General features: G+C 73.1%; 99 protein-coding genes, 3 tRNA genes and 1 other RNA gene (1 of these 103 running past the window's edge). 30 read left to right on the top strand and 73 right to left on the bottom strand.

The features are described from left to right. Positions 1–45: 45 nt before the first annotated feature. A complete protein-coding gene (locus tag NHG27_RS01215) occupies positions 46–267 on the bottom strand; it encodes an SPOR domain-containing protein (protein ID WP_193720323.1) in 222 nt (73 codons plus the stop codon). 72 nt (positions 268–339) lie between these two features. Between NHG27_RS01215 and map the strand changes: the two genes are divergently transcribed. Both map and ppgK read left to right on the top strand, forming a co-directional pair. Continuing rightward, positions 340–1,221, top strand: coding sequence for a type I methionyl aminopeptidase (gene map, locus NHG27_RS01220; protein ID WP_497014478.1), 882 nt, complete (start codon positions 340–342; stop codon positions 1,219–1,221). Beyond that, positions 1,218–1,997, top strand: coding sequence for a polyphosphate--glucose phosphotransferase (ppgK, locus tag NHG27_RS01225; RefSeq protein ID WP_497014479.1), 780 nt, complete (start codon positions 1,218–1,220; stop codon positions 1,995–1,997). Before map ends, ppgK begins: the two co-directional genes overlap by 4 nt. Positions 1,998–2,072: 75 nt before the next feature. Here ppgK and NHG27_RS01230 read toward each other — a convergent pair whose 3' ends face one another. After that, the gene (locus NHG27_RS01230) at positions 2,073–2,450 is read right to left on the bottom strand and encodes an STAS domain-containing protein (RefSeq protein WP_193720326.1); all 378 of its coding nucleotides are present in this window, start codon (positions 2,448–2,450) and stop codon (positions 2,073–2,075) included. Positions 2,451–2,721: 271 nt separating this feature from the next. Between NHG27_RS01230 and NHG27_RS01235 the strand changes: the two genes are divergently transcribed. Continuing rightward, on the top strand, positions 2,722–2,991 hold the full coding sequence (locus tag NHG27_RS01235; protein WP_193720327.1) for a DUF7218 family protein: 270 nt from the start codon (positions 2,722–2,724) through the stop codon (positions 2,989–2,991). A 13-nt stretch (positions 2,992–3,004) separates the two neighbouring features. After that, entirely contained in the window at positions 3,005–3,499 is a 495-nt protein-coding gene (locus tag NHG27_RS01240; RefSeq protein WP_497014480.1) for a DUF6328 family protein, read from the top strand. 4 nt (positions 3,500–3,503) lie between these two features. Here the strand turns inward: NHG27_RS01240 and NHG27_RS01245 are convergent, their stop codons facing one another. From NHG27_RS01245 to NHG27_RS01255, 3 genes are all read right to left on the bottom strand, one after another. After that, a complete protein-coding gene (locus NHG27_RS01245) occupies positions 3,504–3,965 on the bottom strand; it encodes a DUF1579 family protein (RefSeq protein WP_497014481.1) in 462 nt (153 codons plus the stop codon). A gap of 38 nt (positions 3,966–4,003) precedes the next feature. Beyond that, an RNA gene (gene rnpB / locus NHG27_RS01250) (RNase P RNA component class A) lies at positions 4,004–4,405 on the bottom strand. A gap of 14 nt (positions 4,406–4,419) precedes the next feature. Next, positions 4,420–4,806 carry a tautomerase family protein gene (locus NHG27_RS01255; RefSeq protein ID WP_497014482.1) on the bottom strand — a complete coding sequence of 129 codons (387 nt, stop codon included), beginning with the start codon at positions 4,804–4,806 and terminating at the stop codon, positions 4,420–4,422. Positions 4,807–4,906: 100 nt separating this feature from the next. Here NHG27_RS01255 and NHG27_RS01260 point away from each other — a divergent pair, with 100 nt between their 5' ends. Next, positions 4,907–5,680, top strand: a complete 774-nt coding sequence (locus NHG27_RS01260) for a YaaA family protein (RefSeq protein WP_497014483.1) — start codon at positions 4,907–4,909, stop codon at positions 5,678–5,680. A gap of 82 nt (positions 5,681–5,762) precedes the next feature. On the opposite strand, the gene NHG27_RS01265 is transcribed toward NHG27_RS01260, so the two are convergent. The 5 genes from NHG27_RS01265 to NHG27_RS01285 all read right to left on the bottom strand — a co-directional run bounded on the left by NHG27_RS01265 (position 5,763) and on the right by NHG27_RS01285 (position 10,843). Further along, entirely contained in the window at positions 5,763–7,025 is a 1,263-nt protein-coding gene (locus NHG27_RS01265) for a bifunctional RNase H/acid phosphatase (protein WP_497014484.1), read from the bottom strand. Between the two features lie 203 nt (positions 7,026–7,228). Beyond that, positions 7,229–8,092, bottom strand: a complete 864-nt coding sequence (locus tag NHG27_RS01270; RefSeq protein ID WP_497014485.1) for a hypothetical protein — start codon at positions 8,090–8,092, stop codon at positions 7,229–7,231. Next, positions 8,089–8,688 carry a DUF6318 family protein gene (locus NHG27_RS01275; RefSeq protein ID WP_497014486.1) on the bottom strand — a complete coding sequence of 200 codons (600 nt, stop codon included), beginning with the start codon at positions 8,686–8,688 and terminating at the stop codon, positions 8,089–8,091. Before NHG27_RS01275 ends, NHG27_RS01270 begins: the two co-directional genes overlap by 4 nt. A gap of 485 nt (positions 8,689–9,173) precedes the next feature. Next, positions 9,174–9,908: a zinc ribbon domain-containing protein gene (locus NHG27_RS01280; RefSeq protein ID WP_193720335.1), complete on the bottom strand. Its 735-nt coding sequence runs from the start codon at positions 9,906–9,908 to the stop codon at positions 9,174–9,176. Positions 9,909–9,946: 38 nt separating this feature from the next. Further along, a complete protein-coding gene (locus NHG27_RS01285) occupies positions 9,947–10,843 on the bottom strand; it encodes a Nif3-like dinuclear metal center hexameric protein (RefSeq protein ID WP_497014487.1) in 897 nt (298 codons plus the stop codon). A gap of 285 nt (positions 10,844–11,128) precedes the next feature. Between NHG27_RS01285 and NHG27_RS01290 the strand changes: the two genes are divergently transcribed. The 3 genes from NHG27_RS01290 to NHG27_RS01300 all read left to right on the top strand — a co-directional run bounded on the left by NHG27_RS01290 (position 11,129) and on the right by NHG27_RS01300 (position 13,834). Continuing rightward, positions 11,129–12,403: a ScyD/ScyE family protein gene (locus NHG27_RS01290; protein ID WP_497014488.1), complete on the top strand. Its 1,275-nt coding sequence runs from the start codon at positions 11,129–11,131 to the stop codon at positions 12,401–12,403. 149 nt (positions 12,404–12,552) lie between these two features. Continuing rightward, complete coding sequence (locus tag NHG27_RS01295; protein WP_497014489.1) at positions 12,553–13,407, top strand: helix-turn-helix domain-containing protein; 855 nt, start codon at positions 12,553–12,555, stop codon at positions 13,405–13,407. A 4-nt stretch (positions 13,408–13,411) separates the two neighbouring features. Further along, positions 13,412–13,834, top strand: a complete 423-nt coding sequence (locus NHG27_RS01300) for a VOC family protein (RefSeq protein ID WP_497014490.1) — start codon at positions 13,412–13,414, stop codon at positions 13,832–13,834. 22 nt (positions 13,835–13,856) lie between these two features. On the opposite strand, the gene NHG27_RS01305 is transcribed toward NHG27_RS01300, so the two are convergent. From NHG27_RS01305 to NHG27_RS01345, 9 genes are all read right to left on the bottom strand, one after another. Further along, the gene (locus tag NHG27_RS01305; RefSeq protein ID WP_497014491.1) at positions 13,857–15,587 is read right to left on the bottom strand and encodes a bifunctional 3'-5' exonuclease/DNA polymerase; all 1,731 of its coding nucleotides are present in this window, start codon (positions 15,585–15,587) and stop codon (positions 13,857–13,859) included. 75 nt (positions 15,588–15,662) lie between these two features. After that, on the bottom strand, positions 15,663–17,813 hold the full coding sequence (locus tag NHG27_RS01310; RefSeq protein WP_497014492.1) for a hypothetical protein: 2,151 nt from the start codon (positions 17,811–17,813) through the stop codon (positions 15,663–15,665). Next, on the bottom strand, positions 17,810–19,054 hold the full coding sequence (locus NHG27_RS01315; RefSeq protein ID WP_497014493.1) for a VWA domain-containing protein: 1,245 nt from the start codon (positions 19,052–19,054) through the stop codon (positions 17,810–17,812). The genes NHG27_RS01310 and NHG27_RS01315 overlap by 4 nt, the downstream gene beginning before the upstream one ends. Further along, on the bottom strand, positions 19,051–21,726 hold the full coding sequence (locus tag NHG27_RS01320; RefSeq protein WP_497014494.1) for a DUF5682 family protein: 2,676 nt from the start codon (positions 21,724–21,726) through the stop codon (positions 19,051–19,053). Before NHG27_RS01320 ends, NHG27_RS01315 begins: the two co-directional genes overlap by 4 nt. Further along, positions 21,717–22,868, bottom strand: coding sequence for an ATP-binding protein (locus tag NHG27_RS01325; protein ID WP_497014495.1), 1,152 nt, complete (start codon positions 22,866–22,868; stop codon positions 21,717–21,719). The genes NHG27_RS01320 and NHG27_RS01325 overlap by 10 nt, the downstream gene beginning before the upstream one ends. Further along, the gene (locus NHG27_RS01330; RefSeq protein WP_497014496.1) at positions 22,862–26,662 is read right to left on the bottom strand and encodes a DUF4132 domain-containing protein; all 3,801 of its coding nucleotides are present in this window, start codon (positions 26,660–26,662) and stop codon (positions 22,862–22,864) included. Before NHG27_RS01330 ends, NHG27_RS01325 begins: the two co-directional genes overlap by 7 nt. Positions 26,663–26,939: 277 nt before the next feature. Next, a tRNA-Val gene (locus NHG27_RS01335) sits at positions 26,940–27,013 on the bottom strand. A gap of 219 nt (positions 27,014–27,232) precedes the next feature. Beyond that, positions 27,233–27,730 (bottom strand): peroxiredoxin, encoded by a 498-nt coding sequence (locus NHG27_RS01340; RefSeq protein WP_497014497.1) that lies wholly within the window; start codon positions 27,728–27,730, stop codon positions 27,233–27,235. Further along, positions 27,720–28,133, bottom strand: a complete 414-nt coding sequence (locus tag NHG27_RS01345) for a DUF3052 domain-containing protein (protein WP_193720345.1) — start codon at positions 28,131–28,133, stop codon at positions 27,720–27,722. Before NHG27_RS01345 ends, NHG27_RS01340 begins: the two co-directional genes overlap by 11 nt. Before the next feature lie 498 nt (positions 28,134–28,631). Between NHG27_RS01345 and aceE the strand changes: the two genes are divergently transcribed. Further along, positions 28,632–31,394 carry a pyruvate dehydrogenase (acetyl-transferring), homodimeric type gene (aceE, locus tag NHG27_RS01350; protein WP_497014498.1) on the top strand — a complete coding sequence of 921 codons (2,763 nt, stop codon included), beginning with the start codon at positions 28,632–28,634 and terminating at the stop codon, positions 31,392–31,394. A 143-nt stretch (positions 31,395–31,537) separates the two neighbouring features. On the opposite strand, the gene NHG27_RS01355 is transcribed toward aceE, so the two are convergent. Beyond that, positions 31,538–32,224 (bottom strand): hypothetical protein, encoded by a 687-nt coding sequence (locus NHG27_RS01355; protein WP_497014499.1) that lies wholly within the window; start codon positions 32,222–32,224, stop codon positions 31,538–31,540. Between the two features lie 166 nt (positions 32,225–32,390). Here NHG27_RS01355 and NHG27_RS01360 point away from each other — a divergent pair, with 166 nt between their 5' ends. The 7 genes from NHG27_RS01360 (at position 32,391) to NHG27_RS01390 (ending at position 39,585) form a co-directional block, all read left to right on the top strand. Further along, positions 32,391–33,503: a PucR family transcriptional regulator gene (locus tag NHG27_RS01360; protein ID WP_193720372.1), complete on the top strand. Its 1,113-nt coding sequence runs from the start codon at positions 32,391–32,393 to the stop codon at positions 33,501–33,503. Between the two features lie 151 nt (positions 33,504–33,654). Next, positions 33,655–34,668, top strand: coding sequence for an ACP S-malonyltransferase (locus tag NHG27_RS01365; protein ID WP_497014500.1), 1,014 nt, complete (start codon positions 33,655–33,657; stop codon positions 34,666–34,668). Further along, positions 34,665–35,672, top strand: a complete 1,008-nt coding sequence (locus NHG27_RS01370; RefSeq protein ID WP_497014501.1) for a beta-ketoacyl-ACP synthase III — start codon at positions 34,665–34,667, stop codon at positions 35,670–35,672. Before NHG27_RS01365 ends, NHG27_RS01370 begins: the two co-directional genes overlap by 4 nt. Before the next feature lie 129 nt (positions 35,673–35,801). Then, the gene (locus NHG27_RS01375) at positions 35,802–36,050 is read left to right on the top strand and encodes an acyl carrier protein (RefSeq protein ID WP_193720350.1); all 249 of its coding nucleotides are present in this window, start codon (positions 35,802–35,804) and stop codon (positions 36,048–36,050) included. A gap of 109 nt (positions 36,051–36,159) precedes the next feature. Next, complete coding sequence (locus NHG27_RS01380) at positions 36,160–37,404, top strand: beta-ketoacyl-[acyl-carrier-protein] synthase family protein (protein WP_497014502.1); 1,245 nt, start codon at positions 36,160–36,162, stop codon at positions 37,402–37,404. Positions 37,405–37,642: 238 nt separating this feature from the next. After that, entirely contained in the window at positions 37,643–38,401 is a 759-nt protein-coding gene (locus NHG27_RS01385) for a DUF5819 family protein (protein ID WP_193720352.1), read from the top strand. After that, entirely contained in the window at positions 38,398–39,585 is a 1,188-nt protein-coding gene (locus tag NHG27_RS01390) for an HTTM domain-containing protein (RefSeq protein WP_497014503.1), read from the top strand. The genes NHG27_RS01385 and NHG27_RS01390 overlap by 4 nt, the downstream gene beginning before the upstream one ends. A gap of 59 nt (positions 39,586–39,644) precedes the next feature. Here NHG27_RS01390 and NHG27_RS01395 read toward each other — a convergent pair whose 3' ends face one another. The 7 genes from NHG27_RS01395 to NHG27_RS01425 form a co-directional block, all read right to left on the bottom strand. Further along, on the bottom strand, positions 39,645–40,145 hold the full coding sequence (locus NHG27_RS01395) for a DUF3145 domain-containing protein (RefSeq protein WP_193720354.1): 501 nt from the start codon (positions 40,143–40,145) through the stop codon (positions 39,645–39,647). 269 nt (positions 40,146–40,414) lie between these two features. Next, entirely contained in the window at positions 40,415–40,900 is a 486-nt protein-coding gene (gene def, locus NHG27_RS01400) for a peptide deformylase (RefSeq protein ID WP_193720355.1), read from the bottom strand. Positions 40,901–40,933: 33 nt separating this feature from the next. After that, a complete protein-coding gene (locus tag NHG27_RS01405; protein ID WP_497014504.1) occupies positions 40,934–41,749 on the bottom strand; it encodes a DUF1206 domain-containing protein in 816 nt (271 codons plus the stop codon). Between the two features lie 207 nt (positions 41,750–41,956). Further along, on the bottom strand, positions 41,957–42,307 hold the full coding sequence (locus NHG27_RS01410; RefSeq protein ID WP_497014505.1) for a DUF488 domain-containing protein: 351 nt from the start codon (positions 42,305–42,307) through the stop codon (positions 41,957–41,959). 116 nt (positions 42,308–42,423) lie between these two features. Further along, positions 42,424–42,657, bottom strand: a complete 234-nt coding sequence (locus NHG27_RS01415) for a hypothetical protein (protein ID WP_497014506.1) — start codon at positions 42,655–42,657, stop codon at positions 42,424–42,426. 21 nt (positions 42,658–42,678) lie between these two features. Further along, positions 42,679–42,858: a hypothetical protein gene (locus NHG27_RS01420; protein ID WP_497014507.1), complete on the bottom strand. Its 180-nt coding sequence runs from the start codon at positions 42,856–42,858 to the stop codon at positions 42,679–42,681. Positions 42,859–42,935: 77 nt separating this feature from the next. Continuing rightward, positions 42,936–43,009, bottom strand: a tRNA-Ile gene (locus NHG27_RS01425). Between the two features lie 63 nt (positions 43,010–43,072). Here NHG27_RS01425 and NHG27_RS01430 point away from each other — a divergent pair. After that, on the top strand, positions 43,073–43,579 hold the full coding sequence (locus NHG27_RS01430) for a hypothetical protein (RefSeq protein ID WP_193720360.1): 507 nt from the start codon (positions 43,073–43,075) through the stop codon (positions 43,577–43,579). Positions 43,580–43,633: 54 nt separating this feature from the next. Further along, positions 43,634–43,706, top strand: a tRNA-Asn gene (locus NHG27_RS01435). 162 nt (positions 43,707–43,868) lie between these two features. Here NHG27_RS01435 and dnaG read toward each other — a convergent pair. Continuing rightward, positions 43,869–45,806 carry a DNA primase gene (gene dnaG / locus NHG27_RS01440; protein WP_497014508.1) on the bottom strand — a complete coding sequence of 646 codons (1,938 nt, stop codon included), beginning with the start codon at positions 45,804–45,806 and terminating at the stop codon, positions 43,869–43,871. Between the two features lie 78 nt (positions 45,807–45,884). Next, positions 45,885–46,757, bottom strand: a complete 873-nt coding sequence (locus NHG27_RS01445) for a helix-turn-helix domain-containing protein (RefSeq protein WP_497014509.1) — start codon at positions 46,755–46,757, stop codon at positions 45,885–45,887. A 102-nt stretch (positions 46,758–46,859) separates the two neighbouring features. Between NHG27_RS01445 and NHG27_RS01450 the strand changes: the two genes are divergently transcribed. Further along, a complete protein-coding gene (locus tag NHG27_RS01450) occupies positions 46,860–47,321 on the top strand; it encodes a VOC family protein (RefSeq protein WP_227748589.1) in 462 nt (153 codons plus the stop codon). Positions 47,322–47,372: 51 nt separating this feature from the next. Here the strand turns inward: NHG27_RS01450 and NHG27_RS01455 are convergent, their stop codons facing one another. The 6 genes from NHG27_RS01455 to NHG27_RS01480 all read right to left on the bottom strand — a co-directional run bounded on the left by NHG27_RS01455 (position 47,373) and on the right by NHG27_RS01480 (position 54,801). After that, a complete protein-coding gene (locus NHG27_RS01455; RefSeq protein WP_497014510.1) occupies positions 47,373–48,668 on the bottom strand; it encodes a deoxyguanosinetriphosphate triphosphohydrolase in 1,296 nt (431 codons plus the stop codon). A 52-nt stretch (positions 48,669–48,720) separates the two neighbouring features. Then, positions 48,721–48,936 (bottom strand): hypothetical protein, encoded by a 216-nt coding sequence (locus tag NHG27_RS01460; RefSeq protein ID WP_497014511.1) that lies wholly within the window; start codon positions 48,934–48,936, stop codon positions 48,721–48,723. A 30-nt stretch (positions 48,937–48,966) separates the two neighbouring features. Next, positions 48,967–50,796, bottom strand: coding sequence for a glycoside hydrolase family 13 protein (locus tag NHG27_RS01465; protein ID WP_497014616.1), 1,830 nt, complete (start codon positions 50,794–50,796; stop codon positions 48,967–48,969). A gap of 63 nt (positions 50,797–50,859) precedes the next feature. Next, positions 50,860–51,795 carry a sugar ABC transporter permease gene (locus NHG27_RS01470; protein WP_497014512.1) on the bottom strand — a complete coding sequence of 312 codons (936 nt, stop codon included), beginning with the start codon at positions 51,793–51,795 and terminating at the stop codon, positions 50,860–50,862. Position 51,796: 1 nt separating this feature from the next. Beyond that, a complete protein-coding gene (locus tag NHG27_RS01475) occupies positions 51,797–53,446 on the bottom strand; it encodes an ABC transporter permease subunit (RefSeq protein WP_193720366.1) in 1,650 nt (549 codons plus the stop codon). A 134-nt stretch (positions 53,447–53,580) separates the two neighbouring features. Beyond that, on the bottom strand, positions 53,581–54,801 hold the full coding sequence (locus tag NHG27_RS01480) for a sugar ABC transporter substrate-binding protein (protein WP_497014513.1): 1,221 nt from the start codon (positions 54,799–54,801) through the stop codon (positions 53,581–53,583). A gap of 240 nt (positions 54,802–55,041) precedes the next feature. Here NHG27_RS01480 and NHG27_RS01485 point away from each other — a divergent pair, with 240 nt between their 5' ends. Both NHG27_RS01485 and NHG27_RS01490 read left to right on the top strand, forming a co-directional pair. Then, on the top strand, positions 55,042–56,085 hold the full coding sequence (locus NHG27_RS01485; protein WP_321575499.1) for a LacI family DNA-binding transcriptional regulator: 1,044 nt from the start codon (positions 55,042–55,044) through the stop codon (positions 56,083–56,085). A 193-nt stretch (positions 56,086–56,278) separates the two neighbouring features. Continuing rightward, complete coding sequence (locus tag NHG27_RS01490; protein WP_497014514.1) at positions 56,279–58,084, top strand: glycoside hydrolase family 13 protein; 1,806 nt, start codon at positions 56,279–56,281, stop codon at positions 58,082–58,084. Between the two features lie 130 nt (positions 58,085–58,214). Here the strand turns inward: NHG27_RS01490 and dusB are convergent, their stop codons facing one another. Both dusB and NHG27_RS01500 read right to left on the bottom strand, forming a co-directional pair. Next, positions 58,215–59,426, bottom strand: a complete 1,212-nt coding sequence (dusB, locus tag NHG27_RS01495) for a tRNA dihydrouridine synthase DusB (protein WP_407671964.1) — start codon at positions 59,424–59,426, stop codon at positions 58,215–58,217. Positions 59,427–59,520: 94 nt separating this feature from the next. Then, positions 59,521–60,909, bottom strand: a complete 1,389-nt coding sequence (locus NHG27_RS01500; RefSeq protein ID WP_193721131.1) for a glycine--tRNA ligase — start codon at positions 60,907–60,909, stop codon at positions 59,521–59,523. A 275-nt stretch (positions 60,910–61,184) separates the two neighbouring features. Here NHG27_RS01500 and NHG27_RS01505 point away from each other — a divergent pair, with 275 nt between their 5' ends. The 5 genes from NHG27_RS01505 to NHG27_RS01525 are packed head-to-tail and all read left to right on the top strand — an operon-like array spanning position 61,185 to position 65,134. Then, a complete protein-coding gene (locus NHG27_RS01505; RefSeq protein WP_497014515.1) occupies positions 61,185–62,195 on the top strand; it encodes a metal ABC transporter substrate-binding protein in 1,011 nt (336 codons plus the stop codon). Then, entirely contained in the window at positions 62,192–63,061 is an 870-nt protein-coding gene (locus NHG27_RS01510) for a metal ABC transporter ATP-binding protein (protein WP_497014516.1), read from the top strand. The genes NHG27_RS01505 and NHG27_RS01510 overlap by 4 nt, the downstream gene beginning before the upstream one ends. 23 nt (positions 63,062–63,084) lie before the next feature. Next, a complete protein-coding gene (locus tag NHG27_RS01515; RefSeq protein ID WP_193721165.1) occupies positions 63,085–63,990 on the top strand; it encodes a metal ABC transporter permease in 906 nt (301 codons plus the stop codon). Further along, complete coding sequence (locus NHG27_RS01520; protein WP_497014517.1) at positions 63,978–64,373, top strand: Fur family transcriptional regulator; 396 nt, start codon at positions 63,978–63,980, stop codon at positions 64,371–64,373. Before NHG27_RS01515 ends, NHG27_RS01520 begins: the two co-directional genes overlap by 13 nt. Beyond that, the gene (locus NHG27_RS01525; RefSeq protein ID WP_497014518.1) at positions 64,370–65,134 is read left to right on the top strand and encodes a DedA family protein; all 765 of its coding nucleotides are present in this window, start codon (positions 64,370–64,372) and stop codon (positions 65,132–65,134) included. Before NHG27_RS01520 ends, NHG27_RS01525 begins: the two co-directional genes overlap by 4 nt. 16 nt (positions 65,135–65,150) lie before the next feature. Here the strand turns inward: NHG27_RS01525 and NHG27_RS01530 are convergent, their stop codons facing one another. From NHG27_RS01530 to NHG27_RS01610, 17 genes are all read right to left on the bottom strand, one after another. Next, positions 65,151–65,528 (bottom strand): VOC family protein, encoded by a 378-nt coding sequence (locus NHG27_RS01530; RefSeq protein ID WP_193721136.1) that lies wholly within the window; start codon positions 65,526–65,528, stop codon positions 65,151–65,153. A 127-nt stretch (positions 65,529–65,655) separates the two neighbouring features. Next, positions 65,656–66,453: an isoprenyl transferase gene (locus tag NHG27_RS01535; protein WP_193721137.1), complete on the bottom strand. Its 798-nt coding sequence runs from the start codon at positions 66,451–66,453 to the stop codon at positions 65,656–65,658. Then, the gene (gene recO, locus NHG27_RS01540; RefSeq protein WP_193721138.1) at positions 66,453–67,217 is read right to left on the bottom strand and encodes a DNA repair protein RecO; all 765 of its coding nucleotides are present in this window, start codon (positions 67,215–67,217) and stop codon (positions 66,453–66,455) included. Before recO ends, NHG27_RS01535 begins: the two co-directional genes overlap by 1 nt. A 119-nt stretch (positions 67,218–67,336) precedes the next feature. Further along, entirely contained in the window at positions 67,337–69,112 is a 1,776-nt protein-coding gene (gene leuA / locus NHG27_RS01545) for a 2-isopropylmalate synthase (RefSeq protein ID WP_497014519.1), read from the bottom strand. A gap of 303 nt (positions 69,113–69,415) precedes the next feature. After that, entirely contained in the window at positions 69,416–71,473 is a 2,058-nt protein-coding gene (locus NHG27_RS01550) for a DUF7937 domain-containing protein (protein ID WP_497014520.1), read from the bottom strand. A 97-nt stretch (positions 71,474–71,570) separates the two neighbouring features. Continuing rightward, complete coding sequence (locus tag NHG27_RS01555) at positions 71,571–73,223, bottom strand: outer membrane protein assembly factor BamB family protein (RefSeq protein WP_497014521.1); 1,653 nt, start codon at positions 73,221–73,223, stop codon at positions 71,571–71,573. Between the two features lie 102 nt (positions 73,224–73,325). Continuing rightward, entirely contained in the window at positions 73,326–74,969 is a 1,644-nt protein-coding gene (locus tag NHG27_RS01560) for an outer membrane protein assembly factor BamB family protein (protein WP_497014522.1), read from the bottom strand. Between the two features lie 32 nt (positions 74,970–75,001). Continuing rightward, positions 75,002–76,549, bottom strand: a complete 1,548-nt coding sequence (locus NHG27_RS01565) for an alpha/beta hydrolase family protein (RefSeq protein WP_497014523.1) — start codon at positions 76,547–76,549, stop codon at positions 75,002–75,004. A 69-nt stretch (positions 76,550–76,618) separates the two neighbouring features. Beyond that, positions 76,619–77,566 carry a GTPase Era gene (gene era, locus NHG27_RS01570; RefSeq protein WP_193721144.1) on the bottom strand — a complete coding sequence of 316 codons (948 nt, stop codon included), beginning with the start codon at positions 77,564–77,566 and terminating at the stop codon, positions 76,619–76,621. Beyond that, on the bottom strand, positions 77,563–79,035 hold the full coding sequence (locus NHG27_RS01575; RefSeq protein WP_193721145.1) for a hemolysin family protein: 1,473 nt from the start codon (positions 79,033–79,035) through the stop codon (positions 77,563–77,565). Before NHG27_RS01575 ends, era begins: the two co-directional genes overlap by 4 nt. Beyond that, positions 79,032–79,484 (bottom strand): rRNA maturation RNase YbeY, encoded by a 453-nt coding sequence (gene ybeY, locus NHG27_RS01580; protein WP_193721146.1) that lies wholly within the window; start codon positions 79,482–79,484, stop codon positions 79,032–79,034. Before ybeY ends, NHG27_RS01575 begins: the two co-directional genes overlap by 4 nt. Beyond that, positions 79,484–80,512 carry a PhoH family protein gene (locus NHG27_RS01585; RefSeq protein ID WP_193721166.1) on the bottom strand — a complete coding sequence of 343 codons (1,029 nt, stop codon included), beginning with the start codon at positions 80,510–80,512 and terminating at the stop codon, positions 79,484–79,486. Before NHG27_RS01585 ends, ybeY begins: the two co-directional genes overlap by 1 nt. A gap of 323 nt (positions 80,513–80,835) precedes the next feature. Next, the gene (locus NHG27_RS01590; protein WP_497014524.1) at positions 80,836–81,204 is read right to left on the bottom strand and encodes an HIT domain-containing protein; all 369 of its coding nucleotides are present in this window, start codon (positions 81,202–81,204) and stop codon (positions 80,836–80,838) included. Between the two features lie 68 nt (positions 81,205–81,272). Next, positions 81,273–82,106 carry a 16S rRNA (uracil(1498)-N(3))-methyltransferase gene (locus NHG27_RS01595; protein WP_193721148.1) on the bottom strand — a complete coding sequence of 278 codons (834 nt, stop codon included), beginning with the start codon at positions 82,104–82,106 and terminating at the stop codon, positions 81,273–81,275. Next, positions 82,107–83,219 (bottom strand): molecular chaperone DnaJ, encoded by a 1,113-nt coding sequence (dnaJ, locus tag NHG27_RS01600; protein ID WP_497014525.1) that lies wholly within the window; start codon positions 83,217–83,219, stop codon positions 82,107–82,109. A gap of 115 nt (positions 83,220–83,334) precedes the next feature. Continuing rightward, complete coding sequence (gene hrcA, locus NHG27_RS01605) at positions 83,335–84,351, bottom strand: heat-inducible transcriptional repressor HrcA (RefSeq protein ID WP_193721150.1); 1,017 nt, start codon at positions 84,349–84,351, stop codon at positions 83,335–83,337. Positions 84,352–84,565: 214 nt separating this feature from the next. Next, positions 84,566–86,011, bottom strand: a complete 1,446-nt coding sequence (locus NHG27_RS01610; RefSeq protein ID WP_497014526.1) for an MFS transporter — start codon at positions 86,009–86,011, stop codon at positions 84,566–84,568. Positions 86,012–86,154: 143 nt separating this feature from the next. On the opposite strand from NHG27_RS01610, the gene NHG27_RS01615 reads away from it, so the two are divergent. Further along, positions 86,155–87,021 carry a DUF3097 domain-containing protein gene (locus tag NHG27_RS01615; RefSeq protein WP_497014527.1) on the top strand — a complete coding sequence of 289 codons (867 nt, stop codon included), beginning with the start codon at positions 86,155–86,157 and terminating at the stop codon, positions 87,019–87,021. A 64-nt stretch (positions 87,022–87,085) separates the two neighbouring features. Here NHG27_RS01615 and NHG27_RS01620 read toward each other — a convergent pair whose 3' ends face one another. The 5 genes from NHG27_RS01620 to lepA form a co-directional block, all read right to left on the bottom strand. Next, positions 87,086–87,607, bottom strand: coding sequence for a DUF4870 domain-containing protein (locus tag NHG27_RS01620; protein ID WP_497014528.1), 522 nt, complete (start codon positions 87,605–87,607; stop codon positions 87,086–87,088). Positions 87,608–87,831: 224 nt separating this feature from the next. Further along, positions 87,832–88,959 (bottom strand): DUF2189 domain-containing protein, encoded by a 1,128-nt coding sequence (locus NHG27_RS01625; RefSeq protein WP_497014529.1) that lies wholly within the window; start codon positions 88,957–88,959, stop codon positions 87,832–87,834. A gap of 180 nt (positions 88,960–89,139) precedes the next feature. Beyond that, positions 89,140–91,215 (bottom strand): acyltransferase family protein, encoded by a 2,076-nt coding sequence (locus tag NHG27_RS01630; RefSeq protein ID WP_497014530.1) that lies wholly within the window; start codon positions 91,213–91,215, stop codon positions 89,140–89,142. Beyond that, positions 91,215–92,606 carry a radical SAM family heme chaperone HemW gene (hemW, locus tag NHG27_RS01635; protein ID WP_497014531.1) on the bottom strand — a complete coding sequence of 464 codons (1,392 nt, stop codon included), beginning with the start codon at positions 92,604–92,606 and terminating at the stop codon, positions 91,215–91,217. The genes NHG27_RS01630 and hemW overlap by 1 nt, the downstream gene beginning before the upstream one ends. 76 nt (positions 92,607–92,682) lie before the next feature. Next, the gene (lepA, locus tag NHG27_RS01640; RefSeq protein ID WP_497014532.1) at positions 92,683–94,605 is read right to left on the bottom strand and encodes a translation elongation factor 4; all 1,923 of its coding nucleotides are present in this window, start codon (positions 94,603–94,605) and stop codon (positions 92,683–92,685) included. A gap of 245 nt (positions 94,606–94,850) precedes the next feature. On the opposite strand from lepA, the gene NHG27_RS01645 reads away from it, so the two are divergent. Both NHG27_RS01645 and rpsT read left to right on the top strand, forming a co-directional pair. Continuing rightward, positions 94,851–95,537, top strand: coding sequence for a type II toxin-antitoxin system PemK/MazF family toxin (locus NHG27_RS01645; RefSeq protein ID WP_497014533.1), 687 nt, complete (start codon positions 94,851–94,853; stop codon positions 95,535–95,537). Between the two features lie 173 nt (positions 95,538–95,710). Further along, on the top strand, positions 95,711–95,971 hold the full coding sequence (gene rpsT, locus NHG27_RS01650) for a 30S ribosomal protein S20 (RefSeq protein WP_193721160.1): 261 nt from the start codon (positions 95,711–95,713) through the stop codon (positions 95,969–95,971). Between the two features lie 168 nt (positions 95,972–96,139). On the opposite strand, the gene holA is transcribed toward rpsT, so the two are convergent. The 4 genes from holA to NHG27_RS01670 form a co-directional block, all read right to left on the bottom strand. Further along, positions 96,140–97,156 (bottom strand): DNA polymerase III subunit delta, encoded by a 1,017-nt coding sequence (holA, locus tag NHG27_RS01655; RefSeq protein WP_193721161.1) that lies wholly within the window; start codon positions 97,154–97,156, stop codon positions 96,140–96,142. Between the two features lie 124 nt (positions 97,157–97,280). Next, entirely contained in the window at positions 97,281–99,812 is a 2,532-nt protein-coding gene (locus tag NHG27_RS01660) for a ComEC/Rec2 family competence protein (RefSeq protein ID WP_497014534.1), read from the bottom strand. A gap of 130 nt (positions 99,813–99,942) precedes the next feature. Then, positions 99,943–101,085, bottom strand: a complete 1,143-nt coding sequence (locus NHG27_RS01665) for a helix-hairpin-helix domain-containing protein (protein WP_497014535.1) — start codon at positions 101,083–101,085, stop codon at positions 99,943–99,945. A gap of 106 nt (positions 101,086–101,191) precedes the next feature. After that, positions 101,192–102,046 (bottom strand): DegV family protein, encoded by an 855-nt coding sequence (locus tag NHG27_RS01670; RefSeq protein WP_497014536.1) that lies wholly within the window; start codon positions 102,044–102,046, stop codon positions 101,192–101,194. An 83-nt stretch (positions 102,047–102,129) separates the two neighbouring features. On the opposite strand from NHG27_RS01670, the gene NHG27_RS01675 reads away from it, so the two are divergent. Then, the gene (locus NHG27_RS01675) at positions 102,130–103,989 is read left to right on the top strand and encodes a helicase HerA-like domain-containing protein (RefSeq protein ID WP_497014537.1); all 1,860 of its coding nucleotides are present in this window, start codon (positions 102,130–102,132) and stop codon (positions 103,987–103,989) included. 77 nt (positions 103,990–104,066) lie between these two features. On the opposite strand, the gene NHG27_RS01680 is transcribed toward NHG27_RS01675, so the two are convergent. From NHG27_RS01680 to NHG27_RS01725, 10 genes are all read right to left on the bottom strand, one after another. After that, complete coding sequence (locus tag NHG27_RS01680; RefSeq protein ID WP_497014538.1) at positions 104,067–104,978, bottom strand: endonuclease domain-containing protein; 912 nt, start codon at positions 104,976–104,978, stop codon at positions 104,067–104,069. Positions 104,979–105,114: 136 nt separating this feature from the next. Next, the gene (gene leuS / locus NHG27_RS01685; RefSeq protein ID WP_497014539.1) at positions 105,115–108,072 is read right to left on the bottom strand and encodes a leucine--tRNA ligase; all 2,958 of its coding nucleotides are present in this window, start codon (positions 108,070–108,072) and stop codon (positions 105,115–105,117) included. Between the two features lie 149 nt (positions 108,073–108,221). After that, positions 108,222–108,923, bottom strand: a complete 702-nt coding sequence (locus tag NHG27_RS01690) for a vitamin K epoxide reductase family protein (protein WP_497014540.1) — start codon at positions 108,921–108,923, stop codon at positions 108,222–108,224. A 214-nt stretch (positions 108,924–109,137) separates the two neighbouring features. After that, positions 109,138–110,313: an MFS transporter gene (locus tag NHG27_RS01695; protein WP_227748280.1), complete on the bottom strand. Its 1,176-nt coding sequence runs from the start codon at positions 110,311–110,313 to the stop codon at positions 109,138–109,140. A gap of 213 nt (positions 110,314–110,526) precedes the next feature. Then, a complete protein-coding gene (locus NHG27_RS01700; RefSeq protein ID WP_321575314.1) occupies positions 110,527–111,231 on the bottom strand; it encodes a metal-dependent transcriptional regulator in 705 nt (234 codons plus the stop codon). A gap of 112 nt (positions 111,232–111,343) precedes the next feature. Continuing rightward, a complete protein-coding gene (locus NHG27_RS01705) occupies positions 111,344–112,246 on the bottom strand; it encodes a metal ABC transporter permease (protein WP_497014541.1) in 903 nt (300 codons plus the stop codon). Then, a complete protein-coding gene (locus tag NHG27_RS01710) occupies positions 112,243–113,115 on the bottom strand; it encodes a metal ABC transporter ATP-binding protein (RefSeq protein WP_497014542.1) in 873 nt (290 codons plus the stop codon). The genes NHG27_RS01705 and NHG27_RS01710 overlap by 4 nt, the downstream gene beginning before the upstream one ends. Beyond that, positions 113,112–114,077 (bottom strand): metal ABC transporter substrate-binding protein, encoded by a 966-nt coding sequence (locus NHG27_RS01715; protein WP_497014543.1) that lies wholly within the window; start codon positions 114,075–114,077, stop codon positions 113,112–113,114. Before NHG27_RS01715 ends, NHG27_RS01710 begins: the two co-directional genes overlap by 4 nt. A 71-nt stretch (positions 114,078–114,148) precedes the next feature. Next, entirely contained in the window at positions 114,149–114,862 is a 714-nt protein-coding gene (locus NHG27_RS01720) for a YceI family protein (RefSeq protein ID WP_193719217.1), read from the bottom strand. A gap of 85 nt (positions 114,863–114,947) precedes the next feature. Beyond that, positions 114,948–115,343: the end of a metallophosphoesterase family protein gene (locus NHG27_RS01725; protein WP_497014544.1), read on the bottom strand. The gene runs 1,536 nt beyond the window's last position; the window shows 396 of its 1,932 coding nt (coding positions 1,537–1,932); its start codon lies off the right edge, out of view; the stop codon is at positions 114,948–114,950.

Below are 115,343 nucleotides of genomic sequence, written 5' to 3' on the forward strand. Positions count from 1 at the left end.
TGCTCCTGTGCACCCGGGTGAGCGACGCCGTCGGGCGGGACCGGGTCAGCGGTCCTGCTCGCGCTCCCGCTCCTCCTCGTCCCACGCCTCCGAGCGGGCCCGCGCCAGCTCGAGCGCCTTGGCCGCCGCCTCACGCGTCGGGTACGGGCCCATGCGGGAGGACCACGCGGACTGCGGGCCCTTCGAGACCTCGCCCGTCCGGGTGTCGTAGTAGTACTGCTCCTCGGTCGCCGGGTCGCCGTCGTCGGAGAATCGCTCGTTCGTCATAGGACGATCCTGCCGCACACTCCCCCGACTCGTCGGGCGAGCCGCCCCGGCGCGGCTCCGTAGACTGGCGCCATGCCCGGTTCTCCCCTCCTGACGGCCCCGCGCGGACCCCTGGTCCCCGGGACGGTCTCACCGCCGCGCGCCGTGCCGCGCTCCATCCCGCGACCCGAGTACGTCGGCAACCCCGGCCCGCGGCCCTTCACGGGCGACGACGTCGTGGCTCCCGAGACGGTCGAACGGATCCGGGTCGCGAGCCGCATCGCGGCCCAGGCCCTCGCCGAGGTCGGGGCGCACGTCGCGCCGGGCGTGAGCACCGACGAGCTCGACCGGATCGGGCACGAGTTCCTCCTCGACCACGGCGCCTACCCGTCGACGCTCGGCTACCGCGGGTTCCCCAAGTCGCTGTGCACGTCCCTCAACGAGGTCGTGTGCCACGGCATCCCCGACTCGACCGTCATGGTCGAGGGCGACATCGTCAACGTCGACATCACGGCGTTCATCGGCGGCGTCCACGGCGACAACAACGCCACGTTCGCGGTCGGGGAGATCAGCGAGGAGGCCGCGCTGCTCGTGCAGCGCACGCGCGAGGCCCTCGACCGGGCCGTCAAGGCCGTGCGCCCCGGGCGCGAGGTCAACGTCCTGGGCCGTGTCGTCGAGAAGTACGCGCACCGCCACGGGTACGGTGTGGTGCGCGAGTACACCGGTCACGGCGTCGGGGAGGCCTTCCACTCGGGCCTCGTGATCCCGCACTACGACGCGGCCCCCGACCACGACACCATCATCGAACCAGGGATGGTCTTCACGATCGAACCCATGCTCACGCTGGGCGGCCCCGAGTGGCGGATGTGGGACGACGGGTGGACCGTGGTCACCGCGGACAGGTCGCTGACCGCCCAGTTCGAGCACACCCTGGTCGTCACCGAAGACGGAGCGGAGATCCTGACCCTGCCATGAGCAAGCACTCACACCACCACCACGGCCTCGCGTTCGGGATCGACGTCGGCGGCAGCGGCATCAAGGGTGCCCCCGTCGACCTCTCGACGGGCGAGTTCGCCGAGGAACGCCACCGCATCCCGACGCCGCAGCCCTCCACGCCGGAGGCCGTCTCCCAGGTCATCGCGGAGCTCGTCGACGAGTACGACCTGCCGCACCACGTGCCCATCGGCGTCGCCTTCCCCGGCCCGCTCCACCACGGCGTGATCGGGTTCATCGCGAACCTCGACAAGTCGTGGAAGGGCGTCGACCTCCCCGCGCTCCTCAAGGAGGAGACCGGGCGCCACGTCGTCGCCATCAACGACGCGGACGCCGCCGGGATCGGCGAGGTTCGCTACGGGGCCGCGAAGGACACACGCGGGACCGTCCTCGTCGCGACCCTCGGCACGGGCATCGGCAGCGCGCTCGTCGTCGACGGGATCCTCGTGCCCAACACCGAGCTGGGGCACCTCGAGATCGACGGGTTCGACGCCGAGTCGCGCGCCGCGGACTCGGCCCGCGACCGCGAGAACCTCTCCTGGGAGGAGTGGGCCGAACGGCTCCAGCGCTACTTCGACGTCGTCGAGATGCTCTTCTCGCCGGACCTCATCGTGGTCGGTGGCGGCGTCTCCAAGCACCACGAGAACTTCCTGCCGCTGCTGAAGCTCAAGGCGCCGATCATCCCCGCCAAGCTGCGCAACGCGGCCGGCATCGTGGGGGCAGCGGCCCTCGCCGCCGAGGGGGCCCGGCTGGCGTAGCCGCCGTGCCGCGTGCCCGGGCGACACCGTGTCGTGCGGGCGCGCGGGGCCGGTGCGGCCCGGGCGCCCGACCGGTCAGACGGCCGTCTGGTGCCGGTCCTCGGACGGGTGGTCGACCTGGTGGTTCGGCAGGGCCGGGAAGATCTCGATCACGCCCAGCATCTCCAGGACGTCCGTGACGACCGTCGGCGGGTTGCGCAGGCTCACCTGGAGCCCCTCCTCGCTGCCGATCGTGTAGAACTGCACCAGGAACGCGATCCCGGTCGAGTCCATGAACGTCACCTTCGAGGTGTCGATCACCACGGGAACGTCTCGGTCGAGGGCGTTCGCCAACGCTGCGCTCGCCTCGCTGCGCAGGGCGACGTCGATCTCGCCCCACATGTCCACCACGCTGGTCTCGGGCTGCTCGAAGAGCGTGATCCCGCCTGTCGTCGTCGTCCTGCTCGGAGTCATGAGTCCTGAGCCCCCGCTCGTCGTGTTCTCGGCGCCCGACGCTTGGGTGCCGCCAACAGAGCCAGGGTACCCCCAAGAGGTGCCCGCATGACAGCATTCTGGGAATCGCTTTACCTGGGGGGCCGCCAGGTGCGGTTGAGGGCATATCTACCTCCTGGTCATATTGGTCACGCAGGTCACACTTCTCCCCGGGTGCACCTTCCCGCGCAAGCGGTGCGACGCCGTCGTACGGTCGGACGACCAGCCGCACCCGACGCGAGAGGTGGTCACCATGCCCAGACGCGACCCTGGCCCGTCCGTCAAGGACAAGGAGCTGTACGAGTCCCTGCGCGACGAGGGGAACTCGAAGGAGAAGTCCGCGCGGATCGCGAACGCCGCCGCGGCGTCGTCCCGGAGCACGGTCGGAGCGAAGGGCGGTTCGTCGCCCGCGTACGAGGAGTGGAGCGTCGCCGAGCTGCGCCGGCGCGCACGGGAGGTCGGCGTCGAGGGCCGCTCGACCATGCGCAAGGGTGAGCTGATCGACGCCCTGCGGAACCACTGACCGGGGCTGCCGCGTGAACGACGCAGCGGGCCAGGACGACACGCGGGACGAGTCCGACGACGAGCGGGCCGACCGGAACTGGGCCGAGCTGCTCCAGGAGCTGCGCGTCACGCAGATGGGCGTGCAGATCCTCACCGGATTCCTGCTGACCCTGCCGTTCCAGCAACGATTCGGGGAGCTCGACCCCGTCCAGGTGAACATCTACCTGTGCCTCGTGGTCCTCTCGGTCCTCGCGACGGGACTGCTCGTCGCCCCCGTGTCCCTGCACCGCATGCTCTTCCGCAAGCACCTCAAGGCGCGGCTCGTGACGTCGGCCGACCGGCTCGCACGCGTGGGACTCGTGGTGCTCGCCCTCGTCGTCACCGGGACCGTGCTGCTCATCTTCGACGTCGTCGTCGGGCCCGGGGCGGCCGTGGCCGCGGCCATCGGGGCGCTCGTGGTCTTCGCACTGCTCTGGGTCGCGCTGCCGCTCGCCCTGGTGCGACGGGCGCGCGCTTCCGACGAGTGACGGCTCAGGCGCGCCGGTCGTAGACGGCCTCGACCGCCTCGTACGCGGCCTCGCCCGGCACCAGGTTGAGCATCGTCATGCGCCCGCCGCCCGTCGGGACCGGTGCGACGAAGATCTGCCAACCCCAGTCGGGGCCCTCAGGAGCCGCGTAGCTTCCCGTGAGCCGCACGACGCCGTCGTCACCCACCGTCCCGCTGAACAGCATCCACGCGGGCGACGAGTGCCACGAGTCGAGCCACACCGCCGAGACCCCTTCCTCGCCCGAGCCGCCGCTCAGGAGGAGGAGCCCCTCCTGGGGCGCGTCGCCGTCGGACCACGTGTAGGCGAACGACACGAACTCGCGCGCGGTGACAGAGACCGACGCGGTGGCGGCCGACGCGACGAACTCGTCCGTCGGGAGGAGGCGCTGACGATGGACGCCCTGCCACTGCCCCACGAGAGGGGACAAGCACTCGACGATCCTCATCCCGCCAGCCTACTGACCGGGTGAGGTGGATGACAGGGCGGATGAGTCGGTCGGTACGCCGGGTTCTGTCCCCGCGCGCGGTTACCCCCGCGCGGGTGACGGCCATCCATCTACGACGTACGTTGCCGCACGCCTCCAGCGGTCTACCCGACTGTGCTTCTCACCAGAGAATCGGGCGGGCCGCCCTCCAACACAGTCTGTCTGACCTTGCTCCAGGTGGGGTTTACCTAGCCGGACCAGTCACCTGGCCCGCTGGTGGTCTCTTACACCACCGTTTCACCCTTACCGCCCGCGACCGGAGTCGTGGGAGGCGGTCTGTTCTCTGTGGCACTGTCCCGCGGGTCACCCCGGGTGGGCGTTACCCACCACCTTGCCCTGTGGAGCCCGGACGTTCCTCGGCGACGCCACGAGGGCGCCGACGCGGCCGTCTGACCGACTCATCCGCTCACGCAGCCTACACGTCCACGCGGTAGCCCAGCGCGAGCTCGTCACCGCTCTTGCCGCGGATCCCCCAGCTCTCGGGCGGGCTCTCGAGGATGGCGACCTCGAGGTCGTCCGCCGCCAGCCCCAGGAAGGGCGCGACGTCGTCGAACATCGCGGCGATGAGGGCCCGCTTGGCCTCGCGCGAGCGACCCGTGAAGCACACGACCTCGATCACGAGGTACGCATCGCTGCGCTGCGGCGCGACCAGGTCGCCGTCCTCCAGGAGGAGGAAGCGGTGGAACCGCTTGTCCTCGGGCAGCCCCCAGGCGCCGACGACCGCCCGGTGGATCGCGTCGGAGATGTCCTCGCGCTTCATCTCCCAGACCGTGCGGGTGCCGTAGATCTTGACCTGGACCATGCGGCACAACCTAGTGCCGGGGGTCGGGGCGCGCCACGGGTGACCATCGCCACGCCCGCGTCGGGCCTGGGGGCCGTCGCGCCCGCCCTAGAGTGACGGTGTGCTTCTGCTCCTGCCGCCCTCCGAGGGAAAGTCCGTGCCCGACGACGGCGCTCCCCTCGACCTCGCGTCCCTCAGCTCGCCGTCGCTCACCGGGCACCGCAAGGCCGTGCTGCGGGCGCTCGTCGCCGCGAGCAGGCGACGTGACGCGCTCGACGTGCTGGGCGTGAGCAGCGGGCTCGCCGACGAGGTGGCGCGCAACGTGTCGCTCGCGACGGCTCCCGCCGCTCCGGCCGCGCAGGTGTACAGCGGCGTCCTGTATGCGGCCGCGGGCCTGGCCGACCTGGCTCCCGCCGCCGCGGCGCGGGCCGAGGACTCGGTGCGGATCGTGTCGGCGCTGTGGGGCGCGGTCTCCCCCGGCGACCGCATCCCCGCCTACCGGCTGTCGATGGGCACCCGGCTCCCGCCGCTCGGTGCGCTCGCTCCGACCTGGCGCCCGCACCTCGCCGGGGCGCTCGACGCCCGCGCGACCGGTGACGTCGTGATCGACTGCCGGTCCGCGCCGTACGCGGCGGCGTGGAAGGTGCCCACCGGGGCCGAGCACGTCGCGGTGCGCGTCCTGCGCGAGCTGGACGGCAGGAGGAGCGTCGTCTCGCACAACGCCAAGCACACGCGCGGCGTCCTCACGGGGCACCTGCTCACGCGCCCCGACCCGGTGCACACGGCCGAGGACCTGCTCAAGGCCGCCTATGAGCTGGTCGGGACCGCGCTGCTCGACGCGACGCTGCTCCCCGGGGCGCGCGGGGCGTCGACGCTGGAGCTCGTCGTCTCCTGACGCCTTGCCCCCACGGTCGAGAACGAGGTTGAGGTCGTCTGCGGCCTTCTGGCGACCTCAACCTCGTTCTCGGCACAGGGCTTCAGGGCTCGCTCGGGCACCCGACCACGGTGAGCTCGGTCGCGCCGTCCGCCCACAGCCGCACGATGCTCACCGACCCCGGCGGGACCCGGAAGCCTGCCCAGCGCGAGGGCGGCGCATCGATCGCCCGCCCGACGGCGGCACGCACCTGCACCGCGTGGCCTACGACGACCACGGTCCGGCCCGTGCCGCGCGCGAGGAGGTCCTGCAACCCCGCCCAGACGCGGTCGCCGACGTCGGCCATCGACTCGCCCCCCGGAGCAACCTCGGTGCCCGACATGAGCCAGCGCTCGGGATGCCCCTCCCACCGCTCGGCGATCTGCCCGGCCGTGAGCCCTTCCCACTCCCCGAAGTGGACCTCGGCGAACCGTTCGTCGGTCGTGACGTGCAGCCCCAGGCGGCGGCTCACCGCCCGGGCCGTCTCCTGGGCGCGGACCATCGGGGACGCCACGATCTCCGAGGGCTTGGGCAGATCCGTCCAGCGGTCCCGACCGATGCGGTGGACCAGGTCCGCCGCCTGCGCCGCCTGCACACGACCGCGTGCCGTGAGCGACGGGCCGGGGACCGACGACCCCGAGTAGGCGCCCGCGACGGTCAGCGGCGTCTGACCGTGGCGCACCAGGACGACGGTCAACGGCTCGGCGCCGTCGAACCGTGCCCGGGCGCCCGAGGGCCGCGCGGGGGTGTCGAAGCCGGGGGCCGCAGCGGCGGTGCCGGTCTCGCGGTCTGCGCCGGCAGCACCGCTCGCGTCCGAGGACTCCTGGACGGCCGACGTCGTGATCGTCGGGGCCGCGGCAGCGTGCTCCGGGTCGGTCGCGGGTTCACCGTCCGACGGTGGGAAGTCGTGCGCGATCTCGCCGCGCGAGTCCATGACCTGGTTGGCGAGGGCGTCGGCGTCGGAGTTGTCGGCGCGCGGCACCCACTCGTACGTGACCTGCGACGCGGGCAGGATCAGGGCTGCCTCGGCGGCGAGGCGGCGCATGTCCTCGTGCTTGATCTTCCAGCGTCCGGACATCTGCTCGACGACGAGCTTGGAGTCCATGCGGACGAGGACACGCGCCTCGGGGTCGATCGACCGCGCGGCGTCGAGCCCTGCGACGAGCCCCGAGTACTCGGCGACGTTGTTCGAGACGACCCCGAGGTAGCGGGCCCGCTCGGCGAGCACTGCACCCGTCGCGGCGTCCCGGACGAGCGCCCCGTAGCCTGCCGGCCCGGGGTTGCCGCGCGACCCGCCGTCGGCCTCCACGATCAACGTTCTACCCATGCCTCGTCCTCCACGTCTGCCCACGACTCGCCGCGTCCCACTGGTCGGCAGGACCGATCGCCCAGCCTACGACGCCCCGGGACGGCACCTCGGGCGCACTCCGCGGCGTCTGGGGACTCGCACGTCCCTGGAGTGCCGGGCCGGGGTGCTGCTGGTCGTCGGGTTCTCGGGTGGTGGTGCAACACAGGCGCCGTCTGGGGGGTTCAGTCGAGGGGCTCGGTGACCAGGCGGGCCCGGGCCTCGTGGATGGTCAGGGGCGGGGCGGTGCTCGTGGTGCGAGCAGTACCCGCGATCGGGGTCCACGTGTCCGTCCCGGTGATCTGAAAGCGCCCGGCCCACGTCGTGCCCAACGTGATCGTCGCGACCGCCTCCTCGGTATACACATGAGACACGCTCTGGTCCGGGAACGGAGCACCCGGATCCGTCGTGGTCACCGGCCCCGACCCGTCACCGTAGTCCCACCGATAAGCCTCCGGAACGGCCTCGATCGTGACCGGGATCCCCAACAAGGTCGTCGCAAACCTCTGCGAGGCAGGGGTGGTGTACGTGATCGTCTCGACGTTGACCAGCGTCCATCCGTCCGGAGGCTGCACCGTGATCGGCGACGGCGCGATGACCAGACGAGCGAACTCCGCCTCCGCCAACGGGGCCAGATCCAGCCCCGTCAGACAGTCCCCCTCGTTCACCAGCTCCCACCCCGACACGTCACGGATCGACCCGTCAGGATCATTCACCCACGACTGCCGAAAGACCGGATCCAACGCAACCTGCCCCGCCGCGCACGTCACGCTCAACGCACCCTCGTACTCCCCCGTCCGACACGCCCCCACCTGCCCCTGACTCGTGGGGAAGTTCCCCGTGAAGCAGATCGACGCCGGCATCCGCCGATACTCCACCGACGCCGGCGAACCATCAGCATTCCTCGGCCGATGCACCGACCCATCAGCAGAGACATCGGTCGCCGTGAGGTCGAACCCGTCGCCCTTTGCGTCAACTTCCAGATCCGACGGTGACGTCGCGAGAGTTGCGGCCAGCACTGCCGAAAAGACGATGCCAGACAGGGTCATTCGTCGACCCCAACAGTAAGGACTCGCCAGTTCGCACCGTCATGGAGCATCTCGACCCGCAGGGTTCCTGAGAACCCTTCCTGACGGTCCTTTTCGACACCGGTTGCGTCACGGACGATGGCTTCCGCCTGATCGAGTTGCACGTCAAGCGGGTAGCCGCCGTTCAGTGTGTCCAGTGGAAACGTCTGCGTGACGTCGACAACGACCTCCCCACCCTCGTACGTCTCGCTCGCGGCGGCTCGCTGCAGCTGCCGGTCCTTCGATGTCGTGCAGAACCCGCACAGTTCCGCCCACGTCATCGCGTCCCACTCTTCGAGGTCCCCGGTCGCCATGACGTACGGGTAGAGCTCCAAGAAGTACACCGCCGCTGCCGCAGCCCCGACCTCGTCCGTACGCTCCATGTCCGCAGGCCGCTCAGGCTTGACCGGCCCTGTCGGCGACGGACTCGGCACCGGACTCGGCGCCTGGCTCACCACCGGCAGCGACGGCTCGACCACCGGCGCCCCCGACGAGCACCCCGCCAACAACCCCACCAGCAACACACCCACCACGAACCCACGCCCACGCACCCGCGCGAACACCCCCTGCAAACCCATCCCCAGCCCCCTCGATAGGTACCAGCACCAGGCAGCACCGCCCGACCACCAGCGAACCTAACCGCTCAAACCACCCCACCGGAACCCCCGATCCCGGACTGTGGACAACCACCCAGCACAGCCCCGCTCACTTCCAGCAGCCACCACCCACCGAACGAGCACCTCGAGTCACACCCACCCCACCGACAACCCCCACCACCCACCCGACGCACCCACCGCCGACCCCCACCACCCGCCGCGCCCGTCAGGTCGATGCGCCAACCCCCGACCACGAGGTTCCGCGCCCTCGACCACGGGATTGAGGCCGCCAACGCCCTCAGAACGACCACAACCCCGTTCTCGGCACCCACGCCGGCACCCGCACCCACGCCAGCACCGGCACCCACACCCACAACCGCACCCACACCGGCCACCCACACCACCCACCTCCGACACGACGAAGCCCCGCCCCCCAGACAGGGGGACGGGGCCTCGGGAGGACGTCGTCAGGCGTCGAGCCGCACCAGGATGCGCGAGCACTCCTCGCAGCGCGCGACCTGCTCGGGGCCCTTGGCCTTGATCGCGGCGACGTCGGAGGGGTTGAGCTCGAGGCGGCAGCCCTCGCAGCGGCGACCGTTGAGCACGGCGGCTCCGAGTCCGCCGAGCTGGTTGCGCAGCCGGTCGTAGAGGGTGACGAGCCCGGCGTCGATGCCCTCGACGGCCTTGGCTCGCGCCGCGGTCACGCTCGCGACCTCGGCGTCGACCTCGGCGAGCTGGGCGTCGCGCTCGGCCTCGACGGCGGTCTTGGCGGCGACGAGCTCGTCGTTCGCGGCGTCGAGCTTCGCGAGGGCGTCCTCGTGGGCCTCGAGGCGCTCCATGACGCCGAGCTCGATCTCCTCGAGGACCTCCTGGCGACGGGCCAGCGACTCGAGCTCACCGACGAGGGCCTGCGCGTCCTTGGCGCCAACCTGTCCGGAGTCGAGCCGGGTCTGGTCGCGGGCGGCGCGGTTGCGGACCTGCTCGACGTCGCCCTCGGCCTTGGTGAGCTCGCGCTTGAGGTCGCTCACGGCGGTGCGCGAGGCGACGAGCGAGGTGCTGAGGTCGGAGATCTGCGCGTCGAGCTCGGCGATGCGGGCGATCGAGGGCAGGGAGGCGCGCTTGTGCGTGAGCTGCTGCAGGCGGGTGTCGAGTGCCTGGACCTCCAGCAGTCGTCGCTGGTCCTCGGGGGGTGCAGTGCTCACAGGGTGCGTTCCTTTCGATGCAGTTGTGGGGCGCCGTGTCAGGCGCGGTGCGCGGAGCCGATCCGAGCGGTCCAGGGGTCGGTCCGGCGGATGCTCACGCGGGTATCCACCGTACCCGTATCTGCGAGCCGTTCCGTCAGGTCGGCGGCTGCGTAGCGCAGCCAGGGCCACTCGCTCGCGAAGTGGGCGACGTCGACGAGGAACGGTCCGCCTGCGGCTCCCCCCTCGAACTCGGCGCGCTCACGCAGCTCGGACGCAGGGTGGTGGCGCAGGTCCGCGGTGACGTAGACGTCCGCGCCCGCGCTGCGGACCGCGTCGAACAGCGAGTCTCCCGAGCCTCCGACGACGGCCACGGTGCTCACGGTCGCGTCGAGGTCTCCCGCGACGCGGACCCCCTGCTCGGTCGGGGGCAGCGCGGCGGCGACGTGCTCGGCGAAGGTGCGCAGCGTCGTCGGCTCCTCGAGGCGGCCCACGCGGCCGATGCCGGTCTCGGCGGGGTGCGCGCCGTCGTCGGGCCCGGCGGACCCGGACGGTCCGGCGGCGGGGACGAGCGGCGTCCGGTCGACGAGGCCGATCGCGTCCGCGAGCGCGTCCGCGACCCCGCGCGGTGCGGCGTCGGCGTTGGTGTGCGCGACGTACAGGCCGATCCCCTCGCGGACGAGGCGGTGCACGAGCGATCCCTTGAACGTCGTCGCGGCGATCGAGTGCACCGGCCGCAGGAAGAGCGGGTGGTGGGTCACGATGAGGTCTGCGCCCCACTCGATCGCCTCGTCGGCGACGGTCGCGACGGGGTCCACCGCGAAGAGGATCTTGCGCACGGGCTGGGCCGGGTCGCCGGTGACGAGCCCGACGGCGTCCCATCCCTCGGCGGTCGACGGCGGGTAGAGCGCTTCGAGGGTCCGGACGACGTCGGCGAGCGTGGGGTGTGCGGTCACGGGACCAGGCTATCCGCCGCGCCTCCGGGCCGACCGTCACGAACCGTCATGGGAGCGCTCCCTACCTGTGTCCGGCAGGGAAGCCGGACCCCGCGACGACGCCCCGGCGTCCACCGGCACCGGACAGTCCCGTGCCCTCGGTGCGTACCGCACCGCACGTCACCCGCACTTCCCGTACCGGCGAGCGCCGGGCGCACAGGCCGTCCTCGACGACGCACCTGCCCCTCGGCGCCGCCCAGACCACGGGCGCCCGACGCAGACGTCCTGCGCCCGAGGAGAGAACCGATGATCAGGAAGACCCAGAGCATCAGACGGCCGCGCACGTCGCGCAGGCCGCAGCGGACCGGCACGATCGGGATCGCGCTCGCCCTCGTCGGGACGCTCGCGCTCGGCGCGGTCCCCGCCCAGGCGCACGACGACCGGCACGGCGGAGGCGGAGGCCGTGGCGGCCTGCCGACCCCCGGCCTCCCCCAGACCCTCGCGACCGGGCTCCTCGGCCCCCTCTCGCTGGGCGTGGGCGACGACGGCTCGCTGTACGCCTCCCAGAACTTCGGCGGGGTCCTCACCGAGGTCAACCGCCGCGGTCAGCAGGACGTCTACACCGCCCCCGTCCCGGGCTCGGAGATCAGCGCGGTCTCGACCGACGGGCGCCGCGTGCTGTTCACCGAGGGCACCCCCGACGGCTCGAGCGTGCTCCTCAAGGAGCGCGACAAGCGCGGGAAGGTCCGCACGGTCGCGGACCTCGGCGCCCACGAGCAGGCCACCAACCCCGACGGTGGCGTGACGTACGGGTTCCGCGACCTGTCCCCCGACTGCGCGGCGCAGGTGCCGCCCGAGGTCGGCGGCCCGAGCCACCCGGGAGAGGTCTTCTCGCACCCGTACGCCTCCACGACGATCGACGGCACCACGTACGTCGCCGACGCCGGGGCGAACGCCATCTGGTCCGTCGACCGGCGCGGGAAGGTCCGCACGGTCGCGGTCCTGCCCGCCCAGCCGCTCGCCGTGACCGCCGAGGTCGCCGCGGCGACCGGGATGCCCGGCTGCACGATCGGGCACACCTACTACAACGAGCCCGTCCCGACAGACGTCGAACGAGGCCCCGACGGACGCCTGTTCGTCTCGCTCCTGCCCGGCGGCCCCGAGGACCCGTCGCTCGGAGCCCGCGGAGCGGTGTACACCGTGAGCCAGCGGGGGAAGGTCTCCTTCTACGCGGGCGGTCTGCTCACGGCGACCAACCTCGCGGTCTCACCGCGCGGGGACGTGTACGTCGCCGAGCTCTTCGCGAGCCGCATCTCGGTGATCCGCAAGGGCACCACGACACCGGTGCCGTTCGCCGAGATCGTCATGCCGGGTGCGCTCGAGTGGACCTCGTCCGCGCTGTACGTGACCTCCGACGTGCTCGCGGGGCTCCCCACCGGGCCCGAGGAGCCCGGTGAGCCGGGCGGGACGAGCCTGCTCTCCCCCACCGACTCCGCGCGGCACCGCCCCACACCAGCCCCGTCGCCCGAGCCTGTCCCGGGCGGCACGCTCGTGAAGATCCCGCTCAAGGGCGGGCGCTGAGCACGGGCCGGTCAGGCCGGACGCAGCACCGGCCGGCTCTGCCGGGCACCGGCCGCAGGGATCCCCTGCGGCCGGTGCCCACCCGACGGTCGGGTGACCGCCCTGCGCCGCGCGCGACGCCCGCGGCCCCCGCGGCCTACCGTGGAGGGATGGGACAGCACTACGTGCGCTCCGTCCCGCCGGGTCCGCTGGGGGCGGCGGTCGGCTCGCTGCTGGGCTACGAGATCACCGAGGACGCCCCCGCGGTCCACCGCGGCCTGCCCTCGCCGTGGCTGACCGTCGTCATCAGCCTCGACGGGCCGGTCCCCACCGCGACCGGCCCGGGCCCGGACGCCGCGCTGCACCGCTACGCGTCGCTCGTCGGTGGCCTGCACACGGTGCCCGCGTACATCCATCAGCCCGCGCACCAGGAGGGGGTCCAGCTCGCGCTCGACCCGCTCGCGAGCCGGGACCTGCTGGGCGTGCCGTCCGGCGAGCTGGGCCTCGTGACCGACGCCGACGACGTGCTCGGCCACCTCTCGCGCGACCTGCGCGAGCGGCTCGGCGGGACCTCCTCGTGGGACGAGCGTCTCGCGCTCGTGACCGGCGCGCTCTTGCGCGCCCGGGGGTCCCGCAGCCCGACCCTCGGTCCGGTCCGTGCGGAGGTCGCCGAGGCGTGGCGGTTCGTCGTCCGCGCGGGTGGCCGGGTTTCGGTGCCCGACGTCGCCGCGCACGTCTGGCTCAGCCCCCGCCAGCTCACGTCTCTCTTCTCGGCCGAGCTCGGCCTGAGCCCGGGAGCGGCGTGCCGCCTGATCCGTTTCGACGCGGCGCGGGACGCGGTGCGCGCGAGGTCCCTGGCGCCGTCGGGCCCGAGCCTCGCGACCATCGCGGCCCGCACCGGGTACGCCGACCACTCGCACCTGGTGCGCGACTTCCACGCGTTCGCGGGGGCGAGCCCGACGGCGTGGCTCGCCGAGGAGCGCGCAAACATCCAAGCCGGGGGCGGTGCACCGCGCGCAGGCTGAGTGCATGGACACCACGACAGCACTCACCGCTCAGGTCTGGCCCACGCTCCAGGCGCACGACGCACCCGCGCTGATCGACTTCCTGGTCGACGTTGTGGGCTTCCGGCGCAACACCGTCATGGACGACGACGGGCGCGTCGCGCACGCCCAGCTCGACTGGCCACCCGGCGGCGGCATCATGCTGGGCTCGTTCAAGCCCGACGCCGAGTGGTCGCGCCCGCCGGGGACGTTCGGCGGGTACGTGGTCGCCGGGGAGGACGGCAGCGGCTCGGGGATCGAGGAGGTCGCGGAGCGAGTGGCACGAGCCGGCGCGATCGTGTCGCCGCTGCACCGGACCGACTACGGCAGCCGCGAGCTGGTGCTGACCGACCCGGAGGGCAACCTCTGGTCGGTCGGGACGTACCCGGGAGAGCCGCGACGGGACTGACCGCGCGCCCGGGAGCGATCCGCTACTTGGCCTGCGCGTAGTCGTCGACGACCGCGACCGTGAGCGGGAAGTCGACCGGGAAGTCGCCGAAGAGCAGCTTCCCGGCCTCGGCCCCCGCGGCGCGGACCTCGTCGGCGACCTGCTCGGCGAGCTCGGTGGGGGCGTGCACGATGATCTCGTCGTGCAGGAAGAAGACCATGTGCGGCTGCTCGGTGAAGGGCGCGGGAGCCCGGCCGGGGACCCGGGCCTGCGGCATCGCGGCGAGCCGCCCCCGGAGCGAGGCCATCCAGCACAGCGCCCACTCGGCGGCGGTCCCCTGCACGACGAAGTTGCGGGTGAACCGTCCCCAGGCACGCGTCTGGCTGCGGGCTCGGGACTGGGCGTCGCTCGACGCGGACTCGTCGTACGCGCTGCCCTGCGTCTCCTCCCAGCCCGACCCGGGCGGGGGCGAGCTGCGCCCCAGGCGCGTGGTCACGATCTCACCGCGCTCGCCCGCCCGTGCGGCCTGCTCGAGCAGCTCCAGGGCCCGGGGGAACGCCTTGGCCAGGCGCGGCAGCATGAGCCCGCTCTCGCCCGTCGTGCCGCCGTACATGGCGCCGAGCATCCCGATCTTGGCCTGGGCCCGTGTCTCGACCGCCCCCGTGTCGACGATGCCCTGGTACATGTCGCCACCCCGGCCGGCCTCGGCCATGACGAGGTCTCCCGAGAGCCCGGCCAGCACCCGGGGCTCGAGCTGAGCGGCGTCGGCCACGACGAGCTTCCAGCCCGGGTCCGCGACCACGGCCGAACGGACCTGGTGCGGGAGCTGGAGCGCTCCCCCGCCGTTCGCGGCCCAGCGCCCGGTCACGACGCCCCCGACGACGTACTCGGGCCGGAACCTCCCGCCGCGCACCCAGGTGTCGAGCCAGTTCCACCCGTTCGCGGTGAGGAGTCGGCTGAGCTTCTTGTACTCGAGCAGCGGCGCGACGACGGGGTGGTCGACGCGTTCGAGGTCCCACTTGCGGGTCGACCTCACGCCGACCCCCGCGTACTCGAGGGCCTTGAGCAGCTCGGGGGCCGAGTCGGGGTTGAGGGCCGGCGCGTCGAGCGCCACGCGCACCTGCTCGGCCAGCGCCTCGAGCCGTGCGGGGCGCAGCCCGAGCGGCGGCCGGGGCCCCAGCATCCCGGTGAGCATCGCGTCGTGCAGGTCCTCGCGCCAGGGCAGGCCTGCGTGGCTCATCTCGGCGGCGGCGAGCGCTCCGGCGGACTCCGCGGCGAGCAGCAGCCGCAGGCGGCCGGGTCCCGACGACGTCGCGACGGCCTCGAGCTGGCGGCCCACCTCCCCCACGGGGTCGGACGGGGAGACGGTTCGACGGTCGCCGAGGTCGAAGAGCGCGTCGGGGCGCTCGATCCCCGGGACGGGGGCCGTCGGGACGGGGTGCATGTCGTCCCACGCGTCCCGCGGCGCCTGCGCGAACGCGGTCGCGGCCGTGAGGGTGGAACGCCGCAGGATGGCACGGGACAGACGCAGGTCGTGGGCTCGCTCGACCCGGGCGCCGGCGGCGAGGGCGGCCGGGTACCAGAGGTTGGTGTCGTCCCAGACCCAGCGGGTCGTGGGTGCCGGCGGTCCGCCCGGGGCTGCGTCGGGCCCGGGGACGGCATCGGGCCAGCGGGTCCGTCGCGGGGCGGCGAGGGGCTCGCCGCGGGCGTCGAGGTCCTGGACGTCGACGAGGCCCGGGTCGGCGGGCGACGTGCGGAGCGGGACCGAGTACACGACGCTGAGTCTGCCGTGCGGGTCTGACACACCTCGCCCACCGCCCCCGGTCCGCCGCCTTCCTGGTGCCCCGGCCTACCGTCCGGTGAGCGCGAGCGCCCGACCGAGCACGAACCTCGCCCGCAGCACGTTCTCCGTCGTGGGGTCGGCGAGCAGGTCCGCGACGGTTCGTTCGACGGTCGCCATCCCGAGGTCACCGGCAAGGCGCTGACGCGTGGCGAGCGCCTCGTGCTGCCATCCCGTGAGGCGGCGGCGGCCCGTCGCCCCGAGCGAGTCGACGACCTCGAGCGCGGGCTCGCAGACCCGCACGACGGGCCCTCGGTCGACGGGCTCGGCGACGTGCGTGGTCGTCGACGCCTTGCGCAACGCCGCGATCCGCGCCGTGAGGCGACGCATCGCGGTCCAGCCCGGCGCCGTGCGGTACACGGGCGACATCGAGGGCGAGAAGAGCTCGAGCCCTCCCGTGCCGTCGCGCAGGAAGATGCCCACGGGCTCGTCCGCTCCCCCGCCCGGCTCGCGCTCGACGAGGACCGCGACGACGGGTCGGCGCGACGCGACGACCGACAGCAGCGCCTCGACGCTCCGTTCCTGGTCGACCGCGACGCGCAGGACGTGCGTCGTGCCGTCGGCCGCCGTGACGGGCCAGGTCACCTCGCGGCGCACCTCCTCGACCCCGACCGCCCCCGTCTCGCGCACCATGACCAGGCGCACCCGGCGGGCCGCTCGACCGAAGCCCACCTCCCCGGTGGTCGCGGTGTCCTGGAGCCGCCCGGCGATCGTGCGCAGCTCCTCGACGTCGAACCTCTCGCCCCCCACGCGACGCGTGCGCGAGGTGACGCTGAGGGACCCGTCGGGGCGGACCTCGGGGGCCTCGAGCGTGAACGGTCCCGCACAGACGCTCGCGACCGAGGACCCCCACAGCATCGGCAGGTCCACGTCCCGGCGGAACGCCGGGTCTGCTCCCGACGGCCGCGCGGCCGTGGCCGTGCGCACCACGCCGTGCTCCTGGTCCCAGGCCGTGAGGGTCATGCCGCGCGCCCCGCTCGCGGCGCGCCACCACCGCACCCCGAGCGGCACGAGGCGCCCGGGACGTTCGTCGTCCTCGTCGGCCCCGGTGCCGCGCCCTCGCCGGGCCGGAGCGCCGACCAGGTCCGGCAGGGCCCCGGCCGGCGCGTCCCGGAGCGCGGCCGCGAGCGCCCACGCCTCGGCGAGCGCGCCCAGCGCGTCGGCCTCGGTCACGTCGTCGTCGCGCGACGCGAGCCCGTCGACGAGCCCTGCGGCGACGAGCAGGAGCCGGTGGAGCAGCAGGAGGCCCACGAGCCGGGCCCGTCCGGCGGCTCCTCGGAGCGCGTCGGCGGCGTCGGCACCGAGGTGGGACAGCCCGGCACCGACCACGTGCCCGACGACGGCGCTCGCCTCCTCGAGCCCCGCCCGCTGGGCGGTGGTCAGCTCGCCCGAGCTCTCGACCTCGATCTCGTGGGGCCACGACCACGCGCGGCCCTCGCGCGCGAAGACCCGGACCACCGCTTCGAGGCGGGCTGCGGCCTGGTCGGCGGCGGTCGACCTCCCCGCGACGACCATGCCGCCGTACCCCGCGGGGGCGACGAACACGACGTCGGTCGACGGGCCGCCGCTCGGCCACGAGATCGTGAGCCGTGCGCCGTCGATCGCGAGGTCGCACGCGTCGGTGATGCCGTTCCCTCCCTCCGCCACTCCCGCGAGGAGCACGCTCGGCAGACGCTCGACGACCCGCCGCACGGCCACCTTGCCCGCGGTCCGGCACACCGCGGCCGGGCTCAGGTCGAGGAGCGCGGCCAGAGGGCTGGGAGCATCGGCGGCCTCGGCAGGTCCGGCCCCTGCGGGGGTGCCGCGCCCACCGCCACCGCCGACCGCTCCACCGTCCACCGCCCCGGTACCGCCGTCGTCCGCGACGGGGCCGGGCGACGAGCCGTCCGGCCGCTCACGGGCCCAGAGGCACGCGGCCACGACGTGCTGGCACACGCCCGCCGTCGGGCACGAGCACGACGCGGCGACCGGACCCTTCGGCCCGAGCCGGACCTCCGCCGACCCGCAGGCGACCACGACCTCGTCCGGGGACTCCGACGCGAGCGAGACCTCTCCCCCGGCGAGGTCCTTGCGGGCGCGCCGCAGCAGGCCTGCGTTGCCGAGCGCGACGAGAGCGGCGTCGTCGTACCCCGCGAACACGGCCAACCATGCCGGGGTCATACGAGCACCTCCCCGAGCCACTCGGCGAACCGCTCGGGCGTGAGCGCGGCGACGTGCATGCCGCTCTCGGCCAGGCGACGCGCCGTGCCCTGGTCGTAGACGGGCTCGGCGGACTCGTCCAGCGCCGCGAGGCCGAGCAGCCGGACGCCCGACTCCGCGAGCCGCCGGACCGACGCGAGGAGCTGGGCCACCGACCCGCCCTCCTCGAAGTCGCTCACGAGCACCACGACCGTCCGGCTCGGGGTCGTCACCTGCTGCTCGGCGTAGCGCACGGCCTTGGCGATGTCGGTCCCGCCTCCCAGCTGGGCCGTGAGGAGGACCGCGACCGGGTCGTGCGCGAGGTGGGACAGGTCGACCACGTTGGTGTCGAACACCGCGAGCCGCACCGTGATCCCCGGCAGGGCCGACATGATGCCCGCGCAGACCGCGCTGTACAGGAGCGAGGCCGCCATGGACCCCGACTGGTCGACGAGGAGCACGACGTCCCAGGTGAGCGTGCGACGCGCACGGGACACGAACCGCACGTCCTGGACGATCAGCCGACCCGACCCGGGGTCGTAGCGCGAGAGGTTGGCCTGGAGCGTGCGCTTGCCGTCGAAGTTCTGGCTGACCTTGTGCATCGAGCGCCGCGACCTGTCCTTGCGTCCGCTCAGGGCCGTCGCGAACTGCGGGCGCAACCGCCGCACGATGTCCTCGACCACGCGCGCGATCACCGTCCGCAGCCCCGCTGCGGCGCGCTCGTCGAGCCGGCCGCGGACCTGCAGCAGCGCGGTCGCGAGCTCGCGGCTCGGCTCGAGGGCCTCGGCGGCGGCCGGGTCGGCGAGCAGCTCCGTGAGCCCGTAGCGGCTCACCGCGTCGACCTGCATGCGCTCGAACGTCTCGCGCGGGAAGAGCGTGCGCGCCTGGCCGAGCCAGTCGAGCGCCTTGAGCGCCGAGGGATCGAGGCTCCCTCCGCCGCCCCGCGCGCCCGGCTGCCTGCCCAGACGGTGGCCGCGCCCGACGTACTCGCGGTCGTAGAGATACTGCAGCGCACGTTCGATCCCGGCGTCGCCCGGTCCCTGCTGGAGCTCCTGGGCGGCGTAGCGCCCCAGGACGAGCCGCCAGCGGCGGGCGGCCTCCTGGTCGGTCACCTGGTCGGTCACCTGGCTGGTCGCCGGTGCGACCACACGGTCGGTCACGGGGACGGCGGTGCCGCCACCGGGGCGGCTGGCGCTGTCGCGGTCGGTGTGCGGGGCGGTCACGGGTGGTTCTCCTGGAGGTCGTGGTCGGCCTGGTCGTCGAGCACCCGGTCGGCGGCCGGGCCTGCGCGGCCCGCGGGGCCGGCGTGCGCGTGACGCGTGCCGCCGCCCCAGGCACCGAGGCCGTCGCGGTCGAGCATCGCGGCGAGCTCGCGCTCGAGGGCGAGGCCCGTCTCGAGGTCCTGCTCGGTCGCCGTCAGGTGCACGTCGATCCGCTCGGCGCGGGTCCCCGTGCGCTCGGCGACCTGCTGCGCGAGCCGGTGCGTCTCGGCGGGCTTGAGCCACGTGAAGGCGCGACGCAGGTCCGGCAGGACCGCCAGGAACGCGGCCTCGTCGAGGTCTCGCAGCCCGGCGTGGACCGCGTCGAACAGCTCGGGGGTGTGCAGCAGGAGGTCCGGGGCCACCCGCAGCAGCCCCCCGAGGAAGCGGACCGCGGCGACCGGGTCCGCGCCGGGGCTGAGCTGGGCGCGCACCTCGGCGACCAGCACGTCGTCGTCGAGGGCGTCGTCGACGGCGGCGAGGCCCACGAGGGCTCCCCGGACTCCAGGGGCCGTGCCGCGGTCCTCGCGCAGGCGGTCCAGCTCGCGGCGCACGGGCCCGACGCCTCCTCGTGCGCTGCGGCCGGGCGCTGCGCCGGTACCAGGCGTGTCCGCGAGAGCCGGCGCGCCGTCGTCGGGCACGCGGGGGCGATCGCCCGCACGGTGCGCCTCCCGCAGGAGGTCGCGCAGCGACACGAGCGTCCCGACGGCGTCGGGTTCCGCGTCCGCGTCGACCTTCCCGAGGCCGGGGACCAGGTAGGCGACGGTCGCGAGGCCGTGGTCGAGCAGGTCGAGCAGGTCCGCCGCGTGCTCCTCCAGGCCGAGCTCGACGCGCGCGTCCCACAGGTCCACGAGTCGGTGCAGCCCGCCGACGACCGACCCGAGCGACGGGTCGACGTCGAGCGTGGACCGCAGGAGAGCGACGAGCCGGTCGAGGTGGTCGGTGAGCCCCAGGACGACGGCCTGCGCGACGAGTCGCGCGACCCCGAGCGCCGAGCGGCCGGTCGTCGCGAGCTCGTGCTCGAGCCGGTGCAGGCGGTGCACCGCGACGGCCTCCAGGGTCGCCCCCTGGTGCGAGAGCTCGACGAGCGACGCCTCGACGAGGGGCGTCCAGGCGTACTCCCACTCCTCGACGAGCAGCCCCAGGCCGCGGCCCGACACGTGGTCCGGGCCCGAGACCTGGTGCGCGAACCCGCTCCCCACGAAGTCCATGAGGGCCAGGAACGCGCGTCGCTCCCGGTGGCGGGGCGTGCGGCGTGCGTCGAGGCGGGTGCGGCGCGGCGTCGAGTCGGTCACGACGAGCCGCAGCGCCTCGGCCCGTTCCCGGGCGCGCTGCACCAGCGGCGGCGACGCCGTGCCCGGCGGGACCTCGCCCAGCGCGCGCCCGCCGAACACCTCCGCGACAGCCTGCCCGAGCGGCCGGTCGATGCCCTCGCCCAGCCCGCCGTCGTCCTTGACGAAGCACGACGTGAGCGCGTCGAGCAGGTCCGTGCGCCCGGGCCACGGCCGTCCGCGCAGGTCCGCGAGGCGAACCGCCTGCTCGGCCGCCGACGAGACCTCCGCGAGGCTGACCTGCGCGCCGCGCGCGGTGGCCGCCGTGGCGACGTCGACGAGCAGCCCCGTGCCGAGCGAAGCCGGTCCCCCCGCCTCGTGGTGCGCCGCCCAGAGCCGCTCGTAGAAGCCCGGCGACGGCATGCCCGCGCCGTACCCCCGCAGCCCGTCGAGGCGTTCGTGGTCGTACCGGATGAGCCAGGCGTCGGCCGACGCCGGCGAGCCGTACCCACCGGCCGGACGGCGGCCCACGACCGCCTCACCCTCGGGCGCCCCGGTGAGCGCCTCGACGAGCGCGAGCGTGTGGAACGCGCCCGTCACGACGACCACGGGGCCGCTGACGCGGGCACGGTGCTCGGCGACCCGGGCGGACATGAGGGCCTCGCGCGCGAGCGACCCGTCGGCGTCGAGCACCTCCTCCTCGTAGTCGAGGCGGGCGAGCCCGGCCCACGCGAACACGTCGTCGAAGAGCTCGCGCCAGTCCGCGAGCCGGTCCCGCGTGCGCGCCTCGAACAGGTGGTCCCACACCTCGTCGAGGTCGCGGCACCCGAGGCGCTCTGCGATCGCGGCGATCGTGCGCGAGTGCGCCAGGTTCCGCTCGGACTGCAGGGTCCGGGCGAACGCGTCGCCGTCCGCATCGCGGGGGGCGTCCGGGTCGTCGGGTCCGGCGGGTGTCGCGCCCGCCGCACGGGCGGCCCACGACCGGTCGACGAACGCGACCTCCGCGCCCAGGCGTGCCCCGGTGCGCAGCGCGACCCACTCGGGCGAGAACTCGGCGAGCGGGTAGAAGCCTGCGCCCGCGCCGTCGGTGCCCAGGCTCAGCACCGCGACGGGCGGGCGCGTGCGCGGGTCGAGCAGCGCGGACAGCAGCCGGCCGTACTCCTCGGGCCCCTCGACGAGCACGACGGCGGGTCGCACCTCCTCGATGAGAGCCCCCACCGCGAGCGCGCACGCCGGGCTGTGGTGGCGCACCGGTGCGAGGTAGATGTCCTCGCCCCGTAGCGTCTCGACGCCCGCGACCGCCCGCCGCATCCGCTCCGGGGCGCGTCCCCACGCCGGCCGCGTCGGCGCGGGTGCTACTGCCACAGGGACTCCGCCGCCGAGAGGAAGGACTTCCAGCGCGGGTCGCGCCGTGCACGCTCGCGCACCACGTTGTCGACGTAGTGCCGGAGCCGTCTGGCGTCCTCCTCGTCCCCCTTGGAGGCCACGCCCGCGAGCTGGCGCGCGACCTCGGCGGGGGTCACCGTCCCGTCGCCGAGGTAGCGGGCCTCGAGCGACGCGGCGACCGCGACGTTGACGGCCTCGGCCGTCGACATCACGGTCTCGGGTCGCTTGACGGGCGCCCCGTTGCTCGTGGCCCCGGTCCGCAGGTCCTGGAACGCCGTGACGAGCACGTCCAGGACGTCCCTGCCGAGGGGTGGGCGGTCTGCCGCCGGCCCGAGCTCGGCCGTGAGCTGGGCCTCGATGAGGTCGATCTCGAACTGGCGGTCCGTGAGGGGCTTGATCGTCTCGAAGTTGAACCGCCGCTTGAGCGCGGCCGACATCTCGTGGACTCCCCGGTCCTTGAGGTTCGCGGTCGCGAGCACGTTGAAGCCCGGGCGGGCGGACACCCTGGCCTCGCTCCCGAGCTCGGGGATCATGAGCTGCTTCTCCGACAGGATCGAGACCAGGGTGTCCTGGATCTCGGGGGCGCAGCGCGTGATCTCCTCGAACCGGACGATCTTCCCGGCGCTCATGGCCTGCTGGACGGCCGACGGCACGAGCGAGCGCTCGCTGGGCCCCTCGGCGATGAGCAGCGCGTAGTTCCACGAGTACCGGATGTGGTCCTCGGTGGTGCCGGCGGTGCCCTGGACGGTGAGGTTCGACGTGCCGCTCACCGCGGCCGCGAGCAGCTCGGAGAGCATCGACTTCGCGGTGCCGGGCTCGCCCACGAGCATGAGGCCCTGGCGTCCCAGCAGGGAGACGACGGCACGGTCCACGAGCGGGTCGTCGCCGTAGAACTTGCGGCGCACCCCGAGCTCCTCGTCACCCACGACGAAGGCACGGACGGCCCGCGGGCTGAGCCGCCAGCCGGGCGGGAGCTCTGCTCCCCTGGCCTGGTCGGCCGCCTCGAGAGCGGCGAGCTCGTGCGCGAACCGCACCTCGGCAGGCGGGCGGATCTCCTGGGCCACCTCGCGGTCGGGGACCGGGGGCGTGCTGCTCGGTGCGGCGGTCGGTGTGGTCACCATGCGCTCTTCTTCTCCCACTCGGCGTCGAAGCTGCCACCGGCAGCGACGGTCAGGTAGTCGCGGTAGGACTCCGCGACCAGGACGGGCGGCAGGTCCGCGAGGCGCGCCTCGGCGCTCTGCCCGTAGGCCCGCGTGGTGCGGCGGAAGACGAGCTGGGTGAGGGCTGCGGGGATGTTCTCCTCGGGCAGGAACGCGCCAGTGAACTCGATGATCGCGGTGATCCCCACGCTCGGGTACGCCTTCTCGTAGCCCGAGAACCACCCTCCGTCCTCGGCCTGGCTGCGTGAGTAGCCGAGCTTGGTCGCGCGGCCGCGCACCGTGAAGCTGTCGGTGAGCCAGCCCTGGCGGTCCGCGATCGACGTCGCCTTCTGGTCCGTGACGGGCACCGCGACCTCGAGCTGGTCGAACAGCGGCTTGATCTCGTAGTCGGTGAGGTGCTCGCGCCAGCGGTCGGTCTGGTCCGCGCCGAGCAGCACGCCGTGCGCGACCGACACGGTCGCACCGTCGGCGAGGGTCACGTCCTCGTCGTCGACGTCGATCAGCGCTCCCCCGTCGCCCGGCCGGAACGCCCGCTGGTCCGGACCGGGGTTCTCGAGCCAGACGAGGCCGGCGGCGAGCCGCGACATGATCGGGTGGCCGGCCACGAACTCCTGCCAGTCCGCCACCGGCCACTCGCGGCCCGTGCACATGGCCTCGTGGAGGCGCTGGGTCTGGAGGGCGACGACGGCCTTGAGCTCCTTGCGACTCGCCGAGAGCTGGGCCTTGGCCGCCTTGACCTGGTCGGGGTCGTCGTCGGCGCGGGGTGCGGGCAGCGCCTTGACGACCTTGCCCGCGTCGTTGGTGAGCTCGAGCGTGAAGGTGGGCGTGATGCGCGCCGTATACTCGCGCGACCCGAGGTCGAGGTGCAGGATCCCGTCGTCCTCGAAGCCCGCGGTCTGCACCGTGCGGTCGGCGAGCTCCTCCGCGGACCAGCCACGACGCTCGGCCAGGTCCTCCGCGAGCGTCCGGGCGGTCGTCTGCACCGTGGCCTGGCGGTGGCGCCGGGCGACCGACAGCAGGAGCTGGACCGCGGCCGGCTCGCCGTTGGCCGCGAGCGCCCGGACGAGCGCCTCGATCTGGGCCCGTCGGGTGATGTGCGCCGTGAGGTACTGCTGCGCGGCTCGGGCGAGCTCGGCGCCGGGCATGCCGACCGTCAGTGCGAGGAGTCCCTTGTCGGCGATGGCCGAGCCGAGGTAGGTCGACTGGTGCTCGCGATACGCGTCCTGATGGTGCTGGTCGACGGTCCGGGACGCCTCGGCCTCGTAGTACTGCGGGTGCTGCTTGTACCAGTGCTGGTAGCGGTCGTAGCGCTGCTGGGCCTCGCGGTCGGCGAAGGCGCGGCTCTCCTCGGCGGAGGGGCCTCGCGTGTCCTGCCCGATCCACGCGTCGAGCACGAACCGGCCGAGAGCCGCGCGGCTCTGCTCGTCGAGCAGCGAGACGTAGCGGGCGATCAGCCCCAGCCCGCTGGGGTCCTTGAGCTTGACGGCGAGCACGACCCACCACCGCACGACCTCGGCCGGCACGGGCTTCCCGTCCGCGGCCCACCGGAGCTGGGGCAGCCCGTCGACGGGGAACCAGGCCATGCTCGCGGGGGCCTTGCCCTTGAGGCCCTTGGTCGCCTCGGCGAGCAGGGTCGCGGGGGCGATCTCCGTGGAGATGTCGTCGCCGAGCGCCTCGAGCGCTCCGAGGAGCGCTGCGCGGGCCACCTCGCGGCGTTCCTTGGTGAGCGCCGCACGCAGCGCCGGGATCGCGGCCGGGTCTCCCAGGCGCTGGAGCCAGACGGCGGCCGTGACCCGGATCTCGGTCTTGCCGTCTCGCAGCCCCTGCTCGGCCAGGTCGCGGGCGCCGGCATGCGACTCGAGCACCTTCTGCGCGGCGACGCGGTGCGTCTTGCCCTCCCCGAGCGCGAGCTCGGCCAGGCGTGGGAGGTACCGGTTCGGGATCGTGGGGAAGCCGCCGAGGATCGTGAGCGCGACCTCGAGCCGCTCGGTGCGGCTGTAGGTGTCGACCTTGGTCGGGGGGCGCAGACCGAGGTGGGTCTCGAGCGCGGCCGGGTGCTCGGCGTAGTAGGGCCACAGGTGCTCGGGCGCGAACGTCTCCCGGGCGAACCAGGAGTCGAACACGAGCTCCGCGACGGCCGACTCGGAGTCCTGGACGCCCGCGCGCTCGACGCCGTCGGCCAGGATCCGCACGTCCATCGCGAGGTCGGACGTGGCGTTGAGCTGGTACCAGGGGTACCGCTGCCGGCCTCCGCCGTGCGAGCGCGCGAAGCGGATGTCGTGGAGCATGGTCAGGCCCTCGAGGCGGTTGCGGATCGCTGGTGCCTGGAGCTCGCCGAGCACCTTGTGCGGCGGCACCTTGGTGAGTGCCCCGGAGAGGTACTGGGCGACCTGACGGAGGTGGTCGTCGGTGATCGCCGAGAGGTCCTTGACCGTTCCCCGGGCGTGGGAGAGCCGCCAGTTCTGGGCGTCGGCCTTGGGCAGTGCCTCGAGGTCCTCGAGCTCCTTGCGGGCTGCCGCCAGGCGGCGGTCGACCGCGTCGCGCGCCGAGCGGACGAACGGCTCGCCGAGCTCGGCGTCGGGCAGCGGGGTGAAGGGCGGGAGGTCGAGGGGCTCGTCGACCACGACCGTCTCGACGTCGAGGGCCGTGGCGCGCTCGATCGCGTTCGAGAGCAGCGTGCCGCGAGCGCCGCGGCCGTCGGCGGCGTGGGCGCGGCGGAGGGCGTCGAGCCCGCCCTCGACGCCCGCGAGGTGGGTCACCAGCCCGGCGAGGCGGCTCGCGGGCATCGTGGTCAGGAGAGGTTCGAGGAGCTCGACCTGGTGGGCGGCGGGCAGGGTCGCCAGGTTGCCGGCTGCCTGCTCGCGCACCGACTTCGCGTTGTCGGTCGCGAGCTGCGCGACGAGCCCGACGAACGCGTCGCGCACGCCGGGCCGGGGGCGCAGGAACCGGAGGAGCTCGACCTTGCCGGTCGCGCGCAGCGCGGCGGCCGCGTCGCTGGTCTCCTGGAGGTGGGCGAGCAGGTACTCCTCGACTCCCGGCTGGGCCGCGAACGTCGCGAGCGGGTCGCCGTAGTAGTCGGCCGTGGCGGGGCGGTCGAAGATCGCGGAGACGACGGCGGCCGGGATGCGTCCGTCGGCGACGCCGCCCTCTCGCGCGATCGCGACGAGCAGCTCGGGGGTCCAGCCTCCGCGGATGCCGGGCTTGTCGCCCTTGCCCGTCGTGCGTCGGCCGCTGCAGGACTTGGCGACGTCGGTCAGGAGTGCCGCGTACCAGGCGGGGAGCCGGTCCGAGGTGCGCGAGACGTCGGGAGAGACGGCGGCGAGGAGCCGTCCCAGGCGGATGAGGGCCTCGATCCGGACGGGCTCGGTGAGGGTGTAGAGGTTGTTGCGGGCCGTGACGCCCTTGTTCACGGTCCAGCCGGGTACGCGCTCCTTGATGGCCTTGTCCTGGGCCTGGGTCGTGTACGACCACCTGCCCAGCGTCGCAGGGCGGTCGAGGAGGCGGTCGAGCGCGTCGTCGCCGCGCTGGGAGAGCTCGGTGAGGAGCTCGGGCCCGTCGCCGGCGTGGACGTAGGCGACCGCGCGGGCCGCGAGGCCCTCGGTGTCCGCGTCGAGGATCTTCAGGCCGTCGACCAGCCTCGCCGACGGCCCGCCCCGCCGCCCGTCGTCCGCACGGTCCGCACCGGGCGACGTGCCGCCGCCCTCGACCGCACCGTCGTGGTCTCCCTGGAGCCACCCTCTGATCTTCTCGAACACGCGTCCCACCGTCTGCTCCGGGCCGCCGGACCGGGGTCCGGGGGCCGCCGCGCTCCATCGGCACGGCGTCGTCGGTCACAGTAGGAGAAGCCACCGACACGCGTCGATGCTGTCAGTAGAGCGAGGCCGGGTGACGCTGCCGGGGCGCTCGCCGCAGCCGCAACCCGTCGACGACCGGACGCGGGAGGTCCGGCGAAGGGAGGTCCACCGGCGGTGAGCGGCGAGGGAGCCTGGTGATCGCTCGACCTCGCGTACCCTCGCCGAGCGAGGGCTGGGGTGGGCCCGGAGGGACTCGAACCCCCGACATCCACGGTGTAAGCGTGGCGCTCTAACCAACTGAGCTACAGGCCCCAGAACAGCGGTGCACAGCCTACCGGGTCACCGGCACCACTCGGCACATCGGTCGCAGATCGGGCATAGCCTGCCCGACGGCGGCGGTCACCGCGCGCGGAGCAGGGCGCACGTCCGTCGCACGGTGGACCGAGACGCACCGGCTCCAACGACGGCCCCCGACGCACGACGGGCGCACCGCAGCACGAGGCAGCGGCGCGCCCGTCGAGGGAACGACCGTCAGAGGGACGCGAGCGCCGCCCGGTACCCCGCGAGGTCCCGACGCTGCCCGCGCGGGTTCACGACGGACCACCGGACGACGCCGTCCGCGTCGATCAGGAAGCTGCCGCGGATCGCGAGGCCGCGTTCGTCGTCGAACACCCCGTACTGGCGCGAGACCTCGCCGTGCGGCCAGAAGTCGGACAGGAGCCCGAACGTGTAGCCCTCCTGCGCGGCCCAGGCCTTGAGCGAGAACACGGGGTCGCACGAGATCGCGAAGAGCGTGACGCCCGCGGTCTCGAAGTCCTCGATGTTGTCGCGGAGCTCGCACAGCTCGCTCGTGCACGTCCCCGAGAAGGCGAACGGCACGAACACGAGCAGGACGGGGCCGCCGCGCAGTTCCGAGAGCCGGACCGGGGTGCCGTGCGTGTCGGTGAGCGTGAAGTCCGGGGCGAGGTCGCCGGGCCGTACCGTCAGCTCGGGCGCCGGGGCGCCACCCGGGGCAGGCTCAGCGCCCACGACCACGCGTGCCGAGCTTGGTCGCGGACCAGTCGGGCGCGATCGCGAAGGTGCTCGTGGCGTGCAGCCCGGCCGTGGTCGCGGCCTCCTGCAGGTCGTTGTGCCCCACGTGGCCCTCGCGGCCCGCCTTGGGCGTGAAGATCCAGATGAGCCCACCGTCGTCGAGCACGGTCTGGACGTCGACGAGCATGTCGGTCAGGTCGCCGTCGCCCTCGCGCCACCAGACCACGACACCGTCGGTGACGTCGCCGTAGTCCTCGTCCACCAGCTCGGAGCCGACGAGCTCCTCGATCTCGGCGCGGAGGTCGTCGTCGACGTCCTCACCCCAACCGAACTCCTGCACCACATGGCCAGAGAGGAACCCCAGGCGTCCTGCACCCTGGGGGTCCGGCGTCGCTCCCACTTGTGTCTCTTTCCCTTCTTCGTACTGCTCGATGATCTGTGACCTGCTTGGCAAAGGTAGCCCACGCCACTCCCGCGTGCCTCAGCAGAGCGGGTGCGTCGCACGCGGCATCTCGACCGGCGCAGTTGCACCAGTGTTGCGGGGTTCTGCACTCGGCACAACGTCGACGCACCCTGGAAGGTGCCTCGATCACCCTGCGCGGGCTGCGTCGTCGGGCGTGCGGGCGTCCCGCGCACCCCGACGAGGCACCCTCCTGCACGCTCTGCTCACCGGACGCACACACTCCTGTGTCACGGAGATCACGCTCTCTTGACCCCCTTGTGGTGTGACTTCCAGGCCGCGGGGTAACAGAATGGTTCGACCACCCGACAGTGTGGAGGGCACGGTCGCCACCAGCGGCTGCTCCCGCCCCGCAGGAGTGGCTGGAGGTGAGCGGGCACGGTGTACCGCGCCGTGATTCAATCCGAATACCGCTCCGAACAAGATATGAGGTTGCTGGTGGCTTCGTTTGACGAGACCGGACCGCTGATCAACGGTCTGCTCAGCCAAGTACCGGACATCGACCCCGCTGAGACGAGCGAGTGGGTCGAGTCCCTGGACGGACTGATCGACGACCGCGGCGGCCCGCGTGCGCGCTACGTCCTGCTCAACATGCTCAAGCGGGCACGCGAGCGCAACGTGGCGATCCCGACGTCGGTCAACACCCCCTACGTCAACACCATCGGTGTGCACGAGGAGCCGTACTTCCCTGGTGACGAGGCCATGGAGCGCCGTTACCGCAGCTGGAACCGCTGGAACGCCGCCGTCATGGTCACGCGTGCACAGCGCCCCGGGATCGGGGTCGGCGGGCACATCTCGTCCTACGCGTCGGTCGCGACGCTGTACGAGGTGGGCCTGAACCACTTCTTCCGCGGCAAGGACCACCCGGGCGGCGGTGACCAGGTCTACTTCCAGGGTCACGCGAGCCCCGGCGTGTACGCGCGCGCGTTCCTCGAGGGCCGCCTCTCGGCCGACCAGCTCGACGGGTTCCGCCAGGAGAAGTCGCACGCGGGCGGCGGCCTGCCGTCCTACCCTCACCCGCGCCTCATGCCGGACTTCTGGGAGTTCCCCACGGTCTCGATGGGTCTCGGCCCGGCCTCCGCGATCTACCAGGCGTGGACCAACCGCTACCTGCACAACCGCGGCATCAAGGACACGAGCCAGCAGAACGTCTGGGCCTTCCTCGGCGACGGCGAGATGGACGAGCCGGAGAGCCGCGGCATGCTGCAGCTCGCCGCGCAGCAGGGCCTGGACAACCTGAACTTCGTGGTCAACTGCAACCTGCAGCGCCTCGACGGCCCGGTCCGCGGCAACGGCAAGATCATCCAGGAGCTCGAGGCGCAGTTCCGCGGCGCGGGCTGGAACGTCATCAAGGTCATCTGGGGCCGCGAGTGGGACACCCTGCTCAACGCCGACAAGGACCGTGCGCTCGTCAACCTGATGAACGTCACGCCCGACGGCGACTACCAGACCTACCGCGCCGAGAGCGGCGCGTTCATCCGTGAGCACTTCTTCGGTCGCGACCCGCGCACCAAGGCGCTCGTCGAGAACATGTCGGACGACGACATCTGGGCCCTCAAGCGTGGCGGCCACGACTACCGCAAGCTGTACGCGGCGTACGCGGCGGCCACGGCCCACACGGGCCAGCCGACGGTCATCCTGGCGCACACGGTCAAGGGCTACGGCCTGGGGTCGGGCTTCGCGGGACGCAACTCGACGCACCAGATGAAGAAGGTCGGCCTGGCCGACCTCAAGACGCTGCGCGACTCGCTGCGCATCCCGATCACGGACGAGGAGCTCGACGCCAACCCGTACGAGCCCCCGTACTACCACCCGGGTGCGGACGCGCCGGAGATCCAGTACATGCAGGAGCGTCGTCGTCAGCTCGGCGGGTACGTGCCCGAGCGCCGGGCCGCGCCGGCCCCGGTCACGCTGCCGGGCGACAAGACGTACGAGATCCTCAAGAAGGGCTCGGGCAACCAGGAGATCGCCTCCACCATGGCGTTCGTCCGGCTGCTCAAGGACCTCATCAAGGACAAGGAGATCGGCAAGCGCATCGTGCCGATCATCCCGGACGAGGCCCGGACGTTCGGTCTGGACTCGATCTTCCCGTCCGCGAAGATCTTCAACACGCAGGGCCAGAACTACCTCGCCGTGGACCGCGAGCTCATGCTGAGCTACAAGGAGTCCGAGGCCGGGCAGATCATGCACACCGGCATCAACGAGGCCGGTTCCGCGGCCGCGTTCCAGTCGGTCGGCACCTCCTACGCCACGCAGGGCGAGGTGATGATCCCGTTCTACATCTTCTACTCGATGTTCGGGTTCCAGCGCACGGGCGACCAGTTCTGGGCCGCGGGCGACCAGCTCACGCGCGGGTTCATCATCGGCGCGACGGCCGGGCGCACGACGCTCACCGGTGAGGGCCTCCAGCACGCGGACGGTCACTCGCCGCTGCTCGCCGGCACCAACTCGGCGATCGTCCAGTACGACCCGATCTACGGCTACGAGATCCGCCACATCGTGCGCGACGGCATCGAGCGCATGTACGGGCCGGGCAAGGACGGTCACGGCGAGGACGGGCGCGACCAGAACGTCATGTACTACCTGACGGTCTACAACGAGCCCATGCAGCAGCCGGTCGAGCCGGAGGACGTGGACGTCGAGGGCATCCTGCGCGGCATCCACCGCATCAAGGTGTCCGAGGCCTCGGGTCCCAAGGCGCAGATCCTCGCCTCGGGCGTGGGCGTGCCGTGGGCGCTGGAGGCGCAGGAGCTCCTCGAGAAGGACTGGGGCGTCTCCGCCGACGTCTGGAGCGTCACGAGCTGGAACGAGCTGCGCCGCGACGGCCTGGCCGCCGAGCAGGACGCGTTCCTCAACCCGGCCGCGACGCCGCGCGTGCCGTACCTGACGGCCAAGCTCCAGGGCGCCGAGGGACCGTTCGTCGCGACGAGCGACTACGACCACCTCGTCCCGGACCAGGTCCGGCAGTGGGTCCCGGGCGACTACGCGGTGCTCGGTGCGGACGGCTTCGGCTTCTCCGACACGCGTGCCGCGGCCCGTCGTCACTTCAAGATCGACGGCCCGTCCGTGGTCGTCCGCGTGCTCCAGCAGCTCGCGAAGCAGGGCAAGGTCCCCGCGGAGGCCTCTGCCCAGGCGATCGAGAAGTACCGTCTGATGGACGTCACGGCCGGCACGTCCGGCAACGCGGGCGGCGACTCCTGATCGTCCCCCGCCCGTAGTGCCCGACGGCGCCGCTCCCCGCGCGAGGTGAGCGGCGCCGTCGGCGTTCGGGGGGGCGGGTGACGCGGGGCGCGCCCTTCCGCGGGGCGGGTGCGCGGCCGTCGGGCTGCGTCCCCGGGTGAGGGCTACGTGCCCGAGCGGTGCTGCTCCGCGTGCGCGATCGCGAGCGTGAGCTCGTGCTGCAGCGGCACCACGAGGGCGCGGTCGGGGTACAGCCCGAGCGACGCGAGGTGGTGCTTGGCCTCGAAGATGCGGTCGGCCTCGATCGCGGCCAGGACGAGCTCGCGCCCGGCCGCAGGGGTGTGCTCCTTGGCCCGCCAGTGCCCCACCCCGAGCCCGAGGGCCTCGACCGGGAGCCCGGCCTCGCGCAGGATCTCCATGCTCTCGGCGAGCGCGAGCCCCGACGGGTCCCGCTCGGCGGCCGTCGCGAACCGCCGCAGCGCCGCCTCCTGGTCGTCGTCGAGCGAGAGCCGTCCCAGCTCGACGAGCGGGTACCACCCGCGCGGGTGCCCCGCGAGCTCCTCGGCGAGCGCCCAGACGGCGAGGTCGGCGGCACGCTGCTTCTCGCTCTCGTCGGCCGGTGCCGCGAGCGGGTCGGCCGACACGTGGGACTCCGCGGCCCGGCGCCGGACGATCTCCGCGAGCGCCTGGAAGGCCCGCTCGTCGTTGGGGTCGTCGACGAGCATCGCGCGCAGCGCGTCCTCGTGCACGGTGTCGCCGCGGCGCTCGGCGCTGGTCGGACGGCGCGCGCCGACCTTCGACGCCGAGGACGGGCGTCGCATGAGCTGTCGGAGTCGGGGCATCAGGGCCATGGATCGACACTAGCGGCTCCGGTGCGGCTCGCCCCCGGAAGACCACACAGCGCACGGTCAGGTTTTGTGGACTCCCCACAACGATGCCGCCCGGACGCCGTATGCTCGGGACGTGCCGATCACGGGGAACACCGACAACCTGCAGCGACTTCGGGACGGCAGCGGGATGCTGGCCGCCGCAGCCCTGCGACGCCTCGACGAGGACCTCCCCTGGTACCGGGCGCTGCCCGCGGAGGACCGGTCGTACGTGGGTCTGGTCGCGCAGTCGGGCATCACGGCGTTCGTGACCTGGTACGCCAACCCTGCCTCTCCGCCGCACGGGGTCAGCGAGATCTTCGCCGCCGCCCCGTCCGAGCTGACCCGGTCCATCTCGCTGCAGCACACCCTCCAGCTCGTACGGATCGTGGTCGAGGTCGTCGAGGCCTACTCCGACCGGCTCGCGATCCCGGGCGGCGAGCGCGACCTGCGCGAGGCCGTGCTGCGCTACTCGCGCGAGGTCGCGTTCTCGGCGGCCGAGGTCTACGCCCGCGCGGCCGAGGTCCGGGGGGCGTGGGACGCACGCCTCGAGGCCCTCATCGTCGACGCCCTGATCCGCGGCGACGGCGACGACTCGCTGCGCTCACGCGTCTCGGCGCTCGGGTGGAGCGGGCACGGGTCGACGCTGGTCATGGTGGGTACCGCGACGTCGGCCCTCGACGACCTGCGCACGGCCGAGCTGCGCCGCGCGACCCGGCGCGCCGCCGGGGACGCGCTCGTCGGGATCCACGGCGACCGCCTGGTCCTGGTCCTGGGCGGCGCGGGCGACCTGCAGGCCGCGGCCGCGTCGCTGCTCCCCCGGTTCGGCCCGGGCCCCGTCGTCATCGGCCCCACGGTCCCCTCGCTCGACGACGCCGCCCGCTCGGCGCAGGCCGCGCTCGCAGGGCTGGCCGCGGCCCCCGCGTGGCCCCAGGCGCCGCGGCCGGTCCTCGCGGACGACCTGCTGCCCGAGCGCGTCCTGACGGGCGACACCACGGCCCGCCGGACCCTCGTCGTCCAGGCCTACCGTCCGCTCCTGGAGAGCACGGGCGCGATCCTCGAGACGCTCTCGGCGTACCTCGGCACGGGCCGCTCGCTCGAGGCCGCCTCGCGCAGCCTGTACGTGCACCCCAACACGGTCCGCTACCGCCTGCGCAAGGTTGCCGAGATCACGGGCTGGGACCCGCTCGACGCGCGCGAGTCGTTCGTGCTCCAGGTCGCGCTCGCACTCGGTCAGCTGTCCTCGGGGCCCGCGGGCCGCTGAGCGACGGCCCTCCGTGACGGTCGGCACGCGGCGGGCCGTGCGTGCGCACGGGGCCGCGCCGCGGTTCTTGTAGGTTCGGCACAAACGGCCCCGACAAGGTTGGTGCGGGTCGTGACGTCACACGGACCGCCCCGGTTGGCACAGTTGACGGGTGCTAGCCGTCTTGTGCCCTGGACAGGGCTCCCAGTCCCCCGGAATGCTCGCCCCCTGGCTCGAGCTGCCCGGGGTCCCCGCGCAGCTCGACGCGTTCTCCGCCGCGTCCGGCCTCGACCTGCGTGCCCACGGCACCGAGTCCGACGCCGACACCATCCGTGACACCGCGGTGGCCCAGCCGCTCATCGTGTCCGCCTCGCTGATCGCCTTGCGCGCGATCCTCGACGGTCGGGACACGTGCGAGGTCGTCGACGTGACCGCTGGCCACTCGGTCGGCGAGTTCGCCGCCGCTGCCGTGGCCGGGGTCTTCGAGGACGCCGCCGCCGTGGGGCTGGTGACCCGCCGCGCCCGCTTCATGGCCGAGGCCGCGGCCGCGACCCCGACCGGCATGGCCGCGGTCGTGGGGGGCGACGCCGACGAGGTCCTCGCCGCGATCGAGGCCGCGGGCCTGTGGCCCGCGAACGTCAACGGCGGTGGTCAGGTCGTCGCCGCGGGCTCGCTCGAGGGCATCGCGGCGCTCGGGGAGAACCCGCCCGCCAGGGCGCGGGTCATCCCGCTCCAGGTCGCGGGCGCGTTCCACACCCCGTTCATGCAGTCCGCGCTCGACGCGTTCGCCCCGGTCGCGGCCGGGTGGGACGCGACGGACCCGCGCCTGCCGCTCCTCTCGAACGCCGACGGCGCCTCGTACGCGAGCATCTCGGGTGCGGAGTCCGGTGGCCTGTTCGGCGTGAAGGGCGACGTCCTCTCGCGTCTCACGGCCCAGATCGCGGCCCCGGTCCGCTGGGACCTGTGCCAGGAGACGCTCGCGTCGCTCGGCGTGACCGCGATCCTCGAGCTCGCGCCGGGCGGGGTCCTCACGGGCCTCGCGCGCCGTACGCTCCCCGGCGTGGAGACGGTCGCGGTCAAGTCGACCGCGGACATCGACAAGGCACGGGACCTGATCGCGCGCCACAGCGACGCGGGCGCCTCCGGCTCGGCCGTCGAGGGCGCCGCGGCGGAGCCCTCGGCGTGAGCGCGCTGACGATCCGGCAGGCCGCGGGCGCCGAGCACTCGCGCATCCTGGGGATCGGCGGGGTCCGTGGCGAGAACGTCGTGACGAACGACGACCTCGCGGGCCCGATCGACTCGTCCGACGAGTGGATCCGCCAGCGCACGGGCATCGTCACGCGCCGCCGCGCGGGGGCCGACGTCGACGTGCTGGACCTGTCGGAGGCCGCGGCCCGCAAGGCGATCGCGACCGCCGGGCTGACGGGCGGGGACATCGACGCCGTCCTGTTCGCGACGACGACCTACTTCCACCAGACGCCGGCCGCCGCGGCCGTGCTCGCGGACCGGATCGGCGCGACGCCCGCTGCGGCGTACGACATCTCGGCCGCGTGCGCGGGGTACGCGTACGGCATCGCGCAGGCCGACGCCCTGGTGCGCTCGGGCGCGGCCCAGCACGTCCTCGTGGTGGGTGCCGAGAAGATGAGCGACTTCGTCGACCCGACCGACCGCAGCATCTCCTTCCTGCTCGGCGACGGCGCCGGCGCGGCGGTCGTCGGGCCCTCGGACACGCCGGGCATCGGCCCGACGATCTGGGGCTCGGACGGTGGCAAGGCTCCCGCGATCCGCCAGACCCACGCCTGGTCCGACCTGCGCGAGCACCCCGAGCTCGGCTGGCCCACTCTGCGCCAGGACGGTCAGACGGTCTTCAAGTGGGCCGCCTTCCAGATGGCACCGGTCGCCGAGAAGGCCCTCGCGGCCGCGGGCGTGACCGCACAGGACGTCCAGGCCTTCATCCCGCACCAGGCCAACATGCGGATCATCGACCAGATGATCAAGCAGCTGGGCCTGCCGGAGTCCGTCGCCGTCGCACGCGACATCGCCGAGACGGGCAACACCTCGGCCGCCTCGATCCCGCTCGCGACCGAGCGCCTGCTCGCGGAGGGGCTCGCACGGTCGGGCGACCTCGCGCTGCAGATCGGCTTCGGCGCGGGCCTCGTCTACGCGGCGCAGGTGATCGTCCTCCCGTAGGGGAGAATCATCCTGTCCGTCCCCCGGCCGGCCCCGCTGGTCGACCAGGGCACGACGACGCACGACCCACTGTTCCACTGCAAGTTCCCGGTGCCGGACGGCCCCGGTACCCCTCAGAAGGAGAATCCCATGGCTTACACCGAGCAGGAAGTCCTCGCTGGACTGGCGGAGATCGTCAGCGAAGAGACCGGCCTCCCCACGGACGCCGTCGTCGCCGAGAAGTCCTTCACGGACGACCTCGACATCGACTCGCTCTCGATGATGACGATCGTCACGCACGCCGAGGACAAGTTCGGCGTCCGCATCCCCGACGAAGAGGTCAAGAACCTCGCGACCGTCGGCGACGCGGTGTCGTTCATCACGGGCGCGCAGGCCTGACCTGCCGACCTGCGCCAGGTCCCGTGGACCTGGCCGGTGCGGGCCGGCGGTCGACGCACCGCCGGCCTGCCCGCCCCTCCCTCTTCCCCCTCAGACACCTGGAGCTGCCATGACCTCCCCCCGCGAAGTCGTCGTCACCGGCCTCGGCGCCACCACGCCGCTCGGCGGGGACGTGGCCTCCACGTGGGCCGCCGCCCTCGCCGGTCAGTCCGGCGCGCGCACCCTCGAGAACGACTGGGCCGAGCGCTACGAGATCCCCGTGACGTTCGCCGCCCAGATCAAGGTCAAGCCGGAGGACGTCCTCCCCCGCCCCGAGATCAAGCGCATGGACCCCTCGACGCAGTACGCGATGATCGCGGCGCGCGAGGCCTGGGCCGACGCGGGCAGCCCCGGGGTCGACGGCGAGCGCCTGGGCGCGGTCGTGTCGTCGGGCATCGGCGGCATCTGGACCACCCTCGAGGGCTGGGACACGCTCAAGGAGCGCGGCGCGCGCCGCATGCTGCCCATGACGGTCCCCATGCTCATGCCCAACTCCCCCGCGGCGTACGTCTCGCTCGAGTTCGGCGCACAGGCCGGTGCGCACGCGCTGGTCTCGGCCTGCGCGTCGGGTGCGGAGGCCATCGGCTACGGCATCGACATGATCCGTGCAGGTCGCGCGGACGTGGTCGTGGCCGGCGGCACCGAGGCCACGATCCACCCCATGCCGATCGCCGCGTTCGCCGCCTCGCGCACCCTGTCCCTGCGCAACGACGACCCGCAGGGCGCCTCGCGTCCCTACGACGTCGACCGCGACGGATTCGTGATCGGTGAGGGCGCGGGCATCGTGGTGCTGGAGAGCGCCGAGCACGCCGCCGCCCGCGGTGCACGCGTCTACGCCCGCATCGGCGGCGTGGGCCTGTCGGCCGACGCCTACCACATCACCTCGCCGGACCCCGAGGGCCGCGGTCAGGTCGCCGCGATGACCCGAGCGCTCGCCGAGGCGAAGGTCGAGGCGCGCGACGTCGTGCACGTCAACGCCCACGCCACCTCGACCAAGGTCGGGGACCTCACCGAGACCCGATCGATCCGCACGGTGCTGGGCGACGACGCGGACCACGTCCTGCTGTCGGCGACCAAGTCCATGACCGGCCACCTGCTGGGCGGTGCGGGGGCCCTGGAGACCATCTTCACGGTCAAGGCGGTGCACGAGCGGCTGGCTCCTCCCACGATCAACGTCGCGCAGCCGGACCCCGAGCTCCAGGTCCCCCTGGTGCGCGACACCCCGGCGACGCTGCCCGCGGGCGACATCGCCGCGATCAACAACTCGTTCGGGTTCGGCGGGCACAACGTGGCCCTCGTGGTGACGAACGCCTGACCCTCCCCCGGGCGCGGCGCCCGGGGACCTGACGACGCCCGGTGGGTGGGGTGGACCTCGGTCCGCTCCGGCCCGCCGGGCGTCGTCGCGTCCGGACGGTGAAGGCCCCGGGGCGGCCCGCCGGCCACCCCGGGGCCCGCCGGTCGCCCTGCCCGGCGGGGATTCCGTGGGATCGTTAGCACCGGTTATCATTCCTCGAACGCGGTCGTTCGGGCCGTCCTCGATGTGGAGGTGCACGGTGAGCTCCGCGGGTTCCCGCACGGTCGCGCAACGCGTCGCCCTGGTCGTCGTGGCGGCGCTGGTCGCGTTCCACATGTTCTCGACCTTCCTCTGGGCCGCGCCCACGTCGGCGATCAACGACAAGGCCTCGCCGGTCACGTCCAGGCACATGTATCCCCTGTTCGCGCAGAACTGGCAGATCTTCGCGCCGGACCCGCAGTCGGTCGACCTGCGCGTGTGGGTGCGCGCGACGACCACGGACGAGGCCGGCGTCGAGTCCGTCTCCGAGTGGGCCAACCTGGGGGACGTCTTCAACGAGCAGGTGCGGCACCAGATCCTGCCGACCCGCACCTGGCGCATCCCGGTGAGCATGAACCGCTTCTTCACCACGTCCTACAGCTCGCTCGAGGGCCAGCAGCAGGCCGTCGTCCACTCGGACCACGTCTCGGCCGACGGGCAGAGCGGGCGGCAGGACCTCACGCGGGCCCTCCTGGGGACGGGGATGAGCGTGAGCACCATGGACGCGTACCTGCTCTCCGAGGACTCGCTCTACGAGTTCGGCACGCTCGCCGCGATGGACCTGTGGCCGGACCAGGACCTGGTCGCGATCCAGATGAGCACGTCGACGCAGGGGGTCGTGCCGTTCGAGCAGCGGCTCACGCCCGGGATCCAGCGTCCCGAGGAGCAGTTCACCCGGCTGGGCTGGCGCGACCCGTCGCCGGTCACCTCTCAGGCCCGGGCCGGGTTCAGCAGCGTCTTCGGAGGGTGGGTCTCATGAGCGAGGACACCGGCACCCTGGGGGTGCGGGAGCTCGTGGCGGGCGCGACGGGTTGGGTGCGCAGCACCTGGGCCGCGGGCGAGTCGTGGATGCTCGACTCCCGCAAGGCGTCCTACGGCGTCGCGGTGCTCCGGATCGGCTTCGGGCTGATCATCGCGGTGCAGCTCGTGGCGAACTGGGGTGATCGCAGCCTCGCGTGGGGCGCGGGCCGCAGCTTCGCGCAGGGACGGGTCGAGGTCGACGAGTTCCCCTCGTGGCTCGACGTCCTCTTCGACGGGTCGGCGCCGCCCTGGACTTTCGACCTGCAGTACGTCGCGCTGATCGTCCTGTCGGTGCTGCTGGTCCTGGGCTGGCGATCGCGCATCGTGATCCCCGTGCTGTTCGTGCTCTACCTCGCGCTGTTCCGCACCAACGCGTACATCGGCGACGGGGGCATCCAGCTCCTGCGCATGGTCCTGCTGTACATGCTCTTCGTGGACACGTCGGGCCGGTGGTCCCTCGATGCCCGACGGCGGCGCGCGGCCGCCGCTGCCGGCAGGCCCTCGCGGTTCGCGTCGTGGGCGTGGCTCGCGACGCTGCTGCACAACGGCGGCGTGGTCCTCATCGCGTTCCAGATCTTCGTGGTCTACGTGGCCTCGGCCATGTACAAGATCCAGGGCGGCATGTGGCAGCACGGCACCGCGATCTACTACGTCTTCCAGCTCGACGAGTTCTCGACCTGGCCTGCGGTCACCGAGGTCATGGGACGGTCGGGGGTGCTCATCGCGATCCTCAGCTACAGCGCGGTGTTCGTGCAGCTCTTCTTCCCGTTCCTGCTGCTGCGCCGGTCCACCCGGATCCTCGCGCTCGTCGCGATCACGGGCATGCACCTGGGCATCGGGGTGCTCATGGGCCTCATGTACTTCTCGATGACCATGATCGCGATCGACGCGATCTTCATCCGCGACGTGACGTACCAGGCCGCCGAACGCCGTCTGGCACCCGTCCTGCGGCGCGGGTGGGACCGGGTGCGCCGTCGCCCGCGCGCTGCCCCGCCGGAGCCCGTCGCCCCGGTGGGCCCCGACACGGACCTCCAGCCGGTCGGTGCCGCCGCGGGCCACCGCACCGAGGGGACCGCCGGGTCGGGCGGGGCGGGGGCCCCGGAGCAGCCGCGCCCGGAGACGACGATGCCTGCCGGGTCCTAGTAGCCGGCAGGCATCGGACGACGAGGTCGTCGGGAGCCCCGTGACGGGGTCGGGCGGGTTCAGCCCACGCGGTGGAGCCAGCGCACGTTGGAGTCCTCACCGGCGTGACGGAAGGGTTCGAGCTCGTCGTCCCACGCCTTGCCGAGGGCCAGGTGCAGGGCCTCGCGCATGGCCCGGTTGTCGTGCGAGACCTCGAGCGCGGCACGCACCCGGTCCTCGGGGATCACGACGTTGCCGTGCACGTCGGTCACGGCATGGAAGATGCCCAGGTCAGGGGTGTGGGACCAGCGGGCGCCGTCGGCCCCGTGGCTCGCGTCCTCGGTGACCTCGTAGCGCAGGTGCGACCAGCCGCGCAGCGCCGAGGCGAGGCGGGCGCCCGTCCCCTGCGCGCCCTGCCAGGCGAGCTCCGCCCGGTAGAGGTCGCGCGCGGCGGGCTGCTCGGTCCAGTCCAGCGCGACGCGCACGCCCAGGACGTTCCCGGCTGCCCACTCCAGGTGCGGGCTCAGCGCCCGGGGCGCCGAGTGCACGAAAAGAACACCGCGTGTGATGGCACCAGTCATGTCGTTCCTCCCTAGGTCGAGGTTTCGTCTTCCCCAACGTCCTCACCAGGGGTGAACCATCATGTCTGAACGCCCAACGGTATACGAGCCATATCCTGCCCGAGTGTCGGGCCGTTCGCGAGGGCAGACCCACCTCCCGTGGAATTCACCCTCCCGCGGCCGGTGTGCTCCGACGGTCGGACGCCCGGTCGGCAGACGGCGCCGTCCCCCTCCTCACAGGGCGCCGTGACGCCGGCGAGGAGGGGGACGACACCGTCCCGGGGGCGTTCTCAGAGCTGGGCGCGCATCTCCCGCATGGCCTTCTTGCGGACCGCGCGGTCCAGACGGTCCAGGTAGAGCATCCCGTCGAGGTGGTCCGTCTCGTGCTGCAGGCAGCGAGCCATGAGCTCGGTCCCCTCGACCGTGATCTCGTTCCCGTCGAGGTCCATGCCCACGACGCGCGCGTACCAGGCGCGCCGCGTCGGGTACCAGAGGCCTGGGACCGACAGGCAGCCCTCGTCACCGTCCTGGATCTCGTCCGAGAGCTCGACGATCTTCGGGTTGAGGATGTAGCCGATCTCGTCCTCGATGTTCCACGAGAAGGCGCGCAGGTTGACGCCGATCTGGTTGGCGGCGAGGCCGGCCCGACCTTCGTAGTCGACGGTCTCCACCAGGTCTGCGACGAGCGAGCGCACCCGGTCGTCGATGGTGGTGATCTCGTCGCACGGGGTGCGGAGCACGGGGTCCGGGATCACACGGATCTCTCTCATCGCCATGGGCGCCATTCTTCCATGTCGCCCCCGGCCGTCTCACATCCGGGCGTACCGGGCACGCGCGAACGAGTAGACCCCGTAGGCCGCGAACCCGATGCCCGTGGCGGTCAGGAGGAAGGCGCCGAAGGGCTGCTCGCCGATGGTCCGGAGGGCGGCGTCGAGGCCGCTCGCCTTGGCAGGGTCGGCCGTGACGGCGGCGGTCACGACGAGCGCGCCGAGGACGCCGAGCGCGATGCCCTTGGCGATGTAGCCGACGCGACCGAGGACCACGACGGCGTGGCCGACCTGGCCGCGAGCGTTGCCCTCGAGGTCCTTCAGGAAGCGCTTCTTCCACCCCTTGACCACGTGGTAGACGCCGGCCACGACGATCCCGACGCCGACCGCGGCCACCAGGGCTCGTCCCGCACCGTTCGCGAGGAGGGTGGCCGTGAGGCTGTCCTTCTGGCCACCGCTGCTCGAGCCGGTGACGATCTGCAGGGTCAGCACCCCCAGTGCGAGGTAGAGCGCGGCCTTGCCGGCAGCCTTGGCGCGATAGGCGGTCCGGTCGTTCGCGGCCCCCTTGGTCCCGGCGACCGCCTCGAGGACCTGCCAGATCCCGAGCGCTGCGAACGCGACGACCGCGAACCACAGGACGAATCCGCCGCCGGTCGTCCCGGCGATCTCCTGGAGCGCCCCGGTCTCGCTCGCCTGCCCGCCGCCGGAGCCGGTCGCGATTCGGACGGCGATGATGCCGATCATGATGTGCAGCAGGCCGCTGACGGCGTAGCCGGTGCGGGCGAGGACGCGCAGCCCCTTGCTCTGCTGGAGCTGCTGGGCGGTCCCTGACGTGGTGCGGTTGGTACCGGTAGGCACGGTGCTTCTCCTTCGGGTCGAGCGGACGTCGCATCGTGGCACGATCCGCCACGACCCGCTCGGCGAACAGGACGATCCGGGCCTCCGGGAGGTATGGGATGTTTCACGGGGCAACTGACGGGCGGCGCCGAGAACGGCGTTGAGGTCGTTCTGACGCCCGCAGCGACCTCAACCCCGTTCTCGGCCGCGCGGAATCCTGGGGCTCCGTCAGCTCGTCATCGACACGTAGTCGCGCAGCACCACGGCCTGGTTGTCCTGCTCGTCCTTCGCCCCGTAGAGCAGCGTCACGACGGGATGCTCGGCGACGATCGTCCGGAGCTCGTCGACGGCCGGGTTCTCGTCGAGCTCGGCGCGGTACCGCACGGCGAACTCCTCGAAGAGGGCACGGTCGTGGTGGAACCAGGTCCTGAGCTCGTTCGAGGGCGCGACCTCCTTGAGCCAACGGTCGACCTGCGCCCGTTCCTTGCTGACCCCGCGCGGCCAGAGCCGGTCGACCAGGACGCGGTAGCCGTCGTCGGGCGTGGGGTCGTCGTAGACGCGCTGGATGCGGAGGGTCATGCTCTCCATGGAACGCCGGGAACGGCCCGTGCGCGCGAGGAGCTGCCGTCCTCGTCCGGCGGGCGTGCGGCGTCAGGCGGCAGCGTGGACGACCCGTGGCCGCGTCCAGGGCAGGCTCACGAGCGATGTGGTGCACCGTCCAGCAGCGCTCGCCGTCCCGCGGTGAGTGCACCGCTGGCGCCCTCGCGACCGACGTCCTCCAGGTAGGCGATGAGTCGCTCACGTCCGACGCCTCGCAGAGCGAGCTCGATGCCCGCCCGCACGACGTCGGACTGCGCCACCCCGGCCGCTGCGGCGACGGCCTCGAGCTCGTGGCTGTCAGCCTCCGAGACCTTGGTCGCGGCCGCCACGCGTCGCTCCGGGGCGCGGTATCAGCCGACCGCCCTGCGGTGCACCGACCACACGGTCAGAACCGTGACGGACGACCAGACGGCACCGAGTGCGATCCACGCCACCGGGTACGCGTCCGCGAAGAACACGGCAAGCGTCACGATGACGACGCCCGAGGCTGCCGCACTGCGGCCTCCGGGGTCCGCCAGGTACCGCCTCATGCGCGCTTCCTTCCTCGTGGCGCCGGGGAACGGCACCCTGCGGGCCCGGGCCGGGCGCCCAGCACCGGGAGAACGAGTAGGGCAGGTGGGGCTTGAACCCACGACCGGCGGATTATGAGTCCGATGCTCTGACCGACTGAGCTACTGCCCCTCGGCGGACAAGCGTACCGGCAGGCGGGGGCCTCGCGGGCGCACGGGCAGTACCGTGTGGGGCATGGCTCTGTTCGCCCGTAGCTCCCTGCCCGACGACGCCCGCAGGTCCCTGCATCTCGCCCCGAAGGACGCGGTGCTCGCTTCCGCGCAGCTCACCGACGGCTCGTGGGCCGTCGCGACCCGCACGGTCCTGGCCACGACCGGTGACACCGCGTCGGCGCGTCCGTGGTGCGACGTGGACCGCGCGGGCTACGACCCGGGGTCGGCGTCGCTCACGGTCGAGTGGGTCGACGGCGCCCCTCCCCTGGTCCTGCACCTCGCCGACGTCCGTCGCACCGCGCTGGCGCAGGCGGTCCGTGAGCGCGTGCAGTCGTCGGTGGTCCTGGCGGAGGTCGTGGCGCTCGGCGGTGGGCGTTCCGCCAAGGTCGCGGTGCGGCGCGACACCGACGGCTCGCTCTTCTCGCAGGTCGTCGCCGAGGCCGGGGTGGACCTGGAGGACCCCCGGACGCGGGCTGTGATCGACGCCGCGGAGGACCGGGTCCGCTCGATGTCCGGACTACCCCTCTGATGCTGATAGAGTTTTCTCCGGTCGCCCAACCGGTGCAAATCGGCGGGCGAGCGGTCCCGCGTAGCTCAGCTGGCAGAGCATCCGACTGTTAATCGGACGGTCGTAGGTTCAAGTCCTACCGCGGGAGCAGGACGCAAGGCCCCTGATCGGTGGAGACACCGGCCAGGGGCCTTCTGCGTTTTCCCTCCGCTGCCGGTCTCGCGGTCGGGGCGAACGGTGCGCGAGGAGTGTGATCTTCGTCCCAGAGCGCTCGGCGCTCGCCCGCCTGGGAACGGCAGGCGGAGGGGGCTCAGACCCGTTCGCGCAGCTCCCGGCGCTCCTTCTCGACGTCGAGCAGCTCGGCGAAGGCCGCGCCGTACGCGTCGGGGTCGGCGGCCGGGTCGAGACGCTGCAGGCGGCTCTTGGCGTCCGCGACGCGGCGCGTGAGGCCCAGGTCCACGAAGGCCTTGATCACGCCCTGCACGTACCCCTGGATGACGTTCTCGCGATCCTCGGGCAGGGGTGCGACCGCGAGCTGGTTGACGATGCCTCGCACGGTCTCCGGGGCCTGCTCGATCACGTGCTCGACCCACTGGCCGGCAGGGTGCGCGGCCGCACCGGCCATGCCGCCCGCGGCGCGGATCGCGTCGTGCACGGCTCGCCACGCGGGCGTCGCGAAGGCCGTCTCGGAGAACGCGTCGAACTCCTCGGCGGGCACGAAGTGCGGGTACTGGAGCGCGACGACGAGCGCCTGCCGCTCGAGGCGGGCCACGGGGTCGCGCGGGTCCGGCGCGGAGAAGACGGGGCCCGACGGCGCCGCGGGGGCTGCGTCGTCGGGCGCGGGCTGGGCGGGGCGCACCGGGGCCGGGAGCGTCTGCGGGACCCCGGCCTTGCCCGCCGCGGAGACCGCGCGCCGGACCGACTCCGAGTCCATGCCGATCCATCCGGCGAGCATGCGCGCGTACTCGGGCCGCAGCGCCGTGTCGCGGATGCCCGCCACGACCGGGGCGGCGGCGCGCAGCGCGGCCACGCGACCCTCCGCGGTGTCGAGGTCGAACGTGGCGAGCGTGGTGCGGATGACGAACTCGAACAGGGGCTGGCGCCCGTCCACGAGGGCCCGCACGCCCTCGGGGCCGCGCGCCATGCGCAGCTCGCACGGGTCCATGCCGCTGGGCTCGACCGCGACGAACGTCTGCGCGTAGAAGCGCTGGTCCTCGCCGAACGCGCGGACGGCGGCCTTCTGGCCCGCGGCGTCGCCGTCGAACGTGAAGACGACCTCTCCCCCGAGCGACGCGCCCGACGCGAGCTGGAGCCCGCCGCCCGCGGTCGTGTCCCCGAGGAGGCGGCGCACGATGCGCGCGTGGTCGGTGCCGAACGCCGTGCCGCACGTCGCGACGGCCGTCGTGACGCCCGACAGGTGCGCGGCCATGACGTCGGTGTACCCCTCGACGACCACGACGCGCTTGTGCTTGGCGATCTCGCGCTTGGCGAGGTCGATCCCGTAGAGCACCTGGGACTTCTTGTAGAGCGTGGTCTCCGGGGTGTTGAGGTACTTGGGGCCCTGGTCCTCGTCGAAGAGCTTGCGCGCGCCGAACCCGATGGTCTCGCCCGTGACGTCGCGGATGGGCCACACGAGGCGGCCGCGGAAGCGGTCGTAGATGCCTCGCTGCCCCTGGCTCATGAGGCCCGACGCGACGAGCTCCGCCTCGGTGAAGCCGCGCCCGCGCAGGTGCCGCAGCAGCGAGTCCCAGCCGGTCGGGGCGAACCCGACGCCGAAGCGCTCGGCGTCGGCCCGGTCGAAGCTGCGCTCGGCCAGGAACGTGCGCGCGACGGTCGCGCCGGGCGCGAAGAGCTGCTCCGAGAAGTACTGCGAGGCCACGCGGTGGGCCTCGAGCAGGCGCTGGCGCCTGCCGGGCTCCTCGCGCGGGCGCTGGGGCCCACCCTCCTCGTAGCGGAGCTGGACGCCGGCGCGGTCCGCGAGGTACTCGACGGCCTCGGTGAACGTCATGCCGTCGATCTTCTGGACGAACGAGATGACGTCGCCGCCCTCGTTGCAGCCGAAGCAGTGCCAGCGCCCCACCTGGGGGCGGACGTGGAACGACGGCGAGCGCTCGTCGTGGAACGGGCACAGTCCCTTGAGCGATCCGACACCGGCCGGCTTGAGGGTCACGTGCGAGGACACGATCTCGTCGATCCTCGCGCGTTCGCGCACCGCGTCGACGTCCTCGCGTCGGATCAGACCTGCCACGTACCGAGTGTAGGTCCCGCCGGCCGGGTGGGGCGCAGGGCCCTCACCCGGTGGCGCGCCGGGCGCGCGGGGTACGGCTCAGGACGACGCGAGCAGCAGCAGCCGGGCCCGCGATTCCGCGCACCGGCGGGCGTACGCGCCCGGGGTGTGACCGGTCACGGAGACGAAGTCCACAGCCAGGTGCGGCTGGTCGTAGTACCCGACGTCGACCGCGAGCGCCGCGAGGTCCTGCCCGGGGTCGGCGGCCAGGCGTTCGGCCGCGAGGTGGACGCGGTGGCGTTGCAGGACCCACTTGGGGCCGACGCCGAGCCGCTCCCCGAGGAGTCGTTGGAGGCTGCGGGTGCTGGTGCCCGCGACGCGGGCGAGGTCGGCCACGCGGGCCCGGGGGCCGAGCTCCCCGGAGGTCACGGCGTCCAGGACGCGCGACACCTGGGACAGTGCGGGGTCGGGGGGCAGCCGCTCGCGCAGGAGCCGGGCCAGGACGTCGGCCGCGGCCTCGTCGTCGCCGCGCCCGGCGAGCGCGAGAGCGCGCTCCCCCGCCTCGTCCGCGCCGGGCCCCAGGACGCCCGACGCCGGCACGGACGCCCCGCGGGGGACGGCGAGCGCACCGGGGCGCAGCTTCGCGGCGACGACGACGCCGGAACCGACGAGCGTGCGGTCGAACAGCCCGTCGGGGATGCCGTGGGCTGCGAACCCGCCGGCCTCGGCGACGAGGTTGACGCACGGGTGCGGGATGACGGTCTGCGTGAACGACTCCCCCGCCGCGAGGTCCCAGCGCACGAGCCAGAACCAGTCGACGCGGTCCGCCAGGTCGGTCGGTGCGGGCAGGCGTCCGAGGGCGAACGCCCTGCGGGCGGCAGCGGGGTCCACCACGCCGAAGGTCGTGGACGGGACGCCGGGGCTGCCAGGAGCGGCGGGCCCGTCGGCGGCGCTGCCGGGTTCGTGTCGCATTCCTCCAAGACTGCCACCGCGCACCGACACGAGCATGGGATCGACGGCACGTCACCGGGCGCACGCCGCGCGCCCGGCCCCGCACCGACTCCTGGAGGAACCATGGACATGTCAGCCCTGCACCCCAACCTGGCCGTCTCCGACGCCCGGGCTGCGATCGACTTCTACGTCGCGGCGTTCGGCGCCGAGGTCGACGACGTGATCACGGCCGGGGACGCGGTGATCCACTCGGACCTGCGCCTGCCCACGGCGGCCGGCTTCTCGACGTTCACGGTCGCGCAGGAGTTCCCCGGGGCGGGCTCCGTGGCTCCGGACCCCGACGGCCCGACGCCCGTGTCGTTCACGCTGCCCGTGCCCGACACCGACGCGGCCCACGCCCGGGCGCTCGCCGCAGGCGCGACGAGCACGTCCGAGCCCGCGGACTGGTTCGAGGGCTTCCGCCAGGCGTCGGTGCGGTGCCCGTACGGGCACCGCTGGTACTTCACGACGGTCGCCGACTCGGTCACGCCGGAGGACGTCCAGCGCGCGAGCGACGCGTGGATGAGCGAGCAGCCCGCGGGCTGACCGGAGGCCGTCGCGCGGCGGCGGGCCGCCGGTCCGGTCCGAGCGGTGGGCTCAGCGTGCCCCGCCGACCCACCGCTCGTGCAGCTGGTACGCGCTCACGTCGGTGAGCGACGCGACCTGGTCGACGACGACCCGCAGGCGAGCGGCGTCGTCGGGCGCCTCGATCCAGTCCGCCGCGAACGGCGCCTCGAGCGCGTCCGGGGCCTTGTCGATGAAGACCTCGACCAGGTCCGCGAGGACCTGCCGCTGCTGGTGGTGCAGGGGCTCCTCCTCGCGCGGAGCCATGACGTACGCCACGGCCATGCCCTTGAGCACGAGGATCTCCGCGGACGTCGTCTCCGGGACGACGAGGCGGGCCGAGTAGCGCGTGAGCGGGCCGTCGCCGTACTCCTCGCGCGTCGCGGCCTGCGCCGACCCGCTGAAGCGCCCGATGAGCTGGCTCGTCGAGTCCTTGAGGGCCGCGAGCGCCCGGCGCGACCCGTCGAAGCCGTGCGTCAGGTGCCCGGTGGCCTCGAGGCGGCTGATCGCGGCGTCGAGCTCGTCCGCCGTGTACGCGTCGCCGTACCAGGCGCGGACGGCGGCCACGACGCGTGCCCGCTCGTCGGGGTCGGACAGGACGGCGAGGTCGAGCTTGCCGCCCACGATCGCGTCCTCGACGTCGTGCACCGAGTACGAGATGTCGTCGGCCAGGTCCATGACCTGGGCCTCCATGCACTTGACGTGCTCGGGGGCGCCCTCGCGCAGCCACGTGTAGACGGGCACGTCGTCCGGGTAGACGCCGAACTTGTGGGTCGTGGACCCGTCCGCGCGGCGCGGCCCCTCACCGCGCCGCCACGGGTACTTGACGCTCGCGTCGAGGCTCGCGCGCGTCAGGTTGAGCCCCACGGGCGTGCCGTCCGCCGCGAAGACCTTGGGCTCGAGGCGCGTCAGCAGGCGCAGGGTCTGGGCGTTGCCCTCGAAGCCTCCGTGGTCCGCCATGATCTCCGCGAGCGCCCGCTCGCCGTTGTGCCCGAACGGCGGGTGTCCCAGGTCGTGGGCCAGGCACGCGGTGTCGACGACGTCCGGGTCGCATCCCAGGGCGCGCCCCATCTCCCGCCCCACCTGCGCGACCTCGAGGCTGTGCGTGAGGCGGGTGCGCACGAAGTCGTCCGACCCGGGGCCGAGGACCTGGGTCTTGGCCCCGAGGCGACGGAGCGCCGAGGAGTGGACCACGCGCGCCCGGTCGCGCTCGAAGGGCGTGCGGGCCTTGCTCTTGGGGGGCTCGGGCAGCCACCGCTCGACGTCGGCGGCCGAGTATCCGAGGGCGGTTCCTGGCGTGGTGTGGGGCACGGGACCCACCCTATCCATCGGCGTCGCGCGCCCGGCGGTCGTACACAGGATCGCCCGGGTGAGCGGGGCGTCAGGCCTCCTCGCCCCGCGCCGACAGCCCTCGGCAGACCCCCGTGCGCAGCTCGACCTCCCGCACGTCGGCCGTGGCCGTCGCGAGCCGGTGCGCGACCTCGATCTCGGCCTCGACGTCGTCCGCGCACGAGCTGGAGCCCGACGGGCCCCGGGTGCCGTGGACGTCGGAGAGGACAGCGATCCGGTCGAGGGTCGCCCGCGGATCCTGCCACACGGGATTTCTCGGTGGGACGGGCGGGAGGCCTCAGGCCAGGCGCCACACCCCGACGCCCGGACCGTCGCCCGCGACGTCGAGCCCGTCCGGCGTCACGTCGAGCGACAAGCCCCCGTACAGCGGCTCCGGCTCGTCCCCTGCGAGCAGGTGCCGTGGCAGGCGGGCCCCGGTCCACGCATCCCGTGCCACGACGACGAGCACACGCTCGTCGGACGTCTCGCGAAGGTACGCCACGGCGTCGTCGTCGACCACGAGCCAGCGCAGGCCGCCCTCGCGCAGCGCCCGACTCCCCCGCCGCAGCGCGACGAGCCGGCGGTAGACCTCGAACGTGTCGCCGTCCCATCGGTCAGGACGGTCCCACGGCATGGGCACGCGCGCGTGCTCGCCGTTGATCCCCGTGAGCCCGACCTCGTCGCCCGCGAACATCACGGGCGTGCCGGGGTAGGTCAGCAGGAGCGTCGCGGCGACCTCGACCATCTCGGACCCCACGATCGAGCGCAGGCGCGGGGTGTCGTGCGAGCCCAGCATGTTCCACTGGCGCGACGTGACCGACCACGGCAGGACGGCGTCGAAGTCGCGCATGGTCTCGACCATGCTGCGCCCGCCGCGTCGCGGCGTCGTGACGGGCAGCCCCAGGAACGGGACGGTCGAGTCGTGCGGCGCGAGCCACGTCCAGACCGGGCGCGTGAACGCCGAGTAGTTCATGTTGGCGTGCCAGCCGTCGCCCGCCAGGTCGAGCGAGGCGTCGTGGAAGTGCTCGCTGATCAGGACCGTGTCCGGGTTGATCGCGGCCATGGTCGCGCGGATGCGGCGGGCGATCTCGAGCGTGCGGTCCTCGTCCGCGTACCGGCCCGTCATGTTGGCGACGTCGATGCGCCACCCGTCGAGGGAGAAGGGCTCGCGCAGGTAGCGCCCGACGACGGAGCCCGGCCCGTCGATCATCCTCGCCCCGAGCGTGGGCGAGCCGTAGTTGAGCTTGGGCAGCGACGCGTGCTCGAGCCAGCCCACGTACCCGGGTTCGCCCGGCGTCCAGTAGAACCAGTCGCGCTCCGGGCTCGCTTCGTCGGCGTGCGCTCGCTCGAACCACTCGTGGCCCGCGCCCGTGTGGTTGGTCGTCAGGTCGCCGAGCAGGCGCATGCCGCGTGCGTGCACGGCGCGCGCGAGCGACGCGTACGCCTCGTCTCCGCCCAGCAGCGGGTCGACGTGGTCGAACGTGCTCGCGTCGTAGCGGTGGTTGGAGCGCCCCGGGAAGACCGGGGTCAGGTAGACCGTCCCCACCCCGAGCGCCTGGAGGTGGTCGAGGTGCTCCTCGATGCCCCGCAGGTCCCCGCCGTAGTACTGCGTCCCGACGCCGGGGCCGGCCGCGAGCGGCTCGTCGTCCCAGGCGGCCGGCTGGGCCCAGTCCGGGAGCGGCCGGTCGTCGGCCTCGGCCGAGCGCGCGAACCGGTCCGGGAAGATCTGGTAGACCACCCCGTCGCCCATCCACGACGGTGCGGGCGGGTGGATCGTCAGGCGGAAGTCCGCGGCGTCCGGGACGTCGCGGTCGAAGACCCCGCGCCCGTTGAGCCACCGGTAGCCGCCCGGCACGTCGAGGAAGAAGCGGTAGCTCGTGACCGGGTTGTGGACCAGGACGTCGGCCACGTACCAGGACTCGTGCTCGTCCTCGCGCTCGAGGCGGGCCTGCGAGAGGCGCGGCTCGCCGTCGCGCACGGTCCGCAGCCACACGGCCCGCACCTGCGCGTCCTCACCGCCGGGCGCTCGCGGCACGCGCACCCGGACCGGGACCACGTCCCCGAGCGACGGCGTGCCGCCGGGGACGTAGACCTCGGAACCGTCGTGGTGCGGGGCCAGGGCGACCACCTCGCGTGGCGAGGGGGCGCTGCCGGCGGGCGCGACGTCGTCGGGCCTGGTGGTGCTCACGGGTCAGCCCTTGACCGAGCCGGCCGTCAGGCCACCCACGATGTACTTCTGCAGGTAGAGGAACAGGACCAGGACCGGGATCGTCGAGATGACCGCCCCCGCCGTGAACAGGCCCCAGTTCGCCTCGCGCAACGACGACACCCAGCCGTACAGGCCCACCGCGAGCGTCCAGTTGGACTCCGAGGTCAGGATGATGCGCGCGATCATGAACTCGCCGTACGTGCTGATGAAGGACAGCAGCGCGACCACCGCGAGGATGGGCGCCACGAGACGCAGGATGATCGTCCAGTAGATCTGGGCGTGCGTCGCGCCGTCGAGCTTCGCGGCCTCGTCGAGCTCGCGCGGCACCGTGTTGAAGAACCCGTACATGAGGAACGTGTTCACACCCAGCGCACCGCCCAGGTACACGCAGATCAGGGCGAGCTTGCTGTCGAGGCCCAGCGCCGGGACCACGTCGCCGAGGCTCAGCAGCAGCAGGAAGATCGCGATGAACGCGAGCATCTGCGGGAACATCTGGATGATGAGCAGTGACGTCAGACCCGCGCGACGCCCCGTGAAGCGGAACCGCGAGAAGGCGTAGGCCGCGGCCGCGCCCATGAGCACCGTGCCGACCGAGGTCGCGATCGCGATGACGAGCGTGTTGCCCATCCACGTCCAGAACATCGACTCGCCCAGCTCGGCGTAGTTGGCCGTGCTCACCTCCGCGAAGAGGGTGTTGGAGCCCGTGAGCGTGCCGTTCTCCGACAGCGAGGCCGACAGGACGTAGACCAGAGGGAACCCCGCGAACACGACCGCGACGAGCCCCACGAGGTGGCGCCAGCCGAGCTCGCTGAACCACCGGCCGGGCTTCATACGCGTGCGCCCCAGGGGAGCCGACGAGCCGTCCGAGGACGTGCCGGCCTGCTTGCCGGCGGAGGCGGAGACAGAGGTGGTCGCCATGTCAGTTGATCTCCTCGAACTTGCGGGTGCTCCGGAAGGCCAGGGCAGAGATGGTGCCGACGATCACGAAGATGACGATCGACAACGCGCTCGCGAGCCCGAAGTTCTTCGGCGCCGAGCCGTCGACCCCGGAGATCTGGTAGACCATCGAGATCAGGATGTCGGTGTGCCCCAGCGGGACCGAGGCGTCCCCGAAGCGTGGACCACCCCCGGTGAGCATGTAGATGAGCGTGAAGTTGTTGAAGTTGAACGCGAACGACGAGATCAGCAGCGGAGCCGTCGAGATGAGCAGCAGCGGCAGCGTGACCGAGCGCCAGGTGCGCCAGCGGCCCGCGCCGTCGATCTTCGCGGCCTCCATGACGTCCGAGGGCAGCGACTGCAGGGCGCCCGTCGTGATCAGGAACATGTAGGGGAAGCCCAGCCACAGGTTCACGAACAGGACCGCGAGCTTCGCGAGGAACGGGTCCGTGAGCCACGGGATCTCCGCGCCGCCCAGCAGCACCTCGTTGACGAAGCCGAACCGTGTGTTGAGCAGACCCGACCACAGCAGCGCCGCGAGGAAGCCCGGGATGGCGTACGGGAGGATCATCAGCACGCGGTAGATCTTGCGACCGCGCATACGGGCGTCGTTGAACGTGATCGCCAGGAACAGACCGAGCAGGAACGTGGTCGCCACGGACCCGATCGCGAAGACGAACGTCCACACCAGGATCTTGAGGAACGGCTGCGCGTAGCGCCCGTCGGAGAAGGCCGTCACGAAGTTGTCGAAACCGACCCCGACCCGCCAACCGACGGTCAGCGTCGAACCGTCCGCGGCCTCGAACTGGCCGTCGTCGTTCGGCGAGTAGACCGTCCCGGTCGTGGTGTCCGTCATGGTGTCGCTCGCGTCGTCGTACGCGAGCGTCGACGTGTACACGTACCCCGTCATCGCGTCGGGGGTACGGATCGAGCCGTCCTCCGGATCCTCGGACACCGGCACGCGGAGGTTCGTGACCTCCTCCTGCCGCTGGAGCACCTGACCGCGCTCGAGCACCGTGTAGCCGGGGACCTCGGTCGCGCGCCCGGCCTCGACCGTCGCGTCCTCGACGACCGTCAGGGGACGCTCGGCCGAGCCGACCTGGACGTCGCCGTCGGGCGTGACGATCGCGAACGCGAGGTCACCGCCGTCCTCGACGACCGTGAGCGGGGCCGATTCCGACCCCTCGACGCGGCGCTCGTTCTGGACGAGCAGGGCCTCGATGGCCTGCTCCTTGGTCGAGTTGTGGCCCGTGCCGTAGTTCGTGAAGGCGATGTAGCCCGTGTAGGCCACGACGAAGATCTGGTAGGCCAGCAGGAAGATCAGGCCCGGCAGGATGTACTTGAGCGGCAGGGCGCGCTTGGAGAAGTAGACCCAGTTGGCCGCGATCAGCATCGCGAGCGACGCGGCGAGGATCCCGTACGACTCGGCGGTCCAGGCGGACCAGACCACGTACACGCCCAGGGCGTCGATGACGGCCATGAGGGCCAGCTTGGCGAAGAACCCGGGGCTGTAGTTGCGGGCGTGCGACCCGTCGCGGTCCCGTCGCGGGCGCTTGCGCGGCCCCTGCGGCGACCCGGAGTCCTCCGGTGCGCCGACGGCGGTGTCGGTGGGCGTGAGCTGTGGGGCGGACATCGAGCCTCCGTAGTCGTACGACACGGGTTCCCTCCCGCGTCATGGGGGTGGCGCTGCGCCGCTCGTGCGGCCTGCGCCGACGGTCGCGTGGCCGTGGGGCCCGGGTGGGGCGCCACGGCCACGAGACCGGTCGATCAGGAACCGATCGCTGCCTGGATGTCGGCGACCATCTTGTCCCAGGTGGTGATCGGGTCGGCACCGCCGACGATCGCCGCCTCGGTCACGCCCCAGAAGCTCCACACGGAAGCCATCTCGGGGATCGAGGGCATCGGGAGGGCGTCAGCACCGACGGCGCGGAAGCCGGCGATGATCGGGTCCGCCTCGGCGGCCAGGTTGGCCGACGCCGTGAGGGCCGGGGGACGGTTGCCCGCCTTGTAGAGGGCCGTCTGGGCCTCCTCGGTCGAGAGGAAGTTGACCAGGAAGTCGTTGGCGACGAGCGCGTTGTCGCTCTGGGCGCTGAGGTAGAAGCCCTGGACGCCCACGAACGGCTGGGCGGTCTGGCCACCTGCGGTCGGGATCGGGTCGATCGCGAGGTTCAGGCCCTCGAAGGACTCGATCATCCACGGGCCACCGACGATGAACGGCGACTCACCGTTCTTGAAGGCCTCGACCGCGATGTCGTACGTCGTGTCCTGGCTCAGGACGCCTGCCGCACCCTGCGCGCCGAGCCACGTCGCGAAGGCCTGGCCCTCGGGGCCGCCCATCGCGAGCTCGGAGCTGTAGGAGCCGTCCTCGTTCTGCGCGAACACCGGGGCGCCGAACGACGTCTGGAACGGGTAGTGCGTGTAGGGGTCGCCCTTGGCGCCTTCCGACTGGACGAGGATGGGGAACTTGGTCCCGGCGGCCTGACCGAACGCGACGGCCTCGTCCCACGTGGCAGGTGCTGCCGGTGCGAGCGCGGTGTTGCGGATCAGGGCGATGTTCTCGGTCGCGTAGGGCAGGCCGTAGACCTGGCCGTCGAGCGTGAAGGCCTCGATCGAGACGGGCTCGAACTCCGCCGCCTTGTCGCCGAGCTCGAGCGGCGCGACGACGCCGTTCGTGGTGAACTCGCCGAGCCAGTCGTGCGCACCGACCGTGATGTCGGGGCCCTTGCCGGTCGGGACCTGCGCGAGGAAGTCGGCGCGGATCTCCTCGTAGTTCTTCTGGACGATGTCGACCTCGGTGCCGGTCTCGGCCTCGAAGGCCTCTGCGGCGTCGGTGACCGCGGCCTTGCGGGTCTCGTCGACCCACACCGTCAGCGCACCGGTCGTGTCCTCGGACCCGGTGGTCGGGTCCGCTCCGCTACCGCCGCCGGAGCAGGCTGTGAGCGTCAGCGTGGTGCCGAGCGCTGCGGCAAGAAGGATGCTCCGTCGCATCTGAGTCACTCCCAAGCAATCGAGATGGTCAGCCGAGGCCGGCGAAACGTGCCTCCTCAGCCCTGATGGGGACGACCGTACGACGCGGACTAGCCATGATGCAAGCGCTTGCGGTAACTTTCATGCAACGCATTGCACATCCGGGTGAAACACCCCATCACGCACCGCCTCAGGGTCAGATCCATCCGGCCCGCGAGTCGACCAGGACGAGGAGGTCCGGTGTCCCCTACACTCCCCCACGTGCGTACCCGTCTCACAGATCTGGCCGAACAGGCCGGCGTCAGCACTGCGACGGTCTCGCGCGTCCTCAACGGCAAGGTCGGCGTCGCGAGCGAGACGCGCCAGGCCGTGCTCGCAGCCCTCGACCTGCTCGGCTACGAACGACCCGAGAAGCTCCGCAACCGCTCGGCCGGCCTGGTCGGCCTGATCGTCCCGGAGCTGACCAACCCGGTCTTCCCGGCCTTCGCCCAGGTGATCGAGTCGCTGCTCTCCGAGCACGGCTACACGCCGCTGCTGTGCACGCAGTCACCGGGCGGCACCACCGAGGACGAGTACGTCGAGATGCTCCTCGACCACGCGGTCGACGGCATCGTCTTCATCTCCGGCCTCCACGCCGACACCCAGGCCGGCCACGACCGCTACGAGCGGCTGCGCAGCCGCGGCATGCCGATCGTCCTGGTCAACGGCTACGCACCGGGCGTGGACGCACCGTTCGTCTCGCCCGACGACGTCGCGAGCATGGAGCTCTCGGTGCGCCACCTGCAGTCGCTGGGCCACCGGAGGATCGGCCTCGCGATCGGCCCGGGACGCTTCGTCCCGGCCCAGCGCAAGCTCGCGAGCTTCGCCGACGCCCTGGTGCGGTACGGGCTCGCGGACAGCACCGACCAGGCCGCCGAGCACGTCGTGATCACGCTCTACACGGTCGAGGGCGGGCAGGCAGCGGCCGGCGAGCTCATCGACTCCGGGCACACCGCGATCGTGTGCGGCTCGGACCTCATGGCCCTCGGCGCGATCCGCGCCGCACGGTCCCGCGGGCTGCGCGTCCCCGAGGACGTGTCGGTCGTCGGTTACGACGACTCGCCGCTCATCGCGTTCACGGACCCGCCGCTCACGACCGTGCGCCAGCCGGTCGCCGCGATGGGCCAGGCAGCCGTCAGCGCACTGCTCACGGAGATCTCCGGCGAGAGGGCCCCGCGCTCGGAGCTGCTGTTCCAGCCGGAGCTGATCGTGCGCGGGTCGACGGGCGCAGCCCCGGGCGACCGACTCGACAACCCCCAGCCGTAAGCGCTTACACTCGGAGCACGGCTCGCCGCGACGACCCCTGTCGCGACCGCAGCCGACGTTCCGGCGGTCCCGTGGCGCGCCCGCGCCCGCATCGTCGCCCGGGCCCCCGCACCGCAGGCGGTGCACGGCCCGACGGCTACCCCCAGAACTCGCAGCACCCAGCCAGACCCCGCACAGTGAGGACCTGTACTCCATGTCTCGTATCGATTCGACCCCGGTGGCCGAGGTCGACTCCGCCACGGCGCTGACCGCCACCCAGCTCGTCCACGCAGCCCACGAGGGCCCCGGTGAGTGGTGGCGCGACGCAGTGATCTACCAGGTCTACCCGCGGTCCTTCGCCGACGGCAACGGTGACGGGATCGGCGACCTGCCGGGCGTGACCGCCCGCCTGCCGCACCTCAAGGCGCTGGGGATCGACGCCGTCTGGCTCTCGCCCTTCTACCGCTCCCCGCAGAAGGACGCCGGCTACGACGTCTCGGACTACCGCGACGTCGACCCGCTGTTCGGCACGCTCGCCGACTTCGACGAGATGCTCGCCACGGCCCACGGCATGGGGATCCGCGTGATCGTCGACGTCGTCCCGAACCACACCTCGGACCAGCACGCCTGGTTCCAGGAGGCCCTCGCCGCCCCCGAGGGGTCGCCCGAGCGCGCCCGCTACCTCTTCCGCGAGGGCAAGGGCGAGAACGGCGAGCTGCCGCCGAACAACTGGCAGTCGATCTTCGGCGGCCCCGCCTGGACCCGCGTGACCGCGGGCCCGAACGCCCACGTCGTGACCGGCGCCGAGGGCGAGGTGCCGGGTCAGTGGTACCTGCACATGTTCGACTCCTCGCAGCCCGACCTCGACTGGAACAACCCCGAGGTCCGCGCCGAGTTCGAGGACGTCCTGCGCTTCTGGCTCGACCGGGGCGTCGACGGCTTCCGCATCGACGTCGCGCACGGCATGGTCAAGGCCGACGGCCTCCCCGACTGGGACGGCACCGTCTCCATGGTCGAGGGCACCGACGCGGGCGCCCCCGAGGACGGCTCGACCGGCGCCGGCAACTCCGGCCCCATGTTCGACCAGGAGGGTGTGCACGACATCTACCGCGCGTGGCACAAGGTCCTCGCCGAGTACGACGGCGACCGCGCCCTCGTGGCCGAGGCCTGGGTCGAGCCGCTCTCGCGCCTGGCCCGCTACGTGCGCCCCGACGAGATGCACCAGGCGTTCAACTTCTCCTTCCTCACCACGGCCTGGGACGCCGCCCCGCTGCGCGCCGTCGTCGCAGCCTCGCTCCACGCCTCCGACGAGGTCGGCGCCCCCACGACGTGGGTCCTGTCGAACCACGACGTCGTGCGCCACCCCTCGCGCCTGGGCCTGGCCGAGCCGGGCCTGCGCCCCAACGGGATCTTCGCGCACGAGCCCCAGCCCGACGCCGAGCTCGGCCTGCGCCGCGCCCGCGCCGCGAGCCTGCTCATGCTCGGCCTGCCGGGCAGCTCGTACCTGTACCAGGGCGAGGAGCTCGGACTGCCCGAGCACACCTCGCTCCCGAACGACGTCCGCGAGGACCCCGCGTTCTTCCGCACCGAGGGCGCCGAGGCCGGCCGCGACGGCTGCCGCGTCCCGCTCCCCTGGGAGGCCGAGGCGCCGGGGCTCGGGTTCGGCCCCACGGGCAGCACCTGGCTCCCCCAGCCCGAGTCCTACAAGGCGCTCGCCGCCGACGCCCAGTACGGCGTCGAGGGCTCGACGTTCGAGATGTACAAGGCTGCCCTCGAGATCCGCAAGGCCGAGGACCTCGGTGCGGGCTCGCTCGCCTGGGTCGACGCCTGGGCCGACTCGACGGACGTCATCGCGTTCCGCAACGGCGACGTCGTGGTCCTGGCGAACCTGGGCTCCGAGCCCGTCGTCCTGCCCCGCGGCACGCAGGTCCTGGTCGAGAGCGGCCCCACGGTCACCGACCGCAGCGCCGACCCGCAGGTCCGCGTCCCCTCGGACACCACGGTGTGGTTCCGGGCCTGACCCGCTGACGCGAACGGCCCGGTGCCGGAGGATCCCCTCCGGCACCGGGCCGTCGTCGTTCGCGCGCCGTGCCGTCGTTGTTCGTGCGCCGGGCCGTCGTCGTTCGTGCGCCGGGGCGAGGTGCGCTGCGTCAGCCGCCCGAGACGCTCAGCTCTGCCTCGCGCAGCTTCTCCTCGAACTCCTCGGAGAGCTCGCGCGAGTCGAGCCAGCCGTAGGGCAGGTGCGGCTTCTTGGGCGAGCCCGCCCGCCCACGCTGCCCCTCGGCGGCCTCGCCGGGGTAGGGCTGGTCGAGGTCGAGCGCGTCGAGCTTGCCGCGCAGCTCGTCGAGGGTCGAGACCATCGCGAGCCCCTGGCGCGCCTCGCCGCCGACCGCGTACCCCTTGAGGTACCAGGCCATGTGCTTGCGCAGGTCGCGCATGCCCTTGCCCTCGTCGCCGCCGAAGTACTCGATCATGAGCTCGCCGTGCCGGTAGATGGTCTCCGCGACCTCGCGCAGGCCGGGCGTCACGCGCGCGGACGAGCCGGAGAAGGCCGCTGCCAGGTCCGCGAAGAGCCACGGGCGCCCCTGGCACCCGCGCCCGACGACGACGCCGTCGCAGCCCGTCTCCCGCACCATGCGCACGGCGTCCTCGGCCGACCAGATGTCGCCGTTGCCGAGCACGGGGATCTCGGTCACGGTCTCCTTGAGCCGGGCGATCGCCGACCAGTCGGCCTGGCCGCTGTAGTAGTCGGCGGCGGTCCGTGCGTGCAGCGCGACGGCCGCGACCCCCTCGCGCTGGGCGATGAGCCCGGCCTCGAGGTACGTCAGGTGGTCGTCGTCGATGCCCTTGCGCATCTTGATCGTGACGGGCACGCCGTACGGCTCGGCGGCCTTGACCGCGGCCCGCACGATCGAGGTGAACAGGTCCCGCTTCCAGGGCAGCGCGGAGCCGCCGCCCTTGCGCGTGACCTTGGGCACGGGGCACCCGAAGTTGAGGTCGACGTGGTCCGCGCGGTCCTCGCCCGCGATGATCCTGACCGCGGCGCCGACGGTCGCGGGGTCCACGCCGTAGACCTGGGCCGAGCGGGTCTTCTCGTCGTCCTCGAACGTGACGATGCGCAGCGACTCCTCGTTGCGCTCGACGAGCGCGCGGCTCGTCACCATCTCGGCGACGTACAGGCCCGCTCCGTGCTCGCGGCACAGCCGGCGGAAGGCGGCGTTGGTCACGCCCGCCATCGGGGCCAGGACCACCGGGGTCTCGACGACGTGGGGCCCGATCCGCAGGGGCGGCAGCACGTGTCCGGTTGCGGGCGCCGGGGTCTCGGGCGCGCGCGTGGCGTCGGAAAGGGTGGGGAGGGTCACCGGGTCATTCTCCCACCTTCGGTGACCGGAGAAAAAAGAGGGCCGCCGTCCACGGGTGGACGGCGGCCCTCTCCTGCCCCGCGGGGCGGACGCGCTAGGCGCCCAGGAGGCGTGCGGAGAGGTACGCCGTGACCTGGTCGAGCGCGACGCGCTCCTGGGCCATGGTGTCGCGGTGGCGGATCGTCACGGCCTGGTCGTCGAGCGTGTCGAAGTCGACCGTGATGCAGAACGGCGTGCCGATCTCGTCCTGGCGGCGGTAGCGACGGCCGATCGCACCGGCGTCGTCGAAGTCGACGTTCCAGTACTTGCGCAGCTCGGCAGCCAGGTCGCGCGCCTTGGGCGAGAGCTGCTCGTTGCGGCTCAGGGGCAGGACGGCCGCCTTGACGGGGGCCAGGCGCGGGTCGAGCCTGAGCACCGTGCGGACGTCGGTGCCGCCCTTCGCGTTGGGCGCCTCCTCCTCGTGGTAGGACTCGACCAGGAAGGCCATGAGCGAGCGCGTCAGGCCCGCGGCGGGCTCGATCACGTACGGCACGTACTTCTCGTTGGTGACCGGGTCACGGTAGGTGAGGTCCTTGCCGGAGTGCTCGGAGTGCGTCTTGAGGTCGAAGTCCGTGCGGTTCGCGATGCCCTCGAGCTCGCCCCACTCGGAGCCCTTGAAGCCGAAGCGGTACTCGATGTCGACCGTGCGGGTCGAGTAGTGCGAGAGCTTCTCCTGCGGGTGCTCGTAGAGGCGCAGGTTGTCGCGGTCGATGCCGAGGTCGACGTACCAGTTGGTGCGCAGGTCGATCCAGTACTGGTGCCACTCCTCGTCCGTCCCGGGGGCGACGAAGAACTCCATCTCCATCTGCTCGAACTCGCGGGTGCGGAAGATGAAGTTGCCCGGCGTGATCTCGTTGCGGAACGACTTGCCGATCTGGCCGATGCCGAACGGCGGCTTCTTGCGGGCCGCGCCCACGACGTTCTGGAAGTTCACGAAGATGCCCTGCGCGGTCTCGGGGCGCAGGTAGTGCAGCCCGGACTCGTCCTCGACGGGGCCGAGGTACGTCTTGAGCATCATGTTGAAGTCGCGGGGCTCGGTCCACTGGCCGCGGGTGCCGCAGTTGGGGCAGGCGATCTCGGCGAGGCCGCCCTCGGGGGCGCGGCCCTTCTTCTCCTCGAACTCCTCGATCATCTGGTCCTCGCGGAACCGCTTGTGGCACGAGAGGCATTCGGTGAGCGGGTCGGTGAACACGCCGACGTGGCCCGAGGCGACCCAGACCTCGCGCGGGAGGATCACGGAGGAGTCGAGGCCCACCACGTCGTCACGGCTCGTGACCATGGTGCGCCACCACTGCTTCTTGATGTTCTCCTTGAGCTCGGTGCCGAGCGGTCCGTAGTCCCAGGCGGAGCGGGTACCGCCGTAGATCTCACCCGAGGGGAAGACGAACCCGCGCCGCTTGGCGAGGGAGACGACGGCATCGAGTCGAGAAGGCGCAGTGGCCACGGGCGATCACTCCAGGAAATCGTGTGTACCCCGCACGTGGCTTCGTGCGGGACGGTGCGGGACGACGGCGCCCCCGGTCGTCGCTGCGTGCCGAGCGAGGCCGTGGGCACCAACGTCCCAGGTTACTCGGTCTTTCTCGGGGCGGTGCTCGGGGGTGGGACGCAGGCCCGACGGCGCCGCTCGCCGTCGGGTGCTCGCGTCACCCGGGCGGGTGTCGGCCAGACCACACCGACCCTTGTTGACATCCGTTATCAATATCAGTGACGATGTCTTCCATGCCCCGACACCGTCCTCGGACCACCCGCGCCGCCCTCGCCACCTCCGTCGCCCTCGCGACGACGCTCGCGCTGGGTGCCTGCGGGTCCGGGGGGACGTCGGGCGGCGGTGGGGCCGGGGAGAGCGCCGGTGACGGCGCCCTCGAGGTGCTCGCCTCCTTCTACCCCCTGCAGTTCGTCGCCGAGCGCGTCGGCGGCGACCGCGTCGAGGTCTCCAACCTGACCCCGCCCGCCGCAGAGCCCCACGACCTCGAGCTCTCCCCCGCCCAGGCCCGCTCGATCGGGACGGCCGACCTCGTCGTCTACCAGTCCGGCTTCCAGGCCGCCGTCGACGAGGCCGTCGACGCGCGCGAGCCGGCGCACCTCGTCGACGCGACCGAGGCCGCCGGCCTCGAGGAGCACCCGGGCGAGTCGTCCGCGACCACGGACGGCACGGCGGACGAGCACGCGGACGACTCCCATGCCTCCGACACGCACGACCACTCGTCGGACGGCGGCCTCGACCCGCACTTCTGGCTCGACCCCACGCGGCTGATCCCCGTCGCGGAGGAGGTCGCGGCCGAGCTCAGCGAGGTCGACCCCGACGGCGCCGACGAGTACGCGGCCAACCTCGCCGACCTCACGGCGGACCTCACCGCGCTCGACGACGAGTTCACCCAGGGCCTCGCGAGCTGCACGAGCCCCTACCTCGTCACGTCGCACGAGGCGTTCGGCTACCTCGCCGAGCGCTACGGGCTGGAGCAGATCGGGATCACGGGCATCGACCCCGAGGCCGAGCCCTCCCCCGCGCGGCTGCGCGAGGTCGCCGACATCATCCGCGACCACGGCGTGTCCACGATCTTCTTCGAGACCCTCACGAGCCCCAAGGTCACGCAGACCCTGGCGCAGGACGTGGGCGTCCAGGCCGCGGTCCTCGACCCGCTCGAGGGCCTGAGCGACGGCGGCGGGGACTACCTCGACGTCATGCGGGCCAACCTGGAGGCGCTGCGCACCGGCCTGGTGTGCGCATGAGCGCCCCGCTCGTCACGTCCCCGGCCGAGCCCCTCGCGGCCCGGCCACCGGCCATCGAGGCCCGCGGCGTCCACGTCCGGCTCGGCAGCAGCGACATCCTGCGCGGCGTCGACCTCACGGTCGCCCGCGGCGAGGTGGTCGCGCTGCTCGGCGCGAACGGCTCGGGCAAGTCGACGCTCGTGAAGTCCCTCGTGGGGATCGTGCCGCTCGCCGCGGGCCACGTCCGTCTCCTGGGCGCCGAGCTGGGACCCCGGGTCCCCTGGGCGCACCTGGGCTACGTGCCCCAGCGCGTCTCCGCCCAGACCGGCGTCCCCTCGACCGCGGAGGAGGTCGTGGCCTCGGGCCTCCTGCACGGTCGCCGCATCCGCCTGCCCCGCGGCTGGCGCGCCACGGCCCGCGAGGCCCTGGACCGCGTGGGCCTCGCCGACCGGGCGCACAGCGCCGTGCACGAGCTCTCCGGGGGCCAGCAGCAGCGCGTCCTCATCGCCCGGGCGCTCGCCCGTGGCCCCGAGCTCCTCATCCTCGACGAGCCCGTCGCGGGCGTCGACCAGCCCAGCCAGGAAGCGTTCGCCGCGACGCTCACCGAGCTCACGCGCGACGGCATGACCGTCCTGGTCGTCCTGCACGAGCTCGGCGCGCTCGCCCCCCTCATCCAGCGGTGCGTGGTCCTGCGCCACGGCCTCGTGGTCCACGACGGGGCGCCCCCGCAGGCCACCGCCGCGCACGCGGGCCCGGACCACGAGCACCTGCACCCGCACGACGACGAGCACGGCGCCCCGGCCGGGATCGACATGGGGCTGACCGACGCCCCGCTCACGCACCACACCCCCACCCCCGCCCGTGTCGACCGTGGAGCCGCCTCGTGAACGCCCTCGACGAGCTGGTCGGTATGCTCACCGACCCCTTCATGCAGCGCGCCCTGATCGCGGCCGTGCTGGTCGGCGTGACCGCGCCCGTCATGGGGACGTACCTCGTGCAGCGCAAGCTGTCCCTGCTCGGCGACGGGATCGGGCACGTGGCCCTCACGGGCGTGGCGCTCGGCTGGCTCGTCGGCGGCGCGATGGGCGTCGTGCCCGACGACGCCCTCGCGATCCCCGGCGCCGTGGTCGCGGCCGTGATCGGGTCGGTCGTCATCGAGATCGTGCGAGAGCGCGGCCGCACGAGCGGCGACGTGGCCCTGGCGCTCATGTTCTACGGCGGCATCGCGGGCGGCGTCCTGCTGATCGGGGTCGCGGGCGGCAGCTCGGGCAACCTCATGCAATACCTGTTCGGCTCGATCTCGAGCGTCTCGCCGACCGACCTGTGGCTGACCCTGGTCCTGGCGGTGCTCATCCTGGCCGTGGGCATGGGCCTGCGGGCCGCGTTGTTCGCGGTGAGCTACGACGAGGAGTTCTCCCGTGCGTCGGGCCTGCCCGTGCGCGCGCTCAACATCGCGATCGCCGTCATCGCTGCCCTGACCGTCACGGTCGCCATGCGTGTCGTGGGTCTGCTGCTCGTCAGCGCGCTCATGATCGTGCCCGTCGCGATCGCCCAGCTCGTGACCATCTCGTTCCGGCGGACCATGGCGCTGGCCATGGTCATCGGCGTCGTGGTGTGCGTGGTCGGGCTGTCCGTCACGTACTGGCAGACTCTGTCCCCGGGAGCCACGATCGTCGTCCTGGCGATCGCCCTCTACGCGGTCGTGGCGATCCTGCGGCCCGTGCTCGTCCGGCGCAAGCCGCGCGTGTCCCACGACCCGCACCCCGACATCCCCGACGACGTCCACGTGGAAGGTGGCGAGCGATGCAGCGCATGACCCGTCAGCGGGCAGCAGTCTCCGACGCACTCGAGGACCTGCCCGACTTCCGCAGCGCGCAACAGCTCCACGAGCTGCTGCGCGCCCGCGGCGATGCGGTGGGTCTGGCCACGGTCTACCGCACGCTGCAGACCCTGGCCGACGGCGGGTACGTCGACGTGCTGCGCACCGAGGACGGCGAGAGTCTGTACCGCAAGTGCGAGCGCAGCGAGCACCACCACCACCTGGTGTGCCGCGAGTGCGGCACGGCGGTCGAGATCGACGGCCCGACCGTCGAGACCTGGGCCTCCCAGGTGGGCACGGCCCACGGGTTCACGGACATCACCCACACGATCGAGTTCTTCGGCACGTGCGCGGCGTGCCGCGCGGGGAAGGTGTCATGAGCGGGACGCTGCTGCTCTCCGGCCCGACGGCGTCGCTCGCCCTGGTCCCTCACCTGCCCCACGCGCCCCAGGTCGTCGCGGCCGGGGAGTCGACGGGCATCTTCACGATCGACGGCGTCCCGTACTGGTTCATCTACGCCGCAGCGTTCCTGATCGTGTTCGTCCGGGCGCAGGCCACCTACTGGGTCGGTCGGGGCGTGGCCCGCGGCACGGGCAACACCCGGTGGGCCCGGCGTCTGGAGAGCGAGCGGGCCCAGCGGGCGATCGCCACGATCAACAAGTGGGGACCGATCGCCGTCACGCTGTCGTTCTTCACCGTCGGGGTCCAGACCGTCATCAACCTGACCGCCGGTTATACCCGCATGCGCCTCTCGCGCTATCTCGCGGCGCTCGTCCCCGGGTGCCTCATCTGGGCCGGGATCTGGACGACGATCGGGATCGCTGCGTTCAACACGGCCGTGCTGATCGCGGCGAAGAGCCCGGTCGGGCTGGCCGTGCTCGTGCTGCTCGTCGCCGCGCTCGTCGCCTGGACCGTGGTCGCGGCGGGTCGGCGCCGTCGCGCACGGGCGGCGCAGGCCGCCTCCGGCGCTGCGGACGAGCCCACCGCCCAGGCCTCCGCCGACCTCGCCGCCGGGCCGGCGCCGTCGGGCAACCCGATGGGGGACGTCGCGGACCTGCTGCTCGAGCCCCAGGACGAACCCGCCGCGGGCGACGCCGCGCGGCCCGGGCAGCGGCCGACCTCCGAGGCGCCCCGCGACTGACGGGGGCGTTGCCGGGTCAGGAGATCTCGGTCGCGCTCTCGTCGGGTTCGCCCACGCAGAACTGGTTGCCCTGCGGGTCCGTGAGCACCGACCAGCGGTAGCCGGGGATCGTGTGCTCGGCGACCAGGGCCGCGCCGTCCGCGAGCAGGCGGGCGACCTCCGCCGCACGGTCCGCGGTCGAGGCGTCGAGATGGATCCGGTTCTTGCCGGGCGTCGGGTCCTCGACCTTCTGGAAGCCCAGCACGGGCCCCGTGCCCTCCTGACGGGGGACGACCTCGAGGAACCAGCCGTCGGCCTCGTCGATCACCCGCCCGCCCGTCTGCCGGGCCCACCACTGCGCCAGCGGGCGCGGGTCGGTCGAGTCCACCGTGACCATGCCGATCGTGAGAGTCATGCCCGGCACGCTAGCGACAAGCACCGACATGCGCAGGTCGGGCCGCACCGACCAGCGCACCGACCCGCGCGGGAGAAGGGCCGTGTCGAGGTGGAGCCTTCTCCGACACGAACCCTCCACCTGAGGGTCAGGGAAGGTCGGCCGGCTCCGCCGCCTTGTCGACCGCCCCGCCGTAGCGCCGGTCACGGCTCGCGTACTCCTCGACCGCGCGCCACAGGCTGCGCCGGTCGACGTCCGGCCAGTGCTCGGGCAGGAACACCATCTCGGCGTACGCGGCCTGCCAGATCATGAAGTTCGACGTGCGCTGCTCGCCCGAGGACCGCAGGAAGAGGTCCACGTCCGGCAGGTCGGGCTCGTCGAGGTACTTCGCGACCGTCTTCTCGGTGACCTTCCTGGGGTCGAGACGGCCCGCCGCGACCTCCTGGGCGATGGCCTGCGCGGCGTCCGCGATCTCCGCGCGGCCACCGTAGTTCACGCACATCGTCAGGGTGCACGTGTCGTTGTCCTTGGTCAGCCGCTCGGCGTCCTCGAGCTCCTTGATGACCGAGCCCCACAGGCGCGGGCGCCGCCCGGCCCAGCGCATGCGCACGCCCCAGCTGCTCATCTCGTCGCGTCGGCGCCGGATCACGTCCCGGTTGAACTGCATGAGGAAGCGGACCTCCTCGGGCGAACGCTTCCAGTTCTCGGTCGAGAACGCGTAGGCCGAGACGTGCTTGACGCCGATCTCGATCGCGCCGGCCACGACGTCGAGCAGCGCCGCCTCGCCCGCCTTGTGGCCCTCGGTGCGCGGCAGCCCCCTCTCGTTGGCCCACCGCCCGTTGCCGTCCATGACGATCGCCACGTGCTGCGGCACGAACCGGGCCGGGATCTTGGGCGCCGTGGCCCCCGAGGGGTGCGGCGGGGGCGGCTGGATCGGTCGAGCCATCAGGCCTCTCCCCCGGTCCGCGACGGGGCCGCTTCGTCTCGTTCCACCATGCGCAGTGATCGCAACGTTCTCTCCAGGTGATATTGGCTGTAGGCGGCCACGAGACCGCTGGCCTCCTTGCGGTGGCGCACGTCCGACGCGTCCGCCACGTCCCACTCGCCCGCGAGCAGCGCCGCGAGCAGGGAGAAGGTCTCCGGGGCCGGGGACGTCGAGCCGGGCGGGCGGCACCGTCCGCACACCGCCCCACCCAGGGCCACCGCGAACGAGCGGTGCGGCCCGGGCTCCCCGCACCGCGAGCAGTCGGTGAAGCTCGGCGCCCACCCGGCGACCGCGAGGGCGCGCAGCAGGTAGGAGTCGAGGACCAGGCCCGGTGCGTGGGCGTGCCCCGCGAGCGAGCGCAGCGCCCCGGCGAGCAGCCAGAACTGCTGCACCGCGGGTTCCTTCTCGGCCTCGACGAGCCGCTCGGCCGTCTCCAGCATCGCGGCCCCTGCCGTGTAGAGCCCGTAGTCCTCGCAGATCGGGCGGGCGTACGCACCCACGGTCTCGGCCTGCGTCACGACGTCGAGCGAGCGGCCCACGTGGAGCTGGACGTCGACGAACATGAAGGGCTCCAGCCGCGCACCGAAGCGCGAGGACGTACGACGCACCCCTTTGCCCACGGCCCGGACCTTGCCGTTCTCGCGGGTGAGCAGGGTGACGATGCGGTCGGCCTCGCCCAGCTTCTGGGCGCGGAGCACGATCGCTTCGTCTCGGTAGAGGACCACACCCCCATTGTCGGTCATGGCACCGACGTCCCGGTGCACGGTCCACCCGCGGGCGCCCCGGACGCCCGACGGGGTCCCACGCCGTCGGGCGCGGGACCCCGTCGAGGGAGCCGGGAGCGTCAGGCCTCGACGCGCTCCGCGCGGTTGACGGCCGAGACGATCGCCTTGAGGGAGGCCGTGGTGATGGACGGGTCGATCCCGACGCCCCACAGGACGTCGTCGCCGACCTGGCACTCGACGTAGGCCGCAGCGGTGGCGTCGCCACCCTCGGAGAGCGCGTGCTCGGCGTAGTCCAGGACGCGGACCTCGACGCCGACCCCGGCGACCGCGTCGACGAACGCAGCGACAGGGCCGTTGCCCGAGCCTTCCAGGGTCAGGAGCTCACCGCGGTCGAGCACGTCGACCGCCAGGGTGTCCGGGCCGTCCTCGGACGACACGGCGCGCGTCCCGCGCAGCTTGAGGCGCCCCCACGGCTCCAGGCCCGACGCGGCGTCGACCGGCAGGTACTCGTCGGAGAAGATCCGCCAGATGTCGTCTCCCGTGACCTCCTGGCCGCCCGCGTCCGTGAACGCCTGGACGACGCGCGAGAACTCGATCTGCAGACGGCGCGGCAGGTCCAGGTGGCGCTCGGACTGCAGCAGGTAGGAGATGCCGCCCTTGCCGGACTGCGAGTTGACGCGGATCACGGCCTCGTACGAGCGGCCCACGTCCTTGGGGTCGATGGGCAGGTACGGCACGCCCCAGACCAGGTCGTCGACGCCCTTGCCCGCGGCCTCGGCCTCGGCAGCCATGGCGTCGAGGCCCTTCTTGATCGCGTCCTGGTGGGAGCCGGAGAACGCGGTGAACACCAGGTCCCCCGCGTACGGGTGCCGCTCGTGCACGGCGATCTGGTTGCAGTGCTCGACCGTGCGGCGGATGCGGTCCATGTCGGAGAAGTCGATCTCCGGGTCGATGCCCTGGCCGAACAGGTTCATGCCGAGCGTCACCAGGCACACGTTGCCCGTGCGCTCGCCGTTGCCGAACAGGCAGCCCTCGATGCGGTCCGCGCCGGCCTGGTAGCCCAGCTCGGCTGCGGCCACGGCCGTCCCGCGGTCGTTGTGCGGGTGCAGCGACAGGACGACGTTCTCGCGGTGCGCGAGGTGCCGGTTCATCCACTCGATCGAGTCGGCGTAGACGTTGGGCGTGGCCATCTCGACCGTCGCGGGCAGGTTGATGATGACCTTGCGGTCCGGCGTCGGCTCGAAGACCTCGATGACCTCGTTGCAGATCTCGACCGCGAACTCGAGCTCGGTGCCCGTGTAGGACTCGGGCGAGTACTCGTAGAAGACCTCGGTCTCCGGGATGGTCTCCTCGAACTTGCGGCACAGCTTGGCGCCGTTGACCGCGATCGCGATGATGCCCTCGCGGTCCGTGCGGAACACGACCTCCCGCTGGAGGCGTGACGTCGAGTTGTACAGGTGCACGATCGCCTGCTTGGCACCGCGCAGCGACTCGTAGGTGCGGGCGATCAGGTGCTCGCGGGACTGGGTCAGGACCTGGATGACGACGTCGTCCGGGATGTGCCCCTCCTCGATGAGCAGGCGCACGAAGTCGAAGTCCGTCTGCGAGGCCGACGGGAAGCCGACCTCGATCTCCTTGTAGCCCATCTCGACGAGCAGCTGGAACATCTTCAGCTTGCGCTCGGCGTTCATGGGTTCGATCAGGGCCTGGTTGCCGTCCCGCAGGTCCACCGCGCACCAGCGCGGGGCCTTCTCGATGCGCTTGTCCGGCCACGTCCGGTCCGGCAGCGACACGTCGAACTGCTGGTGGAAGGGCTCGTACTTGTGCACGGGCATGCCCGAGGGCTGCTGTGCGGAGCGAGAGCTGGTCTGGGGGGTCTGCGCCGTGGTGCTCATCATGTCCTTCGCGATCTCTTCGTCGGTGCTGTTCAGCCGGCACACCAACCACCGCGACGAGGATGCGGCCTAGAGGGCCTCGTCGCGGCAACGAAGGAGGAGCAGCTGTGTCACGTGCACGCTGTCACTGTACTCCCGTCGGGGGCGACGCCGCGGGACGTCCCGGTGGATGGAACGGCCGAGGCGGCCCGACGGCGCCGCGTGAGCAGCGTCGTCGGGCCGCCTCACGACCGGACCGGGCGGCCCGACGACCCTGCTCGCATGAGCGACGTCGTCGGGCGCGCCTCGGCGTGTCGCGCCGGGTCAGCGTCCGCGCGAACGCAGCGCCGCGTCGACCGCCGGGTCACCCAGGTTGCCGAGCCACTCGAGCAGCGCCGGGTAGGTCGACGGGTTGGCGGCGACCTGCGGGCGCAGGTGCGGGGCCTCCTGGACGATCTGCGCGAGCACCTCGAGAGGCGTGGACGGGTCCAGGGCCTGGGCCGCGGTGAACCCCGCGGGCTGCGGGTCCTGGTAGGGCGGAAGGACGGCCGTGTCGCCCACCGACTGGGCTGCGTAGCCAGGACGCGCCGCGTACCCCGAGCGCTCCGGGACGACCGGCTGCACCGGGCGCGACGGCTCGTTGCCCTGGGCGGGCAGGACCTGCGTCCGGTACTGGTCGACCGGGCGCGCCGTCTCCCGCACCGCGTGCGGCGACTGCTGGGCCGTCTCCTCGTGGTGGACCGGCTGGGTCGCCTGCTGGCTCGGCGCGTAGCGGACCTGCTGCACCGGGGAGGAGGCGGGCGTCGGCCGGGACGGCGCCGCGGCCGGCTCGTGCTCCTGCTCGCCGGCCTCGGGGCCGTAGCCGTCGGGCCCGGTCGCGTAGCTGCCGCTGCCGTACGGGCCGGCGACCGGCTCCTGCGCGGGCTTGGGACGCGCAGGACGCGGCGCGGGCGGCTGCCACACGTACGCGCTCGGAGCGGTGTCCGCACCGACGAGCGACGTCGGGCGGTTCTCCGCGAAGTGCGTCCGGACCTCGGCAGGAACGGTGAGCGCGAACACCACGACGAGCGGCAGCCCGTAGGCCAGGAGGAGCAGAGGCGTCCCGAAGCTCGCGCCGGCCTGGTTCGTCGCGACGATCAGCAGCACGATGCCCAGCAGCGCGACCACGCCCACCGCCCCGAGGGCCAGCGTCCGTCCGGCGACCGCGTCCCGGGCCAGGGACCGGCGGCCCACGAGCGCGACACCTGCTGCGAGCACCCCGAACACGATCGAGAGGATCAGGATCGCTCCACGCTCACCGGCCGCGAGCGTGAAGACACCGATCAGCGCGGTGCCGGCGGCGACGACCACGATCAGGTCGAGCGCGCGCACCGCCACGCCCACCCAGGTCGTGACGGGCGACGAGGTGGCGGTCGTCCGGGCCAGCGCCGGGGAGGACGCGACCGCGGCGACCGCCGGGACGAGCAGCAGCCCGAAGCGGCCCAGGGCGAACGAGTCGATGCTCACACCCTGGTTGCTGGTGTTGAGCACGAAGAGCACCACGAGCGCGATACCCAGGCCGACGAGCACGAGCCGCCACGCCTCGTCGTGCCGCAGGACGCCCCACAGCGGCCACCCCACGAGCGCGACGGTCATGGCCGCGAGGACGAGGAACCCGAGCACCAGGAGCGGCGGCACGCCGAGGGTGAAGGTCAGCACGAACGCGACCAGCGCACCGACCAGCGCCACCCCGGCGACGACCGTCAGGACCAGCGTCCAGAACCGCGACACCGCCCGGTCCTGGTCGACCGGTCCGAGCTCGGCCTGGCGCGGCTGCGCGGCGAGAAGGGCTCCCGCGAGCCCCAGCGAGAGCGCCGACCCGACCCCGCCCCACCCGTTGCCCGCGTCGCGGTTCACGAGGTCGAGCACGATGTACACGGCGGCCAGGAGCACGTACGGGGCGTTGGCCACGAGGCGGGCCCGACGGGTCGTGTGCACGGTCCACGTCGCCGGCAGGGCGCCGGTCCGCGCAAGGTACGGCAGCGAGAGCGACAGCAACGAGACGACCGTCACGAGGATCACCTCGATCTTGTCCGACGCCCTGTGCCCCAGCAGGTCCCACGGCATGGTCAGCGACACGAACAGGAGCAGGGCCGCCACGCCGTCGCGCACGTAGTCGCTCACGGGGATGCCCGCGAACGGGTTGCTCCCTGCGGACGGGGCGCTCCCTTCGGACGGGGTGCTCCCTGCGGACTGCGCGGGCTCCTGGGTGCCCTCCTCCAGCACGGGAGAGGCGCCTCGGGGAGCCGTCTCCTCGGACGGGCCCGTGGCGGCGGGCTCGCCGTGCGTCCGGGTCGGCGGGTGCTGATCGGGGCCGGGCCCAGGGTCGGTCTCGTTGGTCATCGCGCTCTCCCTACAGATCACACCGGGCTCGGGATCGGTCGGGCCCGGATCAGGCCACGACGGCCCCGTCAGTTTCTACCGGTAGATCACCGATGGCTCAAGTCTCCCACTTCGACCCGCGTGACCCTCGGCCGAGCCTCATGACCTCGGAGCGGGTGACGGCGAAGAGCATCCCCTGCGCGGCGACGATCTCGTGGCGCTCACCGTCGAACGTCTGCCGCCACTCGACGTGTCCGTCGAACAGGTTCATGGACACGACGCCCGTCGAGGTCGGGTCGGGCGGAGCGTCGAAACCCTCCCCCGAGGTCACGAGCAGCAGCGAGTCGCCGTCCGTGAACGCGCGGACGATCTCCGTGGTCAACCATCGCCGCCACAGCTCCCGTCCGGTCCCGGTCTCGAGCGCGATGAGCCGCGACCCGGACTCCACCACGACCACGTCCTCCGTCTGGAGCCAGAGCACCTCGGGCCACTCCTCGCGGTGCCAGAGGCGACGGCCCGAGACCACGTCGTAGCCCGTGAAACCAGGCATCCGCACCACGACGACGCGGGGTGGGACACCGCCCGTGATCTCCGGCACGAACGGCTCGCCCGGCATCCTGAGTCGTGTCCGGCCGTCCGGCCCGAGCACGTCGACGACGTCCCCCTGCCCCGACCCGTCGTCGGTGGACACCCTGACCGACAGGTCGCCCGCGAGCGCCCCGCCGTCCGCCCAGCCGCCCGGGGGTCCCTGCGACCGAAGGCGCTCGCCGGCGCGGTCGCCGTCGGCGTCGAAGGTCGTCGAGGCGTCGACCGTCCTGACGTGGAGCAGCCCGCGCATCGACATCAGCTCGACGTGGTCCGTGCGGCCGGGCGTCCCTGCCGCCTCTCCGTCGCCGGAGGACCCGACGGCGTCGGTCGGCACCTGCGCGCCCTCGAGAGCCCGAGACCTGGTGGCGGCCCCGTCCAGGGCCCCCTCCCAGGTCACCACGACGCCACCGTCCCCGCGCGAGGCCGTCGCGACGAGGCCGTCGGCGAGCGGTGCCGCGGCGAGGATGCCGTCGCCCAGTCCACGTGACCCCACGGTCCCGCCCGTCCGGTCGAGGACGGTCACGAGGAGGGGGAACCCGTCGTCGGGCCGCCCCGTCCCTGCCGTCTCCCCCCGGGCCGTGACGCACACGAGCGGGGACCCGGCCGCGTGCGGGTCGAGGAGGTCGGGGCCGCAGGTGGTCGTCCCCGTCGGCAGGTCCGCGGTCCACACCTCCTCGCCGGTCACGACGTCACGAGCGGTCACCACGCCGCCGGGCTCGACGATCACCACCTGCCCGTCGACCGCGGCAGGCCAGGCTGCCCCCGTCGGAGCCCGCCACACGGGGACGGGCTCGTCGGCGACCGGCCACAAGCCTCCCACCTGGGCCGCCACCCGGTCGGCCCGCTCACGCTCGATGGCACCACCTGCCACGAGCGAAGCACCCATGCCGCCCACCAGGAGCACCGCACCGAGCACCACGAGACCGGGGACGTGCCACCTGCGGCGCGGGTCGTGCGCGTCCTCCTGGCCGGGGCCCGCAGGATCCTGCACCGACCGCTCGTCGCTCCGGTCCACGGGCCGCGGCGTCGACGGTGGTCGGGGGCCCTGTGGACGGGCCCGGCGCGACCCGGCCGCCGACGGCGGTCCGGTCGGGCCGGACCCCGCGTCGAAGTCGTCGTCGAGCTCGGTCACCTCGACCAGCTCGACGGCGTGGGCGTCCTGCTCACGACGTCGTGGAGCCACCTCTCCACGGTAGTCCGCTCCGTCCGAACCGGTCGGCCGGGGACGGCCAGGAGGATCGGACGCCTCGTCGCCCGCACGCAGGAGCCGTGCGCCTGCTACCGGTCAGCCGACGCCGAAGATCGTGCCGTCGTCCGACCATCCGACCAGCGTCCCGCCCACGGACATCGCCGTGTCGAACGAGTCCGCGAGGTCCCGCACCCACAGCTCCTGCCCCGAGTCCATCGAGATCGCCGTGATCCTCGTCCCGCCGGACGTACCGGACCCCACGAGGTACAGGTCGGTGCCGTCCGTGAACGCCGTGGAGTAGAAGCGGACGCCCGACGCCTCCCAGACCTGCTCGCCCGAGGCCAGGTCGACGGCCCACAACCGCCCCACGCCCGACAGCACCCCGATGTCGCCCACCTGGGCGACGGCGACGTCGACCTGCCGCTCCTCGGTCCACAGAGCGCGGCCGCTGACCGGGTCGTGGGCCGTCGTGACCGGCCGGATGATCGACCCGAGGGCGTCCATCACCCCGCCGCCTTCCGTGACGAGCAGCACACTGGTCGGTGACCCGTCGGTCACGCCGAACTCCTGGACCTGGCCCTCGGCGCGGAACACCTCGTTCCCCTCGCGGTCCAGGACGGCCGAGGCGCTGCCGTCCGAGCCCTGGACGACGGAGCGTCCCTCTCGCAGCGGCACGACGAACGAGCGGGAGGCCTGCGCACCGGCGACGCCCGCGGCGTCGAGCGTCACGATCCCGCTGCCACCGAACACCCCGAGCTCGTCCCCTTCTCTCCACAGCCCGAGGTACTCGTCGTCGGGCCGTGCACCCTCCGGAAGGACCACGTCGACCTGCCTCGTCCACACCACCTCGGCCGTGTCGAGGTCCTTCAGGGTGACCACGGCCTGCCCGTCGGCTCCCCAGCGGACCGTCGCGACGCCGTCCTCGAAGACGACTGCGCCACGCGTGCCCTCCTCGAGAGCGTGCGAGGCGACGACCGCGCCGGTCGCCGGGTCCAGCACCTGGAGGCCGGAGAACCGCTCACGGTAGGTCGACGCACCGACCCCGGGCTCGCGCACGAACGCTATCGTCGTGCAGGCCATCAGGCCCTGCAGGTCCGATCCCTCGGCCCCTTCCTCGCAGTACGTGGTCCGCTGCCCCGGGCCCTCCGATCCGAACGCCTCCGGCACCTGCCACACGAGCTCCCCCGTGGCCGGGTCGTGCCCCGAGACGGAGGCTCCTGCCCTCACGAGCGTGCCTCCCACGTCGATCGGCAGGGTCCACCCCACCAGCGACGGGTCACCCGAGACCTCGGGCGGCTCGATCCGCCAGACGACCTCGGCGTCCGCGGCCAGCGGCCTCAGCCCACCGGCCGCCACCACACGGTCCGTACGCCGGGCATCGGCCGCCTCACCCACCACCAGCCCGCCGACGACGAGGGCGCCCACGCCCACGCCGACGCCCACGACGAGCCAGGACCGGAGGGACCTCGGCCGGCGCACCGCGCCCGGGCCGTCCGAGCCGTCCGAGCCGTCCGCGCCCGGGGTACCCGGGGCGCCCGGGGTGCCCGGGCCGTCCGGCGTCGGGTCGGTCACCGGCCCTCCGAGGGACGCTGCGACGTCGGGGTCCTCGACCGTGGCAGCCGCCACGGGTGACGGATCCCGCCCGGTCCGAGCCTCCTCGACGTCGTCGACGTCCTCGATGTCCTCGAACCCGAGGACCCGCACGCCCGCCCCCGCTGCACCGCGCCCGCGCCGTCTCATGCGCCGACCCTAGCGTCCGCCGTCCCGGGTCGTCAGATGCCGAGCTGGTACACGCCCCAGTAGGCGAGCGTGACGAGCAGGATCGTGGATCCGGCGACGGTCGCCCAGAGCGTGGCCCGGGCACCGACGCCGGTGGCCGGACGCACGACCACTCCCCCCTCGGGGGACGCGGCGACCGCCTTGTGCGCCGTCCGCAGGTCCGCGAGGCGGTTGATGATGAACGCGGCAGCGACCACCGTGGCCAGGCCCAGCAGGCGCACCGCGATCCAGCCGCCCTGGACGACCCACGCGTCGGTCTGGTAGTCGAGCGCGAGCCTCGCGACGGACACCAGGTAGACCACGAGGCCCACCATGGTCGCGACCGACCCCACCGCGAGCCCCACGAGCGGCCACCGGAGCCCGGGAGCGAGCCGCGCCGCCGGGCGCGACGTACGACGCACCCGACGCACCAGGCCGGTCACGAGCCACACGAGCGGCCCGACGACCAGCAGCGCACCGCCCACGATCACGAACCCGATGACGATGTCCCCGTTGCCGTACCACCTCGGGTTCGGCACGGCCGACGCCAGGTAGAGCTGGTCCGGCTGCGCACCCGCCACCGCGGGCTCGGCGCCGGCCGTGCCCGGGAGCCCCTGGACCCACGCCGAGACGTCGCGCGCGAAGTCCGGCACCAACGACCCGCCCACCCGGATGCCGTGGTTGGCCCCCGCGTAGTAGCGGACCGTCACGTCGTGGTTCCCGTTGGCTCCCGCGTCCGCGATGATCTGCAGCGCCCCCTGCTCGATCGGCATCGACGGGTCGGCCGTGCCGTAGACGACGAGCGTCGGGACGTCGAGCCGTTCGAGGTAGGGCGTGACGTCGAAGTCCGCGTACTCGAACCCTCCCCCGGGCATCTCCATGCCCACGGCCCGGGGGATCGCACGGAAGACCCCCTGCGGCACCCCCGTGTTGCGCAGGTAGGAGTCCACCGCGAACCCCGCCTGCTGCCGCGGCGGCACGACGGGAGCCGAGACCATGACGAGGAACGACACGTCCGGGTCCTGGTCCACGAGGACCGGTGCGATCCACGTGCCCTCCGACTCGGCGTACAGCCCCACGCGCTCCGGGTCCACCGACGGTCTGGTCCGCAGCAGCTCCACCGACCGCTGGTAGTCGTCGGCCATGTCGACGTAGTCGCGGTGACGGGTCGTGTAGGTGTCGAGCCGCTTGGACGGGACGAGAGTCACGATCCCCGCGCTCGCCATGTCGGTCGCGACCTCGACGAACGCCTCGTCCGCCGCACCGGTCCCGGCACCGTGCAGGAACACGACCCCGGGGAGCCCGTCGGGAGCGCCGACGGGCTCACGCAGGAGTCCGTCGACGCTCGTCCCCTCGAGCCGGACGACGACCTCGGTCTCCTTGACCTCGTACGTCCCGACGGGCTGGACGTCCTGCCCCTGGCCGCCGATCGCGGTGTCCGCCGCCGTGGGTGAGAGATGGTCGGTCACGGGCACCGGGGACCACTGAGGACCGGTCACGGCCCCCACCAGGGCAAGGCCGATGGCCAGGGCGGCGCTCGTGGCCGCGGTACGGAAGATCACGTCAGCATCGTCTCGCACGACAGGGGCCGACCGCCCGGGGGGCGTCCGGAGAACAGGAGGGGGCCCACCCTAGAACCCGAGCTTGCGCAGCTGCTTGGGGTCGCGCTGCCAGTCCTTGGCGACCTTGACGTGCAGGTCCAGGTAGACGCGCGCGCCGAGCAGCGCCTCGATGCCCTTGCGGGCCTCGGTCCCGACGTGACGCAGGCGCGACCCGCCACGCCCGATGATGATCGCCTTCTGGCTGTCGCGCTCCACGAAGAGGTTGACCCGGACGTCCAGGAGCGGCGGCCTGCCCGTCTCCGGGTTGCCCGATCCCTCGCGGGGGACGATCTCGTCGACGACCACGGCGAGGCTGTGGGGCAGCTCGTCCCGCACGCCCTCGAGCGCCGCCTCACGGACGAGCTCGGCGACCATCACGGCCTCGGGCTCGTCGGTCAGCTCGCCTCCCGGGTACAGCTCGGGGCCGGCGGGCAGGTGCTTGACCAGCACGTCCTCCAGGGTCTCGACCTGGAAGCCGTCCTTGGCGGAGACCGGCACGATGTCCTGCCACTCGCCGAGCTGGTCCACCGCGAGCAGGTGCTTGGTCAGCGTCTCGCGGTCCACCAGGTCCGCCTTGGTGACGACCGCGACGACCGGGGTGGGCCGGCGCCCCTTCATCAGGTCGGCGAGCTGGGCCGCGATGTACTTGTCGCCGGGGCCGACCTTCTGGTCGGCGGGGAGGCAGAACGCGATGACGTCGACCTGCGCGAGGGTCTCACGCACCAGGTCGTTGAGCCGTTCACCGAGGAGCGTGCGCGGACGGTGCAGCCCCGGTGTGTCCACGAGGATCAGCTGGGCGTCCGGGCGGTGCACGATGCCCCGGATCGTGTGGCGCGTCGTCTGCGGTCGCCCGGAGGTGATCGCGACCTTCTGTCCCACCAGGGCGTTCGTGAGCGTGGACTTGCCCGCGTTGGGCCGTCCGACGAAGCACGCGAAGCCGGCCTTGTGCTCTGCTGTGGCGTGGTCGTTCTGGGTCACCGGTGTGCTTCTCTCTCGTTCGACTCGCCCGCTCGACGCGGGCTGTCACTGGTCCGCCCGGCACGCTCCGCGCGCTCGGGGGTCGTCTGTCGGTCTCTGGAGCCGCGGTCGCGCGGCTCGGCGCGCTCGCGCCTGTCGGTCTCTGTACCCGACGGCGCCTCGGGGTGGTCGGGGACCTCGGTGCTCACGGCGCGCACGAGCACGGTCGCGAGCTGCTTGCGTCGCCCCTCGACCCGCTCGCCCGTCATGTGCACGCCCTGGGCCTCGGCCGTCGACCCCGGGAGGGGGACCTTGCCGAGCGCCTTGGAGAGCAGGCCGCCGACCGTGTCCACGTCGTCGTCCTCGATGTCGAGGTCGAAGAGCTCGCCCAGCTCGTCGAGCGGAAGGCGCGCAGGGACCCGGAAGGTCCCGTCGCCCAGGTCCTCGACCTCGGGCCCCGACCGGTCGTGCTCGTCCGTCAGCTCGCCCACGATCTCCTCGAGCGCGTCCTCGATCGTCACGAGCCCCGCGACGCCGCCGTACTCGTCCACGACCATCGCGATGTGCGAGGCGGAGGCCTGCATCTCGCGCAGCAGGTCGTCGACCGGCTTGGACTCGGGCACGAAGATCGCGGGCCGTGCGACGTCGGCGACGCGGCGCGACGCGGCCTCGGGCGAGCCGTGCACGACCTTCACGACGTCCTTGAAGTACACGACGCCCACGAGGTCGTCGACCGACGTCCCCGTCACGGGCAGGCGCGAGAAGCCCGAGCGAAGGAACAGGGCCAGCGCCTTGGACAGCGGCGTCGAGGCGGGGGTCGTGATCATGTCGGTGCGCGGGACCATGACCTCGCGCGTGAGGGTGTCGCCGAGCTCGAAGACGGAGCGGATCATCTCGCGCTCCTCCTCCTCGATGATCTCCGACTCGTTCACCCGGTCGACCATGTCCTGGAGCTCGCGCTCGTGGGGGCCGTCCGCGTCGTCCTTCGCCCCCCTGAACCGCACGAGCCACCCCGTGAGGAGCACCGCGGGAGTCAGGACGCCAGAGAGCGTCAGGAGAACCCGCACGGGATGCTGGCGCCCGAGGGCACGCGGAGCGACCCGCGCGAAGACCAGGGCGACGAGCACGACGAAGAGCAGGGCCCCGAGCAGCGCCTGCCACCAGTCGTCGAGCCACGCCGAGACGAGCAGCGTCACGCAGGCCGCCGCGAGCATCTCGGCGACCACGCGCAGGAACGCGAGAGCCGCCGCGGTGTGCGGCGGGTCCTCGGTCAGCGCCTGGACCCGGCGCACCCGGACCACGCGAGGCGGCAGCGGACCGGCAGGTCCTCCGCCGGAGCCCGACGTCCCGGCCTCTGCCTCGGCGGCCGCCTCGGTGACGGCAGCGCGCGTGACCCGCATGACCGCGGCCTCGCCCGCGCCGAGGGCGCCCGCGAGGATCACGCCCACGACCGCGAGGACGAGCAGCAGCGCGACGGGGACCTCGGTCATCGGCTGGCGAGGAAGGTCAGGAGGAGCTTGCGCTGCAGGGCGAACATCTCCTTCTCCTCCTCGGGCTCCGCGTGGTCGTAGCCCAGCAGGTGGAGGATGCCGTGCGTCGTGAGCAGGAGCATCTCCTCGGTCGTCGAGTGGCCCGCCGTCACGGCCTGCTGCGCGGCGACCTCGGGGCAGAGCACGATGTCTCCGAGCTCGCCCGCGGGCGTCACGTCGCCGTCACGCCCGGGACGGAGCTCGTCCATGGGGAAGGACAGCACGTCCGTGGGCCCGGGCTCGTCCATCCAGCGCACGTGCAGCTCGGACATGACGTCGGACTCGACGAACCGGATGCCGAGCTCGCTCTGCGGGTGCACGTGCATGGCGTCCAGGACGTAGCGCGCGAGGGCGGCGAACTCCGCCTCGTCGACCTCGTAGCCGGACTCGTTGTTGATCTCGACGCTCATCAGCGTGCCCCTTGCTCTCGTTGGTCTCGTTGGTCTCGTGGTCGATCGCGTCGGGGCGCCCCGCCCCTGCCCGCGCCGTGCGCGTGCCCGCCGCCGTCCCGGGCCGGGCGGGCGGTGCTCACGTCCCAGCGCGCGTACGCGTCGATGATGTCGCTCACGAGGCGGTGCCGGACGACGTCGGTCGAGGTCAGGCGGCAGAACTCGACGTCGTCGACCCCGGTCAGGACGTCCTCGATGACCCGCAGCCCGGACGGTGTGCCACCGGGGAGGTCGACCTGCGTGACGTCGCCCGTGATGACCATCTTGGACCCGAACCCGAGGCGGGTGAGGAACATCTTCATCTGCTCGGTCGAGGTGTTCTGCGCCTCGTCGAGGATGATGAAGGCGTCGTTGAGGGTGCGACCGCGCATGTATGCCAGCGGCGCGACCTCGATCGTCCCGGACTCGATGAGCTTGGGGATCGACTCGGGGTCGATCATGTCGTGCAGCGCGTCGTAGAGCGGGCGCAGGTACGGGTCGATCTTCTCCGAGAGCGAGCCGGGCAGGAACCCGAGCCGCTCCCCCGCCTCGACGGCGGGGCGGGTCAGCACGATGCGGCTGACCTGCTTGGCCTGGAGAGCCTGCACGGCCTTGGCCATGGCGAGGTACGTCTTGCCGGTGCCCGCCGGTCCGATCCCGAACGTCACGGTGCTCGCGTCGATCGCGTCGACGTAACGCTTCTGCCCCACGGTCTTGGGCCGGATGGTCCGGCCCCGGCTCGAGAGGATGTTGAACGTGAGGACCTCGGCCGGCCGGGTCGCGGTCGCCGCGGTCAGCATCGCGACCGAGCGGGTCACGACGTCGGGCGTCAGGCGCGTCCCGGACTCGACGACCTCGACGAGCTCGTCGAGGAGCCGCGAGGCGAGCGCGACGTCGCCCGCGGGGCCGGTCACCGCGAGCTCGTTGCCACGGGCGTGCACGTCGATCGTGGGGAAACCGGCCTCGATCGCACGCAGCACGACGTCGCCGCTGCCGAGCAGGTCCACCATGGGCACGTGGGCCGGGACGACGATGCGGTGCTCGACCCGTGCTCCCGGGTGGTGGGCCGGCGGTTCCAGGCCACCGGTCCCGTCGGCCCGTCCGGTGCGGGCGCGCTCCTGGTCGCGGGAGAGGCCTCCGGAGCCGGGCGTCGCTGGGCCGTTCGGTGGGGGCGGTGTCGAGGATGGCATGAGCCGGCTTGCGCCGAGGCACTCCTTCGGAAGGTCTGTGTGGTTCGTGGTGCGTCCATGATATCGAGCACGCACCGCCGGGTCAGGGCGAATACCCGCCCCACCCGGCGGCTCGACGGACGGGGCGGGCGGACGGCCCACGGTCAGGCAGGGGTCCAGCCCAGCTCCTTGCCGCCGATGACGTGCCCGTGGACGTGGAAGACGCTCTGCCCGGCGCGCGGCCCGGAGTTGAAGATCAGCCGGAACTGCCCGTCGGCCTGCTCGCTCGCGATCTCGTCGGCCAGCGCCACGACCCCCGCGAGGAGGTCGGGGTCGGCGGCGGCGAGCTGCGCGATGTCCCCGTGGTGCGCGCGCGGGACGACGAGCACGTGGAGCGGCGCCTGCGGGTTGATGTCCTTGAACGCCACGGCCTGGTCCGTGGCCGCGACGATCGTCGCCGGGCTGTCCCCGGCGACGATCTTGCAGAACAGGCAGTCCGGGTCGGTCGGGTGAGCGGTGTCGTTGCTGGTCATGACGGCAGGCTACCCCCGCCCCCGGGCCGCGGCCCGGGGTGCGGGCGGGCCGGCGGGGTCAGCGGACGTCACCGTCCCTCGTCCGCCCCGTCCCACCGGCCGAGCCGCTGGACGAGCATCGCGATCGCGACGGGCCCCGCGGTCGAGGTCCGCAGCACGTGGGGCCCGAGGCGGGCGGTGCGCGCCCCGGCCTCGGTGAGCGCCTCGACCTCCCGCTCGGAGATCCCGCCCTCGGGCCCGACGACGACGAGCACCTCGGGCGCATGGCTCGACGCCGCGGCGGGGTCGCCGGGCGAGGGCAGGGGCACCTCGGCGAGGGGGACGAGCGCCTCCTCGTGCAGCACGATCACGGCACCGCCCGCCTCGACGACCTGACGGGTGCGGTCGACGAGCCCCCGGGTGTCGATCGCGAGATCGACGCGTGGCAGCCGTGCGCGACGCGCCTGCTTGGTCGCGGCGCGGACCGTCGCGAGCCAGCGGGCGCGCGACTTCGCCGCACGGTCGCCGCGCCACACGACGATCGACCGCTCGGCCTGCCACGGGACGACGGCGTCGGCGCCGACCTCGGTCGCCGCCTCGATCGCCATCTCGTCCCGGTCGCCCTTGGCGAGCGCCTGGACCAGCGTCACGACGACGTCGGGAGCCGGCTCCTGGACGACCTCGCGGACCCGCAGGCTGACCCCGGGACCTGCGACGGCCTCGATGGTGCACCGCAGGCGCAGCCCCTCGCCGTCCACGACGTCGATGTCCTCACCGACGGCCCGACGCTGGACGACGCCCGCGTGCCGCCCCTCGGCGCCGTCGAGCACGTAGAGCGAGCCCACGGGGAAGCCGGAGAGACCGCCCCCGGCCCCGCCCTCCGACGAGCCGCTCGCCTCGGCGAGGAAGACCGGCGCGCTCACTCAGCGCCCCGACAGCTTGTCGCGCAGGCGGGAGAAGACTCCCGGGTGCGCGGCCGACAGGCGCGGGTCCGGGCGCTCCTCGCCACGAGCCTTCGCGAGGGAGCGCAGCAGCTCCTCCTGCTCCTCGTCGAGGCCCGTGGGGACCTGGACCTCGACGTGCACGTTGAGGTCTCCGCGACCGCCGGTGTGCAGGTGGCCGACACCCAGGTTCTTGAGCGTGACGATCTGACCGGGCTGCGTGCCGGGGCGCAGGTCGATCTCCTGCGGACCGTCGAGGGTCTCGAGCTCGAGGACCGTCCCGAGGGCCGCAGCGGTCATGGGCACCTGGAGCGTGCAGTGCAGGTCGTCGCCGCGACGCACGAAGATCTCGTGGTTGCGCTCGCGGATCTCGACGTACAGGTCGCCTGCGGGGCCGCCCGCGGGGCCGACCTCGCCCTGCGAGGTGAGCTTGATCCGGGTGCCCGTGTCCACGCCCGCGGGGACGTTGACCGTCAGGGTGCGGCGGCTGCGCACGCGCCCCTCGCCCGCGCACTCGGCGCAGGGCTCGGGGATGACCGTGCCGAAGCCCTGGCAGGCGGCGCAGGGGGCCGTCGTCATGACCTGCCCGAGGAAGGAGCGGGCCACGCGTTGGACCGTGCCACGACCGTTGCACACGTCACAGGTGCGGGGCGACGTGCCGGGACGGCAGCACGAGCCCGAGCAGGTGCCGCAGATCACTGCCGTGTCGACCTGGAGCTCGCGTCGAGCGCCGAACGTGGCCTCGGAGAGGTCGATGTCGAGCCGCACCAGGGCGTCCTGGCCGCGGCGCGCGCGCGGGATGGGTCCCGACTGCGCCTGGCCACCGCCGAAGAAGGTCTCGAAGATGTCCTGGAAGCCGAAGCCGCCACCCATGCCGCCGCCCGCGGCCGACGGGTCGGAGCCCATGTCGTACTGCTGACGCTTGTCCGGGCTGGACAGCACCTCGTAGGCGCGGGACACGTCCTTGAACTTGTCCTCCGCGGCCTCGCCCGCGACGTCAGGGTGCAGCTCACGGGCCAGCTTGCGGTAGGCCTTCTTGATCTGGTCCTGGCTCGCGTCCCGGGGCACGCCCAGGATCTGGTAGTAGTCGCTCACAGGTCACTCTCTACTAGCGCACGCCGATCCTGGATCGGCGACTTCCGACAACACCGTGCGGCGGTGACCGGGGTCCGAGGACCCGGCACAGCGACCGCCGGCGCAAGAACCGTGCTCATGAGGTCAGGACGCGCGACAGGTATCGCGCGACCGCGCGGACCGAGGCGATCGTCCCGGGGTAGTCCATGCGGGTCGGCCCGATCGAGCCGATCAGCGCGACCGAGTCACCCTCGTTACCGTATCCGCTCGTCACGACCGACGTTTCCGCGAGCCCCTCGAGCTGCGTCTCGTGACCGATCCGCACGCTCACACCGGACTCCGCGGCCATCTCGGTCAACAACCCGAGGAGCACGACTTGTTCCTCGAGCGCCTCGAGGACCGGGCGCAGGGCGTGCTCGAACCGCATCCCGACGCGGGCGAGGTTCGCGGTGCCCGCGAGCACGATGCGCTCCTCCGACTCCTCCGCGAGCGTCTCCTCGACGAGCTGTGCGAGCGACCGGGCGAGGTCCTGGTGCTCCGGGCGGACCGTCTCCGCGATCTCGGCGAAGCCCTTGCCGAGCTCCGCGAGCCGCTTGCCCGCAGCGACGGCGTTGAGCCGCGAGCGCAGCTCGGCCAGCGTGGCGTCGTCCGGCGCGGCCGCGACCTCCAGGGTGCGCTGCTCGACCCGACCCGTGTCCGTGATGATGACGACGAGCAGGCGACGGTCACCGACCGGCACGAGCTCGAGGTGCCGCAGGCCCGAGCGCCGCAGCGAGGGGTACTGGACCACGGCCACCTGGCCCGTGAGCTGCGCGAGGAGGCGCCCGGCGCGCGTCACGACGTCGTCGAGGTCGACGGCCTCCGACAGGAAGGTCTCGATCGCCCGACGTTCCGGGGGCGACAGCGGCTTGACCGTCGAGAGCTTGTCGACGAACAAGCGGTAGCCCTTGTCCGTGGGGATGCGCCCGGCCGAGGTGTGGGGCTGGGCGATGTACCCCTCCTCCTCGAGGGCAGCCATGTCGTTGCGGATCGTGGCCGGGGACACGCCCAGGCGGTGCCGCTCGGCCAGGACCCGCGAACCCACCGGTTCCCTGGTGAGGACGTAGTCCTCGACGATCGCGCGCAGCACATCGAGCCGTCGTTCCTCGCTCATGACCACCTCCTGCCGATCGTCGCGTGTCTCGCACTCTCCACCGTCGAGTGCTAATTCTACGCGGTCGAGCGAGAGGTTCGGGGCGGCCTCCACAGGCTCCTCACGGGGTCTGCGGAAGCGCCTCGGGCGGCGGCGTGGAGGCGCCCCGACCGCGCAGGCCCATGCTCCGCCGTCGGGCCTGTCGTTCGTCCGTCGCGGCAGGCGACGGCGCCCCTCAGAGCGTCGAGGAGACCTCGCCGTGCGACCGCGCCCGCAGGTCCACGAGCGCGACCACGAGCGACACGGACACGAGACCGACCGTGATGAGCATCGCGGTGCTCGCCGCGACCGCCCCGGTCGAGCCGCCCGCCTTGAGCGCGTAGTAGGTCGAGAGCACGACGGCGATCCCCATGGCAGAGCCCACGCGCTGACCGAGCTGGAGCATGCTGCCCGCGACCCCGGCGAGGTCGAGCGGCACGCGCGCGAGGGTCAGCGTCTGGTTCGGGGAGATGACGGTCCCGCTGCCGATGCCGGTGATCATCATGGTCAGGGCGATGCCCCACCCCGCGGGGGCCCGCGCGTCGCCCGAGGCGCGGATCGCGAGGATCACGCCGCCCAGGCCCAGGAGCACCACGACCAGGCCCGCGACCACGAGCGGTCTCCCCCACCGTGCGACGCCGCGCCCCGCGAGCCAGGACGCGACGCCCGACGCGATCGCGAACGGCATGCCGATGAGCCCCGCGTGCAGAGGCGTGAACTGCAGGTCGTTCTGGAGGTACAGGGTCGCGACCAGGAAGATCCCCGTGAAGCCCGCGAAGTACGTGATGCCGAGCAGGGTGCCGTTGCGGAACGACGTGAGCGACAGGACCCGGGGGTCCAGGACCGAGGCGCCCGTGGTGCGCTGGTAGCGCCGCTCCCAGAGGATCGTCGCGCCGATCGCGAGGAGGCCGAGCGCGAGCCACCACCACCGCGTCGGGTCGTCGCCCTGGCCGGACGTCGTGACGAACGGGAGCATGACCGCGACCGTCGCGACCGCGATGAGGACCAGCCCGACGGGGTCGAGGCGGCGCGGCCCCGGCCTGCGCACGCTCGCCGGCAGGAAGCGGAGCGCGAGCGGCAGCACGACCGCGATGATCGGCACGTTGATCCCGAAGATCCAGCGCCACCCGTTCTCCTCGCCCGCGGCCTGGATGATGAGGCCGCCCAGGAGCGGCCCCAGGGCCGTCGAGACGCCGATCGTCGCACCGAACATGCCGAACGCCTTGCCGCGCTCGTACCCCGAGAACATCTGCTGGATGAGCCCGATGACCTGCGGGTTGAGCAGGCCGGCGCTCAGCCCTTGCAGGAGCCGGGCGATCGCGAGCCACTCGTCCGACGGCGCCAGGCCCGCCGCGAGGCTCGTGAGCGCGAAGCCGACGAGACCGACGATGAACAGCGTGCGGCGCCCGCCCGCGTCTCCCAGGCGCCCGGCCGGCACGAGCGCGAGCCCGAACGCCAGGGTGTAGCCCGCGACGATGAGCTGCAGCGCGGTGGGCCCGGCGTCGAGCGCCTTCTCGATCGACGGGAGCGCGACGTTGACGATCGACACGTCGAGCATGGTGATGAACCCGACCGCGAGGCACAGCCCCAGGACGCGCCACCGCTGGGCGTCCGGTGCGGCCTGTCCGGTCGAAGTGCTCACCGGCCAGTCGTATCACGGCGGGTGCGGGGGCACCCGGCGAGGGCGCCGGGATGCGCCGCGTCGCCCGACCGATCGCCCCCACCCGGTGCCTCGCCGCGCGCCCCTCCCGGGCGCGGGCGCCCCCAGCGCCTAGGGTGACGTCGGTGAGCTTCGATCGCTACGGTTCCGACGTCCTGTCCAGCGCGACCCCCGCCCCGGTCCCCCACCGTCGGCGCCCGGTCTCCCGCCCCCAGCCCGCCGAGCGCGGCCTCGTCGTCGAGGACGTCGAGACCGGCTGGGTCGGTGCGGTGGTCCGCGTCGAGAAGTCCGGCGGCATGCACGTCGTCGTCCTCGAGGACCGTGCACGGCGCACGCGCACCTTCCCGCTCGGCCCGGGCTTCTGGGTCGACGGCGAGCCCGTCGAGCTGACCGCCCCGGTGACCTCGACGGCCCCCGTCGCCCCGACGCGCACCGCGTCGGGCTCGCGCGCGGTCGCGAACGTCCGGGCGCGCGTCGCGCGCGGCAGCCGCATCTGGGTCGAGGGCAAGCACGACGCCGAGCTCGTGGAGAAGGTCTGGGGCGACGACCTGCGCATCGAGGGGGTCGTGGTCGAGCTCCTCGACGGCGTCGACAACCTCGCGGAGGCCCTCAAGGACTTCAGCCCGACGGCGGAGCGCAAGGTGGGCGTGCTCGTCGACCACCTGGTCCCCGGCAGCAAGGAGACGCGCCTCGTCGCGGAAGCGCTCAAGGGCGTGCGGTCCGGCACGGTCATGGTCCTGGGGCACCCGTACGTCGACGTGTGGCAGGCGGTGCGCCCCGAGCGCGTCGGCCTCGACGCCTGGCCCGTGATCGAGCGCGGCACCGAGTGGAAGCGCGGGATCCTGCGCGAGCTCGGGTGGCCCTCGGCCGAGCAGGCAGACGTCGCCCGCGGCTGGCAGCGCATCCTCGGGACCGTGCGCACCTACGCCGACCTGGAGCCCTCGCTCCTGGGGCGTGTCGAGGAACTCATCGACTTCGTGACCGCGGACTGAGCCCGGACGCCGCGAGGGGCGCCCCGGGCGTCCCGGTGCGCCCCTCGCGGCGTGCGACGGGGCCCTACTTCACGATCTTCACGTCGACCGGGTACGAGGTCTCGCGACCGTTGTTGAACGCCTGGAAGTTGAGGATCCCGAGCACGAGGGACGTGACCCACACCCCGAAGACCACGAGCCCCTCGAGGAAGCCGGGCAGCACGATGTTCGCGGCGATCAGGACGATCGTCACGAGGATCTGGAAGTTGAGCGCCTTCTTGGCCTCGGCCTCCACGACGTGGCTGCGCTCACGCAGGACGAGCCAGATCACGAGCGGCGCGAGGAACCCGAGGATGCCACCCAGGAGGTGCGACAGCCCGGCCCACGTCCTGGTGTCGGCGGGCGAGAGCGGCCTGGCCGACGCCGGCTGGTAGCCCGGGGGCGGGTACTGGCCCTCGTAGCCCGGCTGCCCGGCGGGCGGCCCGTACGGCTGCTGGGGTCCGGCCCCGCCAGGATGCCCGGGCTGTCCTGGCGCGCCGTTCTGCCCCGCCGGCGGGACGTACTGCCCGTAGTCAGGGACCTGGTCGGAAGGGTTCTGGCTGCTCATCGGGGCCTCTCTGGGAACGGACCGGACCGCGACGGGCGGACCGAACCGCTCACGCTAGTGGGTACGGTGCGCCGGGGGCCAGCGGTTCCGCGCTGCGACGGCGCGCTCCCCAGGGGGCTGCTCCGGCTCCCCGGGACGCCGCGACCGCTGCAGGCCCGCGACGACGGGCCGCGCCCTCCCGTCCGGGGAGGGGCGCGGCCCGTCGCGCGTGCTCGGTCGAAGGGTCAGACGGGCTGCTCGCCCACCAGCCGCCGGTAGGCGTAGGCGACGGCGATGTAGGACAGCGGGATCGTGACCAGCAGGCCGACGAAGCACACCAGCAATCCCACGATGTTGATCCCGAACAGCGCGAGGAGCAGCAGGAAGACCGACCCGAAGTTCTTGGCGACGAGCGACCAGCTGGACTTGATCGCGGTGATCGCGTCCTGCTCCTTGTCGAGCGTGAAGTAGTAGACGAAGGCCGAGAAGATCGCGACCGCGATCCCGGGCAGGATGCACAGGAAGAAGCCGATGATCGTCATGACCGCGACGAGGAACGCCGCCAGCAGGACGTTGCCCACGTTGGCGATCCGGAAGAACGCCGAGACGTCGGGCTTGCGCCCCTGGGTCTCGTCGAGGGCGCCCCGCGAGTAGAAGGCGGCGATCAGATAGCTGATGATCACGCCCACGATCGTGAGCAGGATGCTGACGAAGCTCAGCCCGAGGGCCTCGGCCATGCTCGTGTCCGACCATCCGTCGGTGCGGTAGTCCGTGAAGCGGTCGAACCCGCCCGAGATCCAGTTGAACAGCGCATTGATCACCAGGAAGATCAGCGCGGCGAGGATCCAGGGCCACGGGTTGGCCCAGAACTTCCTCCACCCGAACGCGATCGCGTCACCGACCTGGAACGGGGCCGCCCCGGCGTAGGCGGGCTGTCCGGGCGGCGGGTAGGCGGCACCCGACGGCGGGTAGCCACCGGGCGGCGGGTAGCCACCGGGCGGCGGGTAGCCACCGGGCGGCGGGTAGGGCGGTTGCTGCCCGCCCGCAGGAGCGCCGTAGGTGGGCGCGCCCGGGGGCGGCGTCGGGGCGCCGTAAGGGGGCGCGGCCGGCGGGCCGGGCTGGGCGGGCGGCGGCTGGGCGGGCTGGGCCGGCGGTTGCTGCGGTGGCTGGGCAGGCTGGGCCGGCGGTTGCTGCGGTGGCTGAGCAGGCTGGGCCGGCGGTTGCTGCGGTGGCTGAGCAGGCTGGGCCGGCGGTTGCTGGGCCGGCGGCTGCTGCGGTGGCTGCGCGCCGGGGTCCGGCGAGCTCGCGTACGGGTTCTGAGGCGTCGGCTCGTTCTCTTCCGGCGGCGGCCCGCCTGCGGTGCTGTCGCTCATCTGGAATCCCCCGGGTCGTCGGGTGCGGCGTGCCGCACTGTGGACGCGCTGTGACGATGGAACATTTCACCTGCCGCTTCCAACGATGGGGCTGCCGAGCGATTTCCGCCACACGAGCAACGGGTCGGTGGGCCGGCGTGGAGCGCGCCGCCAGGTGCCTCCTCGCGCGTCGCCGTCGGGCTAGGGAGCGCCGAGCCCAGCGGCCCGGGCGAGACCGTCGACGACGACCTGCGCGTAGAGCGACGTGCCCTCCCCGGTGGGGTGCACGCCGTCGGGCCCGAGGAGGGTCGGCTGGGCCGAGATCGCGGCGCTCCAGTCGGCGACCACGACGTTCGGGGCGCGCTGGGCGGCACTCACCATCTCGGCGTTGGTCGCGGGCACCCAGGACCGGTCGGCGTAGCCCGTCACGAGCACGACCGTGTGGTCGGGCCCGACGGCCGCGAGGACCTGGTCCATGGTCGAGGAGTTGACCGTGCTGTTCGTGCCGAGCGAGAGCACGACGTAGGGCCGCAGGTTCCCGGCCGCGCGGACGGCGTCGACGATCCCCACCGCATCCTTCATCTGCCGGGCCACGGCGCCGTCGATCAAGGCACCCGGGAGAGCCGCCGCGAGGGCGGGGGCGCTCGCGAGGGTGACGGAGTCGCCGACGATCGTCACCTGGTCGCCGGTCGGGGGCACCGGGGCGACGACCGGTCCGGGCACGGCGGGGGCTGCCGGCGTGGGCGCCGCTTCGGGGACCGGGGCCGGTGGGGTGGCGCCGCCCGGCTGCTGGGTCGTCGCCGCGACCTCCTGCCCTGCGCGGATCTGCGCCTCGACCGAGGAGGTCGCCGGAGCGCGCACGACCCCGGAGACGGCGAGCCCCACCACGGCCACGGCACCTGCGACCGTGACCCACCCGTGCACGGGCAGGGGGCTGCGACCGGTCCGTCCTCGTCGGACCCACGCCCTGACCGTGCGCGCATAGCCGACGAAGCCTCGCCCCAGGACGGGACGCTCGACGAAGCGGTACGACAGCGCGGCGACGCAGAACGTCACGAGGGTCGCGGAGATCGCCACCCACGGGCCGGGGCTCGCGTACAGCCCACCGCCCCCGGCGAGCGCCGCCGCCAGGACGAAGACCGGCCAGTGCCACAGGTAGAGGCCGTAGGAGCGGGCGCCGACCCACCCGAAGGGACCGCGGTCGAGGACGCTGCCGAGCCGCGGCGCGTGCAGGACCAGGTTGATGACGCCGGCGGTCGCGAGCGAGACGAGGACGAGTCCCCCGCGGTACGTCACGTCGTCGTCCCACGGCATCCGGAGCATCGCGACCAGGAGCACCGCGGCACCGAGGATCCCGGCCCCCACGACGAGCCGGGCACCCACGGCCGTCGTCGTCCGCGGCGTGTCCCGCACGAGCGTCGCCTGCCCCGGACGCTGGTGCCAGAAGGCCAGGGCGGCACCGATCATGAGTCCGAACAGGTGCGTGTCGGTGCCGTAGTAGACCCGGGTGGGGTCCGTGCCCGGCGCGTGGACCAGGGCCATCGCGACCGCGGACGCGACCGCGAGCGCTCCAGCCAGCAGCAGCGCGCGCCGGCGGGTGATCCTCAGCGCGAGCGCCGCGAGGACCGCGAGCGGCCACACGAGGTAGAACTGCTCCTCGACCGCGAGGGACCACAGGTTCGCGAAGATCTGTGGCGCGAGCCCCCCGGAGTAGGTGCTGCCGTCGGCGATGTAGACCCAGTTGCTCGTGAACGTGGCGGCACCGGCGACCTGTGCCCCGATCCCCACGAGGAGGTCTCCCCCGACGAGCGCAGCCGCGGCCGTGCAGGTCACGACGACGAGGCCGAGCGCGGGCAGGAGCCTGCGCGCCCGTCGCACCCAGAACCGCACCAGCGACACGGTGCGCCTCGCCCGGTACTCACGGACCAGGAGCGTCGTGATCAGGAACCCCGACAGCACGAAGAAGACGTCGACACCCACGAACCCACCGGGCAGCAGCCGGGGCGCGAAGTGGAAGATCATGACCGAGAGCACCGCGAGGGCCCGCAGGCCGTCCAGGCCCGCGATCCGCCGGTAGCGGACCGTGGGGCGCACCGGTCGTGAGGGGCGTGACGGCGCGCCCTCGGGGACGCGCGGGCGAGGGGCCGACGGCCTGGCGAGCGGACCGTGCAGGGCCCTGCCGGCCAGGCCGGCAGGTTGCAGTCGTTGCCACACGTCGACCTGCTCGGTCGACGTCCTGGCCGCTCCGACCTGCGTCGGAACCGACTGTCCCACCATCACCCGTCCGTCAGCTCCCTCACCACCGTGTCTGCCAGCAACCGTCCCCGCAGGGTCAGGACCCCGCGGCCCCGGATGGCCGCCCTGCCGTCGAGAAGGCCCGCCGCGACCATGCCGGCCACGTTGCGGCGACCCACCTCGGAAAGGACGCTCAGGTCCAGTCCTTCGCGTAGCCGCACCCCGAGCATGACGCGCTCGAGGTGGGCCTCGGCGGGCGTGAGGAGCTCTCGACCGGCCGCCGGGCTCTTGCCCGCCTCGAGCAGCGCCGCGTAGCGCCGCGGGTGCTTGACGTTCCACCATCGCACGCCTTCGCGGCCGCCCGGTGCAGGCACCGCCGGGTCGTCGGAGGTGCCCTGCGGTCGGCCGGGGCGGTCCGTGGACACCTGCGCCTGGTCTGTACGGCTCGCGGCACCACCGATGTACGAGTGCGCGCCGGGGCCGATCCCCCACCAGTCCTCGCCGCGCCAGTACGCCAGGTTGTGGCGACACGTGAAGGCGGGATCCGGTCCAGCCGCTGCGCCGTCCCCCGTGGCTCGCCGCGCCCAGTTGCTCACCTCGTACCACTCGAGCCCGGCGGCGGTCAGCAGCTCGTCCGCGAGCTCGTACTTCTCCGCCTGGTCGTCCTCGCTCGGCAGCGAGAGGTCCCCCCGGCGGACCTGCGCGGCCATCTTGGTCCCCTGCTCGACCACGAGCGCGTACGCCGACACGTGGTCGACGCCCGTGGCGAGCGCGGCCTCGACGCTCGTCCGCCAGTCGTCGAGGCTCTCGCCCGGGGTCCCGTAGATCAGGTCGAGCGAGACCGCGAGCCCCGCCTCGCGCGCCCAGCACACCACGTCGGGGATGCGTCGCGGGTCGTGCGTGCGCTCGAGCGTCGCGAGCACGCGCGGCACGGCCGACTGCATCCCGAACGACACCCGGGTGAAGCCCGCCTCCGCGAGCTGCGCGAGCGACTCCGGGGTCACCGAGTCCGGGTTCGCCTCGGTCGTGACCTCGGCGCCGGGGGCCAGTCCCCACGCGGCCCGCACGCCCGCGAGCATGCGCCCCAGGTCCCCGGCGGGCAGGAGCGTCGGCGTGCCACCCCCCACGAACACGGTCGACACCGGGCGCGAGGCCAGGCCCGCACGCTCCATGACGCCCGCCGCGAGCTCGATCTCCCGCAGCGCGGTGTCGGCGTAGGACGCCTGGCTCGCGCCACCGCCCAGCTCGGACGCCGTGTACGTGTTGAAGTCGCAGTACCCGCAACGGACGGTGCAGAACGGCACGTGCAGGTAGACGCCGAAGTCACGACCCGCGTGGTCGTCCGACCCCGCCCCCTCGGGACCGGCACCCACCCATGCGGGGAGAGCGCCGTCGTCGGGCACGGGGATCCCGTCCGGGAGGGCCGGGCTCATGCCCGCACCCCCGACGACGCGGAGCGCGCGGCCCCCAGCACCTCGAGGACCACGCGCTCACGAGAAGAGCAGCACATCACTTCTTGGACTTGTCCTTCGCGTCCTTGCCGCCGCCGCTGCCCGCGCCGTCGGAGGACAGCGCCGCGATGAACGCGTCCTTGGGGACCTCGACCGTACCGATCGTCTTCATGCGCTTCTTGCCCTCCTTCTGCTTCTCGAGCAGCTTGCGCTTGCGGCTGATGTCGCCGCCGTAGCACTTGGCGAGCACGTCCTTGCGGATCGCGCGGATGGTCTCGCGCGCGATCACGCGCGCGCCCACGGCCGCCTGGATGGGGACCTCGAACTGCTGGCGCGGGATGAGCTCCTTGAGCTTGGCCGTCATCATGACGCCGTACGCGTACGCCTTGTCCTTGTGCACGATCGCGCTGAACGCGTCCACGTGCTCACCCTGCAGCAGGATGTCGACCTTCACCAGGTCCGCGGCCTGCTCGCCAGAGGGCTCGTAGTCGAGCGACGCGTACCCGCGCGTCCGGGACTTGAGCTGGTCGAAGAAGTCGAACACGATCTCCGCGAGCGGCAGGGTGTACCGCAGCTCGACCCGCTCCTGCGACAGGTGGTCCATGCCGCCGAGCACGCCGCGCTTGCCCTGGCACAGCTCCATGACCGCGCCGATGAACTCGGTCGGGCACAGGATCGTGGCCTTGACGATGGGTTCGCGGATCTCGCCGATCTTGCCCCCCGGGAACTCGCTCGGGTTCGTCACCGTCACGACCGAGCGGTCCTCGAGGGTCACCTCGTAGACCACGTTCGGGGCGGTCGAGATGAGGTCGAGGTCGAACTCGCGCTCGAGGCGCTCGCGCACGATCTCCAGGTGCAGCAGGCCCAGGAAGCCCACGCGGAAGCCGAAGCCCAGCGCGACCGAGGTCTCGGGCTCGTAGTTGAGCGCCGCGTCGTTGAGCTTGAGCTTGTCGAGCGCGTCGCGCAGGACGGGGTAGTCCGAGCCGTCGACCGGGTACAGGCCCGAGAACACCATGGGCTTGGGGTCGCTGTAGCCACCGAGAGCCTCGGTCGCCGGCTTGGCCGCGTTGGTGACCGTGTCACCGACCTTGGACTGGCGCACGTCCTTGACGCCCGTGATGAGGTAGCCCACCTCGCCCACGCCGAGACCCTTGGTGGGGTGCGGCTCCGGGGCGCTCACGCCGATCTCGAGGAGCTCGTGCGTCGCCTTGGTCGACATCATCACGATCTTCTCGCGCGGGTTCAGGTTCCCGTCGACCACGCGCACGTAGGTCACGACGCCGCGGTAGGTGTCGTACACCGAGTCGAAGATCATGGCGCGCGCCGGGGCGTCCGCGTCGCCCTGCGGGGCCGGGACCTCCTCGACGATGCGGTCGAGCAGCTCGGTGACCCCCATGCCGGTCTTGCCGGAGACCTTCAGGACCGTCGACGGGTCGACGCCCACGAGGCCCGCGATCTCCTCGGCGTACTTCTCCGGCTGAGCGGCCGGCAGGTCGATCTTGTTGAGCACGGGGATGATCGCGAGGTCGTTCTCCATCGCGAGGTACAGGTTCGCGAGGGTCTGCGCCTCGATGCCCTGAGCGGCGTCCACGAGCAGCACGGCACCCTCGCACGCGGCGAGCGAGCGCGAGACCTCGTACGTGAAGTCGACGTGCCCGGGCGTGTCGATCATGTTCAGGGCGTAGGGCACGAGCGGCGCGGACGTGTCGTCGGGGTCGTCCCCCTCCCGCACCGCCCACGGCATGCGCACGGCCTGCGACTTGATCGTGATGCCGCGCTCGCGCTCGATGTCCATGCGGTCGAGGTACTGCGCGCGCATGGCGCGAGCGTCGACGACGCCGGTCAGCTGCAGCATGCGGTCGGCCAGCGTGGACTTGCCGTGGTCGATGTGCGCGATGATGCAGAAGTTGCGCAGCAGCTCGGGCGGCGTCGCCGCGGGCTGGATGCGGGTGCTCAGCTGGGCGCTGGGGATCGGGGACAACGGGGGTGCGCTCCTGTGGTGGGTCAAGACGGGGCGGCGGACGGCGCCCGCCCCTGCGGATCGGTGCTCGACGACGGAGCGTGAGCCGCCAGGACGTGCCCGGCAGGTCGCTGGTCGCCGCGCGCAGGGTCGGACAGCAACCACCATTGTCCCACGACCCCGCACGCGCGAGGCTCACGCGCCGCCGCCGTGGACGCCCCACGGACGCGACCCTGCCCTCCGCCGCGTCCCGGTAGATTGCGGGCGTGGCTCAGAACAAGTGGATCTCCCTGCTCACGGACGCGGCCCGCGCGATCCTCGGCGCGCTCGGCGGGTCGTCCCGCCCGGGCGGCGCGTCGGGAGGCGGCTCGGGCGCGTCCCGCAAGCCCTCCGGCCCGACGGCGTCGCACACCCCGCGCGGGGTGGCGCCACGCCCGCAGACGGGCGCCCCGGCGTCGGGCACGCGTGCGCCGAAGCCCGGACCGCAGGCCAGGCCGGTCGCCCGAGCAGACCAGGCCGCGGGCACCTCGACTGCGCGCGGGGCGCAGGCCGGCACCTACCCGGGCGACTTCACCGGTCGCGTGCGGGCCGAGTACTCGCCGCAGCTCGACGGCGACCCGGACCCCGGCGAGATCGTGTGGACCTGGGTGCCCTACGAGGAGGACTTCTCCCAGGGCAAGGACCGGCCCGTGCTGCTCGTCGGGCGCGACGGCGGCTGGCTGCTCGCGATCATGCTCTCGAGCAAGGACCACTCGCGCGAGGCTGCCGACGAGGCGCGCTGGGGGCGGCGCTGGCTCGACATCGGCTCCGGGCCCTGGGACGCGCGCGGCCGGGACAGCGAGGTCCGCCTCGACCGCGTCATCCGCGTCGACCCCGGTGCGGTGCGCCGCGAGGGCGCCGTCATGGACCGGTCGACGTTCGAGACGATCATCCGCGAGATGGGCGAGGTCTGAGGATTCTGGCTGTTCGCACGGTCGGCTGGTAGTGTTGGTGGTCGCGTGTCCGCCCAGGTCGGCGGGCACAGTTCCAGCTCCTCTCCAAGGGTTCCCCACCCCCAGTCCCGGAGCTGGAATCGCCCTCTACGACCTATTCGATCGCTTCGGCGAACACACCAGAAAGTCCACACGTGGCAAACATCAAGTCTCAGATCAAGCGCATCAAGACGAACGAGAAGGCTCGTCTGCGCAACAAGGCCGTCAAGTCGGAGCTCCGGACGAACGTTCGCCGCGTTCGCGAGGCCGTCGCCGCCGGTGACAAGGAGGCCGCTGCCAGCGCCCTCGTCATCGCGTCGAAGAAGCTCGACAAGGCAGTCTCCAAGGGTGTCATCCACGAGAACCAGGCTGCTAACCGCAAGTCGGCACTCGCGAAGGCAGTCAACGCTCTCTGAGCCTGACGCTCCCTTCCACGCGTGAGCTTGTGCGCCCCTGATCCACCTCGGGCAGCACGGTGAACGTCGAGAGGCGCTGCTCCCTCCACGGGGCAGCGCCTCTCGTGCGTCCGGGGGCAGGCGGCGCGTGGGCGTGCAGGGGGCGCAGGCCGGCGCCCGGCGGGTGCGTCAGCGACCCGAGCCGTGTGCCCCGGCGATCGTCAGCACCGCGCGCTCGACCGCGAACACGGGGTCGCGCCCGCCGCCCTTGACCTCGGCGTCCGCCTGGGCGACCGCCGTGATCGCGGCGGCGAGGCCCTCGGGCGTCCAGCTCGACAGGTCCTTCTTGGCGCGGTCGATCTGCCACGGCGCGAGCCCCAGGTCCTTGGCCGAGACGCCGCCACGGCCGCGCATCGCCGCGACCTTCGCGAGCGTGCGCAGCTTGATCGCGAGCACCGCGACGAGCGGCACGGGATCCACCCCGGTCGACAGCGCGTGCCGCAGCAGGGACACCGCCTCGCCCGCCCTGCCGGCCACGGCCGCGTCGGCGACGCGGAAGCCCGTCGCCTCGACCCGGCCGCCGTAGTACCGGTCGACCGTCGCGGCGTCGATGGTTCCCGTGGTGTCCGCGACGAGCTGGGCGCACGCGCTCGCGAGCTCCCGCAGGTCGTTGCCCAGGGCCTCGACGAGCGCCTTGACGGCTCCGGCGTCCGCGCGCCGACCGGCGGCCCTGAACTCGGCCGCGACGAACGAGAGCTTGTCGGCGTCCTTCTTGATCGCCTCGCAGGCCACCACCGGCGCACCGCTCGCCCTGATCGCATCGAGCATCTTCTTGCCCCGGACCCCGCCGCCGTGAACGATCACGACGGTCGTCTCCGGGTCCGGCGAGGCGACGTAGTCCACGACGTCCGGGATGAGTGCGTCCGCCGCGGCCTCCGCACCCCGCACGACCACGAACTTGGGCTCGCCGAACAGCGACGGGCTGGCGGCGACCGTCAGCATGCCGGACTCGTACGTCACGGCCTCGATCTCCGACTTCTCGGCCTCCGGGTCCCGGGCCCGCGCCAGCTCCAGCAGGGAGTCCACCGCACGCTCGGCGAGGAGGCCCTCCGGGCCCTGGACCAGCACCACGGGCGCGAGCTCGACAGCGTTCCAGGCGAGCGTCGCGGACGGGCGGGCGGAGGAACGGGAAGGAGCGGGAGCCATGGGCACAACGATCCCACGGGCCACCCACCGAGAGCACATCCTTGGAGGGCCGTGGTCGCGTCGTCGGTGCCCACCGGTCGGAGCCGCCCGGCCCCGCTCGGCGGTCCACGACACCTCCTCGTCCTCACCCCTGCGCGCAGCCCGCGACCGCGAGCTCCCCCGCACGCTCCACGAGCGCGAACGTGCCGCACCGGTCGGTGCGCAGGATCGCCGCCCCTGCTCCCCTGTAGAGGTCGAGCGCCTCGTCGGTCGGGTGACCGTAGGTGTTCTCGCCCGAGCTCACGATCGCGACCGCGGGACTGAGCGTCGCGGCGAGGCCCGCCGACTGGACGCGCGACCCGTGGTGGGCCACCTTGACGACGTCGACCGCGGCACCGCCCGCGCGGGCCCGCAGCGTCCGGTCCAGCGACTCCTGACCCGGCAGCTCGAGGTCGCCGAGCGCCACGAGCGAGAGCGCAGGGGTGGTCACGAGCAGGGTCACGCTCGCGTCGTTGGCCCCACCGTCGGCCTCAGCCACCGTGAGCCGCCCGTCCGTGCCCCGTGTCGCGCGGTCCCCCTCCCCTGCCTGCAGCACCTCCCACGAGACGTCGCCGAGCACTCCGCCGACCCCGGCGGCCGCGACCTCCACCGGGATGCCGCGGTCGGCGAGGTCGCTGAGCACCCACCCTGCCTGCTCGGCCGGGTCCCCGAGCCCGGTCACGAGCGCCCGGTCCACCTCGCGGCCGTCGAGGACGGCGGCGAGCCCGCCGACGTGGTCGGCGTGGAAGTGTGTCAGCACGAGCAGGTCGAGCCGTTCGATCCCCAGCTCGTCGAGGCAGGTCCCGGCGGCGTCCCCCGCAGGCCCGACGTCGATCGCGAGCCCGCGGCCGTCGCCCGTGCGGACCACGAGCCCGTCCCCCTGCCCGACGTCGCACGCCGCCACGACCCAGTCCGCAGGGACGTCGCGACCGACGGGCGCGATCCAGCGCGGCCAGGCGAGCAGCACGCACCAGGCCGCGACGCCGGCGGCCACCGCCCAGGCAGCGACGAGGCGCAAGGTCGCGCTGCGCCGTCGGGCAGCGAACGCCTCCCGGAGACCCGCCCGCACCGCCGTCCGCCAGGTGTGCGGCCACCCGCTCCCCCGGCTCCACGCGACCCGCCACCCCACCAGCCCCGCGACCCACCGCCACCGCCAGACCAGGACGAGCGCGACGAGGGTCACGAGCGCGAGGACCACGGCACCGCCCGGACCACCGGGCCACGGCACCCGCGCCCCGGGCAGGCCCGCGAAGGACCGCGCCACGGCCGCGATCCACCAGGCCGCGAGGCCCGCGGGCCACGCGAGCACCGTCGCGCCGCCGGGGAACCATGGCGCCACCAGGGTCGCGAGGACCCCGAGAACCGTCGCCGGGAAGAGCGCGGGGGCCGCGACGAGGTTGGCCGGCACGGCGTACGTCGCGACCGACGGGTCGAGCAGGACCAGGACCGGCGCGCACGCGAGCTGGGCCGTGAGCGGCACCGCGAGCGCGAACGCGGGCACCTTGCCGATCCACGGCGCGAGCCGCCGCGCCACGGGCTGCGTGCCCACGACCAGCGCCGCGGTCGCGACGCTCGACAGGACGAACCCGTACGAGCGCGCGAGCCACGGGTCCAGGACGAGCAGCACCACGACGACGGCCGCGAGCGCCGGGAGCGCGCGCGATGGCCTGCCCAGCCCGATCCCGACGAGCCCGACCACCCCCATCGCAGCGGCGCGCAGCACGCTCGGGTCGGGGTGGACGAGCAGCACGAACCCCGCCATGACGGTGCCCGTCACGGCCAGGCGCACACCGCGGGGCGCGCGGGCCACCGCGCACAGCGCCGTCACGGTCGCGACGACGATCGCGAAGTGCCCGCCCGAGACCGCGGTCACGTGCGTGAGACCCGTGGTCCTGAGGGCTGCGTCGAGCTCGTCGTCGATGCGCGACGTGTCGCCCACGGCGACGCCCGGGAGCAGCGCACGGGCATCCGTGGGCAGTCCCTCGGAGACCGTGAGCAGGTCGGCCCGCAACGCGTTGACGGCGCGCAGCGGCGTCACGGGCGGGGCCGTCACGAGCGGTGGCCCGGTCGCGACGAGTGTCGCGGTGGCCTTGTCCCCGGCGTCGGCAGGCGCGAGCGTGCCCGACGCGCGGACCTCGCTGCCGTAGGCGACGTCGCCCCACGTCAGGTCGGCGAGGACGTCGAGATGCCCTCCGGCGGGAGCGGCGGCGCCGCGGCCCTGGACGGCGCTCAGCGTCAGGGTCGTCCGGACGGTGTCCACCGCGCCGGACCACGGGTTCGCCACCGTGACAGGTTCCGCGACGACCTTCCCGACGACCTCGACCGCCGCGCCCCGGGCAGCGAGGACAGCGGCACCGCCCGCCTCCCGCGCGACCAGGTGGACCGACCCTGCCGCCAGGACCGCGAGCACGCATCCCGTGACGAGAACGCACTGGCCGAGCCACGCACGCCCCGCCGCGCGGCGCGAGGACCGGCGCGTGCTGTGGTGCGAGGACCGGCGCGTGCGGGAGGTGACGAGCAGCCACGACCCGGCGTACACCAGCACCCCGGCGACGAGCACCGTCCCCGCCAGGGCGGCCCGTGCATCCGCTGCCGTGAGCCACCACGCGCTGCCCCAGGACGCGAGCGCCGCAGGCACGAGCCGGAGGTCGGTCGCGGTGGTCCGTGGAGGACGGGCCGGGGCGGGGGGATGCCGGGACCCGTCGAGCGGACCACGGGCGGCCTCGGGCGAGGGCTGCCCCGGGGAAGCCGCCACGTCCCGCCGCACGTCAGACCCGCACCTGGTCGCGCAGCCTCGCGAGCAGCGCGTCCCCGATCCCGCTCACCTCCCCGAGCTCCTCGACGGTCGTGAACGGGCCGTTCGCCTCGCGCCACTCGACGATGCGGGCCGCGAGCACGGGCCCGATCCCGGACAGCGCGTCGAGCGCGGCCTCGTCGGCCGCGTTGAGGTCCACGGGTCCGGTCGACGCCTCGTTGCCGCCGGAGGCGGGTCCCGGGGCCGCGGCCACTACCTCCCCCGGCCTCGGGACGACGATCTGCTCGCCGTCGACGACCTCCCGTGCCAGGTTGACCCCGGCGAGGTCGGCGTCCGGCGTGGCGTCCCCTGCCGCGGTCAGGGCGTCGGCGACGCGCGATCCCTCGGGCACCGTCACGAGCCCGGGGGCGGCCACGGCCCCCACGACGTGCACGACGACGTCGCTCACCACGGACGCTGCGTCGCCGTCCCCGGGGCCGGCCCCGGGCGCGGCCTCGTGCCCCGCCCCGGGCACGTCGGCGGTCGGGGGCGCGTCGGGGTCAGCACCGCCCGGCGGCGTCCCCCCGCCCGGGGTGGCGACGGGTCGCGCACCCGCCTCGCCGAGCACCGCCACGGGGCGCAGGTCATCACCGTCGGCCAGCGCCCACGCACCCACACCGACCGCGAGCAGCAGCACCGCGACCGCGGCGACCACCGCCGACCGCGCACCGACGGACCACCGGCGAGGCCCGCCGTCGGGCACGTGCTCGAATCCCGCGTGCGAGGTCGGGTGACCGTTCGCGGCCGTGTACGCCTCGGCGACCGCGTGCAGCGGGCCGCGCGCGACCTGGGGATCCTCCGGCGGTTCGGCCTCGCCGTCGTGGCCCCAGCCCGGCCCGGGACGCGGGGCCCTCGGGTCGGCGTCGGGGTGCCCCGGGGCGTCGCCCCGCCGGGACGCCACGCCCTCCGCGCCCGGCCACCGGGTCACCGTCTCGCCCTCGGGCGGAACGGCGCCGTGCTGACCGCCCGGGTCGGGAGACGGGGCCGGGGGCGAGGCCACGGTGCGCAGCCGCCGCAGCCGGTCCCCGCCGGTGTCGACCGGCCAGGCGCCCTGCCGGTCACCGGGACCCGGTCGGTCGTCGTCGGCGGTCGGGGGGAGCGTCCGGGAGAAGGTCACGCGGGCACGCTAGGCGCCCTGCCAGCACCCCGGGTGCGCTCACGGGCCCTGCTGTGGACCGGAACGACGGGCGGCGGCCTGTGCACGGCCAGCACCCCGGGACGGCCTACGGCGCGCGGTCCGCCACGACGATCGCGAGCACGCCGGGCCCCGCGTGCGCCCCGACGACCGCGCTCACGGGCGTGACCGCGGCCCGCACACCGGTCGTGTCCCACAGCCTGTCGGCGACCTCGGTCGCCGCGGCGCCGTCCCCCAGGAAGTGCACCGCGAGCTCGGGCTCTGCCCGCCGCCCGACCGAGTCGACCGCGACGTGGATCAGCCGGTCGACGGCCGCGGACCGCGTCCGCACCTTCTGGATCACCTCGATGCGGCCGTCCCGCACCGCGAGCAGCGGGCGCACCCCGAGCACCGTCCCCAGCGTCGCGGCCGCGACCCCCAGACGTCCACCGCGGCGCAGGTGGTCGAGCGAGTCGACCATGAAGATCGCGCGGCTCGAGTCCGCGACCGCGAGCGCCCGGCGCGCGACCTCGTCGAGCGTGGCCCCCGCCGCGGCGGCGTCGGCGGCCGCCAGCGCCGCGAAGCCCAGCCCCATGGCCACTGTCCGCGAGTCCACGACCCGCACCGGCACCGGGGAACGAGTCGCCGCGAGCGCGGCCGCGTGCACCGTGCCCGACAGGTCGCCCGACAGGTGGATCGAGACGATCGACCGGGCCCCCGCACGGGCCGCGGCCTCGTACGCCGAGACCAGGGCGTGCGGCGTCGGCTGGGAGGTCGTCACGCGCTCCCCTGCGCCGATCCGGTGCGCGACGTCGTCGGGCGAGATCTCGACGCCCTCGAAGAACGCCTCCTCGCCGACCAGCACGTGCAGGGGCACCACGGACAGGGCCGGGTGGTCACCGGAGGGGAGGGAGGCGGTCGAGTCCGTGACGACGTGGACTGCCGGGGGCTTCGCAGGACTCATCTCCGGGACACCTTACGTGGCGTGCGCGGGCCGTCGCATCCTGCGCCGCGCGCGCACCGGGGGGCCGCCCTAGGATCCGAGACATGCCCGACGACGCAGCCCCGTCCCCCGCAGAGCTCGCCGCCCTGAAGGCCGCCGCCGCACAGGCAGCCGCCGAGGCGGCCGAGGCGAAGGCCGCCGCGGCACAGGCCGCGCTCGAGGCGGCCGAGGCCGCAGCGGTCGGCACCGCCGGAACCGTCGGCACCTCCCCCGCACCGGAGCCCCCCGTGCGTGACGCACCCGCAGACGCTCCGCCGTCGGGCGTCCTGGACGGTTACGCCGCCGAGGTCGCCGCGGGCTACGCCTACCAGGGCGGGACGCTCGCGCTCGGGGCGCTGCTCGAAGCCACCGGGAGCGGTGACCCCGTGCCCCGTGCCGACGTCCAGGTCGGGTTCTCGCTCGCGATGCTCAACCGGCACGGGCTCGTCGCCGGGGCCACCGGGACGGGCAAGACCAAGACCCTGCAGGGCATGGCCGAAGGGCTGTCCGACGCCGGGGTGCCGACGTTCGTCGCGGACGTCAAGGGCGACCTGTCGGGGCTCGCGGTGCCCGGGGTGAGCGGCGAGAAGATCCTGGACCGGACCGCGAGCATCGGGCAGGACTGGGAGCCGACCACCTACCCGGTCGAGTTCTACTCGCTCGGCGGGCTCGGCAAGGGCATCCCGATCCGGACGACCGTGAGCGACTTCGGGCCCCTGCTCCTCTCCAAGGTGCTGGGGCTCAACGACACGCAGGAGTCGAGCCTGGGCCTGATCTTCCACTGGGCCGACACGCAGGGCCTCGCGCTGCTCGACCTCAAGGACCTGCAGGCGACCATCGCCTACCTCACCTCGGACGACGGCAAGGCCGAGCTCAAGGGCATCGGCGGGCTGTCCGCGGCCACAGCCGGGGTCGTCCTGCGCGAGATCGTGACGCTCCAGGCCCAGGGCGCGGACGTGTTCTTCGGGGAGCCCGCGTTCGACACGACCGAGCTGCTGCGCGTCGCGGCCGACGGGCGCGGCACCGTCTCGGCGCTCGAGCTGCCTGCCGTCCAGGACCGGCCCGCACTGTTCTCGACCTTCCTCATGTGGCTGCTCGCCGACCTGTACCAGGACCTGCCCGAGGTCGGTGACCTCGACAAGCCCAAGCTCGTGTTCTTCTTCGACGAGGCGCACCTGCTGTTCACGGGCGCGTCCAAGGAGTTCGTGGCGCAGGTCGTGCAGACCGTGCGGCTCATCCGGTCCAAGGGCGTCGGCGTGTTCTTCGTGACGCAGAGCCCCCAGGACGTCCCGCGCGACGTCCTGGCCCAGCTCGGCAACCGGGTCCAGCACGCGCTGCGCGCCTTCACGCCCGACGACGCCGCGGCGCTGCGAGCGGCCGTGAGGACGTTCCCGAGGTCTCCCTACGACCTGGAGCAGCTGCTGCAGTCGCTCGGGACTGGCGAGGCCGTCGTCACGGTGCTGACCGAGAAGGGTGCCCCGACGCCGGTCGCGTGGACACGGGTGCGGGCACCCCGGTCCTCGATGGAGCCCGCACCCGAGGCCGTGATCGACGGGATCGTGGCGGGCTCCCCGCTCGCCGCCCGGTACGCCGTCGCGGTCGACAACGAGTCGGCGTACGAGCTGCTCACGGCACGCATCGCCGCGCAGCAGGCCGCGGCCGAGCAGGCCGAGCTCGCCGAGAAGCTCGCCAAGGAGCAGGAGGCCGCCCGGAAGGAGGCCGACCGCGCGGCGAAGAAGGAGTCCGCCGAGCTCGAGAAGATGCGCGCCAGGCTCGAACGGGACGCGGCGCGCTCCGGGGGCGGGTCCCGGACGGCGCCCCGGAAGTCGACCGCGTCGTCGGGGCTCGACAAGTTCCTGGGGTCGATGGCGACGCAGCTCGGCCGGGAGATCACGCGGACGGTGTTCGGGACGCGGAGGCGGTAGGACGCAGACTCCCCGGCTGCCGTCGAGTGCGTGATTCGGCTGCGACTCGCCAGGCGTGTCGCAGCCGAATCATGCACTCAACGAGCCAGGGCCGCCCGCACCCGTCGGATCAGGCGCCCGGGGTGTCGCATCACGTCGTCGGCCGTGACGGTGATGATCAACCAGCCCGCCTCCTCCAGCCGCTGCCGGCGCTCGACGTCACGTTGCCAGGTCCCCGGATCGGTGCGGTGGACGTCCCCGTCGTACTCGATCGCGATCCGGAGCGCCGGGTAGGACATGTCCGGGAGCGCGAGGAAGGAGCCTGCCCGGTCCAGGGCGGGCACGTTGACCTCAGGGCGTGGCAGCCCTGCGTCGACGAGGATCATCCGGGTCCGCGACTCCATCGAGGAGTCCGTCCCGGCGACGACGTGACCGATCGCCGCCCGTGCCGCGGCAAGCCCTCTCATCCTGTGGGTGCTCTCGAGGAGCCCGCGCAGCTCGACGATCGAGGCCGCGGGCCCCTTCCGGCGTGTCATGGCGTCTCCGAGGACGACCAGCTCGTTCACGCTCAGCCCGTGCGAGAGGTGCAGCCACGTCTGCGCCGGAGTGGTGACCGGTATCCCGTGCCACGTCGTGACGGCGAGAGCAGGTTGCGTGCAGGTGTGAGCCACCAGGTCCTCACGCTGCGGCCGCAGCTCTCGGCGCGGCACGACGACGTGCAGCCGCTCTCCCGGTCCACCACCCGGCCCGGCGGTCGACCGGTCCAGCCGCCAGGGCACCTCGATCCCGAGCAGCCGCAGCGCCGTGACGTGGCTGAACGCCGCGGCGGCCGGCAGGATCTCGAGCGCGGCCCGGCACCGAGCGGCGATGCCGTCGATGCTGCCTACCGGCACGCGGACGCCGCGGGTCGGGGCCTCCCACCAGGGCCTGCTGAGGTCGTGGCGTGTCAGTCCGTGGCTCGCGGCGTCCCGTGAGCGGAGCACGACGGCCGGCACCTGAGGGTTCGACATGACGCCACGATGCCGCCTCCCGCGCGCCCACGGGTGAGTCCTGCGGTCATCTGTGGACAACCAGCCGTCGAGTGCGTGATTCGGCTGCGACTCGCCGGGCGTGTCGCAGCCGAATCATGCACTCGAGCGAGCAACGTCAGGCCGGCACCACGTTCACCAGCTTGGGCGCCCGCACGATCACCGTGCGGATCCCCCGCCCGTCGAGCGTGCGCTGCACGTTCGCGTCGGCCAGGGCCAACTCGCGCAGCTCGTCCTCGCCGATCGAGGGCGAGACCTCGAGCCGGCTGCGGACCTTGCCCTGGACCTGCACGACGCACGTGACGGTGTCCTCGACCAGGTACTCGTCGAGCGCGACCGGGAAGGGCTCGTGAGCCAGCGACCGCGGGTGTCCCAGGCGCGACCACAGCTCTTCCGCGATGTGCGGGGCGATGGGCGCGACCATGAGGATCAGGGGCTCGACCGCCTCGCGCGGCACACGGTCCAGGCCCGTGAGGTGGTTGTTGAGCGTGATGAGCTTGGCGATCGCCGTGTTGGAGCGCATGTGCTCGAGCTCGACGCGCACCTCCGCGATGGTCCGGTGGACCAGGCGCAGGGTCGCGACGTCGGCGGGCTCGTCCGAGACGGTCGTCTCACCGGTGCTCTCGCTGACGACGTTGCGCCACAGCCGCTGGAGGAAGCGCTGCGAGCCGACGACGGCACGCGTCTCCCAGGGGCGCGACAGGTCGAGCGGTCCCATGGACATCTCGTACACGCGGAACGTGTCGGCGCCGTAGGCCTCGTACATGTCGTCGGGCGTCACGACGTTCTTGAGCGACTTGCCCATCTTCCCGTACTCACGGGTCACGGGCTTGCCCTGCCAGGTGTAGACCGTCTCGCCGTCGGGTCCCTGGTGCTCCTCGACCTCGTCGGCCGGGACGGGCTGCTCGCGCTCGTCGCGGAACGCGTAGGCCTGCACGTACCCCTGGTTGAAGAGCTTGTGGAAGGGCTCGGTGCTGGTCACGTGCCCCAGGTCCAGGAGCACCTTGTGCCAGAACCGCGCGTAGAGCAGGTGCAGCACGGCGTGCTCGACGCCGCCCACGTACAGGTCGACGCCGCCCGCGGGGCCGGCCGTGGCGTTGTGCCCGGGGCCGGTCCAGTACTTCTCGAGCTCCGGGGCCGCCATGTGCTCGGTGTCCGCGGGGTCGAGGTAGCGCAGGTAGTACCAGCAGGACCCGGCCCAGTTGGGCATGGTGTTGGTGTCGCGGCGGTAGGTCTTGGGGCCGTCGCCCAGGTCGAGCGTGACGTTGACCCAGTCCTCGTTGCGGCCGAGCGGGGGCTCGGGCGAGGAGTCGGCGTCGTCCGGCTCGTAGGTGCGCGGCGAGTAGTCGGGGACCTCGGGGAGGTTGACGGGCAGCATCGAGTCCGGCAGCGCGATGGGCTGGTCGTTCTCGTCGTAGACGATGGGGAACGGCTCGCCCCAGTAGCGCTGGCGGCTGAAGAGCCAGTCGCGCAGGCGGTAGGTGACCGTGCCGGTGCCGATGCCCTTGGCCTCGAGCCACTCGATCATGGCGCGCTTGGCGTCGGGCACGCTCAGGCCGTCGAGCGAGATCTCGTCGTTGGACGAGTTGATGATCCGGCCGTCGCCGGTCCAGGCGCCCTCGTGGTCGTCGGGGGCCGCGACGGTGCGGATCACGGGCAGCTCGAAGGCCTCGGCGAACGCGTGGTCGCGCTCGTCGCCGCCGGGGACGGCCATGATGGCGCCCGTGCCGTAGCCCATGAGGACGTAGTCGGCGGTGAACACCGGGATGAGGGTGCCGTTGACGGGGTTCACGGCGAGGTGGCCCGTGAAGACGCCGGTCTTCTTGCCCGCGTCGGCCTGGCGCTCGACCGCGGTCTTGGCAGCGGCCTCCTTGCGGTACGCCGCGACGGCGTCGATCGGGGTCGCGTGCCCGCCGGTCCAGGCGTCGCGCGTGCCGTCGGGCCACTCGGCCGGGACCTCGTCGAGCAGGGGGTGCTCGGGCGAGACGACCAGGAACGTCGCGCCGAACAGGGTGTCCGGGCGCGTCGTGAAGACCTCGACGTCCTGGCTGGCCGCGGCACCGATGCCCTCGATCGCGAAGCGCACGTTCGCGCCCTCGCTGCGACCGATCCAGTTGCGCTGCATCGACTTGACCTTCTCCGGCCAGTCGATGAGGTCCAGGTCGTCGGCCAGGCGGTCGGCGTACGCGGTGATGCGCATGTTCCACTGGCGCAGGCTGCGCTGGAACACGGGGAAGTTGCCGCGCTCGGAGCGGCCGTCCGAGGTGACCTCCTCGTTGGCGAGCACGGTGCCCAGGCCGGGGGCCCAGTTCACGGGCGACTCGGACACGTAGGCCAGGCGCTGGGGGTCGATCACGGCGCGCTGCGCGACGCGGTCGAGGTCCTCCCAGCGCGTGCCCTCGGGGTGGCCGGGGACGGCCCGCGTGCCCGCGGCGTACTCGGCCTCGAGCTCGGTGATGGGGCGCGCGCGGCCCGTGCCGCCGTCGGGGCGCACGGCGTCCTCGTCGTACCAGGCCTCGAAGATCTGCAGGAAGATCCACTGGGTCCAGCGGATGTACTCGGGGTCGATCGTCGCGAACGAGCGGCGCGGGTCGTGGCCCAGGCCCAGACGGCGCAGCTGACGGCGCATGTTGGCGATGTTCGCCTCGGTCGTCACGCGGGGGTGCTGGCCCGTCTGGACGGCGTACTGCTCGGCGGGCAGCCCGAACGCGTCGTAGCCGAGCGCGTGCAGGACGTTGTCGCCGCACATGCGGCGGAAGCGCCCCACGACGTCGGTCGCGATGTACCCGAGCGGGTGGCCCACGTGCAGCCCCGCGCCCGAGGGGTACGGGAACATGTCCATGATGAAGTACGGCGAGCGGCCGTCGGCGTGCCGGCCGTCACCGTCGGTGAGGTGACCCGAGGGGTTGGCCGCCCAGAAGGTGCCCCGCTCCTCCCACGTGTCCTGCCACTTGAGCTCGATGTCCTGCGCGAGGGCGGGCGTGTAGCGGTGGGAGGTCGTCTCGAGCGAGGCCGCGGGGGCGTCGGGCACGGACTCGGCGGGGTTCTCGGGGGCGGGGTTCTCAGGCGTGCTCACCCCGCGAGTTTACCGTTCGGCGCGGCGTCGCCGGGCAGGCGCGTGCCCGGCTGGACGGCCGCGTTCCTCCCCGGCCCGACGGCGCCGCCCACCGGCGCCGGGAGGGTCGCCGCCCGCACCGGTCGTGCGGGCGGCAGGACCCCCGCGGGTCAGACCGTCTGGAGGTACTCGACGATCGTGGGGCCCATCTCGAGGAAGACCCAGGCGACGAGGAGCACGTACAGGACCGCGAGCAGCGTGCCCTTGTTGTCGACGACGAGTCGTCGCAGCCCCTCGGGGGCCGGGAGGTACCTCTCCTGGACCGCGTGCACGAGCTGGTACCAGAAGATCGGCAGCATCGCGGCCCACACGACCATGCAGAACGGGCAGAGCACGACGAGCACGTAGAGGCTCGTCCACACGAGGAACAGGATGAGCCCCATGGCGACGGTCGTGACGGCCAGCATCGTGAGCCAGAACCATCGCGGCAGACGGGCGCCGGTCAGGAGCACGACGCCGACGGTCATGACCACGGGGAAGGCGGCGACGCCCAGGAACGGGTTGGGGAACCCGAGGATCGCGCCCTGCCAGGACGCCATCGCGGGGCCGCAGTCGAGGAACGGGTTGAGCGTGCAGGCCGCGACGCGGTCCGGGTCGATGAGCTTGAGGTAGCGCTCGATCGCGAGCCAGGCGGCGCCGACCAGCCCGACGGCGCCCGCGACGAGGAGCACCCACCCGAGGGTCCGGGACGTGAGGTTCTTGGCGTCGGCGTCGGGCAGCACCGGGGCGTGGCGGGCGTCGCCGACGCCGGTGTCGGCCGTGGTGCCCGGGGTGCGCCCGGTGCGGGAAGGACGGGTGGGGCTCTCGCTCACGAACCGCTCCTGAAGGTCTGCGCGTGCACTTCCGGCACACAGGTGCGCCCACGGTACCGGCGATGTCTGAGGCTTGCCTGAAAACGCCCGTAGGTACCTGCGCACGACGCCCGGGCGAGGGGCGCCGTCGGGCCGCACGCTGGACCTGCGCGCCGACCGCGCGCCCCGGGGCCGCTCGGGCCACGGCCCACCTCGGGGCGAGCGGGCGACGGGCTCAGTGGGCGCGAACAGGCTCCGGTGCGGGCGCGTCGTCGCGGACGTGCGCCACACGCTTGCGCCCGAACAGCACGATGATGACGAGGCCCGCGAGCGTGAGCGCGAGGCCCGTCCAGGCGAGGTCGAGGTAGCCCCAGCCCGCGGCGATGACGAGCCCGCCGAGGAACGCGCCGTTGGCGTTGCCGACGTTGAGCGCCGAGTGGCACAGCGCCGCCCCGAGCGACGGCGCCCCCGGTGAGAGGTCCATGAGCCGGGTCTGGAGGGCCAGGCCGAGGATCTGCGAGGTCACGCCCAGCAGGAACAGGGACGCGACGGCCGGGACGGGGCTCTGGCCCGTGAGCGCGAACGCCACGAGCGCCGCGGCCGTCGAGCCGAAGCCGATCCACACGGTCCGCAGGACGTCCTTGTCGGCGAGGCGCCCGCCGACGATCGTCCCGAGCGTCATGCCGAGGCCGAAGACCGCGAGGACGACGGGCACGACGCCCTCGGAGAGGCCCGTGACCCCGGTCATGGTGGGTGCGACGTAGGAGTAGACGGCGAACATGCCGCCGAACCCGACCGCGCCGCCCACGAAGCTGATCCACAGCGGGCCGTTCTTCAGCGCCGCGACCTCCTGGCTCACGCTCGACCCGGTGTCGCCCGCGCCCGCGGGGACCCAGCGCAGCAGGGCGGCGAGCGTGACGGCACCCAGGACGCCGATGAGCACGAACGCCGCACGCCAGCCGAGCTGCTGCCCCGCGAACGTCGACAGCGGGACGCCCACGACGTTGGCCACCGTGAGCCCGGTCATCATCATGGCCACGGCGTGCCCGCGGCGGCCGGGTCCCGCGACGGCCGCGCCGACCGCTGCCCCGACCCCGAAGAAGGCGCCGTGCGGCAGGCCCGCGAGGAAGCGCCCGGCGATGAGCCACTCGATGCTGGGAGCCGCGGCCGAGAGCACGTTGCCGAGCGTGTAGGCGAGCATGAGCGCGACGAGGAGCCGCTTGCGCGAGACGCGCGCGGCGAGCACCGTCAGCAGCGGCGCCCCGACGACGACGCCGACCGCGTAGGCCGTGATGGCGTGCCCCGTGACGGGGATGCTCGCGTCGAGCGCGGCCGCGATGTCGGGCAGCAGTCCCATGGTCGCGAACTCGGTCGTGCCGATCGTGAAGCCGCCCACGGCGAGCGCGAGCAGCGCGAGGCGGCCGGTCCGCTGCGCGTCCGGTCGGCCGTCGCGGCCGGTCCCCCGGCGGCCCCGCGGGGCGGACGCGTCGGTGCGGGTGTCGGTCGTCCCGGGCAGGCCGGTGCTGTCGACGGTCAAGGCGCCCCCTTCGAGGGTGAGGAGTTGTCGAATCGATTCGAGCGCATCGCCGACGTCGTCGGCAGCAGGTGCGGGAAGACCGCCAGTCTAGACCGGCGTCGGGTCCTCGACGAGCGCCTGCGGTACGACCCACACGCGCGAGGCCGCAGGCAGCCCCAGGAGGACCGGGCTCTCGTCGCTCCCCCACGTGATGGCCATGGTGCCCGCGTACTCGCGCCGCTCGTGCACCCGGACCTCGGCGTCGAGGCCCAGCCCCAGCTCGGCGAGGTAGCGCAGCACGTCCGGGTCCGCGTCCGAGATCCGCGCGACCACCGCGCACGCCCCCGCGTCGAGCTCCGAGAGCCGGATCGCCGCCGGGCGCGGGACGTGGCCAGAGGCCGTCGGGATCGGGTCGCCGTGCGGGTCACGCGTCGGGTGGCCCAGGAGCGCGTCGATGCGGTCGAGCATGAGGTCCGAGACCGCGTGCTCCAGGATCTCCGCCTCGTCGTGCACCTCGTCCCACGAGTACCCCAGCTCCGAGACCAGGTACGTCTCGAGGATGCGGTGCCGCCGGACCATCGCGACCGCGTGCGACCGCCCCAGGTCCGTGAGCTCGATCGCACCGTAGCGCGCGTGCACCAGGAGCCCCTGCGACGACAGGCGGCGCACGGTCTCCGAGACGGTCGAGGCCCCCACGCCGAGCCGGTCCGCGAGGAGCTTGGTGGTCACCGGCTCGTCGGACCACTCCTGCGCCGACCACACCACCTTGAGGTAGTCCTGGGCGACGGAGGTCAGGTCGAGGGGATGGTCCACGGCGCTCACTCTATTTCACGGGCCCCGCCCGGCCCCGGAAGGACCGAGGTGCGGACCGGCGTCCGAGCGGCGCGCACCGCACCGCTCGCCCCGTCCGCCTCGCCGGCCCGGGTCACCCCGCGACGAGGTCCGCGGGCTCGCGCTCCGCCGTCGGGCCCGCGACCTGTCCGACGCGCGGGCGGCGCGCCAGGTGCACGACGTACGCGACCGCGAACACCACGCCCTGCGCCACGACGATCGTCGCGGCGCTCGCCGTGTCCAGGTAGTAGCTCGCGTAGATCCCGACGACGGCACACCCCACCGCGACGACCGGCGCGACCACGAGCATGCGGGACATGCGGTCGACCAGGAGGTAGGCCGTCGCGCCCGGCGTGATGACCAGGGCCACCACGAGCACGACCCCGACCGCCTGGAGCGCGACCACCACGGTCAGCGCGAGAGAGCCCAGGAGCAGCGCGGACAGCCGGCGCGGCGAGATCCCGACGGCGTGCGCGTGCACGGGGTCGAACGCGAACAGCGTCAGGTCGCGCCGCTTGAGCACGAGCACCACGGTCGTCAGCGCGCCGAGCACCACGACCTGCCACAGGTCCGCGTCCGTGATGCCGAGCATGTTGCCGAACAGGATGTGCCCCAGGTCGATCTGGCTCGGCGTGACCGAGATGAGCACGATCCCGACCGCGAAGAGGGTCGTGAAGACCACGCCGATCGCCGCGTCCTCCTTGAGCCGGCTCGTGTCCCGGACCGTCCCGATCAGCGCGACCGCCCCGATCCCGAACACGAGCGCCCCCAGCGCGAACGGCACGCCCACGATGTAGGACAGCACGACCCCGGGCAGGACCGCGTGCGAGACCGCGTCCCCGAGCAGCGACCAGCCGATCATGATGAGCCAGCAGCTCAGGAGCGCGCACACGACGCTCGCGACGACCGCGACGAGCAGCGCCCGCTGCACGAACTCGTACTCGAGGGGCGCGGCGAGCCACGCGCCCGCGGCGGCGAGCAGGTCGAACGGGTTCATCGGGTGGCTCCCTCGGTCGTGGCGGAGCCGTGCGGCGTCCGGGCTGCTCCTGTGCCATCCTCGCCCCGGCTCGCGGCGAGCGGGTCGATCCCGAACGTGCGGGCGAGGTTCTCGGGGCGCAGCACCACGTCGGGCGGCCCGGTCAGGATGACGCGGCGCTGGAGCAGGATCGCGTCGTCGACCAGGTCCGGCAGGGACGTGAGGTCGTGCGTCGAGACCAGGACGGCGCAGCCCGATGCCGCGAGCCCTCGCAGGACCGCGGTGATCTGCGCCTCGGAGACCTTGTCGACCCCCGCGAACGGCTCGTCGAGGAGCAGCAGCCGGGCGCCCTGCGCGATGGCGCGCGCGACGAAGACCCGCTTGCGCTGCCCGCCGGACAGCCGGCCGATCTGGCGGTGCGCGAGATCCGCGAGCCCCACCCGGTCCAGGGCGTCCGCCACGGCACGGCGGTCCTGGGCACGGGCACGACGCGTGGGCCCCATCCCGCCGTAGCGCCCCATGGTCACGACGTCGCGCACGTCGACCGGGAACGCCCAGTCCACGTCCTCGGACTGCGGGACGTACCCCACGAGCCCGTCCTTGCGGGCGGCGTCCGCGTCCCGGCCGTAGACGCGCACGTCTCCGGTCCACGTCACGCCCGTGCCGCGCGTCATGCCCATGACGGACCGGAACAGCGTCGACTTCCCCGAGCCGTTGGCTCCGATCAGCCCCGTCACGGTGCCCGGGGCGAGCGTCAGGGCGACGTCCTCGAGCGCGAGCACCTCGCGGTAGCGGACCGTGAGCCCGGAGACGTGGAGCGCGGGTGCCGCGACCGCCGCAGCGGGGGCGCCGGCCGCAGGCGCGCCCGGGACCGCGCGACCGCCGCTCACGGCTCGCCCCGCAGACCCGCGCTGATGACGCGGGCGTCGTGGGCGAGCAGGTCGAGGTAGGTGGAGACGTCGCCGTCGGGCCGCGAGAGCGAGTCGACGTAGAGCGTGCCCGCGTACGTGGCACCCGTCTCCGCGGCGACCTGGCGCTGCGCGGAGTCCGAGACGGTCGTCTCGCAGAACACCGCGCGCACGTCGTTGTCGCGGACGTGGTCGATGACGCGGGCGACCTGCTGGGGCGTGCCCTGCTGGTCGGCGTTGACGGGCCACAGGAACTTCTCGTCGAGGCCGACGTCCCGGGCCAGGTAGGAGAACGCCCCCTCGCACGTCACGAGGACGCGCGACCCGGCCGGGACCTGGTCGACCTCCGCCGCGAGCTCGCGCCCCACGGCCTCGATCCGCTCGGCGTAGCCGGCGGCGTTCGCACGGTAGTCCGCGGCGTGGGCCGGGTCCGCCTCCGCGAAGGCCTCGCCGATGTTGCGGGCGTAGATCGCGCCGTTGACGGGCGACATCCAGGCGTGCGGGTTGGGCCGTCCGTCGTACGCGCCCGAGCCGATCTCGATCACGTCGACGCCGTCGGAGACCGTGACGTGCGGGGCGTCGAGCCGCGCGACGAAGGGCTCGAACCACTTCTCGAGCCCGAGCCCGTTGTCGAGCACCAGGTCCGCGCTCGCGGCGCGGCGCAGGTCGGCGGGCGTGGGCTCGTAGCCGTGGATCTCGGCGCCGACCTTGGTGAGCGAGGAGACCTCGACGTGCTCTCCCCCGACCTCGCGGGCCATGTCGGCCAGGACGGTGAAGGTCGTCAGGACCTCCAGGCGCCCGACGGCGGCGCTCACCTCGGCGACGCCACCCGCCGGGGGCGCGGGGTCGCCCTGGGCGGCGTCGACCGCGCAGCCCGTCAGGAGGAGGAGGGCGGCGCCCGCGAGGAGTCCTTTGACCCCTGCACGAAGTCGAAAGTTCGGCATACCGAACTTTAGCGCGCCGAGTGTCGCCGGGTCGAGTCCACCCACCGTGCCGCACCCGCGGCCTGCGGGCCTCAGGGTGAGGGGGTCAGGACCTGCGGTCCCCGCGCCAGCTCGAGCAGCATCTCGACCGTCCCGGTCGGTTCGACCGTGACGAACGGCAGCTCCGGCACGCTCACGCCGTAGTCGGCGAACGTCACCGGGATCGCACCGCTCACCTGGACCCCGTCACCGGACCGCCGGGCCTCGAGCGCCACGGTCACGGGCTCCGTGACGTCCCGGATCGTGAGCGTGCCGCGCGCCTCGACCGTCAGGGGCTCGTCCCCCTCGATCCCGGAGAGGTCGACCGGCGTCGTGAGGACGAACACCGCGTTGGGGTAGACGTCGGTCTCGAGCAGACGCCGGAACGCATCGTCACGCACCACGCTGTCGCTCGCGATGGACCCCGTCCCCACCGTGACCTCGGCCCGGGCGAGCTCCCCGTCCTCGACCACGAGCGAGCCCCCGACCTCCTCCGTGCGTCCGACGACCGTCCCCTTCTCCCCGCTCAGGACCTCGTCGACCCGGTACCCCGCCTGGGACCCCGCGCCGACGATCCACGCACCGTCCGGGTCGAAGGGCCCCGGGGCCGGGGACTGCGACGGAGCGGCGCTCTCGCCGGGGGTCTGCAGGCCCAACGGTGGCGGCGCGTTCCCGACCGAGATGCGCGCCACGAGGTACGGCCCGGCGAGCACGATCACCAGCGCCGCGACGACCGCGACGAGGATCCACCGGGCGCCTCTGCTCATGCCCCGTATTCTGCCGTGCCGCACGACCTCCCCCGGACCCTCGGGGTCCGGTTCACCCGCTCCGTCGGGTTCGCTCACGAGTCCCTCACCCCTCCCCTGCGACCGCCGGCCCGACCCCGACCGGGGTGGCCCCGGCCGCACCGGCCGGAGCCGGACCGGCAGGCTCGTCCGCGCCCCCGTCACCGGCACCCTCCGGAGCGCCCTCCGGGACCGTCGTGGTCTCCGGCAGGACCGTGCCGTCGGGGACCGTCGTGCCGTCGGGCAGGACCGTGCCCTCGGGCAGGACCTCCTCGTCGACGGGCACGGGGAACGGCTCGCGCGCCGAGACCTGGGCCGAGCCGTCCGGGAAGACCTGCACGAGCTGCCAGTCCACGAACTCCCGGTACACCGGGTCGAACCGCAGGACGGTCATCTCCGCGACGCCCCGGAGCGGCCCCACGGTGGGTTCGCCCGTCTCCGCGCCGGCGGTGCTCCCGTTCAC

It is taken from the genome of Oerskovia sp. 140933 (genome assembly GCF_059651515.1).

Coding starts and splice junctions, on each gene's coding strand:
- NHG27_RS01215 (WP_193720323.1), bottom strand. CDS start 267: ATGACGAACGAGCGATTCTCCGACGACGGCGACCCGGCGACCGAGGAG.
- map (WP_497014478.1), top strand. CDS start 340: ATGCCCGGTTCTCCCCTCCTGACGGCCCCGCGCGGACCCCTGGTCCCC.
- ppgK (WP_497014479.1), top strand. CDS start 1,218: ATGAGCAAGCACTCACACCACCACCACGGCCTCGCGTTCGGGATCGAC.
- NHG27_RS01230 (WP_193720326.1), bottom strand. CDS start 2,450: ATGACTCCGAGCAGGACGACGACGACAGGCGGGATCACGCTCTTCGAG.
- NHG27_RS01235 (WP_193720327.1), top strand. CDS start 2,722: ATGCCCAGACGCGACCCTGGCCCGTCCGTCAAGGACAAGGAGCTGTAC.
- NHG27_RS01245 (WP_497014481.1), bottom strand. CDS start 3,965: ATGAGGATCGTCGAGTGCTTGTCCCCTCTCGTGGGGCAGTGGCAGGGC.
- NHG27_RS01255 (WP_497014482.1), bottom strand. CDS start 4,806: ATGGTCCAGGTCAAGATCTACGGCACCCGCACGGTCTGGGAGATGAAG.
- NHG27_RS01265 (WP_497014484.1), bottom strand. CDS start 7,025: ATGGGTAGAACGTTGATCGTGGAGGCCGACGGCGGGTCGCGCGGCAAC.
- NHG27_RS01270 (WP_497014485.1), bottom strand. CDS start 8,092: ATGACCCTGTCTGGCATCGTCTTTTCGGCAGTGCTGGCCGCAACTCTC.
- NHG27_RS01275 (WP_497014486.1), bottom strand. CDS start 8,688: ATGGGTTTGCAGGGGGTGTTCGCGCGGGTGCGTGGGCGTGGGTTCGTG.
- NHG27_RS01290 (WP_497014488.1), top strand. CDS start 11,129: ATGATCAGGAAGACCCAGAGCATCAGACGGCCGCGCACGTCGCGCAGG.
- NHG27_RS01295 (WP_497014489.1), top strand. CDS start 12,553: ATGGGACAGCACTACGTGCGCTCCGTCCCGCCGGGTCCGCTGGGGGCG.
- NHG27_RS01300 (WP_497014490.1), top strand. CDS start 13,412: ATGGACACCACGACAGCACTCACCGCTCAGGTCTGGCCCACGCTCCAG.
- NHG27_RS01310 (WP_497014492.1), bottom strand. CDS start 17,813: ATGACCCCGGCATGGTTGGCCGTGTTCGCGGGGTACGACGACGCCGCT.
- NHG27_RS01325 (WP_497014495.1), bottom strand. CDS start 22,868: ATGGTGACCACACCGACCGCCGCACCGAGCAGCACGCCCCCGGTCCCC.
- NHG27_RS01355 (WP_497014499.1), bottom strand. CDS start 32,224: ATGGCCCTGATGCCCCGACTCCGACAGCTCATGCGACGCCCGTCCTCG.
- NHG27_RS01360 (WP_193720372.1), top strand. CDS start 32,391: ATGCTGGCCGCCGCAGCCCTGCGACGCCTCGACGAGGACCTCCCCTGG.
- NHG27_RS01375 (WP_193720350.1), top strand. CDS start 35,802: ATGGCTTACACCGAGCAGGAAGTCCTCGCTGGACTGGCGGAGATCGTC.
- NHG27_RS01380 (WP_497014502.1), top strand. CDS start 36,160: ATGACCTCCCCCCGCGAAGTCGTCGTCACCGGCCTCGGCGCCACCACG.
- NHG27_RS01390 (WP_497014503.1), top strand. CDS start 38,398: ATGAGCGAGGACACCGGCACCCTGGGGGTGCGGGAGCTCGTGGCGGGC.
- NHG27_RS01395 (WP_193720354.1), bottom strand. CDS start 40,145: ATGACTGGTGCCATCACACGCGGTGTTCTTTTCGTGCACTCGGCGCCC.
- def (WP_193720355.1), bottom strand. CDS start 40,900: ATGGCGATGAGAGAGATCCGTGTGATCCCGGACCCCGTGCTCCGCACC.
- NHG27_RS01410 (WP_497014505.1), bottom strand. CDS start 42,307: ATGACCCTCCGCATCCAGCGCGTCTACGACGACCCCACGCCCGACGAC.
- NHG27_RS01420 (WP_497014507.1), bottom strand. CDS start 42,858: ATGAGGCGGTACCTGGCGGACCCCGGAGGCCGCAGTGCGGCAGCCTCG.
- NHG27_RS01430 (WP_193720360.1), top strand. CDS start 43,073: ATGGCTCTGTTCGCCCGTAGCTCCCTGCCCGACGACGCCCGCAGGTCC.
- NHG27_RS01445 (WP_497014509.1), bottom strand. CDS start 46,757: ATGCGACACGAACCCGGCAGCGCCGCCGACGGGCCCGCCGCTCCTGGC.
- NHG27_RS01450 (WP_227748589.1), top strand. CDS start 46,860: ATGGACATGTCAGCCCTGCACCCCAACCTGGCCGTCTCCGACGCCCGG.
- NHG27_RS01455 (WP_497014510.1), bottom strand. CDS start 48,668: ATGGATAGGGTGGGTCCCGTGCCCCACACCACGCCAGGAACCGCCCTC.
- NHG27_RS01470 (WP_497014512.1), bottom strand. CDS start 51,795: ATGGCGACCACCTCTGTCTCCGCCTCCGCCGGCAAGCAGGCCGGCACG.
- NHG27_RS01475 (WP_193720366.1), bottom strand. CDS start 53,446: ATGTCCGCCCCACAGCTCACGCCCACCGACACCGCCGTCGGCGCACCG.
- NHG27_RS01480 (WP_497014513.1), bottom strand. CDS start 54,801: ATGCGACGGAGCATCCTTCTTGCCGCAGCGCTCGGCACCACGCTGACG.
- NHG27_RS01490 (WP_497014514.1), top strand. CDS start 56,279: ATGTCTCGTATCGATTCGACCCCGGTGGCCGAGGTCGACTCCGCCACG.
- NHG27_RS01505 (WP_497014515.1), top strand. CDS start 61,185: ATGCCCCGACACCGTCCTCGGACCACCCGCGCCGCCCTCGCCACCTCC.
- NHG27_RS01510 (WP_497014516.1), top strand. CDS start 62,192: ATGAGCGCCCCGCTCGTCACGTCCCCGGCCGAGCCCCTCGCGGCCCGG.
- NHG27_RS01515 (WP_193721165.1), top strand. CDS start 63,085: ATGCTCACCGACCCCTTCATGCAGCGCGCCCTGATCGCGGCCGTGCTG.
- NHG27_RS01520 (WP_497014517.1), top strand. CDS start 63,978: ATGCAGCGCATGACCCGTCAGCGGGCAGCAGTCTCCGACGCACTCGAG.
- NHG27_RS01525 (WP_497014518.1), top strand. CDS start 64,370: ATGAGCGGGACGCTGCTGCTCTCCGGCCCGACGGCGTCGCTCGCCCTG.
- NHG27_RS01530 (WP_193721136.1), bottom strand. CDS start 65,528: ATGACTCTCACGATCGGCATGGTCACGGTGGACTCGACCGACCCGCGC.
- NHG27_RS01535 (WP_193721137.1), bottom strand. CDS start 66,453: ATGGCTCGACCGATCCAGCCGCCCCCGCCGCACCCCTCGGGGGCCACG.
- leuA (WP_497014519.1), bottom strand. CDS start 69,112: ATGAGCACCACGGCGCAGACCCCCCAGACCAGCTCTCGCTCCGCACAG.
- NHG27_RS01550 (WP_497014520.1), bottom strand. CDS start 71,473: ATGACCAACGAGACCGACCCTGGGCCCGGCCCCGATCAGCACCCGCCG.
- NHG27_RS01560 (WP_497014522.1), bottom strand. CDS start 74,969: ATGAGACGGCGCGGGCGCGGTGCAGCGGGGGCGGGCGTGCGGGTCCTC.
- NHG27_RS01575 (WP_193721145.1), bottom strand. CDS start 79,035: ATGACCGAGGTCCCCGTCGCGCTGCTGCTCGTCCTCGCGGTCGTGGGC.
- ybeY (WP_193721146.1), bottom strand. CDS start 79,484: ATGAGCGTCGAGATCAACAACGAGTCCGGCTACGAGGTCGACGAGGCG.
- NHG27_RS01585 (WP_193721166.1), bottom strand. CDS start 80,512: ATGGTGGACCTGCTCGGCAGCGGCGACGTCGTGCTGCGTGCGATCGAG.
- NHG27_RS01590 (WP_497014524.1), bottom strand. CDS start 81,204: ATGACCAGCAACGACACCGCTCACCCGACCGACCCGGACTGCCTGTTC.
- hrcA (WP_193721150.1), bottom strand. CDS start 84,351: ATGAGCGAGGAACGACGGCTCGATGTGCTGCGCGCGATCGTCGAGGAC.
- NHG27_RS01620 (WP_497014528.1), bottom strand. CDS start 87,607: ATGAGCAGCCAGAACCCTTCCGACCAGGTCCCTGACTACGGGCAGTAC.
- NHG27_RS01625 (WP_497014529.1), bottom strand. CDS start 88,959: ATGAGCGACAGCACCGCAGGCGGGCCGCCGCCGGAAGAGAACGAGCCG.
- NHG27_RS01630 (WP_497014530.1), bottom strand. CDS start 91,215: ATGGTGGGACAGTCGGTTCCGACGCAGGTCGGAGCGGCCAGGACGTCG.
- hemW (WP_497014531.1), bottom strand. CDS start 92,606: ATGAGCCCGGCCCTCCCGGACGGGATCCCCGTGCCCGACGACGGCGCT.
- holA (WP_193721161.1), bottom strand. CDS start 97,156: ATGGCTCCCGCTCCTTCCCGTTCCTCCGCCCGCCCGTCCGCGACGCTC.
- NHG27_RS01670 (WP_497014536.1), bottom strand. CDS start 102,046: ATGAGTCCTGCGAAGCCCCCGGCAGTCCACGTCGTCACGGACTCGACC.
- NHG27_RS01675 (WP_497014537.1), top strand. CDS start 102,130: ATGCCCGACGACGCAGCCCCGTCCCCCGCAGAGCTCGCCGCCCTGAAG.
- NHG27_RS01680 (WP_497014538.1), bottom strand. CDS start 104,978: ATGTCGAACCCTCAGGTGCCGGCCGTCGTGCTCCGCTCACGGGACGCC.
- NHG27_RS01705 (WP_497014541.1), bottom strand. CDS start 112,246: ATGAACCCGTTCGACCTGCTCGCCGCCGCGGGCGCGTGGCTCGCCGCG.
- NHG27_RS01715 (WP_497014543.1), bottom strand. CDS start 114,077: ATGCCGAACTTTCGACTTCGTGCAGGGGTCAAAGGACTCCTCGCGGGC.
- NHG27_RS01720 (WP_193719217.1), bottom strand. CDS start 114,862: ATGAGCAGAGGCGCCCGGTGGATCCTCGTCGCGGTCGTCGCGGCGCTG.